102 protein-coding genes (1 of these 102 cut by a window edge) are annotated in these 112,996 nt (G+C 67.3%); 50 read left to right on the top strand and 52 right to left on the bottom strand.

The window, feature by feature from the left end:
- The 4 genes from thrC to Q0Q02_RS10000 all read left to right on the top strand — a co-directional run.
- On the top strand, window positions 1–451 hold the 3' end of the coding sequence (gene thrC, locus Q0Q02_RS10015; RefSeq protein WP_293808965.1) for a threonine synthase. It extends 965 nt beyond the left edge of the window; only the last 451 of its 1,416 coding nucleotides appear in the window; the start codon falls outside the window, past its left edge; its stop codon occupies window positions 449–451.
- A gap of 77 nt (window positions 452–528) precedes the next feature.
- A complete protein-coding gene (locus tag Q0Q02_RS10010) occupies window positions 529–1,788 on the top strand; it encodes a pitrilysin family protein (RefSeq protein WP_293808988.1) in 1,260 nt (419 codons plus the stop codon).
- Between the two features lie 6 nt (window positions 1,789–1,794).
- Window positions 1,795–2,394: a GNAT family protein gene (locus Q0Q02_RS10005; protein WP_293808963.1), complete on the top strand. Its 600-nt coding sequence runs from the start codon at window positions 1,795–1,797 to the stop codon at window positions 2,392–2,394.
- Between the two features lie 77 nt (window positions 2,395–2,471).
- The gene (locus Q0Q02_RS10000; protein ID WP_293808962.1) at window positions 2,472–5,411 is read left to right on the top strand and encodes an EAL domain-containing protein; all 2,940 of its coding nucleotides are present in this window, start codon (window positions 2,472–2,474) and stop codon (window positions 5,409–5,411) included.
- 118 nt (window positions 5,412–5,529) lie between these two features.
- Here the strand turns inward: Q0Q02_RS10000 and Q0Q02_RS09995 are convergent, their stop codons facing one another.
- Window positions 5,530–6,141, bottom strand: a complete 612-nt coding sequence (locus Q0Q02_RS09995) for a YqgE/AlgH family protein (RefSeq protein WP_293808960.1) — start codon at window positions 6,139–6,141, stop codon at window positions 5,530–5,532.
- A 129-nt stretch (window positions 6,142–6,270) separates the two neighbouring features.
- Window positions 6,271–6,591 (bottom strand): YciI family protein, encoded by a 321-nt coding sequence (locus Q0Q02_RS09990; RefSeq protein ID WP_293808959.1) that lies wholly within the window; start codon window positions 6,589–6,591, stop codon window positions 6,271–6,273.
- Window positions 6,592–6,861: 270 nt separating this feature from the next.
- Here Q0Q02_RS09990 and Q0Q02_RS09985 point away from each other — a divergent pair, with 270 nt between their 5' ends.
- From Q0Q02_RS09985 to Q0Q02_RS09965, 5 genes are all read left to right on the top strand, one after another.
- Entirely contained in the window at window positions 6,862–7,725 is an 864-nt protein-coding gene (locus tag Q0Q02_RS09985; protein WP_293808957.1) for a protein-disulfide reductase DsbD domain-containing protein, read from the top strand.
- Window positions 7,726–7,778: 53 nt separating this feature from the next.
- Window positions 7,779–8,264 (top strand): peroxiredoxin, encoded by a 486-nt coding sequence (locus Q0Q02_RS09980; RefSeq protein WP_293808956.1) that lies wholly within the window; start codon window positions 7,779–7,781, stop codon window positions 8,262–8,264.
- Between the two features lie 1,519 nt (window positions 8,265–9,783).
- Entirely contained in the window at window positions 9,784–10,014 is a 231-nt protein-coding gene (locus Q0Q02_RS09975) for a hypothetical protein (protein WP_293808954.1), read from the top strand.
- 73 nt (window positions 10,015–10,087) lie between these two features.
- On the top strand, window positions 10,088–10,537 hold the full coding sequence (locus tag Q0Q02_RS09970) for a GNAT family N-acetyltransferase (RefSeq protein ID WP_293808953.1): 450 nt from the start codon (window positions 10,088–10,090) through the stop codon (window positions 10,535–10,537).
- Between the two features lie 20 nt (window positions 10,538–10,557).
- Complete coding sequence (locus Q0Q02_RS09965) at window positions 10,558–11,385, top strand: GNAT family N-acetyltransferase (protein ID WP_293808951.1); 828 nt, start codon at window positions 10,558–10,560, stop codon at window positions 11,383–11,385.
- A gap of 128 nt (window positions 11,386–11,513) precedes the next feature.
- Here Q0Q02_RS09965 and rnhA read toward each other — a convergent pair whose 3' ends face one another.
- Genes rnhA through ispH form a run of 3 tightly spaced genes read right to left on the bottom strand, consistent with a single transcriptional unit; the run spans window position 11,514 to window position 13,921 of the window.
- Window positions 11,514–11,966 (bottom strand): ribonuclease HI, encoded by a 453-nt coding sequence (gene rnhA, locus Q0Q02_RS09960; RefSeq protein WP_291652569.1) that lies wholly within the window; start codon window positions 11,964–11,966, stop codon window positions 11,514–11,516.
- Window positions 11,963–12,928 (bottom strand): homoserine kinase, encoded by a 966-nt coding sequence (locus Q0Q02_RS09955; protein ID WP_293808948.1) that lies wholly within the window; start codon window positions 12,926–12,928, stop codon window positions 11,963–11,965. The genes rnhA and Q0Q02_RS09955 overlap by 4 nt, the downstream gene beginning before the upstream one ends.
- Before the next feature lie 21 nt (window positions 12,929–12,949).
- Window positions 12,950–13,921 carry a 4-hydroxy-3-methylbut-2-enyl diphosphate reductase gene (gene ispH / locus Q0Q02_RS09950; RefSeq protein ID WP_293808946.1) on the bottom strand — a complete coding sequence of 324 codons (972 nt, stop codon included), beginning with the start codon at window positions 13,919–13,921 and terminating at the stop codon, window positions 12,950–12,952.
- Window positions 13,922–14,118: 197 nt separating this feature from the next.
- On the opposite strand from ispH, the gene Q0Q02_RS09945 reads away from it, so the two are divergent.
- From Q0Q02_RS09945 to Q0Q02_RS09935, 3 genes are read left to right on the top strand one after another with little or no spacing between them, the layout of a single operon-like run.
- Window positions 14,119–15,984 (top strand): monovalent cation:proton antiporter-2 (CPA2) family protein, encoded by a 1,866-nt coding sequence (locus Q0Q02_RS09945; RefSeq protein WP_293808944.1) that lies wholly within the window; start codon window positions 14,119–14,121, stop codon window positions 15,982–15,984.
- The gene (locus tag Q0Q02_RS09940) at window positions 15,981–17,384 is read left to right on the top strand and encodes an MATE family efflux transporter (protein WP_293808943.1); all 1,404 of its coding nucleotides are present in this window, start codon (window positions 15,981–15,983) and stop codon (window positions 17,382–17,384) included. Before Q0Q02_RS09945 ends, Q0Q02_RS09940 begins: the two co-directional genes overlap by 4 nt.
- Before the next feature lie 35 nt (window positions 17,385–17,419).
- Window positions 17,420–18,304 (top strand): DUF937 domain-containing protein, encoded by an 885-nt coding sequence (locus tag Q0Q02_RS09935; protein ID WP_293808942.1) that lies wholly within the window; start codon window positions 17,420–17,422, stop codon window positions 18,302–18,304.
- A gap of 85 nt (window positions 18,305–18,389) precedes the next feature.
- Here the strand turns inward: Q0Q02_RS09935 and Q0Q02_RS09930 are convergent, their stop codons facing one another.
- Window positions 18,390–18,752: a DUF1127 domain-containing protein gene (locus Q0Q02_RS09930; protein ID WP_293808940.1), complete on the bottom strand. Its 363-nt coding sequence runs from the start codon at window positions 18,750–18,752 to the stop codon at window positions 18,390–18,392.
- A gap of 179 nt (window positions 18,753–18,931) precedes the next feature.
- Here Q0Q02_RS09930 and Q0Q02_RS09925 point away from each other — a divergent pair, with 179 nt between their 5' ends.
- Complete coding sequence (locus tag Q0Q02_RS09925; RefSeq protein WP_047580398.1) at window positions 18,932–19,813, top strand: LysR substrate-binding domain-containing protein; 882 nt, start codon at window positions 18,932–18,934, stop codon at window positions 19,811–19,813.
- 9 nt (window positions 19,814–19,822) lie between these two features.
- On the opposite strand, the gene Q0Q02_RS09920 is transcribed toward Q0Q02_RS09925, so the two are convergent.
- The 3 genes from Q0Q02_RS09920 to Q0Q02_RS09910 form a co-directional block, all read right to left on the bottom strand.
- Entirely contained in the window at window positions 19,823–20,002 is a 180-nt protein-coding gene (locus Q0Q02_RS09920; RefSeq protein ID WP_293808937.1) for a Flp family type IVb pilin, read from the bottom strand.
- Window positions 20,003–20,106: 104 nt separating this feature from the next.
- Entirely contained in the window at window positions 20,107–21,486 is a 1,380-nt protein-coding gene (locus Q0Q02_RS09915; RefSeq protein ID WP_293808935.1) for a glutamate--cysteine ligase, read from the bottom strand.
- Between the two features lie 168 nt (window positions 21,487–21,654).
- Window positions 21,655–22,401, bottom strand: a complete 747-nt coding sequence (locus tag Q0Q02_RS09910) for a 16S rRNA (uracil(1498)-N(3))-methyltransferase (RefSeq protein WP_293808933.1) — start codon at window positions 22,399–22,401, stop codon at window positions 21,655–21,657.
- On the opposite strand from Q0Q02_RS09910, the gene Q0Q02_RS09905 reads away from it, so the two are divergent.
- Both Q0Q02_RS09905 and ubiA read left to right on the top strand, forming a co-directional pair.
- Complete coding sequence (locus Q0Q02_RS09905; protein ID WP_293808932.1) at window positions 22,400–23,074, top strand: hypothetical protein; 675 nt, start codon at window positions 22,400–22,402, stop codon at window positions 23,072–23,074. The genes Q0Q02_RS09910 and Q0Q02_RS09905 overlap by 2 nt on opposite strands.
- Window positions 23,075–23,082: 8 nt before the next feature.
- Window positions 23,083–24,048, top strand: a complete 966-nt coding sequence (ubiA, locus tag Q0Q02_RS09900) for a 4-hydroxybenzoate octaprenyltransferase (protein WP_293808930.1) — start codon at window positions 23,083–23,085, stop codon at window positions 24,046–24,048.
- A 61-nt stretch (window positions 24,049–24,109) separates the two neighbouring features.
- On the opposite strand, the gene Q0Q02_RS09895 is transcribed toward ubiA, so the two are convergent.
- Window positions 24,110–24,631, bottom strand: coding sequence for a DUF6101 family protein (locus Q0Q02_RS09895; protein ID WP_293808928.1), 522 nt, complete (start codon window positions 24,629–24,631; stop codon window positions 24,110–24,112).
- Between the two features lie 249 nt (window positions 24,632–24,880).
- Here Q0Q02_RS09895 and Q0Q02_RS09890 point away from each other — a divergent pair, with 249 nt between their 5' ends.
- The 5 genes from Q0Q02_RS09890 (at window position 24,881) to lpxK (ending at window position 29,131) form a co-directional block, all read left to right on the top strand.
- Window positions 24,881–25,708, top strand: a complete 828-nt coding sequence (locus tag Q0Q02_RS09890) for a 3'(2'),5'-bisphosphate nucleotidase CysQ (RefSeq protein WP_293808926.1) — start codon at window positions 24,881–24,883, stop codon at window positions 25,706–25,708.
- An 89-nt stretch (window positions 25,709–25,797) separates the two neighbouring features.
- Window positions 25,798–26,040: a DUF4170 domain-containing protein gene (locus Q0Q02_RS09885; RefSeq protein ID WP_293808924.1), complete on the top strand. Its 243-nt coding sequence runs from the start codon at window positions 25,798–25,800 to the stop codon at window positions 26,038–26,040.
- A 42-nt stretch (window positions 26,041–26,082) separates the two neighbouring features.
- Window positions 26,083–26,823, top strand: coding sequence for a lysophospholipid acyltransferase family protein (locus Q0Q02_RS09880; RefSeq protein ID WP_293808923.1), 741 nt, complete (start codon window positions 26,083–26,085; stop codon window positions 26,821–26,823).
- Window positions 26,820–28,124, top strand: a complete 1,305-nt coding sequence (locus tag Q0Q02_RS09875; RefSeq protein WP_293808921.1) for a 3-deoxy-D-manno-octulosonic acid transferase — start codon at window positions 26,820–26,822, stop codon at window positions 28,122–28,124. Before Q0Q02_RS09880 ends, Q0Q02_RS09875 begins: the two co-directional genes overlap by 4 nt.
- Entirely contained in the window at window positions 28,124–29,131 is a 1,008-nt protein-coding gene (lpxK, locus tag Q0Q02_RS09870; RefSeq protein WP_293808920.1) for a tetraacyldisaccharide 4'-kinase, read from the top strand. Before Q0Q02_RS09875 ends, lpxK begins: the two co-directional genes overlap by 1 nt.
- A gap of 15 nt (window positions 29,132–29,146) precedes the next feature.
- On the opposite strand, the gene Q0Q02_RS09865 is transcribed toward lpxK, so the two are convergent.
- Window positions 29,147–29,368, bottom strand: coding sequence for a DUF2093 domain-containing protein (locus Q0Q02_RS09865; RefSeq protein WP_293808918.1), 222 nt, complete (start codon window positions 29,366–29,368; stop codon window positions 29,147–29,149).
- Between the two features lie 77 nt (window positions 29,369–29,445).
- Between Q0Q02_RS09865 and Q0Q02_RS09860 the strand changes: the two genes are divergently transcribed.
- A complete protein-coding gene (locus Q0Q02_RS09860; RefSeq protein ID WP_293808916.1) occupies window positions 29,446–30,291 on the top strand; it encodes a dienelactone hydrolase family protein in 846 nt (281 codons plus the stop codon).
- A 158-nt stretch (window positions 30,292–30,449) separates the two neighbouring features.
- On the opposite strand, the gene xseA is transcribed toward Q0Q02_RS09860, so the two are convergent.
- Window positions 30,450–32,042, bottom strand: a complete 1,593-nt coding sequence (gene xseA, locus Q0Q02_RS09855; RefSeq protein ID WP_293808914.1) for an exodeoxyribonuclease VII large subunit — start codon at window positions 32,040–32,042, stop codon at window positions 30,450–30,452.
- A 244-nt stretch (window positions 32,043–32,286) separates the two neighbouring features.
- Between xseA and purD the strand changes: the two genes are divergently transcribed.
- The 3 genes from purD (at window position 32,287) to Q0Q02_RS09840 (ending at window position 35,735) form a co-directional block, all read left to right on the top strand.
- Window positions 32,287–33,564 (top strand): phosphoribosylamine--glycine ligase, encoded by a 1,278-nt coding sequence (gene purD, locus Q0Q02_RS09850; RefSeq protein ID WP_293808913.1) that lies wholly within the window; start codon window positions 32,287–32,289, stop codon window positions 33,562–33,564.
- 125 nt (window positions 33,565–33,689) lie between these two features.
- Window positions 33,690–34,604 (top strand): alpha/beta hydrolase, encoded by a 915-nt coding sequence (locus Q0Q02_RS09845; protein WP_293808912.1) that lies wholly within the window; start codon window positions 33,690–33,692, stop codon window positions 34,602–34,604.
- 276 nt (window positions 34,605–34,880) lie between these two features.
- Window positions 34,881–35,735: a patatin-like phospholipase family protein gene (locus Q0Q02_RS09840; RefSeq protein ID WP_293808911.1), complete on the top strand. Its 855-nt coding sequence runs from the start codon at window positions 34,881–34,883 to the stop codon at window positions 35,733–35,735.
- On the opposite strand, the gene Q0Q02_RS09835 is transcribed toward Q0Q02_RS09840, so the two are convergent.
- Window positions 35,695–36,453 (bottom strand): helix-turn-helix transcriptional regulator, encoded by a 759-nt coding sequence (locus tag Q0Q02_RS09835; RefSeq protein ID WP_293808909.1) that lies wholly within the window; start codon window positions 36,451–36,453, stop codon window positions 35,695–35,697. The genes Q0Q02_RS09840 and Q0Q02_RS09835 overlap by 41 nt on opposite strands.
- Before the next feature lie 105 nt (window positions 36,454–36,558).
- Between Q0Q02_RS09835 and Q0Q02_RS09830 the strand changes: the two genes are divergently transcribed.
- Window positions 36,559–37,302: a sulfite exporter TauE/SafE family protein gene (locus Q0Q02_RS09830; RefSeq protein WP_293808907.1), complete on the top strand. Its 744-nt coding sequence runs from the start codon at window positions 36,559–36,561 to the stop codon at window positions 37,300–37,302.
- A 101-nt stretch (window positions 37,303–37,403) separates the two neighbouring features.
- The gene (locus Q0Q02_RS09825; RefSeq protein ID WP_293808905.1) at window positions 37,404–37,655 is read left to right on the top strand and encodes a hypothetical protein; all 252 of its coding nucleotides are present in this window, start codon (window positions 37,404–37,406) and stop codon (window positions 37,653–37,655) included.
- 118 nt (window positions 37,656–37,773) lie between these two features.
- Here the strand turns inward: Q0Q02_RS09825 and Q0Q02_RS09820 are convergent, their stop codons facing one another.
- Complete coding sequence (locus Q0Q02_RS09820) at window positions 37,774–38,238, bottom strand: nucleoside deaminase (RefSeq protein WP_293808903.1); 465 nt, start codon at window positions 38,236–38,238, stop codon at window positions 37,774–37,776.
- Window positions 38,239–38,925: 687 nt separating this feature from the next.
- Between Q0Q02_RS09820 and Q0Q02_RS09815 the strand changes: the two genes are divergently transcribed.
- The 5 genes from Q0Q02_RS09815 to phhA all read left to right on the top strand — a co-directional run bounded on the left by Q0Q02_RS09815 (window position 38,926) and on the right by phhA (window position 43,600).
- Window positions 38,926–40,587: a pseudouridine synthase gene (locus Q0Q02_RS09815; protein ID WP_293808986.1), complete on the top strand. Its 1,662-nt coding sequence runs from the start codon at window positions 38,926–38,928 to the stop codon at window positions 40,585–40,587.
- A 3-nt stretch (window positions 40,588–40,590) separates the two neighbouring features.
- Window positions 40,591–41,151, top strand: coding sequence for a 16S rRNA (guanine(966)-N(2))-methyltransferase RsmD (rsmD, locus tag Q0Q02_RS09810; RefSeq protein ID WP_293808902.1), 561 nt, complete (start codon window positions 40,591–40,593; stop codon window positions 41,149–41,151).
- Window positions 41,152–41,319: 168 nt separating this feature from the next.
- On the top strand, window positions 41,320–41,967 hold the full coding sequence (locus tag Q0Q02_RS09805; RefSeq protein WP_293808900.1) for a hypothetical protein: 648 nt from the start codon (window positions 41,320–41,322) through the stop codon (window positions 41,965–41,967).
- Window positions 41,964–42,335 (top strand): DUF2019 domain-containing protein, encoded by a 372-nt coding sequence (locus Q0Q02_RS09800; protein WP_293808898.1) that lies wholly within the window; start codon window positions 41,964–41,966, stop codon window positions 42,333–42,335. The genes Q0Q02_RS09805 and Q0Q02_RS09800 overlap by 4 nt, the downstream gene beginning before the upstream one ends.
- Before the next feature lie 389 nt (window positions 42,336–42,724).
- Window positions 42,725–43,600, top strand: coding sequence for a phenylalanine 4-monooxygenase (gene phhA, locus Q0Q02_RS09795; protein ID WP_293808896.1), 876 nt, complete (start codon window positions 42,725–42,727; stop codon window positions 43,598–43,600).
- Window positions 43,601–43,997: 397 nt separating this feature from the next.
- On the opposite strand, the gene Q0Q02_RS09790 is transcribed toward phhA, so the two are convergent.
- The 10 genes from Q0Q02_RS09790 to Q0Q02_RS09745 all read right to left on the bottom strand — a co-directional run bounded on the left by Q0Q02_RS09790 (window position 43,998) and on the right by Q0Q02_RS09745 (window position 57,030).
- On the bottom strand, window positions 43,998–44,270 hold the full coding sequence (locus Q0Q02_RS09790; protein WP_293808894.1) for a hypothetical protein: 273 nt from the start codon (window positions 44,268–44,270) through the stop codon (window positions 43,998–44,000).
- A 557-nt stretch (window positions 44,271–44,827) separates the two neighbouring features.
- Entirely contained in the window at window positions 44,828–46,633 is a 1,806-nt protein-coding gene (gene mutL, locus Q0Q02_RS09785; RefSeq protein ID WP_293808892.1) for a DNA mismatch repair endonuclease MutL, read from the bottom strand.
- A gap of 250 nt (window positions 46,634–46,883) precedes the next feature.
- Window positions 46,884–48,209: a glucose-6-phosphate isomerase gene (locus Q0Q02_RS09780; protein WP_293808891.1), complete on the bottom strand. Its 1,326-nt coding sequence runs from the start codon at window positions 48,207–48,209 to the stop codon at window positions 46,884–46,886.
- A 39-nt stretch (window positions 48,210–48,248) separates the two neighbouring features.
- On the bottom strand, window positions 48,249–49,544 hold the full coding sequence (locus Q0Q02_RS09775; RefSeq protein WP_293808889.1) for a pitrilysin family protein: 1,296 nt from the start codon (window positions 49,542–49,544) through the stop codon (window positions 48,249–48,251).
- Window positions 49,545–49,597: 53 nt separating this feature from the next.
- Window positions 49,598–50,887, bottom strand: coding sequence for a pitrilysin family protein (locus Q0Q02_RS09770; RefSeq protein ID WP_293808887.1), 1,290 nt, complete (start codon window positions 50,885–50,887; stop codon window positions 49,598–49,600).
- A gap of 118 nt (window positions 50,888–51,005) precedes the next feature.
- Complete coding sequence (locus Q0Q02_RS09765) at window positions 51,006–51,650, bottom strand: hypothetical protein (protein WP_293808885.1); 645 nt, start codon at window positions 51,648–51,650, stop codon at window positions 51,006–51,008.
- 74 nt (window positions 51,651–51,724) lie between these two features.
- Window positions 51,725–52,207, bottom strand: a complete 483-nt coding sequence (lspA, locus tag Q0Q02_RS09760) for a signal peptidase II (protein WP_293808883.1) — start codon at window positions 52,205–52,207, stop codon at window positions 51,725–51,727.
- The gene (gene ileS / locus Q0Q02_RS09755; protein WP_293808881.1) at window positions 52,207–55,275 is read right to left on the bottom strand and encodes an isoleucine--tRNA ligase; all 3,069 of its coding nucleotides are present in this window, start codon (window positions 55,273–55,275) and stop codon (window positions 52,207–52,209) included. Before ileS ends, lspA begins: the two co-directional genes overlap by 1 nt.
- Window positions 55,276–55,479: 204 nt before the next feature.
- Window positions 55,480–56,478, bottom strand: coding sequence for a bifunctional riboflavin kinase/FAD synthetase (locus Q0Q02_RS09750; RefSeq protein WP_293808879.1), 999 nt, complete (start codon window positions 56,476–56,478; stop codon window positions 55,480–55,482).
- 96 nt (window positions 56,479–56,574) lie between these two features.
- Window positions 56,575–57,030 carry a MaoC family dehydratase gene (locus tag Q0Q02_RS09745; RefSeq protein ID WP_293808878.1) on the bottom strand — a complete coding sequence of 152 codons (456 nt, stop codon included), beginning with the start codon at window positions 57,028–57,030 and terminating at the stop codon, window positions 56,575–56,577.
- A 492-nt stretch (window positions 57,031–57,522) separates the two neighbouring features.
- Here Q0Q02_RS09745 and Q0Q02_RS09740 point away from each other — a divergent pair, with 492 nt between their 5' ends.
- Complete coding sequence (locus tag Q0Q02_RS09740) at window positions 57,523–57,909, top strand: response regulator (RefSeq protein WP_293808877.1); 387 nt, start codon at window positions 57,523–57,525, stop codon at window positions 57,907–57,909.
- Between the two features lie 6 nt (window positions 57,910–57,915).
- Here Q0Q02_RS09740 and Q0Q02_RS09735 read toward each other — a convergent pair whose 3' ends face one another.
- The 3 genes from Q0Q02_RS09735 to Q0Q02_RS09725 all read right to left on the bottom strand — a co-directional run bounded on the left by Q0Q02_RS09735 (window position 57,916) and on the right by Q0Q02_RS09725 (window position 61,977).
- Window positions 57,916–58,785, bottom strand: coding sequence for a TIGR01459 family HAD-type hydrolase (locus tag Q0Q02_RS09735; RefSeq protein ID WP_293808876.1), 870 nt, complete (start codon window positions 58,783–58,785; stop codon window positions 57,916–57,918).
- 113 nt (window positions 58,786–58,898) lie between these two features.
- Window positions 58,899–60,404, bottom strand: a complete 1,506-nt coding sequence (locus tag Q0Q02_RS09730; RefSeq protein ID WP_293808874.1) for an EAL domain-containing protein — start codon at window positions 60,402–60,404, stop codon at window positions 58,899–58,901.
- A 139-nt stretch (window positions 60,405–60,543) separates the two neighbouring features.
- Entirely contained in the window at window positions 60,544–61,977 is a 1,434-nt protein-coding gene (locus tag Q0Q02_RS09725) for a hypothetical protein (RefSeq protein WP_293808872.1), read from the bottom strand.
- Window positions 61,978–62,480: 503 nt separating this feature from the next.
- Between Q0Q02_RS09725 and Q0Q02_RS09720 the strand changes: the two genes are divergently transcribed.
- Complete coding sequence (locus tag Q0Q02_RS09720; RefSeq protein ID WP_293808870.1) at window positions 62,481–63,821, top strand: aspartate aminotransferase family protein; 1,341 nt, start codon at window positions 62,481–62,483, stop codon at window positions 63,819–63,821.
- Between the two features lie 143 nt (window positions 63,822–63,964).
- On the opposite strand, the gene Q0Q02_RS09715 is transcribed toward Q0Q02_RS09720, so the two are convergent.
- The 5 genes from Q0Q02_RS09715 to Q0Q02_RS09695 form a co-directional block, all read right to left on the bottom strand.
- Window positions 63,965–64,459, bottom strand: a complete 495-nt coding sequence (locus tag Q0Q02_RS09715; RefSeq protein WP_293808868.1) for a peptide deformylase — start codon at window positions 64,457–64,459, stop codon at window positions 63,965–63,967.
- A gap of 14 nt (window positions 64,460–64,473) precedes the next feature.
- Window positions 64,474–66,678: an FAD-dependent oxidoreductase gene (locus tag Q0Q02_RS09710; protein WP_293808866.1), complete on the bottom strand. Its 2,205-nt coding sequence runs from the start codon at window positions 66,676–66,678 to the stop codon at window positions 64,474–64,476.
- A 155-nt stretch (window positions 66,679–66,833) separates the two neighbouring features.
- A complete protein-coding gene (locus tag Q0Q02_RS09705; protein WP_293808864.1) occupies window positions 66,834–68,042 on the bottom strand; it encodes an acetyl-CoA C-acetyltransferase in 1,209 nt (402 codons plus the stop codon).
- 220 nt (window positions 68,043–68,262) lie between these two features.
- Entirely contained in the window at window positions 68,263–70,050 is a 1,788-nt protein-coding gene (locus Q0Q02_RS09700) for an acyl-CoA dehydrogenase C-terminal domain-containing protein (RefSeq protein ID WP_293808862.1), read from the bottom strand.
- Window positions 70,051–70,242: 192 nt separating this feature from the next.
- The gene (locus Q0Q02_RS09695; RefSeq protein ID WP_293808860.1) at window positions 70,243–70,668 is read right to left on the bottom strand and encodes a MerR family DNA-binding transcriptional regulator; all 426 of its coding nucleotides are present in this window, start codon (window positions 70,666–70,668) and stop codon (window positions 70,243–70,245) included.
- Window positions 70,669–71,044: 376 nt separating this feature from the next.
- Here Q0Q02_RS09695 and Q0Q02_RS09690 point away from each other — a divergent pair, with 376 nt between their 5' ends.
- The 3 genes from Q0Q02_RS09690 to Q0Q02_RS09680 all read left to right on the top strand — a co-directional run bounded on the left by Q0Q02_RS09690 (window position 71,045) and on the right by Q0Q02_RS09680 (window position 76,278).
- Complete coding sequence (locus Q0Q02_RS09690; RefSeq protein WP_293808858.1) at window positions 71,045–74,398, top strand: hypothetical protein; 3,354 nt, start codon at window positions 71,045–71,047, stop codon at window positions 74,396–74,398.
- A 183-nt stretch (window positions 74,399–74,581) separates the two neighbouring features.
- On the top strand, window positions 74,582–75,511 hold the full coding sequence (locus Q0Q02_RS09685) for a sulfite exporter TauE/SafE family protein (protein ID WP_293808856.1): 930 nt from the start codon (window positions 74,582–74,584) through the stop codon (window positions 75,509–75,511).
- Window positions 75,508–76,278 (top strand): TIGR02186 family protein, encoded by a 771-nt coding sequence (locus tag Q0Q02_RS09680; protein WP_293808855.1) that lies wholly within the window; start codon window positions 75,508–75,510, stop codon window positions 76,276–76,278. Before Q0Q02_RS09685 ends, Q0Q02_RS09680 begins: the two co-directional genes overlap by 4 nt.
- Window positions 76,279–76,376: 98 nt before the next feature.
- Here the strand turns inward: Q0Q02_RS09680 and glp are convergent, their stop codons facing one another.
- Window positions 76,377–77,615 (bottom strand): gephyrin-like molybdotransferase Glp, encoded by a 1,239-nt coding sequence (gene glp / locus Q0Q02_RS09675; protein ID WP_293808984.1) that lies wholly within the window; start codon window positions 77,613–77,615, stop codon window positions 76,377–76,379.
- A 151-nt stretch (window positions 77,616–77,766) separates the two neighbouring features.
- Here glp and Q0Q02_RS09670 point away from each other — a divergent pair, with 151 nt between their 5' ends.
- The 3 genes from Q0Q02_RS09670 (at window position 77,767) to Q0Q02_RS09660 (ending at window position 79,843) form a co-directional block, all read left to right on the top strand.
- A complete protein-coding gene (locus Q0Q02_RS09670) occupies window positions 77,767–78,024 on the top strand; it encodes a sulfurtransferase TusA family protein (protein ID WP_293808853.1) in 258 nt (85 codons plus the stop codon).
- A 63-nt stretch (window positions 78,025–78,087) separates the two neighbouring features.
- The gene (locus tag Q0Q02_RS09665) at window positions 78,088–79,203 is read left to right on the top strand and encodes an Mrp/NBP35 family ATP-binding protein (RefSeq protein ID WP_293808852.1); all 1,116 of its coding nucleotides are present in this window, start codon (window positions 78,088–78,090) and stop codon (window positions 79,201–79,203) included.
- Window positions 79,204–79,441: 238 nt separating this feature from the next.
- On the top strand, window positions 79,442–79,843 hold the full coding sequence (locus tag Q0Q02_RS09660) for an SRPBCC family protein (protein WP_293808850.1): 402 nt from the start codon (window positions 79,442–79,444) through the stop codon (window positions 79,841–79,843).
- A gap of 8 nt (window positions 79,844–79,851) precedes the next feature.
- Here Q0Q02_RS09660 and mobA read toward each other — a convergent pair whose 3' ends face one another.
- Together mobA and Q0Q02_RS09650 are read right to left on the bottom strand one after the other, a co-directional pair.
- On the bottom strand, window positions 79,852–80,472 hold the full coding sequence (mobA, locus tag Q0Q02_RS09655) for a molybdenum cofactor guanylyltransferase MobA (protein ID WP_293808849.1): 621 nt from the start codon (window positions 80,470–80,472) through the stop codon (window positions 79,852–79,854).
- A gap of 9 nt (window positions 80,473–80,481) precedes the next feature.
- On the bottom strand, window positions 80,482–80,997 hold the full coding sequence (locus Q0Q02_RS09650; protein WP_293808847.1) for a DUF2478 domain-containing protein: 516 nt from the start codon (window positions 80,995–80,997) through the stop codon (window positions 80,482–80,484).
- Window positions 80,998–81,161: 164 nt separating this feature from the next.
- Here Q0Q02_RS09650 and Q0Q02_RS09645 point away from each other — a divergent pair, with 164 nt between their 5' ends.
- Together Q0Q02_RS09645 and Q0Q02_RS09640 are read left to right on the top strand one after the other, a co-directional pair.
- Window positions 81,162–82,418, top strand: a complete 1,257-nt coding sequence (locus Q0Q02_RS09645; protein ID WP_293808845.1) for a peptide ABC transporter permease — start codon at window positions 81,162–81,164, stop codon at window positions 82,416–82,418.
- A gap of 90 nt (window positions 82,419–82,508) precedes the next feature.
- The gene (locus Q0Q02_RS09640; RefSeq protein ID WP_293808843.1) at window positions 82,509–83,492 is read left to right on the top strand and encodes a threonine/serine dehydratase; all 984 of its coding nucleotides are present in this window, start codon (window positions 82,509–82,511) and stop codon (window positions 83,490–83,492) included.
- Between the two features lie 111 nt (window positions 83,493–83,603).
- On the opposite strand, the gene Q0Q02_RS09635 is transcribed toward Q0Q02_RS09640, so the two are convergent.
- The gene (locus Q0Q02_RS09635; RefSeq protein ID WP_293808841.1) at window positions 83,604–83,915 is read right to left on the bottom strand and encodes a DUF882 domain-containing protein; all 312 of its coding nucleotides are present in this window, start codon (window positions 83,913–83,915) and stop codon (window positions 83,604–83,606) included.
- A 450-nt stretch (window positions 83,916–84,365) separates the two neighbouring features.
- On the opposite strand from Q0Q02_RS09635, the gene Q0Q02_RS09630 reads away from it, so the two are divergent.
- Both Q0Q02_RS09630 and Q0Q02_RS09625 read left to right on the top strand, forming a co-directional pair.
- Window positions 84,366–85,538, top strand: coding sequence for a M20 aminoacylase family protein (locus Q0Q02_RS09630; RefSeq protein WP_293808840.1), 1,173 nt, complete (start codon window positions 84,366–84,368; stop codon window positions 85,536–85,538).
- Window positions 85,539–85,549: 11 nt separating this feature from the next.
- Window positions 85,550–86,653, top strand: a complete 1,104-nt coding sequence (locus tag Q0Q02_RS09625) for an NAD(P)/FAD-dependent oxidoreductase (protein WP_293808838.1) — start codon at window positions 85,550–85,552, stop codon at window positions 86,651–86,653.
- A gap of 175 nt (window positions 86,654–86,828) precedes the next feature.
- On the opposite strand, the gene eda is transcribed toward Q0Q02_RS09625, so the two are convergent.
- From eda to Q0Q02_RS09585, 8 genes are all read right to left on the bottom strand, one after another.
- Complete coding sequence (gene eda, locus Q0Q02_RS09620; RefSeq protein WP_293808836.1) at window positions 86,829–87,473, bottom strand: bifunctional 4-hydroxy-2-oxoglutarate aldolase/2-dehydro-3-deoxy-phosphogluconate aldolase; 645 nt, start codon at window positions 87,471–87,473, stop codon at window positions 86,829–86,831.
- Between the two features lie 39 nt (window positions 87,474–87,512).
- Entirely contained in the window at window positions 87,513–88,199 is a 687-nt protein-coding gene (locus Q0Q02_RS09615; RefSeq protein WP_293808834.1) for a 6-phosphogluconolactonase, read from the bottom strand.
- Window positions 88,199–89,689: a glucose-6-phosphate dehydrogenase gene (zwf, locus tag Q0Q02_RS09610; RefSeq protein ID WP_293808832.1), complete on the bottom strand. Its 1,491-nt coding sequence runs from the start codon at window positions 89,687–89,689 to the stop codon at window positions 88,199–88,201. The genes Q0Q02_RS09615 and zwf overlap by 1 nt, the downstream gene beginning before the upstream one ends.
- 260 nt (window positions 89,690–89,949) lie before the next feature.
- Complete coding sequence (locus tag Q0Q02_RS09605; protein ID WP_293808831.1) at window positions 89,950–90,702, bottom strand: ABC transporter ATP-binding protein; 753 nt, start codon at window positions 90,700–90,702, stop codon at window positions 89,950–89,952.
- Complete coding sequence (locus Q0Q02_RS09600; RefSeq protein ID WP_293808829.1) at window positions 90,699–91,556, bottom strand: ABC transporter ATP-binding protein; 858 nt, start codon at window positions 91,554–91,556, stop codon at window positions 90,699–90,701. The genes Q0Q02_RS09605 and Q0Q02_RS09600 overlap by 4 nt, the downstream gene beginning before the upstream one ends.
- A gap of 4 nt (window positions 91,557–91,560) precedes the next feature.
- Window positions 91,561–92,466 (bottom strand): nickel transporter permease, encoded by a 906-nt coding sequence (nikC, locus tag Q0Q02_RS09595; protein WP_293808827.1) that lies wholly within the window; start codon window positions 92,464–92,466, stop codon window positions 91,561–91,563.
- A gap of 10 nt (window positions 92,467–92,476) precedes the next feature.
- Window positions 92,477–93,541, bottom strand: a complete 1,065-nt coding sequence (locus Q0Q02_RS09590) for an ABC transporter permease (RefSeq protein WP_293808825.1) — start codon at window positions 93,539–93,541, stop codon at window positions 92,477–92,479.
- A 208-nt stretch (window positions 93,542–93,749) separates the two neighbouring features.
- On the bottom strand, window positions 93,750–95,354 hold the full coding sequence (locus tag Q0Q02_RS09585; RefSeq protein ID WP_293808823.1) for an ABC transporter substrate-binding protein: 1,605 nt from the start codon (window positions 95,352–95,354) through the stop codon (window positions 93,750–93,752).
- 233 nt (window positions 95,355–95,587) lie between these two features.
- Here Q0Q02_RS09585 and Q0Q02_RS09580 point away from each other — a divergent pair, with 233 nt between their 5' ends.
- From Q0Q02_RS09580 to Q0Q02_RS09570, 3 genes are read left to right on the top strand one after another with little or no spacing between them, the layout of a single operon-like run.
- Window positions 95,588–98,989, top strand: a complete 3,402-nt coding sequence (locus Q0Q02_RS09580; RefSeq protein WP_293808821.1) for a transglutaminase family protein — start codon at window positions 95,588–95,590, stop codon at window positions 98,987–98,989.
- Window positions 98,990–98,997: 8 nt separating this feature from the next.
- Window positions 98,998–101,520: a circularly permuted type 2 ATP-grasp protein gene (locus Q0Q02_RS09575; RefSeq protein ID WP_293808819.1), complete on the top strand. Its 2,523-nt coding sequence runs from the start codon at window positions 98,998–99,000 to the stop codon at window positions 101,518–101,520.
- Window positions 101,517–102,395 carry a transglutaminase family protein gene (locus Q0Q02_RS09570; protein ID WP_293808817.1) on the top strand — a complete coding sequence of 293 codons (879 nt, stop codon included), beginning with the start codon at window positions 101,517–101,519 and terminating at the stop codon, window positions 102,393–102,395. The genes Q0Q02_RS09575 and Q0Q02_RS09570 overlap by 4 nt, the downstream gene beginning before the upstream one ends.
- 119 nt (window positions 102,396–102,514) lie before the next feature.
- Here the strand turns inward: Q0Q02_RS09570 and Q0Q02_RS09565 are convergent, their stop codons facing one another.
- Window positions 102,515–103,960 carry an aldehyde dehydrogenase family protein gene (locus Q0Q02_RS09565; RefSeq protein ID WP_293808815.1) on the bottom strand — a complete coding sequence of 482 codons (1,446 nt, stop codon included), beginning with the start codon at window positions 103,958–103,960 and terminating at the stop codon, window positions 102,515–102,517.
- A gap of 124 nt (window positions 103,961–104,084) precedes the next feature.
- On the bottom strand, window positions 104,085–104,237 hold the full coding sequence (locus Q0Q02_RS09560) for a hypothetical protein (protein WP_293808813.1): 153 nt from the start codon (window positions 104,235–104,237) through the stop codon (window positions 104,085–104,087).
- Window positions 104,238–104,412: 175 nt separating this feature from the next.
- Here Q0Q02_RS09560 and Q0Q02_RS09555 point away from each other — a divergent pair, with 175 nt between their 5' ends.
- Window positions 104,413–104,901 (top strand): pyridoxamine 5'-phosphate oxidase family protein, encoded by a 489-nt coding sequence (locus Q0Q02_RS09555; RefSeq protein ID WP_293808812.1) that lies wholly within the window; start codon window positions 104,413–104,415, stop codon window positions 104,899–104,901.
- 22 nt (window positions 104,902–104,923) lie between these two features.
- Here the strand turns inward: Q0Q02_RS09555 and Q0Q02_RS09550 are convergent, their stop codons facing one another.
- The 4 genes from Q0Q02_RS09550 to Q0Q02_RS09535 all read right to left on the bottom strand — a co-directional run bounded on the left by Q0Q02_RS09550 (window position 104,924) and on the right by Q0Q02_RS09535 (window position 108,143).
- Window positions 104,924–105,574, bottom strand: a complete 651-nt coding sequence (locus Q0Q02_RS09550) for a phosphatase PAP2 family protein (protein WP_293808810.1) — start codon at window positions 105,572–105,574, stop codon at window positions 104,924–104,926.
- 95 nt (window positions 105,575–105,669) lie between these two features.
- On the bottom strand, window positions 105,670–106,569 hold the full coding sequence (locus tag Q0Q02_RS09545) for a diacylglycerol kinase family protein (RefSeq protein ID WP_293808808.1): 900 nt from the start codon (window positions 106,567–106,569) through the stop codon (window positions 105,670–105,672).
- 46 nt (window positions 106,570–106,615) lie between these two features.
- Entirely contained in the window at window positions 106,616–107,503 is an 888-nt protein-coding gene (locus tag Q0Q02_RS09540; protein WP_293808807.1) for a transglutaminase family protein, read from the bottom strand.
- 256 nt (window positions 107,504–107,759) lie between these two features.
- A complete protein-coding gene (locus Q0Q02_RS09535; protein ID WP_293808805.1) occupies window positions 107,760–108,143 on the bottom strand; it encodes a PRC-barrel domain-containing protein in 384 nt (127 codons plus the stop codon).
- Window positions 108,144–108,398: 255 nt separating this feature from the next.
- Here Q0Q02_RS09535 and Q0Q02_RS09530 point away from each other — a divergent pair, with 255 nt between their 5' ends.
- Window positions 108,399–108,665 carry a glycine zipper domain-containing protein gene (locus Q0Q02_RS09530; RefSeq protein ID WP_293808803.1) on the top strand — a complete coding sequence of 89 codons (267 nt, stop codon included), beginning with the start codon at window positions 108,399–108,401 and terminating at the stop codon, window positions 108,663–108,665.
- Between the two features lie 78 nt (window positions 108,666–108,743).
- Here Q0Q02_RS09530 and Q0Q02_RS09525 read toward each other — a convergent pair whose 3' ends face one another.
- Window positions 108,744–109,493, bottom strand: coding sequence for a UTRA domain-containing protein (locus Q0Q02_RS09525; protein ID WP_293808802.1), 750 nt, complete (start codon window positions 109,491–109,493; stop codon window positions 108,744–108,746).
- Between the two features lie 15 nt (window positions 109,494–109,508).
- Window positions 109,509–110,870: a formimidoylglutamate deiminase gene (locus tag Q0Q02_RS09520; RefSeq protein ID WP_293808982.1), complete on the bottom strand. Its 1,362-nt coding sequence runs from the start codon at window positions 110,868–110,870 to the stop codon at window positions 109,509–109,511.
- Window positions 110,871–111,052: 182 nt separating this feature from the next.
- Between Q0Q02_RS09520 and hutI the strand changes: the two genes are divergently transcribed.
- Together hutI and Q0Q02_RS09510 are read left to right on the top strand one after the other, a co-directional pair.
- Window positions 111,053–112,219 carry an imidazolonepropionase gene (hutI, locus tag Q0Q02_RS09515; RefSeq protein ID WP_293808980.1) on the top strand — a complete coding sequence of 389 codons (1,167 nt, stop codon included), beginning with the start codon at window positions 111,053–111,055 and terminating at the stop codon, window positions 112,217–112,219.
- Window positions 112,216–112,996, top strand: a 781-nt coding sequence (locus Q0Q02_RS09510; RefSeq protein WP_293808800.1) for an aromatic amino acid lyase, incomplete at its 3' end; no start/stop codon positions are given. The genes hutI and Q0Q02_RS09510, both read left to right, overlap by 4 nt.

Here is a 112,996-nt window from a genome sequence, read left to right as displayed (position 1 = left end):
GGCACATGGCCGCGACGGCGCAGCCGTCCGCCGCCTGATGCAGTCGTTGCAGCAATCCGGCCGCTTCGAGATCGCGCCCGAGCCGCTTCAGCGTATCCGCGGCGAGTTCGACGCGGCTTCGCAGAGCGAGGACGAGATCGCTGCCGAGATCAAAAAGAGCTGGACGGAAGCCGGCTACCTGCTCGACCCACATACCGCGATCGGCGTTGGCGCCGCACGGCAAGCGTTGAAGCGCGATTCCGCGACGCCGATGATCGTGCTCGGCACGGCCCATCCCGCCAAGTTCCCGGCAGCCGTGAAGGCGGCGAGCGGCATCGAGCCGGCGCTCCCCGCCCATCTCGCCGACCTGATGGAGCGCAAGGAGCGCGTGACGCTGCTTCCGAACGACCTCGGCAAGATCGAGGCCTTCGTGCGCGAGCATGCGCGGGCCGTGCGCGGGGCGGCGGCGTGAGCGCGACCACCCCGATCGAGGAGCATGAGCTAGGTGCGCCCGCGCGACCGGACGGTCAGCACGATCCCGATGTCGCGCTGACCACCCTGCCCTCGGGCCTGCGCATCGTCTCGCAGCGCATGGACCATGCCGCGACCGTCTCGCTCGGCATCTGGATCGGTGCCGGCGCGCGCGACGAACTGCCTGACGAGCACGGCCTTGCGCATCTGCTCGAGCATATGGCGTTCAAGGGCACGGCGCGGCGCAACGCCCTCCAGATCGCCGAGGAGATCGAGAGCGTCGGCGGCGACCTCAATGCCGCGACCTCCGTCGAATATACCTGCTACACTGCCCGCGTGCTCGGCGCCGATCTGGGCCTTGCCGTCGACATCCTCGCCGACATCATCACCTCGCCGTCGCTGACCGAGGAGGAACTGAAGCGCGAGAAGGGCGTGATCCTGCAGGAGATCTCCGCGGTGCAGGATACGCCCGACGATCTCGTCTATGACCGTTTCCTGCAGGCCGCCTTCCCGGACCAGCCGATCGGCCGGCCGATCCTCGGCACGGCGAAGACGGTGAAGGGTTTCACACCCGACGCGATCCGCGCCTATCTCGCGCGCAACTACCATGCCGGCAACATGGTGCTCGCCGCCTCCGGCGCCGTCGACCATGACGAACTGGTGGCGCTCGCCAGGGAGCATCTGTCGAACCTGCCGGCGACCCCGGCCAAGCCGCTCACGCGCGAAGCCGGCGAATATCGCGGCGGCGAAGCGCGCATCGGCAGCGACGAGGAGCAGGTCCATCTCGTGCTCGGCCTGCCCGGCCTGCCCTTCACCGGCGGCACGCATTATCCGCTGCAGATCTTCGCCTCGGTGCTCGGCGGCGGTTTGTCGTCGCGCCTGTTCCAGGAGGTGCGCGAGCAACGCGGCCTTGCCTATGCCATCGACGCGTTCCACTGGCCCTTCTCCGATTGCGGCGTCTTCGGCATCGGGGCCGGTACTGCGCCGGAGGATGCCGGCGAATTGATCGAGGTCGCGCTCGGCTGCCTGCGCCAGGCGGCGGAAGATGTCAGCGAGGCGGAAGTCGCCCGCGCCCGTGCCCAGATGAAGGTCGGCTTGCTGGCCTCGCTCGAAAGCCCCGGCGGCAAGCTGGAGCAGATGGCGCGACAGGTGCTGCTCTTCGGGCGAGCGATCCCACGCGAGGAGCTCGCCGCCCGGCTCGATGCCGTGACGCTCGAAGACGTGCGCGCCGCCGGCCGCTCGCTGCTCGGGCACCAGCCGACGATCGCCGCCGTCGGCCCGACCCATGGCCTGCCACCGGCCAAGCGCCTGCGCCACGCGGCCCGGGCAGCGGACTGACCGGAGATGGCGCTCTTCCGTTTCCCGAGCGAGCCGCCGAGCCGCCCGCTGATCCGGACGCCGAACCTCTATCTGCGCGCGCCCCAGGCCAGCGACCACGCGGCCTGGGCGGTTCTCCGCATGGAAAGCCGGGAATTCCTGACGCCCTGGGAGCCGACCTGGAACGAGGACGACCTGACCCGTGCCTCATTCCGGCTGCGGGCCAAGCGCGCCGCCCGCGAAATCTCGACCGACGAGGCCTATTCGCTCTTCATCTTCGAAACGGGCACCGAGACGCTGCTCGGCGGGCTGACGCTCGGGCTGATCCGGCGTGGCGTCGCCCAGGCCTGTACGCTCGGCTACTGGATGGGGCATCGCTATGCCGGCCGGGGCCATATGACGGAAGCCGTGCGCGGCGCGGTACGGTTCGCCTTCTCCGACCTCGCCCTGCACCGCGTCGAGGCCGCCTGCCTGCCGAATAACGAGCCGTCGCGGCGCTTGCTGGAGCGCGTCGGCTTCCAGCATGAGGGACTGGCGCGGGCCTATCTCAAGATCAACGGCAACTGGGCCGATCACTTGCTCTACGCCGTACTCTCCACCGATGCATTGCCCGGAAACAGGCCGTGACTGCGGCGGTTGACCACAGGCCCGCTTCGCCTTGCCCTTGCCACGAGCGGCCGATAGGGCTTTTCGTCAAACATCGAATGATCGCTTCCCGCCTGATAGCCGAGCACAGCTTGTCCATTTCCGAGCGCCTCTTCCGGGCCGGCCTCGCGCTGGCCGGCCTTGTCCTGTGGTTCTGCGCTGCCGTGCTGCCGGCCCAGGCCGTCGAGGCGGTGCGGGTTCCGGTCGACGCCCCCGTGATCGACCTGACCAATGTCGTCGAGCGCAACAAATCCGACGGCGACGTCATCCAGATTTCCACCGCGCCAGGGCAGGACGGCATCGTCAGGCGCATCGCGGTCAAGGCTCGCGAAGCCGGCGCGCGGCCAGACTGGATCGTCTTCGCGCTCACCAACGATTCCGACGAGCAGATCGACCGCCTGCTGGTGGCGCCCTTCCACCGCCTGATCGGCTCCGGCGTGATCTGGCCCGATCTCGGCGACAAGCGCATCGAGGCGGTTACCGCGAGCCAAGGCCTCTCGCCCGATCGCGAGGCGAGCCCCGATGCCGACGTCTTCCTGATCACGCTCGACCCCGGCACGACGGTCACCTTCGTCGCCGAGCTGAAATCGCCCAACCTGCCGCAGCTCTATCTCTACGAGTCGGAGGCCTATCGACAGAAGACCAACGGGCTGACGCTCTACAAGGGCATCATCATCGGCATCGCGGGCCTGCTCGCGCTGTTCCTGACCATCATCTTCGTGGTCAAGGGCGCGGTGATCTTCCCGGCCGCGGCGGCACTGGCCTGGGCGGTTCTGGCCTATGCCGGCCTCGATTTCGGTTTCTTCCAGCGCCTGTTCCCTCTCACGCCGGCGATCGAGCGAATCTATCGCGCCGGCGCCGAGGTGGTGCTGGCAGCGACGCTGCTCGTCTTCCTCTTCGCCTATCTCAACCTGTCGCGCTGGCACGTCCGTTACGGTCATGTGACGCTGCTCTGGATTCTCGGTCTCGCGGGCCTGGTCGGCCTTGCGGTCTTCGACGCTCCGATGGCGTCCGGCATCGCGCGCATCTCGATCGCGGCCGTCGCGGCGATCGGCTTCATCCTCGTCGTGCATCTGGCGACGCATGGCTACGAGCGGGCGGTGATGCTGATCCCGACCTGGTTCCTGCTCGCGGTCTGGGTCACCGCGGCGAGTTTCACCGTGACCGGGCAATTTCAACGTGATTTGGTCGCGCCTGCACTGTTGGGCGGCCTCGTCCTGATCGTGCTGCTGATCGGCTTCACCGTGATCCAGCACGCCTTCGCCGGCGGAGCGATCTCGCAAGGGCTGGTCTCGGATACCGAGCGCCGGGCGCTCGCGCTTTCCGGTTCGGGCGATCTCGTCTTCGACTGGGATGTCAGTTCCGACAAGGTCTTCGTCTCCCCGCAGATCGAGACGCTGCTCGGCTTGCCCAAGGGGGCGCTCGAAGGTTCAGCCGCGCGCTGGCTGGAGCACATGCATGTCGCCGACCGCGACCGCTATCGCGTCACGCTCGACGCCGTGCTGGAACAGCGCCGCGGCAAGCTCAATCTCGACCTGCGCCTGCGCGCTGCCAACGGCGCCTATCACTGGGTCAACGTCAAGGCGCGCCCGGTGATCGGCTCGGACGGCGAGGTCATCCGCGTCATCGGCACGCTCGCCGATGTCACCGAGCAACGCACCGCGCAGGAGCGCCTGCTGCACGACGCCGTGCATGACAACCTGACCGGTCTGCCCAACCGCAAGCTGTTCCAGGACCGGCTCGGCGCGATCTTCGGCTTCACCCGCGCCGACGACAATATCCGCCCGACCGTGCTCGTCATCGACGTCGACCGCTTCAAGCAGGTCAACGAATCCGTCGGCTTCTCGGCCGGCGATTCGATCCTGCTGACGCTGGCGCGCCGCCTCGGCCGGCTGCTCAGGGCCCAGGACACGCTCGCCCGCATCGGCGGCGACACCTTCGCGATGATCCTGGTCTCCGAGCGCGACCCCGAGCGCATCCTCGCCTTGGCCGAGCTGGTGCGTCGCGCGGTCTCGACGCCGATCACCTATGCCGAGCGCGAGATCGTGCTGACGCCCTCGATCGGGCTCGCCCTGTTCGACCCGGCGCCGGCCTCGCGCAAGGAAGACGCGCTGAAGAATGCCGAACTCGCCATGGCCCATGCAAAGCGGCAGGGCGGCAACAAGATCGAGGTCTTCGTGCCGGCTATGCGGACCGACCGCAACGACAGGCTCGCGCTGGAAAGCGACCTGCGCCGGGCGATCGAGCGCAACGAGATCCAGGTCATGTACCAGCCGATCGTCCGGCTGGAGGACCGCACCATCGCCGGCTTCGAGGCGCTGGTGCGCTGGGACCATCCGCGCGAAGGCAGATTGATGCCGCAGGATTTCCTCGCCATCGCCGAGGAGACCGGGCTGATCGTCGATCTCGGCGTCTATGTCATGGACAAGACCGCGCGCGAGCTGGAAGCCTGGCAGGCGGCGCTGGAGGTCGATCCGCCGATCTTCGCCAGCGTCAACGTCTCCAGCCGGCAATTGCTGCGCCACGACCTGCTGCATGACGTGAAGACCGTGCTCGGGCGCCGGCGCGTGCTGCCGGGCACACTGAAGCTCGAGATCACCGAGAGCCTCGTCATGGAGAACCCGGAATATGCCGCGCAGATGCTGCAGCGCATCCGCGACCTCGGCGCCGGCCTCTCGCTCGACGATTTCGGAACGGGCTATTCCTCGCTGTCCTATCTGCAGCGCTTCCCCTTCGACACGATCAAGATCGACCAGAGCTTCGTGCGCCAGATGGGCAATGGCCGCCCGCCGGTGATCCTGCGCTCGATCGTGCAGCTCGCCGCCGATCTCCACATGGATGTCGTCGCCGAGGGCGCGGAGAGCGAGTCGGATGCGATCGAACTCTACCAGCTCGGCTGCCAGTACGCGCAGGGCTACATCTTCGGCCAACCGATGACGGCGGCGGAAGCGCGACGCCTGATGGGGGCTGCTGCTGCGGCTGCGACCGAGGTGGCTTAGAACCAGGGCGTCATACCCGGGCTGGACCCGAGCATCTCCGGACGGAGGGCGCCCTATCCTGCCAGAGATTCCCGGGTCTGCGCTTCGCTCCGCCCGAGAATGACGGCGTGGCGGCCGTTCACGCGTGCCCTGCCTCGCGCGACAGGAATGCCGGATCGATGCCGATCTTGCCGAGCGCGCGCTGGTATTTGGTCTCGACGCTCTCGTCGAAAAGCAACTCGGGATCGGCCGGGCAATGCAGCCAGCCATTGGACTGGATCTCGGCCTCGAGCTGGCCTGCGGCCCAGCCGGCATAGCCCAGCGCCAGCACGGCGTTCTCCGGCCCCTCGCCGGTGGCGATGGCGCGCAGGATGTCCAGCGTCGCCGTCAGGCAGATGCCCTCGTCGATCGGCAGGGTGGCCGATTCCAGGAAGAAATCGGCGCTATGCAGGACGAAGCCGCGCTTGGTCTCGACCGGGCCGCCGCGCAGCACCTGCACGCGCTCGGCCCGGCTCGGCAGCCGGATCACCTCCTCGGAGGGAATCACGTCGAGCTGGACGAGCAGCTCCGGGAATTTCGTGTCGCCCGCCGGCTTGTTGACGATGATGCCCATCGCCCCGTCCTCGGAATGGGCGCAGACATAGACGACGCTGCGGCTGAAGCGTGTATCGGCCATGCCCGGCATCGCGATCAGGCATTGCCCATCGAGATAGCTGCGGCCGCCGACGCGCGATTGTGAGCCGATCTTCATGGAGCCCATGCTAGAGGCTGTCGGGCCGTATCGGCAAGGCTTGGCTGAAGCTAACCAATGTCGAAGAGCATGCCCACCAAGACCTGCAACGACTGCATGGCCTCGCAGAGTGCGCTCATAATGCGCCCGTCAGGTGCCTTCGAGAGCACTCATGCACTGCGCAAACGGCTCGGACCAGACACCCTTTGACCAGTGATAGATGTCCACCGATTGCCTCAGACCCAACTTGAAGAACGGATCGCCTTCGATGATGGCCTGAGCGGCTTCCTTGTTCTCGGCGTTCACGAGCCAAAGCGCGCCCTGAGGTGCGTCCTCGGGCTTGGGACGTAGAGCGCCACCCGCGAGAACCTTGGTGCCCTGAGCAGCCACATAGTCGAGATGCTCGTCAACATGAGCTTGCCGAAGATGCAGGCGCTCGGGGTTGTCGCGAAGGAGGACAGCGAAAAGCATGGCATTGGCCCTCTCGTGTTGGCGGTCGCGTAAGCTACCATGGGAAACGCAATCTCCGACAGGATCGCGTCGGCGGTTCCCTTTGGGTATGCGCATCGCATCTAACGGTCCATTCGGATCACGTTTGCGTGCTTCGGCCCGGTCCATGGCCGGCACCCCGATTGCGCCCCAATCCTGCGCGAGGCTGTCGACGTGCCGCATCAGCGCGGACCGGCGGAGGAAGACAGGTTTTGTTCGCTTTTCAGGCTCGCAATCGTTAAAGGCAGGGCCGTGAACCGCATTCTTCCCTTGCTGGCCGCGCTCCCGCTGGCGCTGGGCTCCGCTGCCCACGCCCAGGAGGCGACGACGGAAGCCGCCACCTCGCCCTGGTCGGCGAGCGAGCATGCGAAGTTGCGCCTGATCGCCGGGCCGACCACCGCGACCGGCAAGCAGCGCGTCGGCGTCGAGATCGTGATGTCGGCGGGGTTCAAGACCTATTGGCGCAGCCCCGGTCAGTTCGGCGTGCCGCCGGCCTTCGACTGGTCGGGCTCGACCAATATCGGCGGGCTCGACGTGCGCTGGCCGGTGCCGGAGCGTTTCCAGGATTCGGCCGGCTATTCCATCGGCTATGTCGGCGAGGTCGTGATCCCGATCTCGGTCCAGCCGGTCGATCCGTCGCGGCCGGTCCTCGTCGTGCTCAAGCTCGACTACGCCGTCTGCGAGAAGATCTGCATTCCCGCCAAGGGCGAGGCCAGCCTGTGGCTCGAACCCGGCGTGACGACCGTGACCTCGCCGCGTCTCGAAAGCTTCGAGGCGCGCGTGCCGGTCCCGGCCAAGCCCGGCCCCCACAAGGAGAAGATCGCGATTGTCGACGCCGGTCCGGACGACAGCGTGGTCGATCCCGGCCTGCGCCTCATCCTGCAACCGCCAGCGGACGGCCGGATCGAGGACGTCTTCGTCGAGGGCTCGGGCATGTGGTCCTTCGGCAAGTCCCGATTGACGCCGCAGGCGGACGGCACGGTCCTCGCCCAGATCCGGATCGACGAGCGGCCGAAAGGCGCGGCCGGCCCGATCCCGCTGATCTTCACCGTGCGCGGCACGCCGCGACCGATCGAGACGCGGCTGGAACTCGACATCCCCGCCGGCAAGCCCTAATCCGTGAGGCCGGGCGGCCCCTCTGGCCGCAGGCTTTACGGAGAGACAGGCTCATGACCATCAAGGTGGGTGACAAGCTTCCCCAAGTGACGTTCCGCGTCATGACCGCCGACGGACCGGCCGCGCGCACGACCGATGACCTGTTCGCCGGCAAGAAGGTGGTGCTCTTCGCCGTCCCCGGCGCCTTCACCCCGACCTGCCATCGCAACCACCTGCCGGGTTTCCTGGAGAAGGCGGCCGAGATCAAGGCGAAGGGCGTCGACGCCATCATGGTGACCGGCGTCAACGACGTCTTCGTCATGGACGCCTGGTCGAAGGCGACCGGCGGCGCCGGCGTGATCGAGTTCCTCTCGGACGGCAATGCCGATTTCGCCAAGGAGATCGGCTTGTCGATGGACGGCTCGGGCTTCGGCCTCGGCACCCGCTCGCAGCGCTATTCGATGCTGGTCGAGGACGGCGTGGTGAAGCTGCTCAATGTCGAGGAAGCCGCCGGCAAGGCGGAAGCCTCTGGCGCCGAGGCGATGCTCGCCAAGCTCTGAGCCTCAAGGCACGGAGACAGATTGGGGCCCGCGCAGGCGCTGCGCGGGCCTTCTTGTCGGCGGGCCGGATTGGGCAAATGTCAGCAAAGGGTCGGAAGCAGACATTAACCCCTCCACAGCTAGACACGAGGTCACCAAGTCCGTCATTGCAACCCATGCAGATCAAGCCGCAAGTGAAGGAGAGACATTGAGGTGATGAATAAAGAGCAATCCGGCAAGATAGACATGTTAACTGGAATCTTGAACTTGCCAGTCATAATTTTAGTGTCCTGGTATTTCATGTTTCAAAGCACGATAGAGCCTTGGATTGCCATTGTCGCTATAACGCTATTTGCCATTCCGTCTCACTTGTTGATCCGACGGCTGTTGAAAAGACGGCTTTACCCCGATAGCAAGGCCGGAAATTGAACAGAACCCCCAATTGATGTCGGTTTGAAGATGCGATGCGGTCGCGACCGCAATCAGCGGAATGTCTGTTACGGGTCGGATGCCGACCTAATCAGTATGCTTCCTCGACCGGTCCCACCGGCCGCCGAGGTCACACCCACTCAGCTGAAAAACGTTTGGGGCTGGAATTTCGAACTGGCATTCCAGCAAAGATGAACGGCTGGGCCATCCTTCTCCGGGAAAGCCGACGATCTGTAGGACGCTTGTATGAAGCGCTCGATAGAGCGCCTCGCGCTCAAAACCCTCGATCTGGTTTCCCGTTGACATCGTCAGTCGAGGCTCTCTGCCGAAGCACATCTCTCGGCGGTTTACGCCGTCGGCGTTACGCCAGCACCAACCGACCAAGCCTTGGCCGCCGCTCTTTTTCTTCGCCATAACGTCGCCAGCCGACAACAGTGCGCCCGTCGCTAGGCAAAATACCGCAAATGCGAAGGGCCAGAGGATTGTGCGCTTGTGCATTTTTGACGCTCGTTAACCTGTCGCTTCGACAGCCCATTGCATGCACGAAAGCAGCTGAAGGCGATAGTTTCGCTGCAACCTGAAAGGTCCGCAACGGGTCGGAAGCGGGCCTTATATGTGTGATTGGCCCAGATGAAAGCGGCAAGCAGCAATGCGGAGAGTGGCAGCAAATAAGTTTTTTCAATTAGCTATCTGGGGCCTGATATTGAGCGCCTGTGGGTCGAAACTCCCCTTAGATGGGCACCAGTTCAACGCTCATATAAAGGCGTCCTATCCCGCCGGGAGTGCTTATTCCAAGCTAAAAGAGGAGCTAACCTCTCAGGGATTTCGCGCAGAGATAGACAATGATGAGTTCGGAATATTCGTTTTCTCCAACGCGGGCGGCGTCGCACACTGCGGCCAAATAATACAGGGATCGACCAACCCTATTGGGGAGCTCAGCTTCACCCGCAATCCGACTGATAAGATCGCCCGCATAAAGGGGGATCAAGGATGCTTTCGAACTTTCGTTCCTTGAGTCCGCAGCGGGTCGGAAGCCGACCTAGCTTTTGACATTGCGAGGCGTGCGCTGCCAATTAAATTGTTCCACTTCTCTGGCGTATGGGGAGAGGACATGCCGTTTCAAGGCTTCGTTGTCGAACCTGCGGATCTGGCAAAATTGGCTGGCGCTTTCGATGCAGCCTGGGTGGCGGTGAACAGCGTCAATACCATCGGCGGCCAGCAGCAGAGGCGGGCGAGAGCCCGCCTGGCGACGATCATTCTCGATCTTTGGAGGGAAGATCCCGCTCAGGCTCTGAGCGCCAGCGCTGTCGAGCGCTTCCTCGCATCGGACCAACCCAGCTGATCGATCCGATCTGCGCTTGTCATGAGACAAGCCGCGAAGCCCCGGCTAGCTTGCGGGCCGGAGGAAAACACCGATGGCCGATATCGTCATTCGCCCGCTTGCCGCGACCGACCGGGATGCCTGGACGCCGCTCTGGCATGGCTATCTGACCTTCTACAAGGCGACGCTGCCACCGGAAATCGACGCCATCACCTTCGGGCGCCTGACCGGCGGGGAGGAACCGATGGGCGGCTTCCTTGCCTTCCAGGGCGACAAGCCGCTCGGCATGGTCAACTGGGTGATCCACCGCACGACCTGGAGCGAGAAGCCGATCTGCTATCTGCAGGACCTGTTCACCGTGCCGGAATCGCGCGGCACCGGCATCGGCCGCAAGCTGATCGAGGCCGTGAACCAGATGGCGCGGGCGAAGAACTGCTACCGCGTCTACTGGCAGACGCATGAGACCAATCTGCAGGGACAGGCGCTCTACGACAAGGTCGCCGACAAGTCGGGCTTCATCGTCTATCGCCAGCCGCTCGGCTGAGAGCCTTCGGCCGGGCGATCGTGATCGCGGTCCGGGACAGACACGCCATCATCGAGCGGCTCGGCGCCGATCCGCTCGGCAATGTCGTCCTGCTGAAGCATCTCGCGGCCTTTCCGCGGCATACGCGCGCGTTTCAGCAGCTCTCGCCGGCCGGTGCGGCGACGCTCGTCCTGCTCGATACGCAGGCCAGCGACTACGATCGCAAGGCCTATCCGGCAGCGGCCTATGCCGCCCTCATCCGCAGCGACGATGCGGCGCTGACGGAAACGCTGCTCGCCGCGCTTCCGGCAGATGGCGGCATCGTCTTCAAGCTGTGCAGCGCGGCCGAGCAGGCGGTCGTCCAGCGACATTATCCGCTCGCGCGCCAGACCAGCTTCCTGTCGTTCACATCGCCCATACGCGCTCCCGGCCGCGACGGCGTCACCGTTACGGACAGCGCCACGGACGCCATGTTTGCGCTCTATCGCACGCAGGATCATCAACGGGACTGGCTGTCGCCGCTGCTGGCAAGCGGACGCGCCTTCACTTGCAGGATCGGCTCAGGCGCGGAGCCGCTTTCGGTCTGCCTCGCCTTCGAGAGCTATGGCAGCGTCTGGGAGATCGGCGGCGTCGTCACGCAGCCCGATCAGCGCGGGCGCGGTCTGGGATCGCGCGTGGTCGGCGCCGCTCTCGGCGAACTGGCCCGGCGCGGGTTGCTGGCGCGCTATCAGGTCCATGAGGAGAACACCGCCTCGATCCGGCTGGCCGAGGCGCTCGGAATGAAGCCGCTCCTGCGCCTGACCCATTACCTGCACGCGCGACAAGGCGTGACGACTTTGCACGGAAACACAGGGTCATCCCGGGCTTGACCCGGGATCCATGCCGGAGCGCCTCCGATCGAGGTTCAGGCATGGATCCCGGATCTCCGCTACGCTGCGTCCGGGATGACCCGCGTCTTATGAAAACACGCTCGATCTGAAACCCTGCCGTAGCAACTTCAGCGACCGCCACTCTTGAACGGCGCCATGCCGGCCCGCGCCAGGGCGTCGGCGCGCTCGTTCATCTCGTCGCCGGCATGGCCCTTGACCCATTTCCACTCGATCTTGTGGCGGCCGAGCGCAGCCTCGAGGCGCTGCCAGAGCTCGGCATTCTTGACCGGCTTGCGATCAGCCGTCTTCCAGCCGTTCTTCTTCCAGCCATGGATCCATCCGGTGATGCCCTGGCGCAGATACTGGCTGTCGGTGTGGAGCGCGACCGTGACGGGGCGCTTCAGCGCCTCCAGCGCCGCAATCGCCGCCATCAATTCCATGCGGTTATTGGTGGTCTGCGCCTCGCCGCCCGAGAGTTCCTTCTCAACGCCGTTGAAAGTGAGGATCGCGCCCCAACCGCCGGGCCCGGGATTTCCCGAGCAGGCGCCGTCCGTCCAGACTTCGACCGTATCGCCGCTCACCGCTTCAATCCGTATTCGCGGGCATCGGCGACGCGCTGGTGGAAGGCGAGTTTGCGGTCGTATTCGAGCGGGTCATGCGGTTTGACCAGGGCGCCGGGAGGCACGTTCAGCCAGTCGACGAGGCGCGTCAGCAGAAAGCGCAGTGCCGAGCCGCGGCAGAGCTGCGGCAGCGCCTCGACCTCAGCTTCGTTCAAGGGCCGCACGCTCTCGTAGCCGGCGAGCATGGCCTGGCCCTTGGTCAGGTTGAACGAGCCGTCAGCCTCGAAGCACCAGGAGTTCAGGCAGATCGCGAGGTCATAAGCATAGGCGTCGGTGCAGGCGAAATAGAAGTCGATCAGCCCCGAAAGCCGGTCACCGATGAAGAAGACGTTGTTGGGAAAAAGATCGGCATGGATGACGCCGCGGGGCAGGCCCTGCGGCCAGCTCGCCTCATGCACGGCAATCTCGGCGACGACGCGGCGCGCGAGGCCGGGCGAGACCTTGTCGGCATCGGCCCCGGCCTGCTCGGCAAGCGGACGCCAGCCCGGCACGGAGAGCGCATTGACCCGCTCCATCGCGAAATCGGCGCCAGCCTGATGCAGCAGAGCAAGGCCGCGGCCGAGCTCCTGGCAATGCGCGGATGTCGGGCGACGTACCGAGAGGCCGTCAAGGAAGGTGACGATTGCGGCCGGGCGCCCGGCGAGGCGGCCGAGCATCTCGCCGCGGCTGTCGCTGACCGGCTGCGGACAGATCACCCCGCGCGAGGCCAAATGCTGGATCAGGCCGAGAAAGAAGGGCAGGTCGTCCGGGTTCACCCGCTTCTCGTAGAGCGTGAGGATGAAGGCGCCCTGCGTGGTGCGGATCAGGTAGTTCGAGTTCTCGACGCCTTCGGCGATGCCCTTGGCGGAGAGGAGCTCGCCGATGCCGTAGCGCGCCACGAAGGCGGCCATCTCGTCATCGGGCACTTCGGTATAGACGGCCACGATCGTACTCTTCTGCTGGAATTATTCGGCCGCGTCCGGCGCCGCCTCGTCGCGCAACTCGCGCGGCAGCGGGAAGAAGACGTTCTCGTCGGCGGTCGAAACGGTCTCGACGCGAACCTCGTAGCGCGCGGCGAAGGCATCGATGATCTCCTCGACCAGCACCTCGGGCGCGCTTGCGCCGGCGGTGATGCCGAGGCTGCGGATTTGGCCGAAGACCGACCAGTCGATCTCGTCGGTGCGCAGGACGAGCCGCGCGACCGGGCAGCCGGCGCGCTCGGCGACCTCGCGCAGGCGCTGCGAATTCGAGGAATTGGGCGAACCGACGACGATCAGCCCATCCACCATCGGCGCGACGCGCTTCACCGCCTCCTGGCGGTTGGTCGTGGCGTAGCAGATATCTTCCTTGTGCGGAGCGATCAGCTCAGGGAAACGGGCCTGCAACGCCTCGACGATCTCGCGGGTATCGTCAACAGACAGCGTCGTCTGCGTGACATAGGCGAGCGGCTGGCCTTCCGGCGCCTCGAGCGTCGCGACGTCGTCCAGCGTCTCGATCAGCGTGATCGCACCCCCGGGGAGCTGGCCCATCGTCCCGATCACCTCCGGGTGGCCGGCATGGCCGACGAGCAGGATGTGGCGCCCGCGCTTGTGATGGACCTCGGCCTCGCGATGAACCTTGGTCACCAGCGGGCAGGTCGCGTCGATGGCAAAGAGATTGCGGGCCCTCGCCGCCGCCGGCACCGCCTTGGCGACGCCATGGGCCGAGAAGATCACCGGCCGCGTCTCATCCGGCACCTCGTCGAGCTCGGCGACGAAGACCGCGCCTTTCCGCTTCAGGGATTCGACGACGTATTTATTATGGACGATCTCGTGGCGGACATAGACCGGCGCGCCATGCAGCTTCAGCGCCTTCTCGACAGCGTCGATGGCGCGTACAACCCCGGCGCAGAAACCGCGCGGGGCGCAGAGCAGGATGTCGAGCGGCGGCTTTGTCACGCGCAGGGGAAACTCCGATCAGTCCGCGCCTTCTTTCGGCGGGATCGGGGCGATGTCAAGGAAGCGAAGCGGCGCAGGCCGCCGTGATCACCGATTGCCTCTCGCAGGATCGCCGTCGAAAGCCTAGATAGAGCGACGGGCCGCCACGCCGAGCGTCGCGCCGGACAGCCAAACCATTCCAAAGCACCGAGTTCCGCATGGCCGACGCCGCCTCGCATGTCAGCTTCCTGCCGCCGATCCTGACCTTCTGCGCCGCGGCGGTGATAGCCGTTCCGCTGTTCCGCAAGCTCGGGCAATCGGCGGTGCTCGGCTATCTCGCCGCCGGCATCGTGATCGGCCCCTCGCTCCTCGGCCTGATCAAGGACCCCGACGCCATCCGCAGCACGGCCGAGATCGGCGTGGTGCTGCTGCTCTTCCTGGTCGGCCTCGAGCTGCAACCGTCCCGCCTCTACTCGATGCGCAAGGACATTCTCGGCACCGGCCTGGTGCAGATGGCGCTCTGCGCCGCCGGCATCGGCCTGTTCGGCTGGTATTTCGGTCTATCCGCTGCAGGAGCGGTCGCCGTCGGCGTGGCACTGGCGCTGTCCGCAACCTCCATCGCGCTCCAGCAATTGGCGGAGCGGGGCGACGGCAGCGAATCCTATGGGCGGCGCACCTTCTCGATCTTGCTGTTCCAGGACATGGCCATCGCGCCGGTGCTGGCGCTGCTGCCGCTGTTGGCCAGCACCGGCAGCACACAGGCCGACAGCCCGATGCGCGCGCTGGCCAGCCTCGGCATCGCACTCAGCGCGCTGATCGCGATCATCCTGGCGGGGCGCTACGTGCTGAATCCGTTCTTCCGCATCCTCGCCCATACCGGCGCCAAGGATGTGATGACGGCGGCGGCGTTGCTGATCGTGCTGGGCGCGGCACTGCTGATGGAGCATGTCGGCCTGTCCATGGCGATGGGCGCCTTCCTCGCCGGCGTGATGCTGGCGGATTCGCATTTCCGGCACGAGCTCGAAGCCGATATCGAGCCGTTCCGCGGCGTGCTGCTCGGCCTGTTCTTCATGGCGGTCGGCATGTCGCTCGACCTCAAGCTGGTCGCGACCAACTGGATGCTGCTGGCGGTGTCGGCGCCGCTGCTCGTGCTCTTCAAGATCGCGGTCGTCACCTCGATCCTGCGGATTTCCTGTTCATCCTGGATCGAGGCGATCCGGGCCGGCGCCCTGCTCTCGCCTGCCGGCGAGTTCGCCTTCGTGCTACTGCCGCTGGGGCTGGCGCAGGGGCTGCTCACGCCGCCGCAAGCGGCGATGGTGACCGCGCTCGCCGCGATCAGCATGCTGCTCGGCCCGCTCGTCGCCAAGCTGATCGATGCGGTGCTGCTGGCCCGAATCCAGCCGGAAACGATGGAGGAGGATTTCGACGGGGTCAGCGACAGCCAGGTGATGGTGATCGGCTTCGGCCGCTTCGGCCAGGTGGTGACCCAGGCCCTGCTGCTGCAGCATATCAACATCACCGTGATCGATTCCGACGTCGAACAGATTCGCGCCGCTGCCCGCTTCGGCTTCAAGGTCTATTACGGCGATGGCACGCGCCTCGACGTGCTGCGCGCCGCCGGCGCCGGGCGCGTGAAGGTGATCTGCGTCTGCATCGACAACAAGGATGCGGCCCTGCGCATCGTCGAAATGGTCAAGACCGAATTCCCGCAGCTGCGCGTGCATGTCCGGGCCTTCGATCGCATCCACGCCATCGAGTTGATGAAGGCCAATGTCGATTTTCAGATGCGCGAAACCTTCGAGTCGGCGCTCGGCTTCGGCCGCGTCGCGCTCGAGACGCTGGGCTTGAGCCGTGACGAGGCCGAAGTCGTCATCGACCATGTTCGCGACCGTGACGCGCAGCGCATGGAGATCCAGTTCCACGAGGGCATCGCGGCGGCGCTGAACCGTGTGCCGCGCGTTACGCCGGAACCGATCGTCACGCCCAAGGGCAAGTCGAAGGCCCTCAATGCCGAAACGGAGCAGGTCATCGCCGATGGCGGCGCCGAGGTCGCGGTCGGCGGCGTCGGAGAGCCTGAGCGATGAGCCGGGCCTCGGCCCGGCCGCAGGCCGTCTTCCTCGAAGGCCCATTGATGCGCCATGTCGCGGTGATGACCGCGACGGGCTCGGTCGGCCTCATGGCGGTGTTCGTCGTCGATCTTCTGTCGCTGCTCTATGTCTCCTGGCTCGGGCGGCCGGAGGCGACGGCCGGCGTCGGCTTCGCCACCATCGTGCTCTACCTGATGGTCTCGGTGAATGTCGGCCTGATGATCGCAGTCACCGCGCTGACCTCGCGCAGCGTCGGGGCAGGCGACCGCCCGGCGGCGCGGCGCATCGCGGCCTCGACCATGGCCCTGTCGGCGATCGTGGCGCTCGTCCTGTCGCTCGTCGCGCTGCCGCTGCTGCCCTGGCTGCTCAGCCTGCTCGGCGCGCATGACCAGTCGCATGCGGTCGCCCTCTCCTTCCTGCATATCGTGCTGCCGTCGAACATCCTGATGGCGATCGGCATGGGCTTCTCCGGCATCCTGCGCGCCATCGGCGATGCCCGGCGGGCGATGTTCGTCACGCTCGGCGGCGGCATCGTCACGGCGGGGCTCGACCCATTGCTGATCTTCGGCTTCGGACTCGGGCCCGACGGCGCGGCAATCGCGATCGTGCTCGCGCGGATCATCATCTGCGCCATTGGCTTCCATGCTTGCGTGGTCGCGCATGACATGATCGAGCGGCCGCGCCTCTCCTTCATCCGGCAGGACAGCGCCCGGGCCTTCGCCATCGCGGGACCGGCGATCCTGACCAATCTCTCGAACCCGATCGCCAACGCCGTCTTCGCCGGCGTCGTCGCCCGCTTCGGCGATGCGGCGGTGGCGGCGCTTGCGATCATGGACCGGCTCGTGCCGGTCGCCTTCGGCGTGCTCTTCGCGCTGTCGGGAGCGGTCGGGCCGATTCTCGGGCAGAACTGGGGCGCCGGGCGCTTCGACCGGATGCGCCGGGGCCTGACCGATGCGGCGATCTTCGCCGGCGCCTCCGTGCTCGTCTCCTGGGCGCTGCTCTTCGCCTTCCGCGGCGCCATCGTCTCCGCCTTCCATGCAACGGGGCTGACGGCGGAGCTGGTGCTGTTCTTCTGCCTGATCGCCGGGCCGATGTGGATCTTCGTCGGCATGCTGTTCGTCGCCAATGCCGCGTTCAACAATCTCGGCATGCCGTTCCTGTCGACGCTGTTCAGCTGGGGCCGCGCGACGCTCGGCACCATGCCGCTCGCCATCCTCGGCGCCCATCTCGCCGGGCCGAAGGGAGCGCTCGCCGGCTCGGCGCTCGGGGCGGTCGCCTTCGGGGTGCTGGCGCTGGTCTTCGCCTTCCGCGGCATCACAAGGCTGGAGCACAAGGCCGCGCAGCGCCGCGCCGCAATCGATTTGCCAGGCAAGGACACCCTGCTATCGTCTTCTTAGGCACGGAACCAAAGGCCGGCCGGGGAGATGCGTCGATGATGAACCTGTTCGATATCATGCAGTCGGCCCAGAACGGCCAGGCGCTGCCGAATCTCGCCCAGCAATACGGCCTGAGCCTGCAGCAGACGCAGGCTGCGCTCGACGCCCTGCTGCCGGCCTTCTCGATGGGTCTGCAGCGGCAGACGCGCGACCCCTACGCCTTCGGCTCGCTCGCCCAGATGATGACCGCCTCGCCCTACGCCCGCTTCTTCGAGGCCGGCGGCTATGGCATTCCGGCCGGGGCTCAGAACGCCGGCAACGACGTGCTGAGCCAGCTCTTCGGCTCGCGCGAAGTCAGCCAGGCGATCGCGGCACAGGCGGCGGCGACCAGCGGCGTCTCGCAAGCGATCCTCAAGCAGATGCTGCCGGTCATCGCCGCCATGCTGATGGGCGGCCTGTCCAAGACGTCGAGCAACGAGGGGCTGGGCGGCATTCTCGGCCAGTTCGCCGAAATGATGCGCGGCCAGATGCCGGGAATGCAGCCGGCGCCGCAACAGCCGCAGATGCCAGCCAATCCGTTCGAGGCGATCCTCAAGGGCATGTTCGGTCAGGCCGGTGGCCAGCCGCAGCCCAGTCCGCAGGCGGCTCCGTCCGACCCGTTCGGCGGCGCGCTCGGCCAGATCCTCGGCGGCATGTTCGGCGGTATGGCGGCGCCCCAACCCGAACCGGCGCCTGCTCCGCGCAGCGCACCCCGGCGCGCAGCGGAACCTGAGCCCGAACCTGAAGAGGCTCCATCCTCCTCGGCCGCCGGGCCGGGCTCGATCGGCCTCGACGCGCTCAACCAGATGTTCGAGCACGGTCGCCAGATCCAGGACGATCATCAGAACGCGCTGAAGTCGATCCTCGACGCCATGCTCGGCGGCGGTCAGGGGCGCCGCTGACCCATATCAGGCGCGCATCTCACACAGGCATGAAAAAGGGCGGAAGCACGAAGCTCCCGCCCGCAGGGACGCTGTCGCCAAGGGGTCAGGCGCAGCGTGCAACCGTGATATCGGCCTTCCCGGCCAGCATCGGCGCGGAGCCGGCATGGCGCAGGGCATGATCGCGCCGCGCGGCTGCGAGATTCGACGAAGAGCGCGAGCGCTCCGCCAGCACGGCCGACGGATCGTCCAGCCAGGACGCCGCCAGCGCGCCGTCGATATCCGAACGGACGAGGCCGATATCCTTGAGCCCGCGCTCGTCGAGCTCGGCGCCAAGACGCATCACCTCACGGCGATGGATGAGCGCGCGCACGAGTTGAATCGTTCCGGCAGCTCCGATGGTGGCAACACGCGTGACGCCGGCCGAAACGGACGAGAGCGACTTCGCGGCAATGGTCATGAGCAGCATGACGGCCTCCTTTGGCGGTGCGGAACGTGGATCTGAGCCCCTCCACCCCACCCGGACGCGCCATTGACAGGGAACTTTTGGAGAGCACCCGGACCTTAGCGAGGCTCTGGCCATCAGCCAAACGAATGGTTATGATGTCTCGCAACACTGATATTGATGAACAGTGACGGGGATCGCCAATGGCTCATGTGCTCGATGCCGATCAGCTCAAGACCTTCGTCGCCATCGCCGATACCGGCTCCTTCACCCGCGCTGCCGAGATCGTTTTTAAGACGCAGTCGGCCGTCTCGATGCAGATGAAGCGACTCGAGGAGCGGGTCGGGCGCCCCCTGTTCGGCCGCGACGGCCGCCATGCCAAGCTGACCGAGGATGGCGAGCGGCTGCTCGACTATGCCCGCCGGATCGTCAGGCTGAACCTCGAATGCGTGGCATCCTTTGCCGATGCCGATCTCAAGGGGCGCATCCGCCTCGGCGTGCCCGACGATTATGCCGATCGCTACCTGCCGGAGATCCTGGCCCGCTTCGCCCATTCGAATCCGCGCGCCGAGGTCACGGTGGTCTGCGAACCGACGCCGATGCTGGCGGAGCGGATCGCGACCGGCGATATCGACCTTGCGATCATCACCCATGTCGAAAGCCGCGGCCAGGGCGAGATCATCCGTATCGAGCCGCTGCTCTGGGTCACGTCGGCACGCCACAGCGTGCATGAGGAGGATCCGTTGCCGCTGGCGCTCGGGCGGCCGACCTGCAACTGGCGGCAGGCGGCGGTCGATGCGCTGGAATCGAAGGGGCGGCGCTTCCGCGTGCTCTATGCGAGCTGGAACTCCACGGCGGTCGGTGCCGCCGTGCTGGCCGGGCTCGCGATCTCGGTCCTGCCGGAAAGCGCGGTCAGGCCGGGCATGCGCATCCTCGGCCCATCCGAAGGCTTCGCAACCTTGCCGTCGTGCAAGATCGGGCTGCTGCGGACCCGCTTCGACCCTTCGGTGCTGTCGAATGCGCTGGCCGAGCACATCATCCAGAGCCTCGACAATCTGGCGAGCTTCAAGACCGCAGCCGAATGAACGAAGGCTTCAGGGCAGCTTGATCGCGTTCGCGGCGGCCGTCAGGAACGAACCGATCTGGTTTCCGTACAAGGTGGCCCAGGTAATGATCGTCGTCGAGATGATGCCCGCGATGAGGCCGTATTCGATCGCGGTCGCACCGCGCTCGTCGCGAACTAGCTCGAGAAAGCTGGCTCTGATCCGCTCCATGCCGACAGGTTAGCGGCGAGCTTCATCCAACTCGTTAATTTCAGGATCGCAATCCGCCCGAAATTGCGATTTTCGGGCGAAAAGCGGAGGCGCCGACAGGAGCGTCAGAGCGCCATCTCGGTCATGACGGGCTCGACCCTGCCATTCCAGGCATCGCGGTAGCGCGCTTCCAGCACCTGCGCGAGGTTCTGGCGGCGCTCCAGAATCGCATGCAGTGGCGTCAGGAAACGGGTCTCGTCCTCCCCGGCATCGTTCTTGAGGGCCCGGCGGGCGAGGCCGGCGCGCGACAGTTCCACGACCTCGGCGGCGATCTCCGCGAGCTTGCGTCCGCCGATCGTGGCGGCAAGCCCTTCGCGCGGAACCGCATCGCGCAGCGCCTGCCGTTCGGCCGCGCTCCAACCCTTGACGAGTTCCCAGGCCGCGTCGAGCGACGTGGTGTCATAGAGCAGCCCGACCCAGAAGGCCGGCATCGCGGCCAGCATGTCGGGCGGGCCGGCATCGCAGCCGCGCATCTCCAGGAAGCGCTTGAGCCTGACCTCGGGGAAGAGCGTCGAGAGATGGTTCGCCCAATCCGACATGGTGGCCTTCTCGCCCGGCAGTTGCGGCAGGCGGCCGGCCAGCAGGTCGCGGAAGGAAGCGCCGGCGACATCGTGATAGGTATCGCCGCGCTTGACGAAATACATGGGCACGTCGAGCGCCCAGTCGACATAGCCCTCATAGGACATGCCCTCGTCGAAGGCGAAGGCGAGCATGCCGGAACGTGCCTTGTCGGTGTCGCGCCAGATCTCGGAGCGCATCGACTGGAAGCCGTTGAGCTTGCGCTCCAGGAAAGGCGAGGAGGCGAACAGGGCGGTGGAGAGCGGCTGCAGCGCCAGCGAGACCCGGAGCTTGCGGACCATGTCCGCCTCGCTGGCGAAGTCGAGATTGACCTGCACGGTGCAGGTCCGGAACATCATGTCGAGGCCCATCGTGCCGACCTTCGGCATGTAGTTGGCCATGATCTTGTAGCGGCCCTTCGGCATCACCGGCGTCTCCGCGCGGGTCCAGAGCGGCGAGGCGCCGAGCGCGACGAAGCCGATATCGTGAGGCGCGGCCACCGCCTTCACATCGGCGAGATGGGCCTGAAGCTCGGCCTCCGTCTGGTGCAGGGTCTCCAGCGGCGCGCCCGACAGTTCGAACTGCCCGCCCGGCTCCAGCGATATCGCCCCGCCGCCATCCGGTCCGGCGAGCCCGATGATATGGCCGGCATCGACGATCGGCTCCCAGCCGAGCCGCTGCTGCATGCCTTCGAGCAAGGCGCGGATGCCGCCCGCGCCACCCCGACCTTCATAGGGAACCGGGCCGAGATCGCTCCGGTAGAACGGGAATTTCTCGTGCTCGGTGCCGATGCGGAAGGACGAGGCCGGTTTCTCGCCGGCGGCGATCCAGGCAATCAGTTCGGCCTTGGAGCCGATCGGGGTCGAATCGGACACGTCGCGAGCCATGGGCGCTCCGGCAGATGAGGCAAGACGGCCGGCCCCGACACCGAAAGTGCAAGGGGAACCGGCAGAGGATGCACAGACATAGGCGAGCGCCGGGCGCACGACAACGACCAGCGCCGTGCATTCGCGCAAAGGCGACCGGCGCTGGCGGCAAGCCTTGCCGCCAGCGCGTCAGGCGCGCGGCCAGTCGCCGAGAACCGCCTGAACCAGAGCCAGCGCCGCCACCGCTGCGGTGTCCGCCCGCAGGATGCGCGGACCGAGCGAGATCGGCAGCGTATTGGGCCGCGCCCGGATCAACTGCCGTTCGGCCTCGTCGAAACCGCCCTCGGGGCCGATCAGAACGGCGAGCGGCGCAGGCCCATGCGCCGCCAGCGTCGCGACCGGGCTCGCCTGCGCCATGCCTTCGTCGCAGAAGATCAGCAGCCGTTCCGGCGCCAGTGCGGCGAGCGCCGCTTCGAGCGGCCGTTCCGCCTCGATCGCGGGCAGGCTCAGGATGCCGCATTGCTCGGCCGCCTCGACGGCATTGGCGCGCAGGCGATCCAGGTTCAAGCGCGAAACCTGGGTGCGCCGGGTCAGCACGGGCTGGAGGACGCCCGCCCCCATCTCGACCGCCTTCTGCGCCATGTAGTCGAGCCGCGCATGCTTCAGCGGTGCGAACAGGTAATGCAGGTCGGAAGCCGGCGGCTGCGGCTTCGTCTGCCGGACCAGCTCGAGGCTCGCCTGCTTGCGCCCTTCCGGCACGAGGCGCGCGAGCCATTCACCGTCGCGACCGTTGAAGACGAGCACCGTGCCGTCGACCCGCAGCCGCAGGACGTTCAGGAGATAATTGGCCTGCTCCCGCTCCAGCGGGAGAATCGCCTCCGAAGCGAAGGACAGGTCGATGAAGAGCCGATGCCGGGCGAAATCGGGAACGGACATGGGCGCAGGCGCCTCCACGGAAGGACGGTGGTGGGGGCGACATGAAAAACGCCACAATCCCCTTTTAGCAGGCGACGCTTCCAACAAGGCACCCATGGACTCGCAAGAGCCGTTGGCGTTAACAGCGCCTGCTGTTAAGGACGTATTTAACGATCGGCCGGGCGGGCCGGCAATCCGGAGTAAGGACATCATGCGGCGTTGGATGGCTTCAGGTGCAATCGCGATGCTCGGTCTTGCCGTGGCTCCGTTCCTGGCGGCTGCCCCCGCAAACGCCCAGGCTTCGGGTTGCGAGCAGATCCAGAAGCTGATCAGCGAGCGCCAGTCGATCGTCGCGCGGCTCGCCGCCTCCCAGAAGGCCAAGAAGAAGATGACGCCGCAGGAAGCCTGCAGCACCTTCGGCCGCCTCTCCAATAATGGCGACGCCGCGATCAAGTTCGCCACGGCCAACCAGGACTGGTGCCAGATTCCGGCGTCCTTCATCGAAGGCATGCAGGCCGACAACAAGAAGGTGGCCGGCTTTCGCGCCCAGGCCTGTAACGCTGTGAAGCAACAGGCCGAGATGCAGCGCCGCGCCCAGCAGCAGCAGGCGCGCGGCGGCAGCCCGTTCGGCGGCGCCGATTCCGTCACCAGCGGCGCCGGCGGCGGGATGCGTGTCCCGCAGGGCGCACTCTGACCGGCGCCATGCCCGACCTAATCCCGCAGGGGACGATGCCAGGGCGTGATGCCCCTCTCCCCGATGCGCTCAAGGGGCATTGGGTCGATACGCGAGCGCCTCTTGCGACCCGGCCCTTCCTGAAGCTCGCCCGCATCGAACGGCCGATCGGCTGGTGGCTGCTGCTCATGCCCTGCTGGTGGGCGGCGGGGCTTGCCGCGATCGCAGCCGGCCAGCCTTATCCCAATCCATGGCACTGCCTGCTTTTCTTCGTCGGCGCTGTCCTGATGCGCGGGGCGGGCTGTACCTTCAACGACATCATCGACCGCAAGCTCGACGCCGAGGTCGCACGCACCCGCGGGCGGCCGCTGCCCTCGGGACAGGTGACGGCGAAGGCGGCCGCGCTGTTCATGGTCGCGCAAGCGCTGGCCGGCCTCGTCGTGCTCCTGCAGTTCAACCGCTTCACGATCATCCTCGGCATCGCCTCGCTGGCGATCGTCGCGATCTATCCGTTCATGAAGCGGATCACGAACATGCCGCAATTCGTGCTCGGGCTCGCCTTCTCATGGGGCGGACTGATGGGCTGGAGTGCGGTCTTCGGTCGGCTCGATCCGCCAGCCTACCTGATCTATGCCGCGTCCATCGCGTGGACCGTCGGCTACGACACGATCTACGCGATGCAGGATCTCGAAGACGACGTCATCGCCGGCATCCGGTCGAGCGCGCGCTATTTCGGTGATTATACGCGCGAGGCGGTGGCGCTCTGCTTCGCGCTGGCGGTTGTGCTGACAGGCGCGGCGATCTGGCTGGTCGGCGGCGGCCCTGTCGCCTGGCTCGGCTTCGCCGCCTTCGCCGTTCATCTCGGCCGGCAAGTGACGCGCATCAACGGCGCGAGCGCGCCTGAAGCCCTGCGGATTTTCCGGTCAAATCGCGATGCGGGACTGCTCCTGGCAGCGGGGCTCGCGCTCGATGCGGCGAGCCGGGCCTGGCTCTAGCTTTATTGTTTCGCATCCGCTTCCCCCGAAAACCGCAGTCCAGTTTTCGGGCCGGTGCATTTTAATCGGTCATCCGCTCGCCGCTGACGATCACCGGCAATTCGGAGAGGCGGCCGGTCTTGCGACGGGTCAGGAAGCGCGGGCGGCGGCCGTTGAGCAAGCCATGGCGGCGGCGGATGCGGATCGCTCCCAGCGCGACCCGGCCAAGCTGCGGATAAGGCTCCGTCACCACACCATCGGCGGCTTCGAGCAGGAGCGGCAAGCCGCTGGTCCGGCCGAAATCCCGCCAGAGCGCGACCGCATCCTCCTGATCGACCGAAGCCACCACGATGGAGCGGCCGTCGCCGGCGGTCAGGGCAAGCTCGAAACGCTCGTCGTCGCCAGCCGGATTGGCCAGACGCAGCGCGACACCGCGCCAGTTGGCGCCGCCGCGCAGGATCCGCACGGAGCCGATGCGCTCGATCGCCGGGGCGACCGGACGAGCCGGCATCGGGTTGCGGGAAACGATCGCTGTGGTTGTCGGACCGCCGGAGAGAACAGGCACAAAACCGCTCTCTCCGGCGGCCTGCGTGACGCTGGCCATCGGTTGTAACGCCTCTCTGTATTCCCTGCTGCAACGGAGCCCTCTGTCGATACCGGGGCTCTCGTGCTTGCCCTGCGAGAATGGCCGCCAGCTGTGTCCGAGCGCTTAAAGGGTTGGGTTAAAGGAAGGTGATTCCGCCCCGATCCGGCCCGAAACGGGCGGTTTCCCGCCGGATGCTTGACGGAATCTTTCGATCGGCGGCCGCATTTTCGGCTTGAAACAGCGGCTTTCACGGCTGATAGGGAAGACATGAACGCCACCACGCTACCGATCGCGGCCGAGCTGCTGAAAGCCGTCGGCGAAAGCTGCCTGGAGGCCGGCGCGATCGCCCTGGAGCTGTTCAGGCCCGGCGCGGCAACCGCCGCGCGGACATGGTCGAAGAGCGGCGGCTCGCCCGTCACCGAAGCCGATATCGGCGTCGACACCTTCCTGCGAATCCGGCTCTCCGAATTGTTGCCGGAAGCCGCCTGGCTTTCCGAGGAGACGGTCGACGATGCCCAGCGGCTGTCGCGCCGCTTCGTCTGGGTCGTCGATCCGATCGACGGCACGCGCGCCTTCATGCAGGGCTCGCCGGACTGGGCCGTCTGCGTCGCGCTGCTCGATCAGGGGGCGCCGATCCTCGGCATCGTCCATGCGCCGGCCTGCCAGGCGACCTATCGCGCGCTCACCGGTGGCGGTGCGACGCTCAATGGCGGGACCATCCAGACCTCATCAGCGATGAGCCTCGGCGGCGCCCGCGTCGCCGGCCCCAAGCCGATGCTCGACGCGCTCGCCCAGTTCGAGAGCTTCGAGGCCGTCGGCCGAATTCCGTCGCTGGCGCTGCGTCTCACACGCATCGCCGACGGCACCATCGATGCCGGCCTGATCTCGCCCGATGCCCGCGACTGGGACCTGGCTGCGGCCGATCTCGTGCTGAGCGAGGCCGGGGGGCGGCTGACCGACGGCGAGGGTCGGCCCGTCGTTTATAATCGCGAGGTGCCCGTCCACGGCATGCTCGCAGCCAGCAACGGCAAGCTCGCGGCGCCTTTGCGAACAGCCATCGAGCGGCTGCGCGACGGACGGACGCAGCCCGCCTGACGGTTTTTTTCAATGCTTCCGGCGCGGCCCGCTCGCATGGGCCGCCGGGATGGCTTATGGGGGCGCTACGGCCCCTGCAGGAGAGTTCGATGAGCGCGGAACCGGAACAGAAACAACTTCTTCATCTCGTCCTCGGCGGCGAGCTCGCCTCGCTCGACGGCATCACTTTCAAGGACTTGTCGAAGCTCGACATCGTCGGCGTCTTCCCGAACTATGCCACCGCCCACACGGCCTGGAAGGCCAAGGCGCAGCAGACGGTCGACCAGGCGCAGACACGCTATTTCATCGTTCATCTTCACCGGCTGCTCGACCCCGAGACCGCCAAGGGCTGAGCCCAAGCGGCCTCCACACAACAGGACCCGACAGCAGAACCCATGGGTTTTTCGATCCTCAAGACGCGCGTGGCGCAGGAGACGCTCGGCCGCTTGCTGGCCGGCTACCTGCGCCTTGTGCAACGCACGAACCGGATCGTTTTCGAGCCCGCCAACATCTACGACCGTGTCCGGCCGGAACTGCCTGTCATCTTCGCGATGTGGCACGGCCAGCACATCATGATCCCGTTCGCCCGGCCGGACTGGATGCCGGCCTGTTCGCTGGTCTCGCGCCACGGCGATGGCGGCTTCAATGCAGTCGCGCTGCGCGAACTCGGCATCGGCGCGATCCGCGGCTCGGGCGCGCTCGGCAAGAAGATCCGTGAGAAGGGCGGTGCCAGCGCCTTCCTCGCCATGGTGAGGCGGCTTGCGGCCGGCGACACCATGGTGCTGACCGCCGACGTGCCCAAGCGGGCGCGCATCGTCGGCCCCGGCATCATCTCGCTCGCACGAGCGTCCGGCCGGCCGATCCGTGCCGTCGCCGTGGTGACGAGCCGTCGCATCGATTTCAACAGCTGGGACCGCGCCTCGATCGGCCTGCCCTTCGGGCGCTGCGCCATCGTCGTCGGCGAGCCGATCCTGGTGGCGCGCGATGCCGACGAAGCGACGCAGGAGGCGGCGCGGCTCGCCTTGCAGGCCAGTCTCGACGACGTGCATGCCCGCGGCTATGCGATCGTCGGCAGCCGCGATCCGGGCGCCGGCCTGCGCGAGAGACAGGAAGCTGCCGCCGGAGCACCGGCATGAGCGGCAAGGGCGCGATCCTCCGCAGCTATCGCTACGCAACCTCCTTGCTGGAGCCGGCTGCAGCAGGACTGCTGCTCTGGCGCAAGCGGCGCGGCAAGGAAGATCCCGAGCGCCTTGCCGAGCGGCGCGGCCACGCCAGCGTCAAGCGGCCGAACAAGCCGCTGGTCTGGCTGCACGGCGCCAGCGTCGGCGAGACCGTGACCCTGCTGCCCCTGATCGCCAAGTTGCAGAAGCGCGGCTTCGCCGTGCTGGTGACCTCGGGCACGGTCACCTCCGCCAAACTGATGGCGGCGCGACTGCCAGGCGGCGTGATCCATCAGTACATTCCGCTCGACGTGCCGCGCTACATGCGCCGCTTCATGGATCATTGGCGGCCGGAGCTCTGCCTGATCTGCGAATCCGAGATCTGGCCGAACCTGCTGATCGAGGCGCAGCGGCGCGATTTGCCTGTCGTGATGGTCAACGGCCGGATGTCGGAGCGCTCCTTCGCGCGCTGGTACAAGACGCCGAAGACCTCGCGCTTCCTGCTCTCCTGCTTCGAGGCCTGCCTCGCGCAATCGCAGGGCGATGCCGAGCGGCTGGCCCAGCTCGGCGCGCCGCGCGTCAGCGTCGCGGGAAACCTGAAATTCGACGTTCCCGCGCCGCCTGCCGATTCCGATACGCTCGCCATCCTCGACGGTCAGACGACGGGCCGCCCGGTCTGGATCGCCGCCAGCACGCATCCGGGCGAGGATGAGCTGGTGCTCGCCGCCCATCTCGCGATCAAGCCCTATCTGCCGAAGCTGCTCACCATCATCGCGCCGCGCCATCCGCAGCGCGGCCCGGACATCGAGGCGCTGGTGGAGGCGAACGATGTCGCCGTCTCGCGCCGCGCGGCCGGCGGCAGCCCGGAACGCGATGTCGATCTCTATGTCGCGGACACCGTCAACGAACTCGGACTGTTCTACCGATTGTCGCAGGTCGCCTTCCTCGGCGGCTCGCTGGTCGAGGGCATCGGCGGGCATAACCCGATCGAGCCGGCCAAGCTCGGCTGCGCCCTGCTGCACGGGCCGCATGTCCACAACGCCGCCGAGATCTTCGCGGCCTTCGATCGCGATGGCGGCTCGCGTGAGGTCGCCGATGCGCAGGCGCTGGCCGGCGCGGTCCATCGCTGGCTGAACAATCCGGCCGAGGCCCGACAGGCGGCGCGGACCGCCGCACAGACCGCGACCGAACTCGGCGGCGCGCTGAACCGCACGCTGCATGCGATCGAGCCGCTCCTGATGCGGGTCGCGATTGGCCAGCGCGAGAGCGCGCCCTGATGCTGCGGCGCGCCCCGCGCTTCTGGTGGCGGGAGAAACCCACGCTGCTCGCCCGGCTGCTCCAGCCGCTCGGCTTCATCTACGGCCAGATCACTTTGCGGCGGATGCGCCAGCCAGGAACAGAAGCCGGCCTGCCGGTGATCTGCGTCGGCAATTTCATCGCAGGCGGTGCCGGCAAGACGCCGACCGCGATTGCCCTCGCCCGCCTGCTCGCGGAGCGCGGCGAGAAGCCCTTCGTGCTGATGCGCGGCTATGGCGGCCGGCTCGCCGGCCCCGTCGAGGTCGATCCCGACCGGCATCGCGCCGCCGATGTCGGCGACGAGCCGCTATTGATGGCCCGCCATGTCCGCACCGTCATAGCCCGCGACCGCGTGGCCGGCGCCAGGCTGGCGCGCGGCCTCGGGGCTAGCGTCGTCGTGATGGATGACGGGTTGCAGAATCCGTCGCTGGTGAAGCAGCTCAAGCTCGCGGTGGTCGACGGGGCGAGCGGCACCGGCAATGGGCTCTGCCTGCCGACCGGCCCCTTGCGCGCGCCGCTTGCCGATCAGATGAGCGAAACCGACGCCATCGTCGTGATCGGCCCGGGCGATGCAGGAGAACGCGTCGCTGCCATCGCGCGGGCGCAGAAGAAGCCGGTCGTCGCGGCAGCCCTCAAGCCTGCTGATGCCGCCGTCGCACGCTTGCGCGGGCAGACGGTCGTGGCCCTGTCGGGGATCGGCCGGCCCGAGAAATTCGCGGCGACGCTGCGAGAGGCGGGGGCGCGCATCGTCGCCGAGCAGGCCCATGGCGATCATCACGCCTATGATCAGGCCGATATCACCGCTGCGCTCGCAACCGCGCGCGAGCATGGCGCCCTGATCGCGACGACGGAGAAGGACTGGACCAAGCTCGCGCCGCTTTGGCCCGAGGAGACGCGCGGGTCGCTGGTCGTGGTGCCGGTCTCGCTGGTCTTCGCGGAGCCGGCTGTGGTCGAAGGGCTGCTTGCAGCCATCTCGAAGGCTGGATGAGAGCCCTGTCGCTCGTCAGGCGCGGCCGGCGCGGCGCAGTCTCAGGAGCGCGGCTTCCGACGAGGCATAGGCTTCCTGCCATTCGATCGACCAGTAACGGAGATCGTCGAGTCGGATCGGTGCGCCCGTCACGGTACAACGCACGAAGGCGCCGGGCTTGACGACGCGGAACTCCCCGGGGCCGTAATCGATGACGGCTTCGGGGCCTTGAGGTGGAATGCGCTCGCTGATGTTCATCAAAATTGCATCAAATCATTGATCGGGAAACGGAAAGCCGGGATACTCCGGGGTTTGTGATAACCTTCTGGTCGACGATGTCCAGTCTCCAGCGCCTGTTGGCGTGCCTGATCAGCCTTGCGCTGCTCGCAGCACCGGCCGCCCAAGCCGGCGGCTACGAGCGCGTCGCCATTCCCAGCGAACAGGGAACGCTGACGGGCGTCTTCTATCTGCCGGCCGGCCAGGGGCCTTTCCCGGCGGTGATCGCTTTGCATGGTTGCGGTGGCTTGTGGCGTGAGCAAGGCCAACTCTCGATGCGGCATGCCGATTGGGGCGAACGCCTCGCCGCCGCCGGCTTTGCCGTGCTGATGCCGGACAGCTACGGCTCGCGCGGGCTCGGCTCGCAATGCGGCGTGAAGGACCTGACGGTCCGGGCCGGGCGCGAGCGCGTCGCCGATGCGGCCGCGGCGCGCGTCTGGCTGCAGCAGCGCAACAATATCAAACGCGATTCCATCGCCCTGCTCGGCTGGTCGAGCGGCGGCCTGACCGTGCTCACGGCCATCCGCAAGGAGCAGGCCCCGACCGACGGCAAGCCGGATTTCAAGCGCGCTGCCGCCTTCTATCCCGCCTGCCGGAGCCAGTCGGAATCACCGAGCTTCTCCGCCCGCATCCCGCTGCTGATCCTGATGGGCGATGCCGACGACTGGACGCCCGCCGCGCCTTGCAGCCATCTCGCCAAGGCCGCGCAGGCGCGCGGCGAGCAGGTCGGCCTCGTGCTCTATCCTGGCGCGCTGCATGATTTCGACCACCCCCGCCTCGAGGTGAAGGAGCGCGACAACATCGCCTATTCCGCCAGCGGCACGGGCAAGGTCACGGTCGGCACCAACATGGCGGCGCGCGAGGATGCGCTGAAGCGGGTCAAGGCCTTCCTGACGGCGCCTTGAGCTGAAGCAAGCGCTTTTCCGCTGAACCGCGGGCCATCCGGGATGCAGCGAAGCGGAGATCCGGGATCCATGCCTGAACCAGAATTCGGAGACGCTCCGGCATGGATCCCGGGTCAAGCCCGGGATGACGGCGTGTTTCCCAAGGAAATCGACAAAATCTAGAACAGATCGCCTTGCGTGGCGGGATGCGTCCCCTTGCGCGCCGGACGTGGCGCCGGTGGCTTCGCCCCTCCCTCGCCGCCCGAGACGGTAACGCCGAAGCTGCCATCGACGAGCTGAACCGACAACGCCCTGCCCGGCTGAACCGCCTCGACACTGCGCACCAACACACCGGCCTCGTCGCGGATCAGGGCATAGCCGCGGGAGAGCACGGCTTCCGGCCCGAGCGAGCGGACCAATGCCCAGAGCGAGACAAGCCGGTCGGCACGGCGATGCAGCGTCTGGCCAAAAGCGCGCTCGGCCCTCTGTGCCAATGCCGCCGCGCGTTCGCTGCGCTGGATCAGGCTCTGGCCGAACGCATTGCGTGCCCGCGTCTCCAACGTCGCGAGGCGATCGCGGGCATTGGCGACCCGGATACGCTCGCTGGCAACGGCATTGCCTCTGGCGGCGGCCAGAGCGCGCCCGAAGCTGTCAAGCTGCGTCCGCAGGCGAACGAGCGCAAGGCGGGGCGAACGCCCCTCCAGCCGACGCGAGAGCCCCTGCAATTGCTGCTCATGCGCACGGGCATTGCGCGCCAGCGCGGGCGCCAGCCGCGTCGCGGCGAGATCGAGCCGCTGGCGCGGGCCGGACAGGACGGCTTCCGGCCCCGGCAAGGCGCGGGCGAGCGCGCGCAGGTCGCTGCGGCGGCGGTCGGAGAGGCGCAGCATCGCGCCGGCATGGCGGCGCGCGAGATCGGCGACGAAGCCCATCAATTCCGCCCGCACCGGCACGACCTTCTCGGCCGCGCCGGTCGGCGTCGGCGCGCGCAGGTCGGCGGCGTGATCGATCAGCGTCCAGTCGGTCTCATGGCCGACGGCGGAGACCAGCGGAATCTCGGAGGCAGCAGCGGCACGGACGACGACCTCCTCGTTGAAGCTCATCAGGTCTTCGAGCGAGCCGCCGCCACGTGCGACGATGATCACATCAGGGCGCGGGATGCGCCCGCCTTCGGGGAGCGCATTGAAGCCGGCGATGGCGTTGGCGACCTCGGCGGCGCTGGTCTCGCCCTGCACACGCACCGGCCAGACCAGGACATGGCGGGGAAAGCGATCCTCGAGGCGGTGCAGGATATCGCGGATGACCGCGCCGGTCGGCGAGGTCACGACGCCGATCACCGAGGGCAGATAGGGGATGAGCTGCTTGCGCCCCTCGGCGAAAAGCCCCTCGGCGGCGAGGCGCTTGCGGCGCTCCTCCAGCAGCGCCATGAGCGCGCCGGCTCCGGCCAGCTCGAGCGAATCGATGACGATCTGGTAGCTCGACTTGCCGGCGAAGGTGGTGATCTTGCCGGTGGCGACGACCTCAAGCCCTTCCTGCGGGCGCGTCTTCAGGCGGCCGAAGACGCCCTTCCAGATCACCGCATCGATCTTGGCGTTGGTATCCTTCAGCGAGAAATAGACATGGCCGGAGGCGACCGGGCCGCGATAGCCGGAAATCTCGCCGCGCACGCGCACGAAGCCGAAATTGTCCTCGATGGTACGCTTCAGCGCTCCGGAAAGGTCCGAGACGCTCCATTCAGGGGCATTGCCGGTCGTCTGCTGCGATTCGCTGGTCATGGCCGGACCATAGCGGGATGAAAGAGACAGCAGAAGCGTTGCCCGCAGCGCGCGAGGCGGCTATTGCGCCCGTAAGTAACTCGACCCGCCTCCCGCGGGTCATCCCGGGCGGCCGCAGGTCGACCCGGGATCCATTCCGGAACCTTCATCGGAAGCGCTCAGGAATGGATCCCGGATCTCCGCTTCGCTCCGTCCGGGATGACGGCAGACAGGGCGCGCGAACATCCGAACCAGCGGAGCCAACATGAAAATTCTTCTGATCGGTTCGGGCGGCCGCGAGCATGCGCTCGCCTGGGCGATTTCGGCCTCGCCGCTCTGCGACACGCTGTTCATCGCGCCGGGCAATCCCGGCACAGCCCATTGCGGCGAGAATGTCGTGGTCGATGTCGCCGACCATGCCGCCGTCGTCGCCTTCTGCCGCTTGCACGGCGTCGATCTCGTCGTCGTCGGGCCGGAAGGTCCGCTGGTCGCCGGCATCGCCGACGATCTGCGCGCCGCAGGCATCAAGGTCTTCGGCCCGTCCAAGGCCGCAGCCCAGCTCGAAGGCTCGAAGGGCTTCACCAAGGAGCTCTGCGCCGAGTTCAATATCCCGACTGCCGGCTTCGGCCGCTTCGGCGATGCCGCTTCCGCCAAGGCTTACGTTGCGAGCCAGGGCGCGCCGATCGTGATCAAGGCCGACGGGCTCGCCGCTGGCAAGGGCGTGATCATGGCCGAGACGTTGGACCAGGCAAACGAGGCCATCGACATGATGTTCTCGGGCAGCTTCGGCGCGGCCGGAGCCGAGGTCGTGGTCGAGGAATGGATGATCGGCGAGGAGGCCAGCTTCTTCGCGCTCTGCGACGGCGCGCATGCGCTGGCGCTGGCCTCGGCACAGGACCACAAGCGCGTCGGCGACGGCGATACCGGCCCGAATACCGGTGGCATGGGCGCCTACTCGCCCGCCCCCGTGATGACGCCCGCGCTGACGGAGCGCGTCATGGCCGAGATCATCCGGCCGACGCTGGCCGGCATGGCCAAGCGCGGCACGCCGTTCCAGGGCGTGCTCTTCGCCGGACTGATGATCACGGCGCAGGGGCCGAAGCTGATCGAGTACAACACCCGCTTCGGCGATCCCGAATGCGAGGTGCTGATGCCGCGCCTGAAGAGCGACATCGTGCCGGCGCTGCTCGCCGCCTGCGACGGCGTGCTCGACCAGGTCGACCTGCGCTGGCACGACGAGGCGGCGCTGACCGTCGTGCTCGCGGCCAAAGGCTATCCCGCCAAGCCGGAGACCGACAGCATCATCCGTGATGTCGAGAAGGCCGAGGCGCTGGATGAGGTGCTCGTCTTCCATGCCGGCACGAAGCTCTCGAACGGCGATCTCGTCGCCAATGGCGGGCGCGTGCTCAATGTCGTCGCGCTCGGCAAGAGCGTCGGTGAAGCGCAGAAGCGCGCTTATGAGGCGGTCGACCAGATCGACTGGCCCGGCGGCTTCTGCCGTCGCGACATCGGCTGGCAGGCGGTGAAGCGCGAGCAAGGCTGACAGTTCGCCATCGCCGGGTCACAACACCGCCGAATGCAGCATTCGGCGGTGTTGTGTTTCTTCTTGCATCGACTTGCCCCGAAAACCGGTTCCCACTTTTCGGGTCGATGCTTATGCTCGCCGGCATGGCGAACATCGACTCCCTCTTCCCCGGCTTCAAGGCGCACTGGATCGACGGGCCAGTCGGCAAGATCTTCGCGCGCGTCGGCGGCGAAGGCCCGCCGCTGGTGCTGATCCATGGCTTCCCGCAGACCCATGCCGAATGGCATCGGCTGGCGCCGGAGCTGGCCAAGACCCACACCGTCGTCTGCCCGGACCTGCGCGGCTATGGCTGGTCGGCGGCGCCGCATGGCGATGGCGGCAAAGAGACCTACACCAAGCGTGGCATGGGCGAGGATATCGTCGCCGCGATGGAGGCACTCGGCCATATCCGCTTCGGCGTGATCGGCCATGATCGCGGGGCGCGCGTCGCCTATCGCCTCGCGCTCGACCATCCCGGCCGCGTCGAGCGGCTCGTCCTGCTCGACATCCTGCCGACGGTCTCGATGTGGGAGGGCATGAACGCGGCGCGCGCCATGCAGATCTATCACTGGACCTTCCTCGCCCAGCCGGAACCGATCCCGGAAAACCTGCTCAAGGCCGATCCGGTCGGCTGGCTCGACCGCACCATCGCGAGCTGGAGCCGGGCGAAGAATCTCGACCTGTTCGACCCGCTGGCGATGCAGTCCTATGCGGAATCCTTCAGCGATCCCTCGCGGACCCACGCGGCCTGCGAGGATTACCGCGCCGGCGCCACCACCGATATCGAGCACGACAAGGCCGATCTCGCTGCGGCCAAGCGCATCTTCTGCCCGACATTGGCGCTCTGGGGCGAAGCCGGCATCCCCGCGAAGGGCGCGAGCCCGCTCGCCATCTGGCACGATACCTTCGCACCGCATGCGGAAGGCCAGGCGATCGATAGCGGCCACTTCCTGCCGGAGGAGAACCCGCAGGCCACCCTCGCGGCGCTGAAGCCGTTTCTCGCACGGGCTGTGGCCTGAGCCGGAAGGCCATGAACACGACGCTACTTAGGATTGCGTGGACAGCGCGGGGAACCCCTCTCCTGTAAGGAGAGGGGCAGGGGTGAGGTGTAGGCCCCTGGACCAGTTGCGAACGCCCTCGCCGCCGCTGCGGTTGGGGCAAGACCAAGATGTCCAACAGCCTACCCCTCACCCTGCCCTCTCCCTCCGGGAGAGGGTTCCCCGCGCTATCCCCACTTTCCTGGAGCTGGGCGGCGCTCATGGATCGGGCGGCGGCTTCATCGACGATGAAGGACAATGAAGACGGATTCTGAACCCGGCACACTTGAGATCGCGCTCGTGCTCGGGGCCGGTGGAGCGCGCGGTCTGAGCCATATCGCAGTTCTGGAGGCATTCGACGAGCTCGGCCTCGAGCCCGCACGCATCTCCGGCTGCTCAATCGGCGCGATCATCGGCGCAGCCTATGCCGCTGGTCTCTCCGGCCGGGAGCTGCGCGAGCATGTGCTGGCAACCTTCCGCGACCGGGCGCGAGTGATCGCGCGCCTGCTCGACTGCCGCGTCGGCAAGCTCGCCGATCTCGTGCGCGGCCTCGGCAATCCCGTCCTGATCGATGGCGAACGGCTCCTCGACCTGTTCTGGCCAGAGGCCGTGCCCGACCGTTTCGAGGAACTCACCATACCGTTCTCGGCGATCGCGGCGGATTATCACCGCCACACCGAGGTCACGCTGCATGACGGGCCGCTGACGCCGGCGGTCGCGGCTTCGCTCGCCATTCCCGGATTGGTGCGTCCGGTCGCGCTCGGCGGGCGCGTGCTGATCGACGGCGGTGCCATCGATCCCCTGCCCTATCGGGACCTGCTGGCGTCAAACCGCATCGTCGTCGCAGTCGATGTCAGCGCACCCATGACCGAGCCGGGCGAAGCGCGCATTCCCGGCGCGATGGAGGCGATCGTCGGCGCCTCGCAAATCCTGACCCGCACGCTGGTCCAGCGCCTGATCGAGCAGGAGCCACCGGATATCCTGATCCGGGCCGGAGCCGATCGCATCGGTGGGCTCGACTTCTTCAAGGCCAAGGCGATCCTCGCGGCAGCCGAGCCAATCAAGGACGAGGTCAAGCGAGCGCTGGAACGGGCTCTCGACGCGCAGCGCTGACAGGCTCCGGCGCATCGCAGCGGAAGCCGGGCAGCGCGGCTTCCAGCACCCCTCGCCCCTCCTCGGTCAGGATCACGGCGCGGCTGTCCTTGCGGCGGCGGACCCACTCCATCTCGAAGCACCGGCAAGCGAGCGAGGCCGCGAGATAACCGGCGAGATGCGGCCGGCGCTCGCTCCAGTCGAGACAGGGGCGCAAGGCGGCGCGGCGGCTCTTGGCGCTGGCGTCGGGATCGAGGCCCAGCCCCCTGAAGATCGCCTTGCCCGAGGCGGTCAGCGCATAGCCGCCTTCGCTCGCGGCGAGATGGCCGCCCGCCATCAGGGTATCGTGGATACCGATGCCGAGCCTACCGGCGAAATGGTCGTAGCAGGTACGGGCCTGGCTCAGTTCCGCGCCGACACGCGAGGGCAGGCGCCGGCTGGTGCCATCGAGATTGGCCAGTACCATCAGCCCTTCGAGCGCCGTCGCGACCTCCGGCCCGGCCAACCGGTAATAGCGGTGGCGCCCCTGCACCGCGACGTCGATCAGCTTGCCCTGCATCAGCTTGGCGAGATGGCCGCTGGCGGTCTGCGGCGCGACGCCGGCGATCCAGGCGAGTTCCTTGGCCGTCAGCGCGCGGCCATCCATCAGCGCATGCAGCATGTTGGCGCGGGCCGGATCGCCCATCAGATGGGCGATCTCCGCGAGATAGGGGCCGGAATAGGTATTTGGCGTGCTCATGTCGGCATGATGCGCCATCCCGCCATCGCCGCAAGCGGGAACGCTACGGCGACGGCCGTAGCGTCAGGTCGCGACAGCCGCCTTGAGCGATGCCACAAGCAGGCCATGGACAACACGACTCTCCTCCTCTTCGTCACCGCGACCTTCGTGCTCGCCGGCTTCGTCAAGGGTGTCATCGGGCTGGGCTTGCCGACCATCGCGGTCGGCATCCTCGGCGTGGTCATGGCGCCCGCCCAAGCGGCGGCTCTGCTGGTCATGCCCAATCTCGTCACCAATGGCTGGCAGATCGCGACCGGGCCGAAGCTCGGTGCCACGCTGAAGCGGCTCTGGCCGATGCTCGCGACCATCTGCCTGGGCACCTGGGCCGGCGCCGGCCTGCTGCAGCAGCAGAAGGACGGCAGCGCCACGCTCTGGCTCGGCGCAGCGCTTATCCTCTATGCACTCGTCGGCCTGAAGGCGGCGAAGCTGCGCGTGCCGCCCCGCTGGGAAGGCTGGCTCGGCCCCGTCATCGGCTTCACCACAGGCGTGGTCACGGCGGCCACCGGCGTCTTCGTGCTCCCGGCCGTGCCCTATCTGCAGGCGCTCGGCTTCGACAAGGACGAGCTTGTGCAGGCGCTCGGCATCTCCTTCATCGTCTCGACGCTGGCGCTCTCCCTCGGCCTGATCGGGGCTGGCGCGCTCAACGGCACGGTCGCCTGGCAGTCGCTGCTCGCGCTCGTCCCGGCGCTGATCGGCATGGGCGGCGGGCAGTTCATCCGCAGCCGCATCTCCCCCGCGACCTTCAAGATCTGCTTCTTTGCCGGGCTGCTGGCACTGGGCGCCTATCTCTGCTGGCGGAGCCTGGCTTGATGGTCCGGCTCTTGCTTTGCGAGTGACGGCCGGCCTGCTGGACTTAACCAGTCGCTAACCATACGGGCGCAGCCTCGACCGGCAGCAACGGGAGCGTCTGCATGGATGCCTTCACCATGGTCGTCATGGCCTGCGTCACCGGCGAGGCGCATTGCGCGACAAGGCGCATCAGCGAGATGGATTTCACCACTGTGCAGGCCTGCGAGGCTCGGGTCGACGACATCATCCGTTCGATGACGAAGGAATTCGGCAAGCGCCCGGAGTTCAAAGGCCGACAGGTGACCTATGACGTCTCCTGCATGGACCGCGCGCAGCTCGCGGCGAAATTCGGCATCGCCTCGTCGGATACCTGAGAAGACACCTCGGCCGTCATGCTCGGGCTTGACCCGGGCATCTCGGAAACCAGAGCCTTCTCGTCCTGAGATTCTCTGGTCTACGCTTCGCTCCGCCCGAGAATGACGAGGCTGTGGACTAGCGCCGCTCACGGAAGAAATCCCGGAGCAGTGCCCCGGCCTCGGTCTCGCGCAGGCCGCCATAGACTTCCGGCGCATGGTGGCAGGTCGGGCTCTCATAGAGCCGGACGCCGTTCTCGACCGCGCCGCCCTTCGGATCGCCCGCGCCGAAATAAAGCCGCCTGATCCGGGAAAACGAGATCGCCGCCGCGCACATCGGGCAGGGCTCGAGCGTGACGTAGAGATCGCAGCCGATCAGGCGCTCGCTGCCGATCGCCTCGCAGGCGAGCTTGAGCGCCAGCATCTCGGCATGGGCCGTCGGGTCCTTCAGTTCCAGCGTGCGGTTGCCGGCGCGGCCAAGAACCAGACCATCCCGCAGCACAACCGCTCCGACCGGCACTTCGCCGCGCGCGGCAGCCGCCTTCGCCTCGTCGAAGGCGAGCGCCATCGCGTCGACGGTAGATGAGTGTTGCGGCTGCGACATCGAAAACCCCAGCTTTGGCGCTCGCAGCAAGGGAAAGCCTCTGCTACAAGCGCCGGTCATAGCGAATAAGCGAGCCAGGCCTTTCCCGCAAAGCGGTTGTGCTCGGCCGGCTCAGGAGCAACCATGAAAGACGACGACAACAACAGAGGCCGCGGCCCACGCAAGGGCGGTGGCGCCGGCGGCCGTGGCCCCGGCTCCGGTGGCAAAGGCTTTGGCGGCAAGCCCTTCGGCAGCCGCTCAGGCGGTGAGGGCCGTGGCCCCGCGCGCGACGGCGAGCGCAAGCCGTTCCGCAGCCGCTCAGGTGGCGACGAGCGCCCTGCCCGTGACGGAGAGCGCAAGCCCTTCCGCGGCCATTCGGCCGGCGACGAGCGCCCAACCCGCCGCTTCGAGCGCCCTGCCGAGGGCGAGGCTCCGCGTCCACGCCGTTTCGATGGCGACCGGCCGGCCCGCTTCAAGGCCGAGGGTGAAGGCCGCGGCTTCCGCGAGCGGACCAGTGAGGATCGTCCGCGCCGTCCGGCGCGCACCGGCGACCGGCCCTTCGCCGGCCGCGACAGGCCGCAGGGTGACACCCCCCCGCGCGGCGAGGGCCGCGATGGCGAGAAGCGGTTTTCGCGTCCGCGCGCGCCGCGCTTCGAAGGACATGAGGATCGTCCGCGCCGCCCGCGCGAGGATGCGCCCGAGCGCAAGCTGATCGTTGCGGAAGAGCCGGAGCGCATCGCCAAGGTGATGGCGCGCGCCGGCGTCGCCTCGCGCCGCGACAGCGAGGCGATGATCGCGGAAGGCCGCGTCAGCGTGAACGGGACCGTGCTGGAAAGCCCGGCCTTCGACGTGAAGCCGACCGATGTCGTGCTGATCGACGGCGAGCCGCTGCCGGCCCGCGAGCGCACGCGGCTCTGGCTCTACCACAAGCCCCGCGGCGTCGTGACGACCAATTTCGACCCGGAAGGCCGCCCGACCGTCTTCGACGTGCTGCCGGAGGATCTGCCGCGCGTGCTGACCATCGGCCGGCTCGACATCAACACCGAAGGCCTGCTGCTGCTGACCAATGACGGCGGGCTGGCGCGCGTGCTGGAGCTGCCGGAAACTGGCTGGCTCCGGCGCTATCGCGTGCGCGCCTTTGGCGAGGTGACGCAGGACAGGCTCGACACGGTCAAGGACGGCGTCACCATCGATGGTGTCCATTATGGGCCGGTGACGGCGCGTTTCGAGCGCCAGCAGGGCTTCAACACCTGGCTGACGGTCGATCTGCGCGAGGGCAAGAATCGCGAGGTCAAAACCGTGCTCGAGCATCTCGGGCTGACGGTGAACCGCCTGATCCGCATCTCCTTCGGCCCGTTCCAGCTCGGCGATCTCGAAGAGGGCGAGGTCGACGAGATCCGCTCGCGCGTGCTGCAGGACCAGCTCGGCATCGAGCTCGCGGCCAAGGCCGGCGCCGATTTCGAATCGCCGCGCCGTGACGCCCTGCCTGCCGCGCCGCGTCCGGCGCCGGGCGGCGACGACCGCCCACGCCGCCGCCGCGATGACGCCGAAGACCAGCACGAGACCCGCCGCGAGGCGGTGCGCGAATTGCGCGGCGACAAGCCCTGGACCCGCACCGTCTGGCGCGATGCCGAGACCGAGCCGCAGCGCGAGCGCAAGGCCCCGCCGCGCCGCGGCGCCGACCCGAAGCTGGAGCGGCAGGAGCGCGAGGCCACCGGCGACGTCAAGCGCCGCCGCGACACGCCGATCGCCGACCCGAAGGGCCGGCGCGTGCTGGTCGAGCGCGTCAGCGCCCCGGTGGCGGATGAACGCGCCGCGCCCGCCCGCGAGAGCAAGCGCAGGCCCGACCGCATGCCGCGCCAGGAACGCGGTCGCGAAGAGCGTGGCGGCGACGAGGCGCGCACCCAGCGCCCCCTCACCCGCACCGGTGGCGATGAGCGGCCCGCACGGCGTCCGCGCAGCGAGGCCGGCGGACGCGATCGCGGCGGCGACCGCCCTTGGGAGGATCGCGCCCCGCGTGGCGAGCGTCCCGACCGTCCCCCGCGTGACGGCTCCGAGCGCCCTGCCCGCGCCTTCCGCGAGCGTTCATCCGAGGACCGGCCGCGCGGCCGCAGCTTCGACGACAAGCCCAGCGGCAGGGGTTTCGGCGGCAAGAGCTTCGGCGCACGCTCTTCGGAGCGCTCGGGCGATGATCGGCCCCGTGGCCGCAGCTTCGGTGACAAGCCGAGTGGCAAGGGCTTCGGCTCGCGCTCCTCGGATCGCCCGGCCGGTGGCGGACGCCCCTTCGGCGGCAAGCCCGGCGGTGGACGACCGGGCGGCGGCAAGGGCCCGCGCCCCGGCGGCGGCCCGCGTGGCGGGAACCGCGGCTAAGCGATGCGGATTGTCGGCGGACGTCTGGGCGGCCGGCCTCTGGCCGGCCCGAAACCGGGGATCGGCAGCATCCGGCCGACCTCGGACCGCCTGCGGGAATCCCTGTTCAACGTGCTCGTCCACGCCTATGGCGACGCAATCGAGGGCGCGCGCGTGCTCGATCTCTTCGCCGGCACGGGCGCGCTCGGCTTCGAAGCCTTGTCGCGCGGCGCCGGTTTTGCACTCCTGGTCGATGACGGCACCGAGGCCCGCGGCATCATCCGCGAGAACCAGATGGCGCTGGGGCTTGCCGGCTTCAGCCGCATCTTCCGCCGCGACGCGACCAAGCTCGGCCCGATCACCGGCATGGCGCCGTTCGGTCTTGTCTTCTGCGACCCGCCCTATCGCAAGGGGCTGGGCGAGAAGGCGCTGATCTCCGCCCGCGAAGGCGGCTGGCTGGCGCCGGACGCGCTGATCGTGCTGGAAGAGGCGGCAGATGCCGAAATTGGCCTGCCGGACGACTTCGAGGAGCTGGAACGGCGGGGTTACGGCGAGACGCAGGTGCTGGTGCTGCGCGTCGCGTAACGCGAGCGCGCGGAGACCTTATCCCCGGCTCCATTTCCGCGCTTAATCTCCGCATCCGCCGCGGAGACCAGGCGCCGGATGCCAATCCTCAGATCCATCGAACCTTGCGGGCTTGTGCTGACGGCCCGCCGCCATACCCTCGCGTGCCATCTCGTTGGCGAACGCTTGATGCGCGCCCTCGCCCGTTTGCGGGCGCTCGTCGAGAAGGGCGGGTTCAACCCCGATCAACCGCGTATTCCGGCGGGCAGCCCGGAAGGCGGCCAGTGGGGCGGCGGCGAGGGCAGCGGCCAAAACCGGCGGCCGGGCATCGGCGACAATGGCGGTCCGGCGCTCGATCCCGTCAAGGACCCGCCCCAAGACCAACAGGCGAAGACCAAGGCCGCGAAGGCGCTGGCAAAGGCGATCGCGCGCCAGGCGCTGAGACGGACCGGGCCGATCGGCGCCGTCGTCACGGCAATCGAAGTCGGTCACTGGCTTTATACGGAATGGCCCTCGATCCGATCCTATCAGGACGAGCCGAAATCGCTCGGGGAGCTTCAGGAGCAGGTCGGCAAGGGGCGGCGGGGCTATGACGACCACCATATCGTCGAGCAGGGCGCGGGCTCGCGTGAAGGCTTTTCATCCGCCGCCATTGACGGCACCGACAATGTCGTCAGCATCCCGCGATACAAGCACCACGAGATCACGGGGTGGTATGCAAAGAAGAATATCAATTACAGCCAACTCTCACCGCGTGATTATCTGCGCGACAAGAGTTGGACCGAACACGTGGAAATTGGACATGAGGCTCTTAGGCTTTTCAAGGTGCTGAAATGACCGCATCCAAGCTGACAGCACTCACAGCCCAAGAGCTGAAAGACCTCTTCGAGCAGCTTTGCATCCAGCAATACGACGCCCTCGAGGGCAACGCGATCGCCAGCTACAATAAACGCTACGATCAGATTCTGGCGATCCAGAACGAGCTCAAGGCCCGCCCCGGAGACCAGAGGCGAATCCTCATGAGCTTATTTGGGCACCCCAACATGCAGGTCCGCCTCACGGCCGCCCATGCCAACCTCGCGGTCGACTATATTGCTGCACGACGCGAGCTTCAGGCCATCGTCGACGAACAGTGGTTTCCGCAATCCGGCGATGCCGGAATGACGCTCTGGAACCTCGACCGCGGCTTCTACCGTCCGACCTGACCCTATCGCCGCCCGGACAATCGCTCGATATCCGACGACTTCAGTTCGACATCGGTCGGCTGGCGGTTGCGAGGAGCTGGAGCGACGGGCTTACGGCGAGACGCAGGTGCTGGTGCTGCGCGTCCAGTCGTAAGGATCAAAGCGGCCCGGCCGGCAGACCGTTCTACGTCGGACTGCAAACGGCCCTCCAGCCCAGCCGCGCTCCCCGGGGGAGGACTTCTGTTTCCAAGCAACGCCATTGCAGCGGCCGGCCGGAAGCGTCCTTCGCGCCCAGCCGCCAAGGGAGTATTCTAGCTTCGCCTGCGGCGCTGGCGGATCCGAGAGGCCATGTCGGACGTTATGACGATGTGGAGCCTCGCAGGCGATATCGGCTCTCAGGAGTGAAGGCGATGTCCGGACATGCCGTTTTGACCGCCCAGACCGTCGATGACTGCATCATCGACCAGGGCTGGGAGCGCTACACGCCCGAGGACCACGCGATCTGGCGCATCCTGTTCGAGCGCCAGCAGCAGACCCTGAAAGGCCATGTCTGCCAGGAATATCTCGACGGCCTTGCAGCCCTCGGCATCGGCCCCGAAGGCATACCGAATTTCGCGCACATGAATGAACGCCTGCGACGGCTGACCGGCTGGGAGGTGGTCGCGGTGCCGGGGCTCATCCCGTCGCGTCCCTTCTTCCAGATGCTGGCCAACCGCCAGTTTCCGGCAGGGACCTTCATCCGCAGCCGCGAGCAGCTCGACTATCTGGAAGAGCCGGACGTCTTCCACGATGTCTTCGGCCATGTGCCGCTGCTGACCAATCCCGCCTATGCCGACTACATGAACGAATATGGCCGCATCGGCCTGGTGGCGGTCGAGACCAAGGGGGTGAAGTTCCTTGCCCGCCTCAACTGGTACACCATCGAATTCGGGCTGATCCGAAAGCCCGAAGGCATCCGCATCTACGGCGCCGGCATCGTCTCGTCCTTCGGCGAGGCGAAATATGTGGTGGACGACCCCTCCGCCCATCACCTCGCCTTCAATCTCGAGCGCGTCTTGCGCACCGGCTATTACATCGACGATTTCCAGGCGAGCTATTTCGTCATCAATCGTTTCGAGGATCTGTTCGACCTGCTCAGGGGCAGCGATTTCACCACCCGCTTCAATGACCTGCGCACCCTGCCGGCCCATACGCCCTTCGAGATCCTGCCGCAGGACGCAGTCATCCGGAGAGGCAGCGGCCATTTCTGGCGCGATTTCCCAGCAGTGAAGACGAAGCTGAAGTGAGCCGGAAGCCGGGCGAGCGCCGGCTTGGATCGTTAGCGGTCGTTGCAGACGAAGTGTATCTGGATACGCCCTTACTCGCTCACCCGTTGCGAATTTTGTCGATCAATAGAATCAATCCAGCGGCGACCAATGTGAGAAGCGTGCAGAGAAAAACGATTACTGATATTGCGAATGACTGCTGCTCGCTGCTTCCGAAATATCTCCCTATCGGGTAGTATAAAAATATAAACCCCGAAGACACCAATCCAATCTTCGATATAATTTCAACGGTTCTTTGTTTCATTCATCAACCCGATCTGAAAAGATGCTCGCGCCAAATTTTCCAATCGCTAGTGTCTACTTTCGATTTTAAATTTTTAAGCCAATGTCGGCGGCAGATCGTTTGCGGACATGCCGCCTAACCGCGTGTAAGATAAACTATAGCGCCGGCAATGATCCCGAACCACAGGAACTGCCCTAAACCAATCGCAATCCAGAAGGAAACGACTGGTTGCCTGCCGTTATACCACAGTGGCTTGAAGGTTTTCTGATTGTAATACCCTAAGTCGGCGACATCCAGCCGACCAAACGACAGGGCTTGTATTGCCGCTCGGCCTGTCCAATAGCCGATCCATTGGGTCAGCATGAACCAAACGAGGCGGACGGAAAAGCCGAGAATCGCTTCAAGCAAGGCGGGGGCCTATTTTTGGGAAGCGGCATGAATATCTAATGACCCCTACGAATCTATAAAGGAGAAGGTCGGCAACGGGGCGAAAGCGGACTTTTAACTTCGGTGGCTTGAAGATGTTGCAAGGTCGCGACTGGGGATGAGACTGGTAGTGTTAGGATGGTCGTCAGCGTCTCGCTCGGAACGGATTGCAGTACTCTGGTTCGCCGGGATCATGTTGAGCTTCTTCGTCTCGTTCGGTGCCGCGATGATATGGCGCCAGCAAGCCGACCAGCGGCGACTCGCTACTGAACCAAATGTTCGCGGCACGATCCTATCCTTCCAACGGGCTCGCGGTGGAGTCCGTGCCTTGGTCGAGTTCTCGAGGACAGAGGATGGTTCAACCTTCTTATGCCGAACCGAGGTCAGCCTGCTGGGCAGCGATTTTCGGATTGGCCAGTCCGTTTCGGTAGCTCCTCGGGGCGATTCATGTGGGCAGCCTGCGGTTTCGACAAGGTTGCCGCCCCCCGATTAGATGCATCATAAACGTCCGCAAAGGGTCGAAAGCAGACACTCCCCTTTCACCGCCGCCCGAACAGCCGCTCGATATCCGAGAGCTTCAGCTCGACATAGGTCGGCCGGCCATGGTTGCACTGGCCGGAATTCGGCGTGACCTCCATCTCGCGCAAAAGCGCGTCCATCTCCTCGGGGCGCATGCGGCGGCCGGCGCGCACCGAGTTGTGGCAGGCCATCGTCGCCAGGACATGGTCGAGCCGGCGCTCCAGCGAGCCGGCCGTACCATGCTCGGCCAGCGCATCGGCAACGTCGCGGACGAGGCGCTGGAGATTGCCGCCGGCGAGTTGACTCGGCGCCTCGCGCACCAGAACCGCGCCGGGACCGAAAGATTCCAGCACGAGGCCGAGGCTTTCGAGCTCGCTCCCTGCCGCGATCAGGCGGTCGGCATCGACCGGGTCGAGTTCGACCACCTCGGGCAAGAGCAAGGGCTGGCGGGCGATGCCGTTGCGGGCGCGCTCGGCCTTGAGGCGCTCATAGACGAGGCGCTCATGGGCGGCGTGCTGGTCGACGATGACCACACCCTCGCGGGTCTGGGCGACGATATAGGTCTCGTGGACCTGAGCGCGGGCGGCGCCGAGCGGCCGGTCGAGCGCGTCGGCCGAGGGTTCGGCGAGATGCGCGCGGGCATCGGCCGAGGGCGCGGCGAAATCGGAGAAGCCGGATTGCGGGGCGCTCATCGGGAGCGGGGCCGGTGCGCTCCAGCTTGGCGCCTGCAGGAAGGAAGGACGTGGGATCGCGTTGCCACTGCCACCCATCGAGAGCACGGCGCGGAACGCATCGAGCGTGCGGGCGCCGCCCGTCGTGGTGGCGCGGTGGCCGGCGGCGGCGAGCGCCGCCTTTAAGGCCGAGACGACGAGGCCGCGGACCAGCGCAGGATCGCGGAAGCGGACCTCGCTCTTGGCCGGATGAACGTTGACGTCAACCGAGCGCGGATCGCAGCCGATATCGAGGAAGAGCACGGGATGCCGGTCCGAGGGCACGACATCGGCATAGGCGCCGCGCACGGCCGAAAGCAGCAATTTGTCGCGCACCGGGCGGCCATTCACCGCGAGATGCACGCCGGCCGAGGTGCCACGATGGAAGGTCGGCAGGCCGGCGAAGCCGGAGATGCCGAAGCCCTCGCGCTCAGCCTCGATGCGCAGCGCATTCTCGGGAAAATCGCGGCCGAGCGCCCGGCCGAGGCGGCGCAGCAGGCCCTCCTCCCCGATCGGCTCGGCCGGCCAGTCGAAGGCGCTGATATGCTCGCCTTCGAGCGAGAACCGGATTTCGGGATGGGCGATGGCGAGGCGCCTGAGCATCTCGGAGACGGCCTGCGCCTCGGCCCGGTCGCTCTTCAGGAATTTCAGGCGAGCCGGCGTGAAGATGAAGAGGTCGCTGACCTCGATGCGGGTGCCGGGCGCGGCGGCGACGGGACGGACGACGCCCTTCTCGCCGGCCTCGACCACGAGGCCCGAGCCCTGCGCGGCATCGCGGCGGCGCGTCGCGATCGAGAGCCTTGCGACCGAGCCGATCGAGGGCAAGGCCTCGCCGCGGAAGCCGAGCGTGTCGATGGCGAAGAGATCGCCGTCGGGGAGCTTCGAGGTGGCATGACGGTCGACGGCGAGTTCAAGGTCCTCGGGCGTCATACCGGCGCCGTCATCGACAACGCGGATCAGTTCGCGCCCGCCGCCCTGAATGGTGACGGCGATCGACCGCGCGCCGGCATCGATCGCGTTCTCGACCAGCTCCTTCACGGCCGCAGCCGGCCGCTCGATCACCTCGCCGGCGGCGATGCGGTCGACCAGAACGGGATCGAGGCGGCGGACGGTCATGACAATTCCACAGGAGCGATCATCAAAGGCGCGCTGCCTCCTCTCCCCTTGCGGGAGAGGGTTGGGGTGAGGGCGCGCACGACGCTTCTCGTCATTGCGAGGAGCGAAGCGACGAAGCAATCCAGGAGCGGCAGCGCTCTACGTCCCCTGGATTGCTTCGCTGCGCTCGCAATGACGGAAAGCGTCGCGAGCCCCTCATCCGCCCCTACGGGGCACCTTCTCCCGCAAGGGGAGGAGGACAGCATGCGTTTCAAGCCCGCCCTTCGGCAAGATAGCGCTTGGCGAGGAGCTTTGCTTCCTCCACCGCCGGCTGGTCGAACGGGTCCACGCCCATCGCATAGCCGGTGAGGATCGTCTCCAGCATGAAATGCATCAGCATCTCGCCATGGCTGGTCTCGTCGATGCGCTCGACATGGAAGTGGCGGACCGCGCAGCCGTTCTTGGCGAAGGTGTCGATCATGGCGATGCCCTGCGCCGCCACCATGTCGCCGATGGTCTTGCCGGCGAAATCGGCCTGGCCGATCTTCTCGGCCAGGGCGGCATCGATCTGCGGGCCCTTGCCCTTCACGCCGGTCGTCACGACGGTGAAGAACCTGTCCTTCGGGCCGGCGAGATAGAGCTGCTGCTGCGAATGCTGGTCGACCGGCCCGAGCGCGCCGACGGGCTGCGTCCCCTGCCCGTCCTTGCCCAGGCTCTCGGCCCAAAGCTGCATCCACCAGCGGGTGAGCAAAGCGAGCTTGTCCGCATAGGGCATCAGCACGGCGATGTTCTTGCCCGAGCGCATCGCGGCGAGATGCAGCGCGGCGCCGACCGCCGCCGGCGTCTCGCGGACGTCCTTGCCGGCGAAGAGCGGGGCCACGGCGCGACCGGCACCGAGCCTGAGCGCTTCGATATCGAGGCCGAGCACGGCGGCCGGCAGCAGGCCGCAATTGGTCAGCACGGAATAGCGCCCGCCGACATCGGTGTGATGCTCGAGAAAGGGCGTGCCGAAGGGCTCGAGCAAAGCGCGCAAGGGGTGAAGCTTGCCGGGTTTGGCGGGCTCGGACAGTCCCTCGAAATGCGTGCCGATCTGCTGATCGGTCAAGTGAGCGCCGCGCAAAGCCTCGATCGCCGCGATCGACTGCAGCAGCGTCTCGCCGGTGCCGCCCGATTTCGAGATGGCGACGAATTTCGTCGTCTTGAGCGGCAGCTTGGCAAGCAGGGCGGCGTAGGTCGCCGGGTCGAGATTGTCGATGAAATGGACGCGCGGACCCGCGGTGAACTGCGACAGTCCGGCGATGCCGTAGCCGGTGAGCTGCGCCAGCGTCTGGCCGCCGAGACTGGAGCCCCCGGTTCCGAGCACCAGCACATCGGTGGTTCCGCCAGCCTTGAGCCGTTCGGCAGCGGCCTTCACCGGCCCGAGATCGGCGGTATCGCTTGGCAGCTTCAGCAGCGGGAGCGAACCGTCCTTCGCCTGCCCCTGCAGCTTCGCCAGCGCGGGCTTGAGATCGGCCAGCGCCGTCTCGAAGGCCGCATGGGGAATACCGCCCTTGCCGACCTTGGATTCGAGCGCGAGATCGAAGCTTTGCTGGAGCATGTAGACCTATCCGTATCGACGAGGAGACGATGCCCTATTTCAGACCAGCCCGACGGGCTTGCCAACCGCCTGCACGAGCAGGTCAGGGTTGCCGAAGAGGCGCCGTGCGACGCGCCTGACGTCGTCGAGCGTCACCGCGGCGAAGAGGCCGTTGCGGCGGGCGAGGAAATCCGGCGTGTCGCCGCGCAGCGCGAGCGCCAGCAATTCGCCGGCGATCTTCGGCGAGGTGTCGAAGCGCAGCGGATAGGAGCCGATAATGTAGCGCTTGGCTTCCTCGACCTCATGCTCGGTCGGGCCTTCCTCGGCGAGCTTCAGCATCTCCTCGCGGATGACCTTCATCGATTCCGCGGCGCGGTCGTTGCGGGTGGCGGTGCCGCCGACCAACATCGCGCTCTCGCGCAACGGCATCAGGCTGGAGGAGACGCCATAGGCGAGACCGCGCTTCTCGCGCACTTCCATGAAGAGGCGGGAGGTGAAGGCGGAGCCGCCGAGGATATGGTTCAGAACGCTCGCCGGGATGAAATCGGGATCGTCCCACATCAGGCCCGGCCCGACGAAGCGCAGCACGGTCTGCGGCACGTCGAGATCGATGACATGGGTCTGGCCAAGACCTTGAATCGGCAAGGGCTGTGCCGGGCGCGGGCGGGCCTCGCCCTTGGGCAACTCACCGAAGAGCGCATCGAGCCGCCCGGCGAGCTCGGCCGCCGTGATGTCGCCGACGACGACGATCTTGAGCCCGGCGCGATCGAGCAGCGTCGGCCGCAACGCCTTCAGCGCCGGCGCTTCCAGCCCGGAGACGCTGTCGATATCGCCCTTCTCGGGCCGGCTATAGGCATGCCCCGGGAAGGCCGCGGCGTAGACAGCGTTGCGGCACATCACCTCGGGGTTCTTCGCCTGGCGCTGCAGTCCGGCGATGACCTGAGCCCGAACGCGGTCGACGGCGTCGGCATCGAAGCGCGGCTGGTTGAGCGCCAGCCCGAGCAGGTCGAAAGCCGTGTCGCGATGCGTGGAGAGCGTCTGGAGATGGCCGTGGAAATCGTCGCGGCGGGCGTCGAAACCGAGGCTGATGGCGTGGTCTGCCATCCGGCCCTGAAAGGCTTCGGCGTCGAGATCCCCGGCGCCCTCGTCGAGCAGACCGGAGATCAGATAAGCGCTGCCGGCGGCGTTGGCGGGATCGCGGCTGGCGCCGCCATCGAAGGCGAAATCAACCGCGATCAGGGGCAGGCTGTGCTCCTCGACCAGCCAGGCCTCGACGCCGCCGGGCGAGCGGACGACCTGGACGGCGATGGCCGGACCGGCCGTGTTGAGCTTGGGCGTCGGAATGGGGGCGTTCATGTCGCTTCCTGTCGGCGGAGCGTGATCTCCGCCCGTTCGATGGGACGGCGGCGTCAAGCCGGCAGCAACAGGCCGGTGACGCTGCGATCAGGCTTGAGATAGCGGCGCGCCGCCTCGATCACGGCATCCCGGCCGACGGCCTCGATGCGCTGGGGCCAGGCGAGCACATCCTCGACCGTCTCGCCCACGGCCAAGGCCGAGCCGAAGATGCGGGCCAGCGAAGACTGGTTATCGCGGGCGAAGACCGTTTCGGCAACCAGCCGGGTGCGGGCCCGGGCCAGCTCCAGTTCGCTCGGGCCGTCAGCCAGGAAGGCGGCGAGCGCCGCATCGAGCCCGGCTTCCATCGCCGCCATCTCGACGCCAGGGCGCGGACTGGCGGAAACCTGGAAGGCGGCGCGATCGACCATCGAGCCCATGAAATAGGCGCTGGCGCCAGCGGCCAGCTCGCTCTCGACGCAGAGCTTGCGATAAAGCCGCGAGGTCGTGCCGCCGCCGAGAATCTCGGCGACGAGTTCGAGCGCCAGAACCTCGTCGCGTTCGCCAGCCGTATAGGTCGGGGTCAGCCAGCCGCGGCGCAGGGAAGGCTGCTGCACGCGCGGATCGTTGAGCTGCACGCGGCGCGAGGCGCGCGGCTCCGGCTCGATCGGGCGGGAGCGGACGGGCGCCGCGCCGCGGGCCGCGATCTTGCCGTAAGTCTCTTCGGCAAGGCGACGAACCTCAGCGGCATCGGTGTCGCCGGCGACGACCAGGATCGCGTTCTCAGGCGTGTAGAAGCGCTGATAATAGGCGAAGGCGTCGTCCCGGCTCAGGCGCTCGATCTCGTGCTCCCAGCCGATGATCGGCGTGCCGTAGGGATGGTGGAAGAACAGGGTCGCGGAGAATTCCTCGCCGAGCTGGGCGGCCGGGTCGGAATCGACGCGCATGCGCCGCTCCTCCAGCACCACGTCGCGCTCGGGCGCCACCACACTCTCGTCGAAGGAGAGGCCGGTCATCCGGTCGGCCTCGTAATCCATCATCGCGCGCAGATGCTCCTTCGGCACGCGCTGGAAATAGGCGGTATAATCAAAAGAGGTGAAGGCGTTCTCCTGGCCGCCGAAGCCGGCGACGATCTTCGAGAATTCGCCGGCCGGCCAGCGTTCGGTGCCCTTGAACATCAGGTGCTCGAGGAAATGCGCGATTCCGGACTTGCCGGCCGGATCATCGGCCGAGCCGTTGCGATACCAGACCATATGGGTGACGACCGGCGCGCGCAGGTCCTTCACCACGACGACATCGAGGCCGTTGGCCAACCGGAACGTTTCGACCGGCTCCGCCAGGTCGGCCCGGTGCGCATGACTGTTCACCTCAGATCGTCTCCACGCTCAGACAAGAAAGGGCGGGCACGATGCGCCCGCCCTGATAGCCAACTTGGTCAAGCCACCGCGTTTCGGCAAGAGGCGGCGCGGCCGCCGGCAAGCCTGCTCACCGGCCCATCATGGGCTTCTGGCCGGTCACGAACTCGCGCTCGCCGACGGCCTGCGTGTTCTCGACGGGACCGCTGACGCCCGGCCCGAACGCCGCGGTTGCAGCGGGGCGGCGATAGCCGGTCGGCGGCTCGGTCAGGGTGCGGCGCGGCGGCTCGGAACCGTAGGAGAGCTGCTTCTCAGCCTCCTCGTTGTAGCGTGCGGCCTGTTCCTTGCCGATGCGGATCGGCCCGATGACGTTGTTGTAGAGGTCGTTCTCACGGTAGGGCGCAGCGGTCCTCTGCGACGCGGTGGTGCTGCGGCCGCGGCGGATTTCCTCGGCGGACAGCAGCGGATTGTCCTTTACGCCGTCGGCGGGAACGTAACGGCGGTTCTTGTCTTCCTTGCGGCGCTGCACATCCGGATCCTTGGGCCAGGCGGCATTGCGCGTGCTCGCGGATTGCTGCGGCGGCGGCAGGGTCGAATTCGGCGGAACGACCAACGGGGCCCGCTCGCGATAGTCGATATCAGCGCCTTCGCCTCGGCCGAAGGTGCCTTCCATCAGATTCTTGAACAGCATGCCGTCCTGCGCAAAGGCGGGCGACGCCACGAGCATAAGCCCGCCGGCGATGAGCAGATGAGCCACGCGAATGCGTCCGGCCATGTCAAATCTCCCTTCGGACAATCTCGCCCCGTCTCAAAACCCAGACGAACGGCAAAACAATGGCGAGACCGTCGTTAAGCTGTGTTTTCCGCGCTCGAGCGGAAGGACTCATATAGCAGGCCGAGCACCCCGACAACGATCGCGACGTCGGCGATGTTGAAGATATACCAGCTGAAATTGCCCCAGTGGACATGGACGAAGTCGACGACCGCGCCATAGACGGCGCGGTCGAGCCCGTTGCCGAGCGCCCCGCCGATGATCAGCGCGAGGCTCAGCACCGTGAAGCGCCGCTGCTCGCGCCACATCCAGCGCCAGAGCCAGATGGCCGCGACGAAGGAGATGACGACGAGGAACCAGCGGCCAAGATCCGTGCCCTGCTGGAACAGCCCATAGGAGATACCGCGATTCCAGGCGAGCACGATCGTCAGGAAGGACGTGAGATCGTAAGGCCCGTTCTCGGCCAGCCCGACACTGTAGAGCAGCCACGACTTGAGGAGCTGATCGGCGACGAAGACGATCAGGACGACAGCCAATCCAAAGCCACGGGCAGGCGTCATCAGGCGCGCACTCCCAGCTCCTTCAGAGCCTTGGCGTCACGCGGCGTCACCTGTGGATAAGCCTTGTCGGCCGTCGCCGGGTCGAAATACTTCCAGGAACGGGCGCATTTGATGCCGGCCGCACGATGCGGCACGACCGCGACGCCGGGCACATCGGCGAGGCGGAAGGCATCCGTCGGCCCCTCGCCGCTCTCGATGCCTATGCCCGAGGTGATGCTGATCTCGGCGAGATCGGCACCGGACAAGGCGGCATAGAGATCGCTGTCGGAGACGAAGACCCGCGGCGCTGCCTCCAGAGAGGAGCCGAGGCGCTTGGCCGCGCGCTCCAATTCCAGCGCACCGGTGACGACGCGGCGCACGCGGCGGATCTTGCTCCAGCGCTCGGCCAGTTCCGGATCGAGCCAGTCCGCCTTGGCCGCGACGAAGCGCTCGAGATGGACCGAGCCCTCGCCCGCCTTCTTCTCGGGATAGCGGTCGAGCCAGGCCTCCTCTGCCGTGAAGACCAGGATCGGGGCGAGCCAGGTCGTCAGGCAGCGGAAGAGATGGTCGACGACGGTCAGCGCGCTCTTGCGGACATGGCTCGACAGCGGATCGCAATAGAGCGCGTCCTTGCGGACGTCGAAATAGAAGGCCGAGAGCTCGGTGTTCATGAACTGCGAGAGCAGGAACACGACCTTCTTGTAGTCATAGGTGCGATAGGCTTCCTCGACCTGCGGCCCGAGCTCGGCGAGCCTGTGCAGCATCAGCCGCTCCAGTTCCGGCATGGCCTGCGGATCGGAGACGCGGACATCCTCGCTGAAATGAGCGAGCGTGCCGAGCATCCAGCGCATGGTGTTGCGCAGCTTGCGATAGGTCTCGACGAAGGTCTTGAGGATCTCCTTGCCGATGCGCAGGTCGTCCGAATAATCGGCCGCCGCGACCCAGAGGCGCAGGATGTCGGCGCCGCTATCCTTGATGACGTCCTGCGGGGCAGTGACGTTGCCCTTCGACTTCGACATCTTCTCGCCCTTCTCGTCCAGGCAGAAGCCATGGGTCAGGACGATGTCGTAGGGCGCGCGGCCGCGCGTGCCGCAGCTTTCCAGCAGGCTCGAATGGAACCAGCCGCGATGCTGGTCCGAGCCTTCGAGATACATCACGCGGTCCTTGCCGCCATCGCCGCGGCGGCGGGCGCGCAGGTCGGCGCGCTTCTCCAGCGTGAAGGCATGGGTCGAGCCGGAATCGAACCAGACGTCGAGCACGTCGGTGACGCGCTCGTACTTGGCCGGATCATAGCCGAAGGGCTTGAGGAAGCGGGCGCCGTCCAGATCGGTGAACCAGGCATCCGCGCCTTCCGCCTCGAAAGCCTCGGCGATCGCGGCATTGACCCTGGCATCGACGAGGATGTCCTTGGTCTCCTTCTCGACGAAGACCGTGATCGGCACGCCCCAGGCGCGCTGGCGCGAGACGACCCAATCGGGACGATTGGCGATCATGCCGGTGATGCGGTTCTCGCCGGCGGCGGGCACCCATTCGGTTTCCTTGATCGCCTTCAGCGCGCGGTTGCGCAGCGTATCGGCATTGCCGCCGGCGACCGGCTGCGGATCGGCCGCGTTCGGCGCCCCGGCCTCGCCGATCGGCTTGTCCATGGCAATGAACCATTGCGGCGTATTGCGGAAGATCACCGGCTTCTTCGAGCGCCAGCTATGCGGATACTGATGCTTCAGGCGGCCGCGCGCGATGATGTTGCCGGCCTCGACCAGCGCCTTGATGACGACGTCGTTGGCGTTGCCCTTGTCGCCCTTGTCGGTGATGACCTGCGCGCCCTCGAAGCCCGGAGCCTCCTTGGTGAAGCGCCCATCGGCATCGACGGTATAGGGGATGCGGGTCTCGATGCCGCGCTCGGTAAGCTGGCGGCCATTGGCCATCCAGACGTCGAAGTCCTCGCGGCCATGGCTCGGCGCGGTGTGGACGAAGCCCGTGCCGGCATCGTCGGTGACATGGTCGCCGTCGAGCAGCGGAACGTCGAAGTCATAGCCGTGGCCGCGCAGCGGGTGGGCAGCGGTTAGACCGGCGATCATCGCAGCAGGCGCGTCCATCACGAGCTCGAACGCCTCGACCTTCGCCGCCTTGAAGACGCTCTCGGCAACGTTCTTGGCGAGGATATAGGTCGCGCCCACCTTGGCCCAGTTGTTCTCAGGCGCAGCCGTCACCTTGTAGACGCCGTAGGCGACCTTGTGGCTGTAGGAGATCGCCCGATTGCCGGGGATCGTCCAGGGCGTGGTCGTCCAGATCAGAACACTCGATTTGAGCGCCAGTTGGGAGAAGGTTTCACGGTTGATCTCGAGATCCGGATCGCGCGACGTGCGGTCGATGAAGACCGAAACGATCGGAAACGCCACATAGATCGTGTCGCTCGTGTGCTCCTCGTACTCGACCTCGGCCTCGGCCAGCGCGGTCTTCTCGACCACCGACCACATCACCGGCTTGGAGCCGCGATAGAGCTGGCCGGTCTCGGCGAATTTCATGATCTCGCGAGCGATCTGCGCCTCGGCCGGATAGGCCATGGTCAGGTAGGGATGGGCCCAGTCGCCCTCGACGCCGAGGCGCTTGAACTCCTCGCGCTGGACATCGACCCAGTGCTCGGCGAAGGCGCGGCATTCCTTGCGGAACTCGACGACCAGAACATCGTCCTTGTTCAGGCCCTTGGCGCGGTACTGCTCCTCGATCTTCCACTCGATCGGTAGGCCGTGGCAGTCCCAGCCCGGCACATAGTTGGAATCGTAGCCCAGCATCTGCTGCGAGCGCGTGACGAGGTCCTTCAGCACCTTGTTCAGCGCATGGCCGATATGGATGTTGCCGTTGGCGTAAGGAGGGCCGTCATGCAGGACGAAGCGGTCCCGCCCCTGCCCGGCCTCACGCAGCTTGCGATAGAGGTCGATCCTGGCCCAGCGGGCGAGCAGTTCCGGCTCGCGCTGCGGCAGGCCGGCGCGCATCGGGAACTCGGTCTGGGGCAGGAAGAGCGTCTGCGAATAATCGACGCCAGCGGCAGCGGTCTCAGCGGCTTTGGCGTTGTTGGTCTTGTCGGTCATCATCCGGCTCGGACAGTCGGGACGGCGGGCCGATCGATAGGCCGCGGGCGTCCACGCGTGAAACGGGAAAAGCGGTCTTCAACCCGGACTGCGCAAGCGTCCGCGCGGTTCAGCGCGAGGCGGCAGCCGGGCCCGTAATTCGCCGGGAAAGATCGATCAGCAGAGCGCGTTCGGCGGGCATGCGGGGCTTCTAGCAGGCGCAGCTCAAGGAAGGAAGGGCGGCGCGCCGAAAGCAGGGGTCTTGGCCAGAATGTCGCGGGCGCGGGCGCTGTCGGCATCCATCTGGGCGATCAGGGCCGGGAGCGCATCGAACTTCTCCTCGCCGCGCAGCCAGTCGACGAAGGCGACGTCGACGCGCTGGCCGTAGAGATCACCGGAGAAATCGAAGACGAAGGTTTCGAGCCGCGGCGCGCCGTCGTCGAAGGTCGGGCGGCGGCCGAAGCTCGCGACGCCGTCATGCCAGACACCGTCGATCTTCATCCGGACCGCATAGATGCCGTGGCGCAGCTTGCAGTCGCGGGCGAGCTGCATGTTGGCGGTGGGGTAGCCGAGCTCGCGCCCACGCTTGTCGCCATGGGCGACGAGGCCGCGCACCTGCCAGGGGCGCCCGAGGAAAGAAGCGGCGCGCGCGACGTCGCCAGCTTCCAGCGCGGTGCGGATCAGCGTCGAGGAGACGGGCTCGCCCTGCCAGGAATAGGGCGCCACGACCGAAACCGGGATATCGGCGGCGAGGCCATGGGCCTGCAGCATTTCCGGCGATCCGGTGCGGCCCTTGCCGAAATGGAAATCGTAGCCGCAGACCAGACCGCGAGCGCCGAGCCGCCCGATCAGAAGATCATCGACAAAGCTTTCGGCGGGAAGCGCTGCGATCTCGCGATCGAAGGGCAGGACGAAGACCTGCGGCAGGCCGGCATCGGCCAGCAGTTCCAGCTTGAGCTGCGGCGAGGTCAGCCGGAAGACCGGTTCTTCCGGGCGAAAGATGCTGCGCGGGTGCGGCTCGAAGGTGAAGGCGGCAGGCCGGGTCCCTAGCTCAGCGGCCAAGGATGCCGCCCGACGGGCCAGCTCGGCATGACCGCGATGGACGCCGTCGAAATTGCCGAGCGCCAGGACGGCGCCGCGCAAGGCATCCGGAAGGGGCTTTTCGAGGTCGAGGACCACCGCCGTCGGCTCGGGGCGCGATGGCTCATCGGCTTGGGATGGCATCAATCGGGAACGTCCACCTGCCCTCACGATGGGGCGATGACCGTCTTTGCGGCGAAGGCCGGCGGGGCGTCAAGGCCACTGGCCAGGTCGAGCACGTCAAACGCGCGGCTTCGGCGGCATCGCGACCCAGGCCTCGCCCTCCATCACGGCCTTGCCGTCGACGAGGCATTCGCAAAAGAAGCGCACCCGGCGGCGCTCGGCCACGAGCTCGACGACCTCGACGCGGGCCGTGACGACGTCGCCGATCTTGACGGGCGCGAGGAAGGTCAAGGTCTGCGACAGATAGACTGCGCCCGGCCCCGGCAAACGCGTCCCGAGCAAGGCAGAGACGAGGCTCGCCGTCAGCATGCCATGGGCGATACGCTGGCCGAACTTGGTACTGGCGGCAAACTGGTCGCAGAGATGGATCGGATTGGCATCGCCCGAGAGCTCGGCGAAGAGGGCGACATCGCGTTCCATGACGGTCCGCATCAGGCTTTCGCTCTGGCCAATGGCCAGGTCCTCGAAGGCGTGGACGGTGTAAAGCCCGCCAGATATCGGCTGAACTGTCATGGATCCTGCGCGGCCCGTGGGCCTTTGCCCTCCTGTCTGCGATTCGATTAAGCATCTCGCAACCGCAACATCCACGCAATTGGACTTTGGTGCGGCGCACCTTAGAGCCTCTAACAGAACCTGGCGGGGTCTCGACGTCGGCAATTCGTCCGCTCCGCCAGGAGCGGGGTGAAGCCGATACCGTTGGTATCGGCAAGCGCCGCGACGCCGCGGGCGGTCGAATTGCCGGCGCCGAAGGTGGGTTTTGGAGGGCCGCCTGCGGCGTCGGACCGACTTGCCGATATCGAAGGGTATCGGCTGCGCGCTCCTCCTGGCATTCGACTCCTCCAAAGCCCATCGAGACCCCGCCAGGTTCTGTTAGAGGCTCTTACTCCCCTTGCGTCAGTCCGCAATCGGATTAACCGGTTCGCAAGACGCCGCAGCTATCAACTCGGCGAGCGGCACGGTGCTGGTATCTCCCAGCACCGCGACCATCATGCCTGGAGCACCAGAATGGCTCTCGACCCGTCCATGCCGATCCTCGTCGTCGACGACTACCAGACGATGGTCCGCATCATCCGCAACCTGCTGAAGCAGCTCGGTTTCGAGAATGTCGACGACGCCTCGGACGGCTCGACGGCCATCCTGAAGATGCGCGACAAAAAATACGGTCTGGTCATCTCCGACTGGAACATGGAGCCGATGAGCGGCTTCGAGCTGCTGCAGAAGGTCCGCGAGGAGACGGCGCTGTCGGAAACGCCGTTCATCATCGTCACGGCCGAATCGAAGACCGAGAACGTCGTCGCCGCCAAGAAGGCCGGCGTCAGCAACTACATCGTCAAGCCGTTCAACGCGCAGACGCTTAAGACGAAGATCGAATCGGTCTGCGCTGCGGCCTGACCGTTATCACCACACCAGATGCGGCATCGCATAGGCCGGGCGATGCGTCTGCCGGCCGAACCAGCCGTGACGCTCCTCCCATGACGCTTCCATCAGATCCTGGGCGTGGATGCCGGCCAGCACCATAATGCCGGCTGCGCCGAAAGCGTCAGCGCCAGCGATGTCGGTGCGGATCGCATCGCCCACCGCGCAGATCCGGTCGCGGGCAATCGCGGCGCCGCGCGCCTTCTCGGCCGCCGCCACCGCCGCCTCATAGATCGGCCGATGCGGCTTGCCGGCATAGATCGCCCGGCCGCCGATCTCCTCATAGGCGAGCGCGACCGAGCCGGCGCAGGGAATGATGCACCCGCCGCGCTCGACCACGAGGTCGGGATTGGCGCAGATCAGCGGGAGCCCGCGCGCAGCAAAGCCGGCGAGCAGGTCGGCATAGCTCGCCGCCGTATCCCTCTCGTCGTCGAACAGGCCGGTGCAGAGCACGTAGGCTGCCTCGTCGGGGGAGGTCTCGCGCACGTCGAGCCCAGCGATCAGCGGCAGGTCCCGATCGGGTCCGAGCCGATACATCGGCTGGCCGGCGCGCTCGCGGATGAGTGAGCGGCAGACATCGCCTGACGTGACGATCGCATCCCAGGCTTCGCGCGGCACGGCGAACCCATCGAGCTGGCCGATGATCACATCCGCCGGGCGCGGCGCGTTGGTGACGAGCACAACGCTGATGCCTTGCTCGCGCATCCGCATCAGCGCGGCGACCGCATCGCGATAGGCGGCGACGCCATTATGGACCACGCCCCAGACATCGCACAGGCAGAGATCGAAACGATCCGCAACCTCGGAGAAGCCCGAAAGCGGAAGGGTGGAAGCGATCCCCGATGGCGACACTGTCTCGATCTCCGGCGGCTAAATGAGGCAAGCGAGCGCCGCCCCACGACAAAGCCTGATCTAGACGGGATTCGTCGGAAGCGGAACCGGAGAGCGCGGGAGACGGCCGCGCGTCAGGCGCTGGCGCGGCGCAGCACGGCCCGGAACGGCAGCCGTTCGGGGCGCGCTTCCTGCGGCGCGGCTTCCGGAAGCGCGGGCGGGGCCGGCACGCGCCTGTCCTGGCCGAGCAATCGATCGACGATGTTCTGCGGCGGGCGCGCGGCCTCGGCCGGCACCGGCAGTGGCGCGGCAGCTGCGGCAGGCGCGGGCGTAGGCTCCGGCTCGGCGAAGACCTCGGGCTTGACCGGGCGTGGCGGCGAGAAGGCCAGCCCCTGCCCCATCGTGGCACCTAGCTCGATCATGTCGGCAGCGGCCGGATTGTCCTCGACCTGATCGGCCACGAGGGTAATCGACATGCGAGCCAGCAGGGCCGCGAGGTCGCCGGCATCGATATCGCTGTGGATGCGCCCCTCGACATGAGCCTGCAGCAAGGCGGCGGGCGCCTTCACGAAACGGATGCCCCGATCGAACAGGGCGCGCGGATCGAGGCGCAAATCGACCAGTTGGTCGAGCGCGAAACGCACGCCGTTCGCCGACATCGCGCCGAGCAGGCCGAGGCTGGTCGGATCGAGCTCGCGGAACACCGCCTGCGGCATCTCGATGACGAGGTGCCCGGAATGCTCGCGATATTTGTCGAGGATGCGGGTCAAGGTCGCCAGCGCCCGCGACGACCCCCAGGTCGCGCGGCTGAAATTGCAGGAGACGAAGATGCCGCCATCCTTCGAGCCGAGATGGCGCGCGATCGCCAGGGCTCGCGTCAGGACGAGAGCGTCGAGCGTCGGACCGAAGCCTCGCGTCTCGACGGTCTCGATGAATTCATGCGGCAGGAGCAGCGTGCTCTCGTCCAGCCGCAGGCGCGCCAGCGCCTCATAGCCGCTGGTCCGGCGCTGCGGCAGCGAGACGATCGGCTGGAGATGGACCTCGATCCGGCCTTCGCCGAGAGCCTTGCCGATCAGGGCTGCCCGCTCGGCCTCGGCTTCCTCCCGCTCGGCAGCGGCGGCAGCGGCACGTTCGGCCGCAAGCTTGTCCGCCCGCGCCCGACGCGCGGCTTCCGGATCGAGCACCACTTCAGGCGCCGCCGCAGGGGGCGCGGCAGCGGCAGGCTCCGGCAGGCGCGCCAGGACGTTCTCATGATCGGCAAGGGTCGTCGCGACCTGATGGATCAGGTCGCCGAGCAGGCCGACCTCGGCCGTCAATTCATGGATCGCGGCGCGCGCCGGCGCGGCATCGGCGTCCCGCATCGGCATCTGCTCGACACGCTGCGACAGGGCATCGAGGCGGATGGCATTGGTGGCGAGCCTGACCTTGACCTCGCCGAGCCCGGCCATGGCCTGCTCGTGCCGGGCGAGACCGCGCTGTTCGAAGGCTCGCATCGCCAGCATCAACCCTGCTCCGGAGGCCAGGAGGCCGAGCGCCGAGCCGAGCCCGCCCGGAAGCAGGATCGCGACCGCAGCACCGGCCGACAGACCGGTCACGGTGCCAGCGAGAGGATGCAGAGCTTTCAGGCGGGCAGGTGCCACGGCAGCGTTCGCGCTACGTCAAGGAATCGGAATGAGGAAACGAATCACGGTCTTGCGCGACAGGTTAACCTTGCCGGCGCGGTTAAGCGAGCGATCCGCCTCAGTTCCGCCACATCCGGCGCAATTCCCGTCGCGGAGCTTATGGCTTGTTCAGCTCGAGCGCGGTCAGGACCCGGTCGATCACGGGCCCGGCGAAGCCGCGCCTCTGGAGGAAAGCGCGCGGATCCTGTGCAAAAAGAGGGGATTTCTCGGCCAGCCGCGCGAGTGCCCTTGCCCGCCTCTCCGGGTCGGCATCGGCAGCGGCGTCGAGCGCTTGGCCAAGCAGGCTGAGAGGGCTGGAATCAGCGGCCAGCATCGCCGCGTAATTATCAGACGGTTTTCCGGCGCCTACGAGATAGGTCCCGAGGAAGGCATAGAAATCGTAGCGCGTCGGGCGGGCGACGCTGAGCGAGATCGCACGCTCCAGCAGCGGCAGCCCTTCGAGTGAGCGATCGAGCCGGACATACATCGCGCCGACATCGGCCAGGATCTCAGGATCATAGGGGTTGCGCGTCTGCGCCTCGCTGCCCATCTGGATCGCCTCGTCGGTCACGCCGCGCAGCAGCATCACTTTCATCAACGCCTGATAGGCTCGCGCGCTCGACGGCGCGAGGCGGAGTGCTGTCAAGGCTGCCGCGAGCGCACGATCGAGCGGAGGCCGAGGCATGTCAGCGTCGTCCTGGGGGACCGCGGCCTGGGCGGCGGGCGCCGCGCCGTACTCGCCCAGCGTCATGATCGCGAGGTGAGCCCAGGCCGGATAGAAGCCCGGATCCTGCTCGACCAGCTGGGACAGGCAAAGCCGTGCTGCGAGGCGCATTTCGGGCACCATCGCGCGACGCGCGTCGAACGCCTTCAGGATGCAGCGGATGGCGGGAGACGGCAGGGACTGGCGCGCATCGGCGGGAATGATGCCGAAAGGCTCGGCCAGCCGCGTTGCCAGCCGCCGCGCCATCTCGGCGAGATCGCTCTCCTGAAGCGTCGCGAGCGAGGAGCGGCTCGACGATGTCGTCCAGACGATGCGCCCATCCCGGACGGAGCGCAGGCGGGCAAGCCCCACGGCCCCGCTGTCGAGGCCCTGAGCATCGATCTCGATGACGTAGTCAACTTCGTCGGCGAGGGCTGCGCCGGGCAGCGGCGCCTTGATCGTCACGAGATCGTCGAACCGCGCCATGGCGTCGACGAGCAGAGCCGAGAAGCGGCGCAGGACCGCGGCGAGCCTCGTGTCGGACGGTGGACTGGGAATGGTGATTGCAACGCGCATGAGGCGCAGCCCCGGCGCCACCTCGGACCGTGCGCCGGCGGCCTGCCTGACCGCAGCAGGCTTCGGCCCCTCCGACACGAGCGGCCCGCGCGGCGCCAGATACCACCACCCGAGCGCGAGCAGGCCGAGCGTCAGCGCGACAAAAGTCAGGCCAGCCCAACGGCGCGCCGCACGCCGATCCGGCTCGGGCGCCTCATCAGAGGCCTCGAAGGCGCCCCGGTTCCCCTCGCCGCCGAACCATGTGAAGACCGGAACATAGCCGCCGACCGGCATCGAGATCTGAACGGGGTCGTCGCGGCCTTCGCCGGCGTAATATTGCGCCAGCGCCCGCCTCAGCCGACCGGCCTCGACGCGGACGATCGGATCGAGCTGCGGATTGAAATCGGCTGGCCGACCAAGCCCCTCGACCGCGATCGTATAGCCCTTGAGCTCGGCCGCGCGGCCTTCCACCGTGCGCTCGACGACGAAATTCAGGAACGCCGAAAGCTGGGGGGCGGCGCGAAAGGCGTCCGAGACGAGGACGCGGTCGAGACCCGCGCGAATGATCGCCGCGGCTCGAACGTCCAGCCGTCCAGGATCATCAGCGCCTTCCACCATCGGGGTCCGTTCAGTTTGCGCCCCCTTCTGGGGAGTTTACGCCATTGGCGACCTAACGTCACCCACAAGCGGGCTCCAGCCGTCATCCGTGGGACGCAGCCTTGGGGCGCCATGATGGCGATTTACAGGCCGGTTGCTCCTGCTAGCTTGAACCAAGGTTAATCCACAGGGGTCTTCGAATGACGTCAGCATCCTCCGCCATCGCCACGCCGAACGACCTCGAAGCCTACTGGATGCCGTTCACGGCCAACCGGTCGTTCAAGAAGAACCCGCGCATGGTCGCGCGCGCCGAGGGCATGTTCTACTACACGCCCGACAACAAGCAGGTCATGGACGGCACGGCCGGCCTGTGGTGCTGCAATGCCGGCCATGCCCGCGAGCCGATCATCCAGGCGATCCAGGCCCAGGCGCGCGACCTCGACTACGCCCCGTCCTTCCAGTACGGCCACCCCAAGGTCTTCGCCGCCGCGGCGCGGATCGCGGCGCTGGCGCCGGGCGATCTCGACCATGTCTTCTTCGCCGGCTCGGGTTCGGAAGCGGCCGATTCGGCGCTCAAGATCGCGCTGGCCTACTGGAACGTCTCGGGAAAGGCCGCCAAGACCCGCCTGATCGGGCGCGAGCGCGGCTATCACGGCGTCGGCTTCGGCGGCATCTCGGTCGGCGGCATGTCGAACAACCGCAAGTTCTTCGGCTCGCTGCTCACCGGCGTCGACCACCTCGCCCACACCTATGACCGCGAGAAGCAGGCCTTCAGCAAGGGCGAGCCGGACTACGGCGCGCATTTCGCCGATGACCTGGAGCGCATCGTCGCCCTGCACGACGCCTCGACCATCGCAGCCGTGATCGTCGAGCCGATGGCCGGCTCGACCGGCGCGCTGCCGCCGCCGAAGGGCTATCTCAAGCGCCTGCGCGAGATCTGCGACAAGCACGGCATCCTCTTGATCTTCGACGAGGTGATCACCGGCTTCGGGCGTCTCGGCTTCGCCTTCGCCGCCGAGCGTTACGGCGTGATCCCCGACATGATCACCTTCGCCAAGGGCGTGACTTCCGGCACGGTGCCGATGGGTGGCGTGATCGTGCGCAAGCATATCTACGACGCCTTCATGGGCGGCCCGGACAATGTCATCGAGCTGTTCCACGGCTACACCTATTCGGGCCATCCGCTGGCCGCCGCCGCCTGCCTGGCATCGCTCGACATCTACCGCGACGAAGGCCTGTTCGAGCGGGCGCGCGCCATGGAAGGCGCCTGGGCCGACGCCGTGATGAGCCTGAAGGGCGAGCCGAACGTCGTCGACATCCGCACACTCGGCATGGTCGGCGCCATCGACCTCGCCCCACGCGCGGAAGGTCCCGGCAAGCGCGGCTACGAATTCATCGAACGCGCCTTCCATGAGGAAGGGCTGATGATCCGCACCGCCGCCGATACGATCGCCTTCTCGCCGCCGCTGATCATCACGGAGTCGCAGGTGGACGAACTGATCGGCAAGCTGCGCCAGGTGATCCGGTCGGTCGCGAACTGAGGGCGCCGCTATCAAGCCGTCATTCTCGGGCGCCGCGCAGCGGTGACCCGAGAAGCTCATGCAGGACGAGTTCGGGAGCCTCCGCGTCTGGAGATGCTCGGGTCAAGCCCGAGCATGACGGCACGCCCCCGAAGGGGTCCTCGCTACCCCCGCCGCAGCTTGTTGTACCGCGCAATCAGCCTGTCGCGCTTGAGCCGCGACAGGCGGTCGATCCAGAAGATGCCGTCGAGCTGGTCGATCTCGTGCTGATGGCAGACGGCGCGGAACCCCTCGGCCGGCTCGATCCGCTCGATGCCGTCGAGATCGCGATAGCGAACCGTCACGCGCGCCGGCCGCTCGATCTCCTCGGTCACGCCCGGCATAGAGACGCTGCCTTCGACATGGCGGATCGTGTCGGCGGAAACCTCGAGCACCGTCGGATTGACGTAGACCCCGACCTCCCCCGGCGCCAGTTCCAGCACGACGAGTCGCAGAGGCAGGCCAAGATGCGGAGCCGTGATGCCCACGCCGGGCGCCTCCCGCATCGTGTCGAGCAGATCGTCGGCGAGCGCGCGCAAATCCGCGTCGAAGCGTGTGACAGGCTCGGCCGCCACACGCAGGCGCGGATCGGGAAAGCGGATGATCGGCCTTATGGCCATGGCGGGCCGCCTGCTCAGGCCGCCGCCTTCTTTTCCGCAGCGCCGTAGAAGCTCTCGCCGGTCTTGGCCATGCGCTTCAGCAGGCGGTTCGGCTTGAAGCGCTCGCCATGGGCCTTGGCCAGCTTCTCGCAGAGCTTCACGAAGGCCGCCGCGCCCATGTTGTCGATATAGGAGAGCGTGCCGCCCGAGTAAGGCGCAAAGCCGAAGCCGATGATCGAGCCGACATCGGCCTCGCGCGGATCGGTGACGACGCCCTCCTCATAGGTCTTCGCGGCTTCGAGCGCCTGCGTCACCAGGAGGCGTTGCTTCAGCTCCTCCATGTCGACGCTGTCGGGATCGAGGCGCTTGCCGACGAGATCGGCGAGGCCCGGCCAGAGCCGCTTCGGTCCGGCTTCCGGATAATCGTAGAAGCCCTTGCGGTTCTTGCGGCCGAGGCGGCCATGCTTCTCGACCATGTCGGCGAGCAGCTTCTCCTGCGCCGGATCGACCGCGCCCTCGCCGAGCTGGGCCTTGGTCGCCTTCAGCACCTTATAGGCGAGATCGACCGCGACCTCGTCGTTGAGCGAGAGCGGGCCGACCGGCATGCCGGCCTGCTTGCCGGCAGCCTCGATCATCGCCGGCGGCACGCCCTCCATCAGCATCAGATGGCCTTCGCGGATGTAGTTGCCGACGCAGCGATTGGCGTAGAAGCCGCGGGTGTCGTTGACGACGATCGGCGTCTTCTTGATGGCGCGGACGAAGTCCAGCGCCATGGCGAGCGCCTTCTTGCCGGTCTTCTTGGCCATGATGACCTCGACCAGCAGCATCTTCTCGACCGGCGAGAAGAAATGGATGCCGATGAAGTTCTTCGGGCGCTGGCTGGTCTGGGCGAGGCCGGTGATGGGCAAAGTGGAGGTGTTGGAGCCGAAGATGGTGCGCGGGCCGACGACGGCCTCGACCTTGGCGATGACCTCGGCCTTGACCTTCGGATCCTCGAACACCGCCTCGACGATCAGGTCGCAGCCCTTGAGATCGGGATAGTCGGCCGAGGCCTTGATGCGGCCGAGCAGCGCGTCGCGATCGGCGGTCTTGGCGCGGCCCTTCATGATCTGGTCGGAGACCAGCTTGTGCGAATAGGCCTTGCCCTTCTCGGCCGCCTCGATGTCGCGGTCAACGAGCACGACCTCAAGGCCCGCCTGCGCCGTGACATAGGCGATGCCGGCGCCCATGAAGCCCGCACCGATGACGCCGACCTTCTTGAGCTTGGAGGGCGGCACGTCGACCGGGCGGCGGGCGCCCTTGTTCAGCTCCTGCATCGAGACGAAGAGCGAGCGGATCATCGACGCCGCCTCCTTCGTCCTGAGGATCTTGGCGAAGTAACGGCTCTCGACCTTGAGGCCGAGATCGATCGGGAGCTGAAGGCCCTCATAGACCGCCGAGAGGATGGCGCGGGCAGCCGGATAGTTGTCGTTGGTCTCGCGGCGGTAGATCGCGCTAGCCGGCGGCCAGATCTGCATGCCGGCCGGCGAATGCACCTTGTTGGAGGGCAGCTTGAAGCCCTTCTGATCCCAGGGTTGCGTCGCCTGCGGATTGGCCTTGAGCCAGTCCTTGGCGTTCTGGACGATGTCGGCGCGCGGCACGACGGCATGAACGAGGCCGGAATTGCGCGCCGGCAGCGCCTTCACCTGCTCGCCCTTGAACATCATCTGGAGCGCGTCACCGGTCTGCATCAGGCGCGCCACGCGCTGGGTGCCGCCGGCGCCCGGAAACAGCCCGACCTTGATCTCGGGCAGGCCGACGCGGGTCGAGGCATCGTCCGAGACGACGCGATACTGGCACGACAGCGAGAGCTCGAAGGCGCCGCCGAGGCAGACGCCATGGATCGCGGCGGCGAAGGGTTTCCCGCAGGTTTCGAGCTTGCGATAGAGCAGCGAGAGCTTGCGGCTCTCGTCGAAGAAGCTCTGCATCGCGACCGCCTCGCCCTTCTCCTTGGCGAGCTTCACATAGAGGTCGCGCAGGCCCTGGAGCATGGTCAGGTCGGCGCCGCCGGAGAAGCTCTCCTTGCCGGAGGTGATGACGCAGCCCTTGATGGCTTCATCGCCCGCGACCTTGTCGACGATCCGGTTGAGCTCTTCCATCCCCTCGGGGGTGATGACGTTCATCGAGCGGCCCGGCATGTCCCAGGTCGCGACGGCGATGCCGTCGGTGTCGGTCTCGAAGCGGAAATTGGTGAGGTTCATGGACGGTCCCTCCGGTGGGTCGGGTCATCCCGGACGCCGCATCGCGGCGATCCGGGATCGTCATCAGGAAAAGGCGGTGCTGGGAGCTAGCTCGTCATGCGGTCCCGTGTCTGCGCAGCGGCACTTCGCGCCGCAGCGCGCACGGGATGACAACGCTAGACCCGCTCGATGATGGTGGCGACGCCCATGCCGACGGCGACGCAGAGCGTCACCAGCGCGGTCTGCTTGTCCTGCCGCTCCAGCTCGTCGAGCACGGTGCCAAGCACCATCGCGCCGGTCGCGCCGAGCGGGTGGCCCATGGCGATGGCGCCACCGTTGACGTTCAGGATGGCGTCGTCGATGTCGAGCGCCTGCTGGTAGCGCAGCACGACCGAGGAGAAGGCCTCGTTCAATTCGAACAGGTCGATGTCCTTGACGGACATGCCGGCCTTCTTCAGCACGCGCTCGGTGACGTCGATCGGGCCGGTCAGCATCAGCGCAAGGTCGGAGCCAACCGTGGCAAAAGCCTTGATCCGGGCACGAGGCCTCAGGCCTGCGGCCTTGCCGGCCTTCTTCGAGCCGACAAGCACGGCCGCCGCGCCATCGACGATGCCGGAGGAGTTGCCGGCGTGGTGGACGTGATTGACGAACTCGACATCGGGATGCGCGGCGGTCGCGACCGCATCGAAGCCACCCATCTCGCCCATCTGGACGAAGGAAGCCTTCAGTGCGGCCAACGCCTGCATGTTGGCATCAGGGCGAATGGTTTCGTCACGGTCGAGGATGACGAGGCCGTTGACGTCGGTGACGGGGATCACCGAGTTCTTGAAGCGGCCCTCCGTCCAGGCTCGGGCGGCGCGCTGGTGCGAGCGCACGGCGAAGCCATCGACATCGTCACGCGAGAAGCCGTACTTGGTCGCGATCAGGTCGGCCGCGACGCCCTGCGGCATGAAATAGGTGTCGATCGCGACGCTTGGGTCGACCGCGATGCCGAAGCCGGACGCGCCCATGCCGACGCGCGACATCGACTCGACGCCGCCGCCGATCGCCATCTCCTTCTGGCCGGACATGACCTGCGCGGCGGCGAGGTTCACCGCATCGAGGCCGGAGGCGCAGAAGCGATTGATCTGCACGCCCGGCACTTCCTTGCCGTAGCCGGCCTTGAGGGCAACGGTACGGGCGATGTCGGCGCCGGCCTCGCCGACCGGATCGACGCAGCCCATCACCACATCCTCGACGAGGAGCGGATCGAGATCGTTGCGGTCCTTGATCGCGCGGAGCGCCTGGGTGCCGAGCTCGATCGCCGTGACTTCGTGGAGCGAGCCGTCGGCCTTGCCCTTGCCGCGCGGCGTCCGGACGTGATCGTAGATGAATGCGTCTGCCATGGTGCTCCTCCCGGAGTGGCCGGTCGTTTTCGGCTCGTCATTTCAGCGTCAGGCTACGCCGGATCGAGCCGAGAGTAATTGAAAGAAGCGCGCCGTCATCCCGGACGGAGCGAAGCGGAGATCCGGGATCCATCGAAGGGCACCGGAGCTCGATGATGGATCCCGGATCGGCGCCGCTTCGCGGCTTGTCCGGGATGACGGGCACCGTCTGGGCGATCCCTCAGAACTGCTCGACGCTCAGCGCCATGGTGCTGTCCGCGCCGGAGGTGATGCGCGCCAGATGGGCGCTGGTTTCCGGCAAGGTGCGCTCCATGAAGAAGCGGGCCGTGACGAGCTTACCGCTCATGCGCTCGTCGGCACCCGCCTTGAGCTTCTCCTGCGCGGCCTTGGCGATCTTCACCCACATGTAGCCCAGCGAGACCAGACCAAGCAGGTGCATGAAGTCGCTGGCGCCGGCGCCGGCGTTGTCCGGCTTGGCAAGCGCGTTGTTCATGAACCACATCGCCGCCTGCTGGAGATGGCCCAGCGAGACCTGGAGCGGCCCGAGCAGTGGCTTCAGCGCCTCGTCCTCGGCATTCTCCTTCAGGAAGGCGCCGACCTCGTTGAAGAAGGCCATGATGCCGCGACCGCCGTCGCGGCCGAGCTTGCGGCCGACGAGGTCCATCGCCTGCACGCCGTTGGCGCCCTCGTAGATCATGGCGATGCGGGCATCGCGGACGAACTGCTCGACGCCGGTCTCGGCAATATAGCCGTGGCCGCCGAACATCTGCTGGGCCTTCACGGCGTTGTCGAAGCCGATATCGGTGAGCACGCCCTTGAGCACCGGGGTCATCAGCCCGAGTTGGTCGTCGGCCGCCTGACGCTCGGCCGCATCGCCGGAGCGATGGGCGATGTCGGACTTCAGCGCATTCCAGAGCACGAAGGCGCGGGCGGCCTCGTTGAAGGCCTTGATCGACATCAGCGTGCGGCGCACGTCCGGATGGACGATGATCGGATCGGCCGGCTTGGCCGGCTCCTTGGCGCCGGTGAGCGCGCGGCCCTGCAGGCGTTCCTTGGCGTAGGCGACGGCGTTCTGATAGGCGACCTCGGACTGGGCCAGCCCCTGGATCGCGACGCCGAGGCGGGCCTCGTTCATCATCACGAACATGGCGTTGAGGCCCTTGTTCTCAGCCCCGACCAGCCAGCCTTGCGCGCCGTCATAGTTCATGACGCAGGTGGCGTTGCCGTGGATGCCCATCTTGTGCTCGATCGAGCCGCAGGACACGCCGTTATTGGCGCCGACCGAACCGTCGCTACCCAGCTTGTTGCGCGGCACGACGAAGAGCGAGATGCCCTTCACGCCGGCCGGCGCGCCCTCGATGCGGGCAAGCACGAGATGGACGATATTCTCGGTGATGTCCTGCTCGCCGGCCGAGATGAAGATCTTGGTGCCGGAGATGGCGTAGGAGCCGTCGCCGTTCGGCACGGCCTTGGTCTTGAGCAGGCCGAGATCGGTGCCGCAATGCGGCTCGGTCAGGTTCATGGTGCCCGACCAGGTGCCGTCGATCATCTTCGGCAGATAGGTGCGCTTGATCTCGTCGGAGCCGTGGACATAGAGCGCCGCGATCGCGCCCATGGTCAGGCCCGGATACATGGCGAAGGCCATGTTCGCGGCCGAGGCGTATTCGTTCATCACGGCACCCAGCGTGTAGGGCAAGCCCTGGCCGCCATATTCCGGGTCCATGGCGAGGCCGATCCAGCCGCCGCCGGCATAGGCCTGATAGGCTTCCTTGAAGCCCTTCGGCGTGGTGACGCGGCCGTCGGCGTGGCGGGTGCAACCTTCCTGGTCGCCGGAATGGTTGATCGGCTGGAGGACTTCCTCGCAAAGCTTGGCGCCCTCGCCGAGCACGGCCTCGATCACGTCCGCAGACGCATCGGCGAAGCCCGGCAGGTTGTTGTAGCGCTCGATGTTGAAGACGTCGTTGAGCAGGAAAAGCGTGTCGTCGACGGGTGCCTTGTAGACCGGCATCTGATCCTCCCTCTCGTCGCAAAAGCGGCGCTCGATCACTATCGCCGCATCAAGATAGTTCACATATAAACAATCTGAGCGAAGTTGCAACTGTGACGATGCGATTTTGTCGTCCCTGCGGCTGCGGGCGCGTGACGCCAGGCATAAAAAAACCCCGGCTTTCGCCGGGGCTTTGACTGTCGGCCTAAAGACTCAGGCCTTCGGCAACCGGGAGAGCGACGCCTCCAGTTCGGCGATCGCACCTTCGATCTCGGCGCGCTGGCTGCGCAGCAGGTCGAGCTGTTCCACGATCTGCTCACGGCTGAGCTGCAGGCCGCCGACGGAAGCGCCCGCATCGCCAGCCCCGCCTTTCTTGTCCTCGTTGGCGAGCATGGCGCGGATTTCGACGAGCGTGAATCCGAGCTGCTTGCCCTTGAGGATCAGGGCGAGACGCGCCCGGTCGCGCGCCGAATAGATGCGCGTCATGCCGGAGCGGCTGGGAGCGATCAGCCCCCGCGACTCGTAGAAGCGCAGCGTGCGCAGGGTCACCCCGAAGTCGCGGGCGAGGTCGCTGATGGTGAAATCGCCGGTCTGATCGGCGTCGGCGGAGCGGGTTTCATGAATCGGAGAACCCGCCATAGCCAAGCTTTGGCGTGACATGAAAGCTGCAATCCTTGCGATTGGATCGAATCGCCGACCCATATGGCGGCATCGATCGATACCCTCTGATAGGGAAGGAGCTCTCGCTGCGTCAGGTAATACGGCCCGAGAGTGGGGTAAGTTACCGTTACATGGCCCGAACGAGGCCCTTCCCAAAGGGCATTCGGGAAAAATTAACGATCCGCACCCCGGTTATTAACCCGCTGTTTACCATGCCGGCCAAATGTCGGGAACGCGCAACGGCGTCGTGGCTTCGTCAATGGTTACTTCACGACCTGCCCGGGTTCGCGCGGAAGGCGACGGCATCAGGGGGCCTCGCCTGCCGCTGACAAGGTCCCCTTAGGCGAGCGAGATCATGGCCAATAGCTTGCCCTGGAGCGTGAAGGGCGTCGATCCCCGGACACGCGATGCGGCCAAGGCGGCAGCCCGCCGGGCGGGCATGACGCTGGGCGAATGGCTCGACCACAAGATCCGCGACGAGAGCAACGAGGCTCCTGCCTCGCCCGCGCCGGAACAGCTCGACATCGCCGCCCTGTCGGAGCGGCTGGCGCGTCTGTCCCAGGGCCAGACCGACACGGCCCCGCGGCCGCCGGCCCCGACTCCGTCGCGCGAAGCGATCGATAGCCTCGTCGGCCAGGCAGCCGCCCTCGAAAGCATGACGCGCGAAGCCAATGCCCGGACCGCCGGCGCGCTGGATTCGATCACCCGCTGGATCGAGAAGACCGAGGATCGCCTGTCGTCGAGCGAGCGCGGTTCCGCCGAACGTCAGGAGCGCGCCACCAACGTCATCGCCGATGCGATCAAGACGATGGGCGAGCGCATCGCCGAGATCGAGCGCCGGGGGCTCGAAGCGCAGCAGGCCCGCGTCGAACAGGCGCCCCGCCTCGCCTTCAGCCGCGAGGGCCTTGCCGCCGCCGTCACCGATATCCGTACCCGCCAGCGCTTCCTCGACACTGACGAGGCCATGGCCGCGCGGCCGGCCGCCGTCGCGCCCGAGCGCATCTCGGCGCTGCGGGAGGATCTGCGCGAGATCGGCTCGCGCCTTTCCCATGAAAGCCGTCGTCCGGCCCAGCCGCAGCGCCCGGCCGCCCCGATCCGGAGCGCCGACACCAGCGCCATCGAAGCCAAGATCGGCATGCTGGCCGACCGTCTCGACCAATTCGACCGGCGCGACCAGTTCGAGCCGCTGCTCAAGCCGCTGACCCGGATCGAAGCGGAAGTGTCGCGGCTGTCGCAGGACCGGGCCGGCGAGAGCTACCAGCGCTTCCAGCTGGAGATCGCGCATCTCGCCGCCAAGGTCGATGCGCTGGCGACCCGCAGCGGTGGGATCGCCAATCTCGATCCCGTCCGCCGCGATATCGCCGAACTCCGTGACCTCCTCGGCTCCGGCGCGCAGGATCACAAGCTGGAGAACCTCTCCGAGCAGGTCGCCACGCTCGGCTTCGAGATCGGCCGGCTGCGCGAGGTCCAGCCCGACATGGGCGAGATGCGCAGCCTGGCAAACGCGATCGACGACGTGCGCGGCGCCGTGCTGTCGCAGCGCGGGCAGTTTCCCGGCGCCGGCCTGCTGTCCTCGCTGGGCGCACAGATCGACGCCCTGTCGCACAAGTTCGACGAGGTCGTGACGCAGAAGCTCGATGAGGCCAACGCAACGCGGCAGAGCGACTATCTCGTCAGCCGTATCGACACGCTGCAGCAGCGGATCGACATGCTTGCCGAGCAGGGGCCGTCCGCCGTCACGCGCCAGATCGAGGCGCTCTCCGGCCGGATCGAGAGCCTGGCGGCATCGAGCCAGCTGACCCGGATGGTCGGGGATGGCGCGGCTGCCGTCGACCTCAACCCGATCGAGCAGATGCTGCGCCATCTCGCCGAGAAGATCGACGAAGCCGGCGCGCCCGGCGCGAACGCCGAATCCTTCGACGCGCTGGAACGCCAGATCTCCGGCATCGCCAGCCGTCTCGACGAGGCCTCCGCGACCCGCTCGGCCGAAAACGGCATGGAGCGCACGCTGCAGGACCTCGTCGTGCACCTGCGCTCGATGCGCGAGGAAACGGCCGCCGAGCGCGCCGCCTTCGTCCAGGCCGCCAACACCGCAGCCTCCGGCAAGGGCATCGCCGAATTGTCGAGCCTGGTCACCGGCCTGCGCGACACCCATGTCTCCTCCGACAGCCAGACGCGGGACGCGCTCGGCGCCGTTCATGTCTCGCTCGAGACGATCATGTCGCGGCTCGCCAACCTCGAGGCCGAATTGCAGGGTGAGCGTCACCCGCCGACGGGCACCCTGGCTGCCGCGATGCGCGGTGATGACGCGATCGCCCGGGCCAAGCCCGTGCCCTCTCGCGACGGCGCGAGCCTCTCTGTCGGCGCCGCCGCGCAGGACCGTTTCGCAGCGCCGGCCAAGGAACCTGCGCGCAGCGAGCCCGCTCTTCCCGCGAGCACGGCCTTCGACATCCCGCTGGAGCCCGGCTCCGGACGCCCGCGCCCCGAGGCCGCGGCTGGCACCGGGCAGGACGCGCAGTCGGTCCGCCAGAGCCTGATCGCCGCCGCGCGGCGCTCGGCCAAGGCTGCCAGCGAGGCTGCCGCCACAGCCCCCTCCCCCGCAGCGGAACCCGTAGCGAAGAGCCCTGGCCGTCTCAAGGAGATGCTGGAGAAGCGCAAGCGCCCGCTGCTGCTCGGCCTGGCCGCCCTGATCCTCGCCATGGGCACCGCCCATCTGGTGACGACTTCGCTGCGCGGCGACGGCAGCAAGACCGCCAGCAACGAAACGCGCAGCCTGGTCGCTCCGCCCGCCGCCCAGCCGGAGGCACCGGTCGCCCCTGCGCAGGCTCCCGCCAAGGACCAATCCTCGGCGCTGTTCGCTCCCTCGCAGGAGGCGCCTGCCCAACTGGCCGCCAGCAACGCCAATGCCACGCCCGAGCGATCGCTGGCGCCGCCAGCCGCGCCCGCTGCCGCGGAAGCCGCTCCCGCAACGGCGCCCGCTGCGCCGGCCGAACAGCAAACCCAGACCGTGACCGGAATCGGCGACCTGCCGGCCGGGTTCGGCAGCGCCGGCCTGCGCAAGGCAGTCCAGGACGGCGATGCGCGCGCAGTCTACGAACTGGCCAGCAAGGCCGCCGACGGCCCGGCCAACCAGCGCGATCCCAAGCTCGCCCTGCGGCTGTTCGAGCGCGCCGCGGTCGCGGGCCTCGCGCCCGCCCAGTTCCGCGTCGGCAACATGTTCGAGAAGGGCATCGGCACGCAGCGCGACCTCGGCCTCGCCCGGATCTGGTACCAGCGCGCCGCCGAGCGCGGCAACGCCAAGGCGATGCACAACCTCGCCGTGCTTCATGCCGAGGGGATCGCCGGCAAGCCGGATTACGCCATGGCGACGGAGTGGTTCCGCCGCGCGGCGGAGCTCGGCGTCCGCGACAGCCAGTACAATCTCGCGGTGCTGCTCGGTCGCGGCCTCGGCGCGCCGACCGACCTCGCCCAGTCCTTCGTCTGGTTCTCGGTCGCGGCCAGCCAGGGCGACGAGGATGCCGGGCGCAAGCGCGACGAGGTGGCCCAGCGCCTGAAGCCGGAGGATCTCGCGGCCGCCAAAGGGCTGGCAGCGAGCTGGAAGCCGAAGACGCTCGATGCCGCCGCCAACGAGGTGACGCCGCCGGCCAAGGGCTGGGATCCGCAGCCGACGGCGGCGGTCGCCAAGCCGGCGAAGCAATCCCGGATCTGAACCGCATCGTGCAACGTCATGCTTTCGACGTGTTGACGCGGGAGTAAGAACGATCGTTTCCTAGGGGCGGGCCGGAAGCGGCCCGTCTTTCCCTTTCAAGACCTTGTCTTAACCTGGGCAATCTAGCCTGGGACCCATCAGGCGCAGGCCACAGGCCAAGCGTCCGCCTTGCGAGGGGTAAGCGTGCAGATCTACCTGCCGATCGCCGAGCTGCCGATCAGCGTGCTGATGGTTCTCGGCCTGAGTGGTGCGGTGGGCTTCATCTCCGGCCTGTTCGGCGTCGGCGGCGGCTTCCTGCTGACGCCGCTCCTGATCTTCCTCGACATCCCGCCGGCCGTGGCGGTCGCGACCGTCGCTGCGCAGGTCGCGGGCTCCTCGATGACCGGCGTCCTCACCTATCTCCGGCGCAAGGCGCTCGATCTGAAGCTCGGCGGCGTGCTGGTCAGCGGCGGCATCCTCGGCACCGTCCTCGGCGTGCTGTTCTTCAACACGATGAAACGGCTCGGCCAGCTCGAGCTCGTCATCACGCTGTCTTATGTCACGCTGTTCTCGATCATCGGCGGGCTGATGCTCTACGACGCGCTGCGCGCCATGCTGCGCGTCCGGGCCGGCAAGCCGGCGCGCTTGAAGCGGCGCGGCGGCATGCATCCCTGGTGGATGGGCCTGCCCTTCCGTGTGCGCTTCTACCGTTCCGGCCTCTATTGCAGCGTCATTCCCATCGCGCTGCTCGCCGTGATCATCGGCTTCATCGGCGCCGTGCTCGGCGTCGGCGGCGGCTTCATCCTGGTGCCCGGCCTGATCTATTTCTTCCGGATCCCGCCGGCCGTCGTGGTCGGGACCTCGCTGTTCCAGATCCTGGTGACGATGACCGGCGCCACGCTGCTGCATGCCGTCACCAACCAGTCGGTCGATATCGTGCTGGCGGTCCTGCTGCTGGTCGGCGGGGTCATCGGCGCACAGTTCGGCGGCCGCGCGGCGCGCAATCTCAATGTCGAGTCCTTCCGCCTGCTGCTGGCGCTGCTGATCCTCTCGGTCGGCCTGCGCTTCGCCATCGAACTCTTCATTCCGCCGAGCGAGCCGTTCTCGGTCGTCGTGCCGGAGAGCGCGCGATGAGGGGGCTCGCCAAACTCCTCGCCGCTCTCGCGATCGGGCTCACGACCGGCGCCGCCCGCGCCGAGACCCTGATCGCGGCGATGTCGAGCCATCAGATCCAGATCACCTCGAACTATACCGGCAGCCAGCTCACGGTATTCGGGCTGGTCGAGCGCGACGGCAGGACGGTCGCGCGCGGCGACCCCTACGACATCATCGTCACCGTGCGCGGCCCAAGGCGCATGCTGCTGGTGCGCGAGAAGGAGCGGCTCGGCCCGATCTGGATCAACCGGACGCAGCGGCGCTTCCCGGACAATCCGGTCTTCCTGCATGTCGCCAGCAACCGGCCGATCGCGGAGATGATGTCGAAGGAGACGGCGCAGCGCGACCGGATCGGTCTCGTCAATGCCGAGCGCCCCTCGGGCGACTGGGTCGATCTCGATCCCGGCGCGCGGCGCTTCCGCGAGAGCCTCGTCCGGATCATGCAGGCCAAGGACCTCTACGGCTACGAGGAACGCGGCGTTACCTTCCTATCGAGCGCGCTGTTCAGTGCGCCGGTCGACATCCCCGCGACGGCGCCAACCGGCTCCTACACCGTCGACATCGTGCTCTATGCCGGCGGGGTGCCGCTGGCGCGGCAGCAGACGAATTTCGAGGTGATCAAGACCGGCATCGAGCAGCGCCTGGCCTCGGGCGCCTATGACTGGGCCGTCCTTTACGGCCTCGCCACGGTCCTGCTGGCGCTCTTCCTTGGCTGGAGCGCGAGCGTGATCTTCCGGCGCGACTAGAGCGGCTCCGCAATTCTCCGAACTGCGGAGCCGCTCTAGCCCCTTGTTTTATCGCATTTTCTTCACGCGAACCGGCATCCACTTCGCTTGAAAATGCTCTAGAACAATTCGGCATAGGGCAGGAAAGGCGCGGAATCGCCCTCCGCCACCTGCGCGACATCCTCGGCCAGCACGACGAGCCCGTCCGATTGTGCCAGCGAAGCGAGCGAGCCCGCCCCTTCGCCGGGGTGCCTGCGCGCCAGGATACCGTCAGCATCCCGCTCCAGCGATACCCGCAGGAACTCGCGCCGGCCCGGCTTCCTGGCATGGGCGAAGCCCAATCTGACCGGCAGAGCAGCGGGTGGAACATAGGTTTCACCCGCCAGCCGGGCGAGCAGCGGACGCGCAACGAAGGCGAAGCCGACGAAGACCGCGACCGGGTTGCCGGGCAGGCCGACGAAAGGTGTGCCGGCGACGCTGCCGACCGCGATCGGCTTGCCCGGTTTGATCGCCACGCGCCAGAGGTCGAGCGCGCCGCAAGCCAGCACCGCATCCCTGACATGATCGGCCTCGCCGACCGAAACGCCTCCGGAGGTGAGGACAAGGTCGCAATCGACCGCCGCCTCGCACAATCGTCGCTCCAACCCCGCGGCCTCGTCGCGCAGGATGCCGAGATCGACGACCTCAGCACCGGCGCGCGCCAGCATGGCGCGCAGCATCACCCGATTGGCGTCGTAGATCGCGGCTGGGCCAAGCGCAGCGCCGGGCTCGGTGAGCTCATCACCGGTCGAGAACAGTGCGACACGAGGACGGCGATGCACGGTGACCTCGGCCAATCCCAGCGACGCTAGTAGCCCGAGATCCTGCGGACGCAGGCGCCGCCCCGCCGGCAGCACCTCATCTCCACGCCCGACATCCTCGCCGGCCAGGCGCAGATTGGCGCCGCGTTTGACGCCCGCCGGCAGGACGACCTTGCCGTCCTCCACAACGACATCTTCCTGCATCACGATGGTATCGGCCCCCTCGGGGATCTGCGCGCCGGTGAAGATGCGCCAGGCTCCCTGCCCCAGCACCGCAGGAGCTTCGCCGGCCATCGTTCGGCCGAGGACCGGCAAGCTGGTCGCTCCATCAGCGGCGAGATCGGCGAAGCGGATGGCATAACCGTCCACCGCGGAATTGACGAAGGGAGGCAGGTCGAGCGGAGCGACCTGCGCTTCCGCCAACACATGTCCGTCGGCCTCGGCGAGCGAAAGCTTCATGGTGCCGGCGACCGGATGCACACGCGAGACCGCATCGGCAGCCGCCTCGTCGAGTGTGACAAGCCCGGAATCGATTCGGCCACCACCTAGCCGCGCCATCACGGTCCCCGCCTGCTTCGGCCGCCTGAGCGCATCGCCGCCCGCTTCCTCCCGATCGATCGCCTCTTCATCGTCGTCGTGGCGGACGGGGTCAAGCACCTGCGTCAAGGCGGCGGTTGCCGGAGCCTGAACAGCCGTCCTATGAAGCAGCATGACGACGGTGGCCCCAACAGGCACGATCCAGGACATCATTCCGCTCGACCTGCGCGGCCTGAAATGCCCGCTTCCGGTGTTGCGCGTCCGCAAGGCCCTCATCACCGCACGAGCCGGCAGCCTGCTCGTCGTGCAATGCACCGATCCGATGGCGGCGATCGACCTGCCGAACCTCGCGCGTGAAACCGGCGACATCATCGAGCGGCAGGGGGATGCGGACGGCGCCCTCGTCTTCCATATCCGCAAGGCGACCTAGACAACCGCGTCATGCTCGGGCTTGACCCGAGCATGACGTTTCCGAGAAACGGAGTTCGACAACGTGACCGTCTCCCAAGCCGATGTCCTGCGGGCGCTCGAACTGGTGAAGCTGCCGGCGAGCGGACAGTCGCTCGCCGCTTCCGGCCGCGTCAGTGACATCCTCGTCGATGGCGGCAAGGTGATCTTCGCGATCGCGATCGACGCGACCGAAGCGGCTGCGATGGAGCCGGTGCGCAAGGCGGCCGAAAGCGCCGTCGGCGGCCTGCCGGGCGTGACCCAGGTTCTGGTCGGGCTGACCGCCGACAAGGCCGGCCCTTCGGCCAGCATGCAGGCGCGCCAGCAGGCGCAGCGCCCCGGACCGGGCGGCGCGCCGAAGCCGGCCGGCGTGCCGGGCGTGAAGCAGATCATTGCCGTCGCCAGCGGCAAGGGCGGCGTCGGCAAGTCGACGACCGCAGCCAATCTCGCCGTGGCGCTCTCGACGCTCGGCCTCAGGGTCGGTGTACTCGATTCCGACATCTACGGGCCGTCCATGCCGAAGATCTTCGGCATCAAGGGCAAACCGCAGATCGTCTCGGGCCGGACGCTCGCGCCGATGGAAGCCTATGGCCTCAAGGTGATGTCGATCGGCTTCCTCGTCGACGAGGAGACGCCGATGATCTGGCGCGGGCCGATGGTGATCTCGGCGATCACCCAGATGCTGCGCGAAGTCGCCTGGGGCGAGCTCGACGTTCTCGTTGTCGACATGCCGCCCGGCACCGGCGACGCCCAGCTCACCTTGGCCCAGCAGGTGCCGCTTGCCGGCGCCGTCATCGTCTCGACACCGCAGGACCTTGCCCTGCTCGACGCGCGCCGCGGCGTCGCGATGTTCCGGAAGGTCGCGGTGCCGATCCTCGGCCTCGTCGAGAACATGAGCTATTTCACCTGCCCGGCCTGCGGGCATCGCTCCGACATCTTCGCCCATGGCGGCGCCCGGCACGAAGCGGAGCGGCTCGGCATCCCCTTCCTCGGCGAGATCCCGCTGGCCATGCCGATCCGCGAGACCTCCGACGGCGGCCGGCCGATCGTCGCCAGCGATCCCGCGAGCGCCCATGCCAAGGCCTATGTCGCGCTCGCGCGGCAGGTGCAGGCCGGCCTTGGCGGCGCGGTCAGGGCGGCCCCGCGGATCGTCATCGAATAAGAGTTCGCGTGCCATATCGGCAGCTTGACAGCTGCACGCTTTTTTGTTCTCTTTTTGTTCTTATCTTTGTTGCCCTCGCTGGGAACCACGCCGTCATCCCGGGCTTGACCCGGGATCCATGCCGGAGCGCCCCCGATGCAGGCTCAGGCATGGATCCCGGATCTCCGCTTCGCTCCGTCCGGGATGACCTGCGCTTGGGGAACTGCGCAGCACGCTCTGAACAAGAAGGACGAAAACCATGGCCATCCATCGCGCCCGCCATATCGGGATCGGTATCGACCGCCCGGTCGAGGAGGTCTACGCCTTCCTCGCCGAGCCCGTGAATTTCCCGCGCTGGGCCGAGGGGCTCGGCCATAGCTTCGTGCAAATCGAAGGCATGACCTGGCGTGCCGAGACGCCGATGGGGCCGATGCGCATCCTGTTCAGCGAACCGAACAACCATGGCGTGCTCGACCATGCCGTCATTCCCGAGCACGGCGCCGCCATGCACAATCCGATGCGGGTCGTGGCCAACGGCGACGGGGCCGAGATCGTCTTCACCCTGTTCCAGCGCGACGGCATGTCTGACGACGGAATGGCGCGGGACACGGCCATGGTCGCCCGCGATCTCGCGGCGCTGAAGGCGCTGCTCGAAGGGTAAGGCGCCGGTCAGAGCCCCAGAGTCGACAGACGCTCAGCCTCAGCAAGGTCTTCCGGCGTGTTGATGTTGAAAAAGGGATCGAGCGGCTCCGTCGGCCATTCCGCGACGGCGACGCCATGACCTTCCGTCCAGCGGCCGAGCTTGCGCTCCCCCGCAGCCAATGCCCGGCGCAGATCGTCGCGCAGCGCGACCGGCCAGAGGCCGATGGCGTGATGGTGCTGCCCGCCGGAGGCCGCGCAGGCGAGCGGCGTCCCGGCGGCAATGCGTGCCCGATGCAGTCGCAAGGCGAGATCGCCGGGAATGAAGGGCGTATCGGCGGCGACGCTGAGCAGCCAGTCCGTGCCCGGTCGATATGCGGCGATCCAGTCGAGCCCGGCGAGGATGCCGGCAAGAGGCCCCGCGAAATCCGGCACCGTATCGGCGACGACCGGAAGGCCGAAGACGACGGCCAGGCGCGCGGGATCACCATTGGCGTTGAGCAGGAGCCCGTCGCATTGACCGCGCAGGCGCTCGACGACATGGGCGAGGATCGGCCGGCCGGCGAGCGGCTTCAATGCCTTGTCGCCGCCGCCCATCCGCCGGGCAAGGCCGCCCGCGAGGATCAGCCCGATGGTCGGCGTTCTTCCCATGGCGCTCGATCAGGCCGCGACCGAGGTCACCGACCGAGCCCAGCGTTCCACGGCCTTCACATCGGACGGCAGCTCGAGCCAGTCGTCGCCGGCAAATGCGCGCCAAGCCGGCAGGAAATCGCTGCGCACGGCGATGAGCAGCGGCAGGCCGGCCATGAGCGCGCCGGCGATCTCCTGGCGCAGCCCCTCTCCCGCAGCTTCCTGCTTGCCGAAGCGGTTGACGATGACGAGATCGGCGCGCCCGGCCAGGGCCTCGGAGAAGGCCGCTGCGGCCGCGGCAAGCCCGGCAGCGTCGAGATGGCAGCCCGAGGCGCCGGCACCGAGATCCTGGCTGATCGGGAAGCGCCGGCCGGTCGCGACATCCTCCAGCGACATCGCCATGCAGCGGTCGTCACAGATCGCATCGTTGTGCTGGACCACGCCGCCGAGACGCAGGCCCTGCCGCTTCAACCTGTCGACGAGCCCGTGCATGAAGGCATCGATCGCGAAGCCGCTCGCAAAGGGGATGGCTGCCAGCATGGTCATGCCGGTTTTTCTCATGAACGCGCTCGCTCCGCCAGTGGCGCCGGTGCCGCGCCCCGGCAATCCTGCCGCAGAGATGCCGCGCGAGTGTTGCGCCGCACCTACAGTCGGGCGCGCCTGCGCCCGCTAGGGTGCCAGGCCGAGGCTCGAGACTCCCGCCGGAACGCATGATCCGAAACAACGCCCAAGCCCCGCTTGACCCGGCCACCGACGCCGCGCTGCTGCTGCGGCGCATCGGCTTCGGCACGCTGGCGCTCGTCCTGCCGCTCGCCGCGCTGGTCTCGCGCCGCGCCGCCGTCGTGCTGGTGCCGATCGGCATCGCCCTGCTGATCATCGCGACCCTGATCCAGGAACCTCGGAAATTCGTGGCAACCCTCCGGGAGTTGCTGGTCAGCCGTCCGGGCCTGATCCTGATCGGGCTGATCGCCTGGGCGTTCCTGTCGCTGGTCTGGAGCCCCTATCCGGCGGCAGCCGTCGAGAAGGCCAGCAACCTGATGCTCGCCGCCGTGCTCGGCTTCGTCGGCCTCTCCGCCCTGCCCGAGCGGATGCGTTCCTCGAACCTCAACCTCGTCGCGCTCGGCACCGGCAGCGCCGGCATCTTCGCGCTCGGGCTGATTGCGGTCGCGGCGCTGCGCCATGCCGAGACGCCGCCCGGCGCGGTCGAGCGCGGCGTCTCGATCATCCTGATCATGGCATGGCCGGCGCTGGCCTGGCTGCTCTCGCGCGAGCGCGGACTGAGCGCGCTGGGCTTGGCCCTCGTCGTGACGCTGCTGGCGCTCACGCGCTTCGAGGACGGCGAGACCGTGGCGATGGTCTTCGGCGCCGTCGCCTTCGGCGCTGTCACGGCCAATCCCGAGCGCGCCGCACAAATCATCGCGGCGATCGTCGCCGGGCTCATGCTGTTCGCACCGATCCTGCCTTTCCTGATGGCGCCGCTCGTCCCGATCCTGCCCGACAGCGCCGACGACTTCGCGCAGATGCTGTCGATCTGGGCCGATGTCATCCGGCAATCGCCGATCGAGCTGATCACCGGGCACGGGCTCGACACCGTGGTACGCGGGCAGATGAACGGCATGTTGCCCCAGCCCGCTCCCGCGACGCTGCTGTTCGAGACCTGGTACGAGCTCGGGCTGGTCGGAGCGGCCACCGGCGCAGCCTGCCTCTATTTCGCGATCCGCGCGGCCGGGCGCATGACCGGAGCGCTCGCGGCGGGCGGCGTCGCCGCCTTCACCACGGCTTTCGCCCTCAGTGTCTTCGGCTTCGCGCCGCTGCTGCCCTGGTGGCTGATGACTCTGACCGCGGTGATGCTCCTGTTCGGCGCCATCGCGCGGGGCCAGTACCGGACCGACCGCCCTGCCGTGCCGCTGCCGATGCGCGCGCCCAACCATACGCGTCCCAAGGCCGGCTCGCCGCCGCGCCAATAACAGCCCGACTTCCGGTGCTTGACGGGCTGGTATCCGGCGCGCTCTCGTGCCGCCGGATCGGAATCGCCGCGGCAGAGGATTAGCAGCGCCATGACATTCGACGTCACCGCATTCGACGTCTCACTCGCCGACGTCCAGGCCGCGGCGGCGCGCATCGCCGGCAAGGTCCGCCGCACGCCGACCTATTACAGTGCCGGGCTTTCCGCGCGGCTTGGCGTCGAGACCTGGGTGAAGGTCGAGAGCCTGCAGCTCGGCGGCTCTTTCAAGGTCCGCGGCTGCTACAACAAGCTGATGGGGCTGAGCGAAGCCGAACTGCAGCGCGGTGTCGTCACCGTCTCGGGCGGCAATCATGCGATCGCGGTCTCGCTCGTTGCGAAGGCTGTCGGCACGCGCGCGCTGGTGCTGATGCCGAAGGCGACGCCTCCGCTCAATATCCGCCTGACCGAGCAGGCCGGCGGGCAGGTCGAACTCTGCGAAGATTCCCTCGCCGCCTTCGCCAAGGCCGAGGATTATGCCGCGCAGGGCATGACCCATGTCCATTCCTATGACGACCCGGCCATCATCGCCGGCCACGGCACGCTCGGCCTCGAACTGGCGGCCGATGCCGGTGGGCGGCTCGACCATGTCTTCATCTCGGTCGGCGGTGGCGGCTTCTCGGCCGGTGTCGGGGCGGCCTTGAAGGGGCTCGACCCGGCCGTGCGCCTGCACGGCGTCGAAACCGAGGGCGCGACGACGATGACACAGGCGTTGGCGGCCGGCGAGCCGGTCGCGATCCGCCCGACCTCGATCGCCCGCACGCTCGGCGCGCCGTTCGCGACGAAACGCACCATGGCAGCGGCACGGCAATTCCTCGAGGACGTCATCGTGGTGCCCGACGCGGAAGCCGTCCGCGAACTTGTCTGGGTGCTCCAGAACGGGCGCGTGCTGCTGGAGCCGGCGGCAGCCTGCGTGGTCGCCGCCGCATTGGCGCGCAAGGGCAGCTTCCGGTCCGACGAGCGCGTCTGCCTCGTGCTCTGCGGCTCGAATGTCGCGCTCGAGGATATCGAGAGCTGGCGCAAGAGCTTCGGGATCTAGAGTCTGCTTCATTTTCGCGGAAACGCGCCGTCATTCCGGACTCAGGCCAGCGGCCTGCCCCGGAACGACGCGGTGTTTCCGCGTGACAGCAGTACGCTCTGGAACGGCCGATCAGCGGCTGTTGCGAGCTAGCCGTGTGTAGTGGCTGCGCGCGCCGACGGAAGCATAACGGCTGCGCTTTTGGCCGTACCAGGAGGCTTCGCGCGCGCCGACATCCGCATGGATCAGGCCGTTCGAATAGGAGCCGACGCCGCCGACGCTGGCGAGCGAGCGGGCGGCAGCGGCCGCCTTGCGCGGCGAGGTCGCCATCGGCCGGAAGTCGATCGCCTTGCCGTTGTAGTGCTGCGAGTGACGGGCATGGCGGCCGCCGCAGGTCGAGGTGATCTGGATCGGGCCGATCTTGGCGACGAGCTCGGCGATCATCGCCTTCGTTTCGGGCTTGAGGCAGCCCAGGCCTTTGACCTGGGGTTGGAAGGATATCTTCTCGGGAGTTACATCCGCCAAGGCGGCGACAGGCAATAAACCACACACAAACGCAAGCAACGACAAGCGACGCATCATCTACCAGACATGTAAGGGGGAATGGAAAAGATCAGGCCAGATAATCTCGATGGCCCGAGCGAATGCCGCCTCAGCTAATCGTCAAGAAAGGCCAAATCATGGCTACGGCCTTTCCGGGTTATTTCACGGCTGTCATCCTGGTGGCTCATGGCGTTTGGTCAGGCGCACCTTGACCTTTCGGGAACGCCCGCCATTCCCCCAAGGCCCATCCCCTGCGCGCCATCGGCTTGGACAGGCGGGGCGTGGCTGGGCTAGCCTGTGCGACGGCACCCGCTTTCTGCGTGGTCGCCCCATGCCATCTCAGAGGATACGATGCCCAAGACCGACATCATCGCGGCGCTGACCCCGGAAATCACCGCGATCCGCCGCGACATCCATCGCCACCCCGAGCTGATGTACGACGTCCACCGGACCGCCGGCCTCGTCGCCGACAAACTCAAGGAATGGGGCGTCGACGAAGTCGCCACCGGCGTGGGCCAGACCGGCGTGGTCGGCGTCATCAAGGGCAAGAGCCAGAATTCAGGCCGGGTCATCGCCATGCGCGCCGACATGGACGCGCTGCCGATCCATGAGGAGACCAATCTCCCGCACCGTTCGACCGTGCCGGGCAAGATGCATGCCTGCGGCCATGACGGCCATACCGCCATGCTGCTCGGCGCCGCCAAGTACCTGACCGAGACCCGCGATTTCGACGGCACCGCCGTGCTGATCTTCCAGCCGGCCGAAGAAGGCGGCGCCGGCGCCAAGGCGATGATCGACGACGGGCTGATCACCCGCTTCGGCATCCAGGAAGTCTATGGCATGCACAACAAGCCGGGCGTGCCCGTCGGCAAGTTCGAGATCCGCAAGGGGCCTGCGATGGCCGCCGCCGACCAGTTCCACATCAAGATCGAGGGCCTCGGCGGCCATGCGGCGGCGCCGCACCGCGTCAACGACCCGATCGTGGCCTCCTGCGCGCTCGTCACCGCGCTGCAGACGGTCGCCTCGCGCAATGCCGACCCGCTCGACTCGATCGTCGTCTCGGTGACCGCGCTCAATGCCGGCGAGGCCTTCAACGTCATTCCGCAGAGCGCGGAGATCAAGGGCTCGGTCCGCACGCTGACGCCGGAAATCCGCGACCTCGCGGAGAAGCGCATCGGCGAGATCATCGAGGGCGTGATGAAGGCCTTCGGCATGAAGTACGAACTCAACTACCGCCGCGGCTATCCTGTGACCTTCAACCATGCCGGCCAGACCGATTTCGCCACCAGCGTGACGAAGGAGGCCTTCGGCTCGGACGCGATCAACACCGCGGTGCCGCCGACCATGGGCTCGGAGGATTTCTCCTACATGCTGGAGGAGCGCCCCGGCGCCTTCATCAATATCGGCAACGGCGACTCGGCCGGCCTGCACAACCCGGCCTATGAGTTCAACGACGCGGCAATCCCGGTGGGTGTAAACTACTGGGCGAGCCTCATCGAGATCGCCATGCCGCAGCGCGGCTGACGGCTCAGGCGATGAGCGACATCGATTGTCTGGTGATCGGGGCCGGCGTCGTCGGCCTCGCGGTTGCCCGCGAGCTGGCGCTGGCCGGACGCGAGATCGTCATCGCCGAGGCCACTGAGGGCATCGGCACCCAGACCTCGGCGCGCAATTCCGAGGTCATCCATGCCGGGATCTATTATCCGCCCGGCTCGCTGAAGGCCCGCGTCTGCGTCACGGGCCGTGAGCTACTCTATCGCTACCTGCAAGAGCGCGGCTTGCCGCACAAGGCCTGCGGCAAGCTGATCGTCGCCACCTCGGAAAGCCAGAAGCCGGCGCTGGAGACAATCATGACCCGCGCCAAGGCTTCGGGCGTCGATACGCTGCGCTGGCTCTCCGGCGCCGAGGCCAAGGCGATGGAGCCGGAGGTGCGCTGCGAGATCGCGCTCCTCTCGCCCGAGACCGGCGTGGTCGACAGCCATGCGCTGATGCTCTCGCTGCTCGGCGAGTGCGAGGCGGCCGGCGGCTCGCTCGCGCTCAACACGCCGATCACCGGCTGGCGGCGCGAGGCGGACGGTTTCAGCGTCGATTTCGGCGGCGACGATCCGGCAACCTACAGCGTGCGGACCGTGGTCAATTCGGCCGGCCATGGCGCGCCGAAGCTGCTCGGCCTGCTCGACCGGTTCCCGACGGAGCATGTGCCGGTGCAGCATTATGCGAAGGGCAATTATTTCGCACTGACCGGCAAGCAGCCCTTCAGCCACCTGGTCTATCCGGTGCCGGAGGCGGCGGGCTTAGGCATCCACGCCACGATCGACATGGGCGGGCGGGTGAAATTCGGCCCCGATGTCGAGTGGGTCGAGAGCGATCAGGACCTGGTCGTCGATCCGGCGCGGGCAGAGAAGTTCTACGCTGCGATCCGGACGTACTGGCCGGGACTGCCGGATGCTGCGCTGGTCGCGGACTACGCCGGCATCCGGCCGAAACTGCACGGACCAACCGAGCAGATGCCGGATTTCCGCATCGACGGGCCGGAGGTGCATGGGGTCGCCGGGCTGGTCAATCTGCTGGGCATCGAGAGCCCGGGGCTGACGAGTTCGCTGGCGATTGCGGAGATGGTGCGGGAGAAGCTGTCATAGGGCGTCATCCCGCACGCGCTGCGGCACGAAGTGCTGCTGCGCAGATGCGGGACCGTTTGCAGGAAAAGCCACCTTCTCGTCATGCGATCCCGTGTCTGCGCAGCAGCGTTACACGCTGCAGCGCGCACGGGATGACACGCTTCCTTTCTCGCGCTTCTGTTGCCGCACCGCGCCCTTACCCACGCGCCTTCTGGAAGGCTTCCTTGGCCTCGCGCGCCAGCGTCTCTATCCGCTTCCAATTACCCGTGGCGATCGCATCGGCCGGGACCAGCCAGGAGCCGCCGACGCAGATGACCTGCGGCAAGGCGAGATAATCGCCGAGATTCTTCAGGCCGACGCCGCCGGTCGGGCAGAAGGTCATCTGCGGGAACGGGCCGGAGAGCGCCTTCAGGGCCGGCGGGCCGCCAGCCTGCTCGGCCGGGAAGAATTTCGCGGTGGTGCGGTCGGCCGCGACGGCGCGCATGCAATCGGACGCGGTCGCGACGCCCGGAAGCCAGGGCAGGCCCGCCTTGCGCAGGGCCTCGTCGACGCTCTCGCTGAAGCCGGGGCTGACCACGGCCTGCGCACCGGCGTCCTTGACCTGTTGGGCCTGGGCCGGCGTCACCACCGTGCCCGCCACGGCAAGCGCCTTCGGCACCGATTTCGCAATGGCCGCGAGCGCTTCCATCGCGGCCGGGCGGCGCAGCGTGACCTCGACCACATCGATGCCGCCGGCGACCAGGGCATGGGCGAGATCGACGGCGCGCGAGGCATCCTCGATCACCACGACGGGGATCACGCCGCAGCTCTTCAACCGGGCAATCGCGGCAGTCTCGTCCATGGTCTCGTCTTTCAATCGATTTGAGCAGGAAATCCGGCTCTACTCCTTCGCCCAATAGACGTCGAGCCCTCGCGCGCTGCCGAGCAGAAGATCGACCGGCAGCGGTCGCTGCCCGCGCTCGGGAGCGGCCTTGAGCACCGCTTCCTTGGCGGCGCCTGAGACGAGCAGGCTCGCCCAGCCGGCGTCGAGCAGGCGGGCGGGCGAGAGCGACAGGCGCGGCGGCAAGCCCGGCGGACGAGCGACGACGATGCCGCTATCCGGCACCGCGTTGAAAGTGGTCTCGGCGCCCGGAAAGAGCGAGGCGATATGGCCATCCGCGCCCATGCCACTGACGAGGAGGTCGATCGACGGCAGGTCGGCGAGCTTCGCGCAGAGCAGCGCGGCAGCAGCCTCGATATCGCTGCCATGCTCGTGGAACGACAGGAACGCGGCGCGCCCTCCCGCCAGCGGCGCGAACTGCGCGCGGATCATGCGCTCGTTCGAGGCGGCATCGTCGGCTGCGACGAAGCGCTCGTCGGTCGGCAGCAGCGTGACCTGCTCCCAGGCCAGGTCGTGCCGGCCGAGCGCAGCGAGAAAGCCGGCCGGGGTCGTGCCGCCGGGCACGGCGAGAAGCGCCCTGCCCGGCCCGGCGAGCAAATCCTTCAGCCGGACCGCGACCGCTTCCGCCAGCGCTTCGGAAGCGTCGGCCAGCGTGGCGAAGCGATGCCAGGCGAGCGGGCCGGCCATCAGACCAGATCCGGATCAGCCCAGGAGCGGCCGTCGCGCTCGATCAGGCCGATCGCCTGCGACGGGCCCCAGGAGCCAGCGGCGTAGCGATGCGGATGCGGATAGTAATCCTGCCAGCCGGCGATGATCGGATCGACCCAGGCCCAGGCCTGCTCGACCTCGTCGCGATGCATGAACAGCGTCTGGTCGCCGCGGATCACATCGGTCAGCAGGCGCTCATAGGCGTCCGGCGTGCGCTCGTCGAAGGCGGTGGAATAGCGCAGGTCGAGCTGGCGCGGCACGATCTTGAGTCGGCCGGAGCCCGGCACCTTCATCATCAATTGAAGCTGGACGCCGTCATTCGGCTGCAGGCGGATGAAGAGACGGTTGGCGTCGAGACGGTCGCAGGAGCCGCCGCCGAAGATCGAATGCGGCACCGGCTTGAAGGTAACGGCGATCTCGGAATAGCGCTGCGCCATGCGTTTTCCCGTGCGCAGATAGATCGGCACACCGGCCCAGCGCCAGTTATCGACCTCGCAGCGGATGGCGACGAAGGTCTCGGTGTTCGAGCCGTGGCCGAGCTCCTCGGAATAGCCGCGCACGCGCTGGCCGTCGATCTGGCCGGCGCCGTACTGACCGCGCACGGTGAAGCGCTGGACATCCGGCCCGACGATGGGCCTGAGCGCCTTCAGCACCTTGATCTTCTCCTCGCGGACGGCGCCGGCCTCCAGCATGTTCGGCGGCTCGATGGCGAAGAGAGTCAGCAACTGCATGAGATGATTCTGGACCATGTCGCGCATATGCCCGGATTTGTCGTAATAGCCGGCGCGCTGCTCCAGGCCGACCGTCTCGGCCACCGTGATCTGGACATGGTCGATGTCGCGGCTCGACCATGAGCGCTCGAACAGCGTGTTGGCAAAGCGCAGGACGAGCAGGTTCTGCACCGTCTCCTTGCCGAGATAATGGTCGATCCGGTAGGTGCGGCTTTCCGGCAGGATGCGGGCGACAGCATCGTTGATCGCCCGTGCCGAGGCGAGATCACGGCCCAGAGGCTTCTCCAGGATAACGCGCGAGGTCGGCGTCAGGATATCGGCCTTGGCGAGGTTCTCGCAGATCGGGATGAAGAGGTCGGGCGGCGTCGACAGATAGAAGGAGCGCACGCGGTCGCTCTCGCCCAGCGCCTCCTTCAGCGCGCCATAGGTCTCGGGCTTCACCGCATCGAGCATCACCATGGTCAGGCGGCGCAGGAAGAGCTCGACCTGATCCTTCGGGATACCCTCCTCGTCGAGGCGCTTGGCGATCTGCTTCGGCAGGCCCTGGACATCCTCCTCCTTGCGAACGATGGCGAGGATGCGGCTTTCCCCGGGCAGGACGCCCTCACGGTTGCGCTGGGCAAGCGCCGGGAAGAGCTTGCGCAGCGCGAGATCGCCGCCCGCGCCGAAGATCACCAGATCGAAGGGCGGGACCGGCGTCCGCTCGGGAATGGTCTCGGGCCGAAGCACGTTGTCCACGATGGCGTCCATAGGTCTCACAACTCCGTCAGGCGATGCCGGTTCGCAATGCGGTGCCCGTCATTGCGAGAAGCGCAAGCGACGAAGCGGTCCAGGGGACTGGATCGCAGCCGTTCAACCCAGTCCCCTGGATTGCTTCGCTACGCTCGCAATGACGGAGCGGCCAACCGGGATACACCGTACCGAAAGGCTGCGGCCAGAGTGGGACGGTTTTGCCGCGCTGCAAAGAGGGGTCGGCGCAGGGCCGATCCCCTCGCCGCTCAGCCCGCGCGCCTAAAACCCGCGCTCGCCGTCAGCAATTGCTGGGCATAGGCCGTGTGCGGCTGGCGCGCGGCCAGCGTCTCGACCGTCATTTCCTCGACGGCGCGGCCGAACTGCATGACCAGCAACCGCTCGCACATGTGGCCGACGACCGAGAGATCGTGGCTGACGAGGATATAGGTCAGCTTGCGCTCCTGCCTGAGCGCCGCGAGCAGGTTCAGCACCTCCGCCTGGATCGAGACATCGAGCGCCGAGGTCGGCTCGTCCAGCAGCAGGATCGAGGGTTCGAGTACGAGTGCCCGCGCGATCGCGACGCGCTGGCGCTGGCCGCCCGAGAGCTGGTGCGGATAGCGGAAGCGGAACGAGGCCGGCAGGCCGACATCGGAGAGCGCCTTGCCGATGCGCGCCTCGGCATTGTCGAGACCGTGGATCGCGAGCGGCTCGGCCAGCGTGTCGTCGACCGTCTTCTTGGGATGCAGCGAGCCATAGGGGTCCTGGAAGACCATCTGGACGTTGCGGTAGAACGCCTTGTCGCGGACCTTGGGCTGCACCGCGCCCTCGATCGCGACCGCGCCGCTCCATTCGCGGTTGAGCCCGGAAAGCACGCGCAGAACGGTCGACTTGCCCGAGCCGGACTCGCCGACGAGGCCGTAGCTCTCGCCCTTGCGGACTTCGAAGGAGAGGTCCTTCACGACATGGGAGTCGCCGAAGGAGACGTTGAGCTTGTCGACGGAGATCGCTGCGTTCGTCATGCCAGCCACGCCGGGTCACGGTTGAGGGTGGCGAGCTTCGCTCGCGGATGATCGAGATCCGGCAGGCATTCGAGCAGGCCGAGCGTATAGGGATGGCGGCGGCTGCGCGCGGAGGGGTCGGCGAGTTCGGTCGCCGGCAGCGTCTCCATGACCTTGCCGCCATACATGACGATGACGCGGTCGCAGAAGGACTGCACCAGATGCAGGTCGTGGCTGATGAAGATCAGCCCCATGCCGCGCTCGGTGACGAGATCGTCGAGGATCTTGAGGATCTGGAGCTGGACGGTAACGTCGAGCGCCGAGGTCGGCTCGTCGGCGATCAGCACCTCGGGCTCGGCGATCAGCATCATCGCGATCATGACGCGCTGGCCCATGCCGCCCGAGACCTCGTGCGGATAGAGGTCGTAGACGCGGGCGGGCTCGCGGATCTGCACCTGCTCCAGCATGGCGAGGCTGCGCTCGCGCGCCTCGCGGGGGCCGGCCTTGCGGTGGATGCGATAGGCCTCGGCGATCTGGCTGCCCACGGTCTCGACCGGGTTCAGCGAGAATTTCGGATCCTGCATCACCATGGAGATATGGCGGCCGCGGAGCTTGCGCCTGTTGCCCTTGTCCATGGCCGTCAGGTCCTGGCCGCGGAAGCGCATGCGCTCGGCGCTGACAACGCCCGGATGCGGGATCAGGTCGAGAATGGCGCGGCCGGTCATCGACTTGCCCGAGCCGGACTCGCCGACGATGCCGAGCCGCTCGCGGCCCAGCGTGAAGGAGAGGCCGCGCACGGCCCGGACGATGCCGGTCGGCGTATGGAAATCGACCTTGAGATTGTCGACTTCGAGAAGAGGCTGCTCGCTCGCCATCGGCTTACCTCGCATCCATGACGTCGCGGAGCCCGTCGCCGAGCAGGTTGAAGCCGAGCGCGACGATGCAGATCGCGACGCCGGGGAAGGTCGCGACCCACCACTGGTCGAAGATCTGCTCGCGGCCGGCCGAGATCATCGCGCCCCATTCCGGCATGGGCGGCTGCGCGCCGAGGCCGAGGAAGCCGAGGCCGGCGGCCGTCAGGATGATGCCGGCCATGTCGAAGGTGGTGCGCACGATCAGCGAGGACATGCACATCGGCACGACATGCTTCCAGATGATGCGGGCCTGAGAAGCGCCCTGCAGGCGCATCGCGGCGATATAGTCCTGGTTGCGGATCACCATCGTCTCGGCGCGGGCGACGCGGGCATAAGGCGGCCAGGTCGTGATCGCGATGGCGATGATGGCGTTGACGATGCCGGGTCCGAGAGCCGCGACGAAGGCCAGCGCCAAAACGAGGCGCGGGAAGGCCAGGAAGACGTCGGTGATGCGCATCAGCAGACGGTCGACCCAGCCGCCGTAATAGCCGGAGATCGCGCCGATCAGCAGGCCGAAGGGGCCGACGGTGACGACCACCAGCAGCACGATGACCAGCGTGATCCGCGTGCCGTAGACGATGCGGCTGAAGATGTCGCGGCCGAGCGCGTCGGTGCCGAACCAGTTGGTCGCCGAGGGCGGCAGGAGCCGCTTGTCGAGCGCCTGCGCGATCGGATCGAAGGGCGCGATCACCGGCGCGAAGGCGGCGATCAGCAGCAGCAGGACGATGATGGCGAGGCCCGCCACCGCCATCGGGTTGCGCTTGAAGGCGAGCCATTGCCGGTAGAGCTGGCCGAGACGGGCCTGTCGGCGCGATTCCGGCGAGTCGCTGATCAGCCAGGCATGCAGGCCGGGAGAGGAGGTATCGCTCATGTCCGCCTCCTCAGCGCACGCGCGGATCGGCCAGGCGGCCGATGATGTCGGTCAGGAGATTGACCCCGATGAAGACGACGCCGACCACCAGCGTGCCGCCGAGCACGGCGTTCATGTCGGCGTTGAGCAGCGCGTTGGTAAGATAGCGGCCGAGGCCCGGCCAGGCGAAGATCGTCTCGGTCAGCACCGAGCCCTCCAGCAGATGCATGTAGGAGAGCGCTATCACGGTGAAGAGCGGCACGGCGGCGTTGCGCAACGCGTGGCGCCAGATCACGGCGGTCTCGGAGACGCCTTTCACGCGGGCGGCGATGACATATTGCTGCTGCAGCTCTGTGATCATGAAGCTGCGCGTCATGCGGCTGATATAGGCGACCGAGAGCAGGCCGAGCACCAGGGCCGGCAGGATCAGGTGCGAGAAAGCGTCCCAGAACGCCTCCCATTCGCCCTCCAGCGCGGCGTCGATCATGATGACGCCGGTGCGCGTGGTGACGATGTCCTGCCAGACGACCGAGATGCGGCCGGGACCAGAGACCCAGCCGAGCTTGGCGTAGAACAGCAGCAGCGCCATCAGGCCGATCCAGAAGACCGGGACGGAATAGCCGACGAGGCCGACGACGCGGGCGACCTGATCCTGCCAGCGGCCCTGATTGACGGCGGCGAGGATGCCGAGCGGCACGCCGATGAGCACGCCGATCAGCGTGCCGAGCGTCGCGAGCTCCAGCGTCGCCGGGAAGACGCGCTTGATGTCTTCGACGACGGGGTTCGAGGTCAGCACGGAGGTGCCGAGATTCCCGGTGAAGACCTTGCCGATATAGATGGCGAATTGCTGCCAGAGCGGCTTGTCGAGGCCAAGCTCGATGCGCGCCGCCTCATAGGTCTCGGGCTTGGCGTTGTCGCCGACGACGGCGAGCACCGGGTCGATCGGGATGACGCGGGCGATGAAGAAGGTGACCAACAGCAGGCCGAACATGGTGATGACCACGGTCGTCAATTCGCGCGAAAGCGCGCGGCTCCAGCGGCCGAGCCTTCCCGGCGAAGCCGCCTTGCTGGGGGGAGCTTGCGTCACGGCTGTCATGACCCGCCTCCGTTTCAATGGCCTGATGCTCAGGCGGACCAATCTTGCGTCATTCCGGACAAGCCGCGATAGCGGCGCCGATCCGGAATCCATCATAAGGCGCTGCGCTCTACGATAGATTCCGGGTCAAGCCCGGAATGACGGCCTGTCCGAATAAGGGAAGCCCGCCATGGCTTGATGGCCGTGGCGGGCGCTTGAGGCAAAAGCCTCAGTTCTTGACGATGGTGGCGTAGCGGTTGGTGTCGGAGCTCGGTCCGATGACCCAGCCGTTCACGTTCTTGTGCTCGGCCGAGACCTCGATCTGCTGGAACATGATGACGAAGGGCGAGACCTTCTGGTGCTCGCGCTGCAGAGCCTCATAAGTGGTCTTGCGCTTGTTGGCGTCGGATTCCAGCACGGCGCTCTGGGTGACCTTGGTCATGTCCGGGATGTTCCAGGCATTGCGCCAGGCCAGCGTCTTCGACTTCGCCTCCTCGCCATTGTCCTCGTTGATGGCGAAGGTCTCGGCATTGGTGTGCGGGTCGAGATAGTCCGGGCCCCACTGGCCGATATAGATGTCGTGGGTGCGGGCGCGGTACTTGGTCAGGGTCTGCTTGCCGTCGCCGGGGATGATCTCCAGCTTGACGCCGGCCTGAGCCCAGGTCGCCTGGATCGCCTGCGCTATGTCCGTGATCGGGGAGATCGAGCGGGTGTCCATGGTCACGGTGAAGCCGTTGCTGAGGCCGGCCTTGGCGAGCAGCTCCTTCGCCTTGGCGACGTTGAGCTGGTAGGGCTTGTCCGAGATCGCGCCGAGGAAGCCTTGCGGCAGGAACGACTCATGGTGCTTGTAGGTGCCCTCGAGGATGTTCTTCTCGATCGAGCCGTAATCGACCAGGAGCTTCAGCGCCTCGCGGACCTCGGGCTTCGCGAGGTTCGGGTTCTTCTGGTTCAGGCCGAGATAGAGGATGTAGCCCTTGTCGCCCTGGACGATCTTGATCGCGTCGTTTTTCTTGACGGCCTCAAGCTGGTCCTTGGAGAGGTTGCGGGCGATGTCGACGTCACCCTTTTCGACGAGGAGGCGCTGCGAGGCCGGCTCGGCGACATGGCGCACGACGATACGCTTGCTCTTCGGCGCACCCTTGTACCAGGCCTCGTTGGCCTCGAGCGTGTACTGCTCGTTCGGACGGTAGCTGCGGACCTTGTAGGCGCCGGAGCCGGCCGAGTTCAGCTTCAGCCAGCCATTGCCCCAGTCGCCGTCCTTCTCATTGGCCTTGACCAGCTTCGAGTCGACGATCGCAGCGACACCGGAGGTCAGGCAGTTATAGAAGAAGGTCGGGGCGTAGGGCTTCGAGACGGTGATCTGGACGGTGTTCTCGTCGACCGCCTTGACCTTGTCGAGCACGTTCTCGGCGACGAAGCCGAACTGGCGCAGGATGAAGCCGGGCGACTTGTTGAGGGTGACGGCGCGCTGGAAGGAATAGACCACGTCGGCCGCCGTCACCGGGTTGCCGGAGTGGAACTTGACGCCCTTGCGCAGCTTGAAGGTGTAGGTCAGGCCGTCGGGGCCGACGCTCCAGCTCTCAGCGAGATCCGGGACCAGCGCGTTGTTGTTCGCGATATCGACGTTGATCAGCTTGTCGTAGACGTTCGCGCCGACCTCGACGCCGGAAAACTCGAAGGCCTCGGCCGGATCGAGCGTGATGATATCGTCGATCTGCTTGGCCATCACGACCGTGTCCTTCGGCGTCTGCGCGAAGGCGGCGGTGCTCGACATCAGGGCCGCAAAGGCCGAAACCGCCATCAACTTGGCTACGTGACGCATCGATTTCCCCATCGTTCGTGTTTCGCGGGCGCTAGCCGCCCGTTGGGCGCTATCTGCAACCACTCGGCCTTGGCTGTCCAGTCGACCAACGGCGATGGAGCGGGCGGAGCAAGGCATTTTGCACATCTCTTGAGCAGCGAGCCTCTTCCCGGCGCCATTGAGACCATAACGGCGCCTTGCGCATGCCGGCCGCGCCGCTAACCTGACGTTGCAGGCGGTTACCGCTGCGGACTAGGGGGCGAAGCTTGGCCATCATCGCCGCACTGAACCACGTCACGCATTATCGCTACGACCGGCCGGTCACGCTCGGGCCGCAGATCGTGCGCCTGCGGCCGGCGCCGCATTGCCGGGCCGGAATCGAGAGCTACTCGCTGAAGGTGACGCCGGCGCAGCATTTCGTGAACTGGCAGCAGGATCCGGCCGGCAACTGGCTGGCGCGCTACGTCTTCCCCGAACCCGTCATGGAATTCCGGATCGAGGTCGACGTCGTCACCGAATTGTCGATCATCAACCCCTTCGACTTCTTCGTGGAGACACAGGCCGAGACCTTCCCCTTCGCCTATACCCCCGAGCAGATCGAGGAGCTCGCGCCCTATCTGGTGAAGGAGCCAGCCGGGCCGCTACTGTCGGCCTTTCTCGCCGAGCTGCCGCGCGAGCCGCTGAACACCGTCACCTTCATCGTCGACCTCAACGCACGGCTGCAGCAGCGCATCGCCTATGGCATCCGCATGGAGCCCGGCGTGCAGGGGCCGGAGCATACGCTGTCGATCGGCTCGGGCTCCTGCCGCGACACGAGCTGGCTCCTGGTCCAGGCGCTCCGGCATCTCGGCCTCGCCGCGCGCTTCGTCTCCGGCTACCTGATCCAGATGAAGGCTGATATCGATCCGCTCGAAGGCCCGCGCGGGACCGACAAGGACTTCACCGACCTGCATGCCTGGGCCGAGGTCTACATCCCCGGCGCCGGCTGGGTCGGGCTCGATCCGACCTCGGGCCTTCTCACCGGCGAGGGCCATCTGCCGCTGGCGGCGACGGCGCATTATCGCTCGGCCGCGCCGGTCTCGGGCGTCGCGAGCTATGCCGAGACGAATTTCGACTTCCAGATGAGCGTGACGCGCGTGCATGAGGTGCCGCGCATCACCCTGCCCTTCTCCGATGCCTCCTGGGCCGAGCTCGATGCCCTCGGCGACAAGGTCGAGGCCGATCTCAAGGCGCAGGATGTCCGCCTCACCATGGGCGGCGAGCCGACCTTCGTCTCGATCGACGACCAGACCGGCGCGGAATGGAATATCGCCGCGGTCGGCCCGACCAAGCGCCAGCGCGCCGACACGCTGATCCGGCGGCTGCGCCAGCGCTTCGCGCCGGGCGGGATGCTGCATTACGGCCAGGGCAAATGGTATCCGGGCGAAACCCTGCCGCGCTGGGCCTTCGCCCTGTACTGGCGCCGCGACGGCGAACCGATCTGGCGCAATGCCGATCTCATCGCCCGCGAGCCGGAGGCCCGGACCGGCGGCGATCGCGAACTGGAGATCAGCGCCACCATCCGCGACGCCGAGGCCTTGGCGCAGGGACTCTCCAAAAAGCTCGGGCTCGGCGCCGATTATGTCGTGCCGGCCTATGAGGATACCGGCGTCTGGCTGCTCAAGGAAGCGCAGCTTCCCGACAATGTCGACCCGCTCGATTCGCGCCTCTCCGACCCGGAGGAGCGCTCGCGGATGGCGCGCGTCTTCGAGCTCGGCCTTGGCAATCCGCGCGGCTATGTCATCCCGGTGCAGCGCTGGCAGGCCGGTGCGAGCGACCGCCGCTGGCGCTCGGAGAAATGGAAGCTACGCCGCGGCAAGCTCTTCCTCGTGCCGGGCGACTCGCCGGTCGGCTACCGCTTGCCGCTGGGTTCGCTGCCGGTCGTGCCCAAGGCCGAATATCCGCATATCCATCCGCAGGACCCGATGGAGCCGCGCCCGCCTTTGGCGGCTGCCGGGCCGGCCGGAGCGAGCTGGACCGATCATCCCGAAGCGCGTCCGGCCGAGCCGGCCTCGACGGAGGAGCGGCCCGGCCCGGCGCAGATGAGCATCGGGGCATCCGCCGCATTGGGGCCGGTCCAGGACCGGCGCGAGCAGGAGATCGGCGGCGATCATGTCCGCACCGCGCTCAGCCTCGAAATCCGCGACAATGTGCTCTGCGTCTTCCTGCCGCCGGTCGAACGATTGGAGGATTATCTCGATCTCGTCGCCTCAGTCGAAACCGTGGCGGAGGAGCTCGGCCAGCCCGTGCATATCGAGGGCTATGCGCCGCCCTTCGACCCGCGGCTCGACGTGATCAAGGTCACGCCCGATCCCGGCGTGATCGAGGTCAATATCCACCCGGCGACGGACTGGCGCGAGGCGGCTGCGATCACGCAAGGCGTCTACGAGGAGGCGCGGCTGGCGCGGCTTTGCGCCGAGAAATTCATGGTCGACGGCCGCCATACCGGGACCGGCGGCGGCAATCATGTTGTGCTCGGCGGCGTGACCCCGGCCGACTCGCCCTTCCTGCGCCGGCCGGACCTCTTGAAGAGCATCATCCTCTACTGGAACCGGCACCCGTCGCTGTCCTACCTGTTCTCCGGCCTGTTCATCGGACCGACCAGCCAGGCGCCGCGCATCGACGAGGCCCGGCAGGATCAGCTCTACGAGCTGGAGATCGCGCTGGCGCAGGTGCCGAAACCCGGCGAGGCGCCAATCCCGCTCTGGCTGGTCGACCGGCTGTTCCGCAACCTTCTGGTCGACGTTTCCGGCAACACGCACCGCGCCGAGATCTGCATCGACAAGCTCTATTCGCCGGACGGACCGACGGGCCGGCTCGGGCTCGTCGAGTTCCGCGGCTTCGAGATGCCGCCGGATGCGCGGATGTCGCTCGCCCAGCAATTGCTGCTGCGGGCGCTGATCGCCTGGTTCTGGCGCGAGCCGCTGGACGGCAAGCTCGTCCGGTGGGGCACCGCCCTGCATGACCGCTTCATGCTGCCGGAGATGGTCTGGCAGGATTTCAGGCAAGTGCTCGGCGACCTCCAGCGCGCCGGCTATGCCTTCGATCCGGTCTGGTTCGAAGCGCAGGCCGAGTTCCGCTTCCCCTTCTTCGGGAAGGTCACGCATGGCGGCGTGGAAATCGAGATCCGGCAGGCGCTCGAACCCTGGCATGTCATGGGCGAGGAAGGCGCGATCGGCGGCACCGTGCGCTATGTCGATTCCTCGATCGAGCGCTTGCAGGTCAAGGTGACCGGGCTGGTGCCGGGCCGCCATCTCGTCACCTGCAATGGCCGCCGCCTACCGATGACCGCGACCGGCACGTCCGGCGAGGCGGTCGCAGCGGTGCGCTTCAAAGCCTGGCAGCCGGCCTCGGGCCTGCACCCGACGATCCCTGTCCATGCGCCCCTGACCTTCGATATCGTCGATCTCTGGTCCGGCCGCTCGCTCGGCGGTTGCGTCTATCATGTCGCCCATCCCGGGGGGCGCAATTACGAGACTCCCCCGGTCAATTCCTACGAGGCGGAGGCAAGACGGCTCGCGCGTTTCGAGGCGATCGGTCATAGTCCCGGGCCTCTGGCGATTCCGCCGGAGGAACGCAGCGCCGAATTCCCGCTCACGCTGGATCTGAGGCGCCCGACAGGGATTTGACGCGAAGAATGCCGGTGCAGGGCCGCATCCGATCGGGACGCAGCAGGGCCGAGCGGCGCGCATCGCTGCTCGCCGGCTATCGCCCATTGCCGGGCGTCTTCGACGAGTTCATCGATGAGAATGGGAATGTGCGCCCGCATTGGGAGCCCTTCCTGTCGGGATGGTGTGCGCTGTCGCCCTCGGAGTTGACGCAGCGCTTCGGGCTGGCCGACCGGCATGTCCGCGATACCGGTGTCTCCTATCGCGTCCATGGCGATATCGACGAGCGCGACCCCGGCGTCGGCGAACGGGCCTGGCCGCTCTCGCATGTCCCCCTCGTCATTCCCGAGGCGGAATGGCGGGCGATCGCGGCGGGCGTGACGCAGCGCGCCGAACTGCTCTCGACCGTGCTGGACGATATCTACGGGCCCGGCGAGCTGATCGCGGAGGGCCACCTGCCGGCGGCCGTCGTCACCGGCAGCCCCGATTACCTGCGCCCGCTGCATGGCATTGCGGGCGGCGGGACGTTGCAGCTTTATGCCGCCGATCTCGGCCGCGGCCCGGACGGGCGCTGGTGGGTGCTGCAGGACCGGACGCAGGCGCCATCCGGCACCGGCTACGCGCTGGAGAACCGGCTGGCGCTGGCGCGTGCCTTCCCCGACATGTTCCGCAACATGAACATCGAGCGGCTGGCCGCCTTCTTCCAGAGCTTCCGGGCCGGACTGGTCGCGCGCTCGAAGCGGGCCGAACCGCGCATCGCGTTGCTGACGCCCGGCCCGCTCAACGAAAGCTATTTCGAGCAAGCCTATCTCGCGCGCTATCTGGGCTTCCTGCTGGTGGAGGGCGGCGACCTGCTGATGCGCGACGGCCGGGTGCATGTCCGCACCATCGCCGGCCTGAAGCGCGCCGATGTGATCTGGCGTCGCATCGACGGCGATTTCGCCGATCCGCTGGAACTCAATTCCGGCTCGGCCCTCGGCGTCGCCGGTTTGGTCGAGGCCGTCCGGCAGGGGCAAGTCCATGTCGCCAACGGGCTCGGCTCCGGCGTCGTCGAGGCACGCGCCCTGATGGGCTTCCTGCCGGCGCTTGCCCGGCAATTGCTCGGACAGGACCTGATCCTGCCGAATATCGCGACCTGGTGGTGCGGCCAGCCGCGGGAGCGGCAGGTCGTGCTCGACCGGCTCGGCGAGATGAGCATCGCGCCGGCTTTTCGTGGCGCCGGCAATGGCATCGACAAGATGCAGGTTGTTGCCGCGGAATTGCCCGAGGCCGAGCGCTCGGCCCTGCGGGAACACATCGAGGCACGCGGCATGGACTATGTCGGGCAGGAGGTCGTCAGGCTCTCGACCACGCCGGTCTTCCAGAACGGCCGGCTCGAACCCCATCCGATGACGCTGCGCGTCTTCGCGGCCGCGACGCCGGATGGCTGGAAGGTGATGCCCGGCGGCTTCTGCCGCATCTCCGACGAGCCCGATGCGCGGGCGGTCAGCATGCGCAACGGCGTGCGCTCCAGCGATGTCTGGGTCACCTCGGAGGAGCCGGTCGCGCAGGTCAGCCTGCTGCCGACGCCGGACCGCATCAGCATCCGCCGCGTCACCGGCACGCTGCCGAGCCGGGCGGCCGACAACCTGTTCTGGCTCGGGCGCTATCTGGAGCGCGGCGAGGCGATCCTGCGCCTGGTACGTGCCCTGCTCGGCCGCCTGATCGACCCGGATCCGGCGCCCGGGCGCAACGACACCGTGCGCCAGCTCGCCGGCATGCTCGTCGCCTGGGGCGCCGCCCCCGGCGGACAGGAGAAGCGGACGCCGGCCGCACAGGCCTATGCCGCGCTCTACAGCCTCGACGATTATGGCTCCGCCGCTGCGTCGCTCCGTGAAGCTCGGCGCACCGCTTCTGTCATCCGCGAGCGCCTTTCGGTCGATGCCTGGCGGCTGTTCAGCGACCTGCAGCACCAGCTCGACCCCGAGGAAGGCCGCAAGCCGAGCGAGGGCGAAGCCTATGAGATCGCCGACCGGGCACTGAAATCGCTCGCCGCCTTTTCCGGCCTCGGCCAGGAGAACATGGTGCGCGGCAATGGCTGGCGCTTCCTCGATATCGGCCGGCGGCTGGAACGCGGCATCGCGACCTGCCGCTTCGCCCGGCAATTCGCCGACAGCAACGCCTCCGGCGACACACTGGACGCCTTGCTCGACCTGACGGATTCGCAGATCACCTATCGCTCGCGCTACCTGCTCGGCGCGAGCCTGCAGCCGGTGCTCGATCTCGTCATGCTCGACCCCTACAACCCACGCTCCGTCGCCTTCCAGGTCGAGCGTCTCGACACCGAGATCGCCGACCTGCCGACGCTCGCCGATGACGGCATGCTGGAGGCGCCACGCCGGCTGGTGCTGCGGCTCGCGGCCGATTGCCGGACGATGGAGGCGAGCCGGCTCGACCGGACCAGCATCCTCCTGTTCGAGCAGTTGCTGATGGGGCTCTCGGGTGCGATCGCAGACCGCTACTTCCTGCAGAATAGCGGCCCCGAAAGCTCGCGGATGACGGGTATCGCGTGATCTACGAGCTGCGCCACCTCACCACCTACGGCTATAGCCGGCCGGTGCCCTTTTCCCGCTGCATCCTGCGGCTTTTGCCGCGCGACGGCGGCGGCCAGGGCGTGCTCAAGAGCGAATTGCTGATCACGCCGCGCCCGGCCGAGCGCAATGACGGCATCTGCTTCTTCGGCAACCGCATGACTACGATCACCCTCACCAAGCCGCATCGCGAGCTCAAGCTCGAGATGCGGGCGCGGATCGAGGTCGACCGGCCGCCGCCGCCCCATGCCGGACTGACGCGGAACTGGGAGGATGTCGCGGCGCTGGCCCTCGGTTCCCGGAGTCTCGCGCCGGATTCGCCGGCGCATCACCTCTATCCCAGCCGGCTCGTGCCGCATGTCCCTGCGGTGATCGATTACGCGCGGTCGAGCTTCGATGCCGGCCGGCCGGTGCTGGAGGCGGCTTGCGACCTGATGGCCCGGATCAGGCGTGATTTCGTCTACGATCCCGAGGCGACGGAGGTGACGACGCCGCTGGCCGAGGCCTTCGCCCAGCGCCACGGCGTCTGCCAGGATTTCGCGCATATCATGATCGCTGGCCTCAGGGGCCTCGGGCTGCCGGCTGCCTATGTCTCCGGCTATATCCGCACCATCCCGCCGCCGGGCCAGAAGCGGCTCGAAGGCGCCGATGCCAGCCATGCCTGGGCGATGCTGTGGTGCGGGCCGGAGATCGGCTGGGTCGGGCTCGACCCGACCAACGACCTGATCGTCGCGGACGACCATATCGTCACCGCCTTCGGCCGCGACTATGCCGATGTCGCCCCGCTCGACGGCGTGGTGATCGGGCCGGGCACGCAGAAGGTCGGCGTCGCCGTGGACGTGGTTCCGGTGGGTTGAAGGCGCTTTTGCCAACCTGAACCGTCATTGCGAGGAGCAAAGCGACGAAGCAATCCAGGGGACGTGGAGCTCTGCCTCCCCTGAATTGCTTCGCTACGCTCGCAATGACGGTCGAGGACTCAGGCCAGTGTGTAGGCCGTCTTGACCGTGGTGTAGAACTCCTTGGCGTAGGCGCCCTGCTCGCGCGGGCCGTAGCTGGAGCCCTTCCGGCCGCCGAAAGGGACGTGATAGTCGACGCCCGCGGTCGGCAGGTTGACCATCACCATGCCGGCCTCGCTGTTGCGCTTGAAATGCGTCGCATGCTTCAGCGAGGTCGTGCAGATGCCCGAGGACAGGCCGAACTCGGTGTCGTTGGCGACGGCGAGAGCCTCGTCATAGTCCTTGACGCGGACGATGTTTGCGACCGGGCCGAAGACTTCCTCGCGCGAGATGCGCATTGAATTGGTGGTCTCGGTGAAGAGCGCAGGCGCAAGATAGAAGCCGGGGGTATCGCGCTTCAGCAGCTCGCCGCCGAAGACCAGCTTGCCGCCCTCGTCCTTGGCGATCTGGATGTATTTCAGGTCCTGGTCGAGCTGGCTCTGGTCGACGACCGGGCCGATATGGGTGCCGGCCTTCAGCGCATCGTCGACGACGACGCCCTTCAGGCGCTCGATGCAGGCCTCGACGAACTTGTCGTGGATGCCGGCCTGAACGATCAGGCGCGAGGAGGCCGTGCAGCGCTGGCCGGTCGAGAAGAAGGCGCCGTTGACCGCAACCTCGACGGCGACCTTCAGATCGGCGTCATCGAGTACGACGAGCGGGTTCTTGCCGCCCATCTCGAGCTGGACCTTCTTCATCGGGCTGCCGGCGATGCAGGCGGCCGCGACCTTGCGGCCGGTGCCGACCGAGCCGGTGAAGGAGATCGCCGCGACGTCCTTGTGCTCCAGCAGCGCCTGACCGACGACCGAGCCACGGCCCATGACGAGATTGAGCGCGCCCTTGGGCAAGCCGGCGCGCTGGAGGATGTCGACCAGCGCCCAGGCCGAACCCGGCACGAGATCGGCCGGCTTCAGGACGACGCAATTGCCCCAGGCGAGCGCTGGCGCGATTTTCCAGGCGGGGATCGCGATCGGGAAGTTCCAGGGCGTGATCATGCCGACGATGCCGACCGCCTCGCGGGTGATCTCGACGCCGACGCCCGGGCGCACGGACGGGACCATCTCGCCGCCGAGGCGCAGGCACTCGCCGGCGAAGAAGGCGAAGACCTGGCCGGCGCGGGTCGCCTCGCCGATGCCCTCTCCAAGGGTCTTGCCCTCCTCGCGCGAGAGCAGGCGGCCGAGCTCGTCCTTGCGGGCGAGGATCTCGTCGGAGGCCTTCTTCAGGATGTCGTAGCGCTCCTGCGGGGTGGAGCGGCTCCAGGCCGGAAAGGCTGCCTTGGCGGCGGCGACGGCGTTGTTCAGGTCCTCGACCGAGCCCTGGACGTACTCGCCCACCACGTCATTGGTGTTGGAGGGATTGATGTTGCGCGAGGCGTTGGCGCCGCCGGCCCATTCGCCGGCGATCAGGTTCTTGAAGGGCGCGTTCATCTCGTTCTCCCACGACAAAGGCTCGTGGGTCGGGTGTTAGCGCCTTTGGTCTGCGAAGGCCAATGCCCTTTGGGCAGCCGACTACCCGCTGGCCGCATCACGCGCCAGGAGCGCAGGATGCTGATCACTTCTCCTTGATGGAGAGTCCGTTCTTGCCGACCGAAATCTCGACCCCGTCCGGCTGCTTCTTCTCCTGGTAGAGCGAATAGCCGGTCACGGCGAGGGCCGCGACAAGCACCAGGACGAGCACGAGCAGTAGGTTACGCGATAGAAGCATGAAGAATTCCCGATGAGGGCGGCAGCGCCGCAGGCTCCATCGCAACGCGAGCCGCGCCACGCTGTTCCGCCACGCGCACCGGGAACGTTGCCGCCCGCGCAGCGTTTGCGTGGCATGCGGGCCGGTTCCATGCGAGGCTGGCCATCGAGAGGATCGCACCCAGCAGGAGGTCGCCATGCCCGACACCGAACTGCAGGAACGCATCTGGACCGCGCTGGCCGCCCACCCGGTCTACATGGTCTCGATCGTGGCCGATGGAGACATCAGGACCAGGCCGATGTCCGGCCATATCGACCGCGACCACCATCGCCTGCTCTTCATCACGCACCGCCATACCGGCATCATCGGCGCGGCCCTGCGCTCGCCTTCCGCCTCGTTGGCGATCAGCCATGAGGACCGCAATTTCTATGCCGCGATCTCCTGCTCGGCTTCCGAGGTCCCGAGCCGCGAGACGCTGCGCGACGTCTGGACGCCGATGGCGAGCGCCTGGTTCCCGAACGGCCCCGACGACCCCGACGCGACCTTGCTGGCGCTGACACCGACCTCCGCCGAGATCTGGGACGGACCGTCGAGCAGCGTCCTCGTCGCCTTCAAGCTAGCGACCGCCAAGATTCTCGGCCGCACGCCCGATCTCGGCGTCAACGCGACCATCGACATGCGTTGAACGGCCGCTTTCGCGGCTTGCATCACGCAGGGTCGGCGGCCGCCATCCTGCGCCCGAGCCATGCCGTCGCGACGCTCGACCAGACGATGCCGAGGCACCAGCCGCCGAGAACGTCCGTCGGCCAGTGCACGCCAAGATAGATCCGGCTCAGGCCGATCAGGCCGGCGATGATCACGGCCATGATCATGCAGAAGCGGGCGATATCGGCCCGCCGCGAGGCCAGGCCGACGAAGCTCGCGATGGTCAACAGAGTCGCCGCCGAGAGAAAGGCATGGCCGCTGGGGAAGCTCGCGGTGAAGGTCAGCGCGGCATGCTCGACGATATCCGGCCGCGGCCGGGCGACGGCGATCTTCAGCGCCGTGCTCGCCAGGAACGCCGCGACAAGGCTGACGACAAGCCCGATCGCGAGATGGCGGTAGCCGCAGAGCCAGAGCGCCAACGTCGCCGTCAGCGCCATGAAGAACAGGCCGACGAAGCTGCCGAGCGCCGTCATGTCACGCACGGCCTCGTGGAACCAGGCCGGCCCCATCGGAACCGCCGGATTGTCGGCGGCGCGAAACAGCATGATCAGCGTGGTGTCGAGGGAGAAGCTGCGCCCGGAGACGATCAGCAGCGCGAGCCCGAGGAAGATCAGGGCCGCGGCAGCGGGAACCAGGATGCGAGGCAAGGGCAAGGAGCGTGGTCTCCAGGTGGGGTCGGGCGGGAGATTACCCGGCGGCGAGCCGTGTCGAACAGGTGGCGTTTGACCGCCCCTGCCCCATCGATCCGTCAGGCATTGGCGGAGCGGGCGGAGATCACCCGGAGCGCCTTGGGCAGCAGGCCGTAGCTCAGCGGACCCGCCTTGCGCTCGACCTCGCCATCGAAGGTGATGTGCCCGCGCCGCTTGTCGCGCCGGATCAGCGTCACCGCGTCGCCGGTGAAGGAGGTCAGGTTCTGCGCGTTGCGCCAGTGGCCTGAGACCACCGACAAGGCCGCCTTGCTGCGCGAGTAGAGCCCGCCGGCATTCAGGACATGAACCTCGAAGACACCGTCGTCGAGACGCGGGCGGTGCCAATCCGCGCCCTCGAAGCGATTGACGGTGACGAGCACGGCATCGGCCTCGACGATGCTGTGTTCCGTGCCAACCTTGATGTCGAGCATGACCGGACGGGTGAACAGGATCGAGCGCGTCGCGGCGATGCCGAAGGCGGTACCGCGACTGAAGGGGAAGCGCCGGCGCGCATATTCGCGCTCGCGCGCCATCAGGCTGAAGAAGCCCATGCCGGAAAGCGAGTGGAACAGCCGGTCATTGACTCGCCCGATATCCATCTCCACCGGCTCGCCCCGGCAAAGCGCTGCGATCTGCTGCTCCAGCGAGCCGGAGATTCCGAGGTCGCGCCCAAGCACGTTCACCGTCCCCATGGGCAGAATGCCGATCGGGCGGTCGGCCTGGATCAAGACCGGCAAAGCGCCGTTGATCGTACCATCACCGCCGGCAAGGACCGGCAGTGCGTGGCGGTCCTCGATCGCGAGCGACAACGCGTCGTCGATCTCGCCCGGCTGCACGAGATGGACCTCCGCACCACAGCCGTGATTGGCGAAGGCCGCTTCCAGCCGCGCCGCAAAGGCGTCAGCACCGGCTTCGAGAACCGTTCCGGCGCGGGCATTGACGATGACGGTGTAGCGCATGGTGCTGGGGTAGATGGGTGCCGCTCGACCACGCACAAGATAACGTTCAGGCAGCGGCCGGGCGCGCGTCGAACTGTGTCGGCAGCAACGACATCAGGGGCATCTGCATGTCCGCGACCTCTTCGGTGATGACCTCGAAACGCTGCAGCGTGTGCGTCCCGAAGGAGCCGATCATCGCCACATCCGTCGCGTCGCGGCCGCGCGCGATGACGATGCGGCCGATGCGTTGCTCGTTATGGCGGGCATCGAAGGTATACCAGCGCCCGCCAAGGAAGACCTCGAACCAGGCGTTGAAATCCATCGGCGCGGGATCGGCGGGCAGGCCGATATCGCCGAGATAGCCGTTGCAGTAGCGCGCCGGGATATTCATGCAGCGGCAGAGCGCGACGGCGAGATGAGCGAAGTCGCGGCAGACGCCGATCCGCTCCTCGAAGGCCTCGGCGGCGGTGCGCGTGTTACGGGCGAAATGGTAGCCGAAGGTCAGGTGATTGTGGACGAAGTCGACGATCGCCTGCACGCGAGACCAGCCCGGCTGGACCTGCCCGAACAGGCTCCAGGCCTGGTCGAAGAGCTTGTCGGTCTCGCAATAGCGGCTACCCAGAAGGTAGACGAGCGCAGAGTCCGGGAGCCGCGACGGAGAGACCTCGCGGGCGGCCGGATTGATGATGTCGGGCTCGCCTGAATCGTGGACGATTCCCTCGGATTCCAGGCGGATGCCGCCGGCGGGCGCGACCATGCGTCGACGAAGATTGCCGAAGGCGTCGAGATCCTGCGTCACCATGATCGGCAGGGAGGGGTCGGCCAGGGCGGTCACCCTCATCTCGTCGGGCGTGGCCAGATCGTGCCAACGCGACGGGTGCACGTCGAGCAGAGTGATCAACGGCATGTCATGGGTACAGGCCAACTCGATCCGATAACCGTAGCGGATGCGCATCTCGCCTTCTCCTGATCGAGGGCCGGACCGCTGCAGGAACTGGCTGCTGCGGATCATCGGGCGTCGCCCCCCTCGACTAGACGCGCGAAGGAGGCTGCTGTTCCCGCCCATCGGCGAAAATGGCCCCAAATCGGCGAAATCCACGTATCTGCGGCACCTTCCAAAAAGAAGATGCGGGCCTTTCGGCCCGCATCCCGCCGCCACGGCGGTTCGGCTGGGGGGGATAGCAACCGCCGCGACCTGCGCCGGGCAGCCGCTACATCATCCAGTAGGGCATCGTGCCATAGTAGTCGTGGACACGCTTGCCGTAGGCTTTGTCTTCCCAGTCGGGCTCGCCCTCGCTGTCATACATCGGCGCCGCCGCGAGTTGTTCCTTGGTCAGCGGCACGACATAGCCGCCGCGCTGCGTATCGTAATCAAGCACGCTCCACGGGATGGGATGATACTTCTCGCCCAGCCCCAGAAAGCCGCCGAAGGACATGATCGCGTAGGCGACCTTCCCCGACAGCTTGTCGAGCATCACGTCGTAGATTTCGCCGAGATGGTCGCCGGCCGCATTATAGACATCCGTTCCAGCGACACGGGCGCCGGCAATCAGCGGATTGGCGGTGGTGCGGGCAGCCCCTTGAACGTCGGTCATCGTCTTCCCCCTTGTCTCGCGATGCGATGCCGGAGGAAGCGCCCTCCGGCGGGACCTGTCTCTATCAACCGTCGCTGGGTGGATAGGTTCCAGCACCCCGAGAATTTTCACAGCCTTGGTGCGGACACAAAACCCGTCTCCAAAACAGGGACTGAGCAAGAGGGCCACCGGTGGCCCGCCAACCAGCGGAACCTTAACCGCCCGGCGCTGTTTGGTGCTTCGAGTTACTCGTCATCTCACGGAGGAGGAGAGGTCATGATCATCAAGAAGCTGATGCTCGTTGCGGCACTCGGCGCTGCTCTTGGCGCGTGTACCGCCCGCGAACAGAATGCCGGCACGGGCGCGCTGATCGGCGCCGGCGCAGGCGCCATCATCGGCGGCGCGGCCACCGGGCGTGCCGGCGGCGCGCTGGCAGGCGCCGCGATCGGTGGCGCGAGCGGCGCCATGATCGGCGCGGCGGCGACGCCCCAGACCTGTTACGGCCGCGACGAATGGGGCCGACGCATTCGCTACGCCTGCTGAGACAGGATCAGCCCAAACGAAGGCCCGCCCAACCGGCGGGCCTTTCCTTTTGCACGGAGCAGCGCGACGCCCCTGCCCTCAGGCGGCCCCATAGGGCCCGAAGCGTCCAACGAAGCGGTGGCGGAAGCCGGGGTAGAGCAGGCGCACGGCCGTCACAGGCTGCGACTGGTTCCAGGTTCGCCGTTCGACCAGCAGGCAGGGCTCGCCGACCGCGATGTCGAGCAGGGCGGCCTGCTCCTCGCCGGCGCCGACCGCGCTGATCGCATGCTCTGCCTGTGACCAGAGGCTGTGCTGGAGCAGCCAGTCGCCGGGCGGAGTTACGGCGAAATCCTCATCCGCCAGACCGGTCACGCCCGCAGCGTGAATGATGCGCTCCTCCAGCACATGCGGCTTGCCGTCGGCGCGGTGCAGGACGAGGAGATGCGCGACCTTGTCGGAGCGCTTCAGGCCGAAGAGCTCGGCCACCTCCGGCGACGGCCGGCTGTCGGTGCGCGCCAGCACCTCATAGGCGTAAGCTTGGCCGAGCTGGCGCACCTCTTCGGGAATCGACAGGATGTCGAGCATGGCGTGGCTCGCCGGCGGCGTGGCGACCACGGTACCCGAGCGGCGGCGGCGGATGATCAGCCCCTCGCGGGCGAGTTGCACGAGCGCGCGGTGCACGGTCATGCGCGACGCGCCGAGTTGCTCCATCAAGGCATGCTCGGGCGGCACGCTCGTCCCTGGCGGCCATTCCCCGCTGACGACGAGGTCGCGGATCGCCCGCCGGATCTGGTCATAGACCGGCCCGGCGCCGTCCAGTTTCACCGCGTCGAGCCGGGTCTCCGTCATCGTCGTTCCTGATTACTACGCTGCGAGCAGGCGCCGCATCACGCCGGCGAAGCGAGCGCGCACCGAATCGCGGGCGAGATGCCGCCCCTCGGCCACCACCCTCCTGCCACCGACGACGACATCGCGCAAAGGCATCGCATTGGCGGCGAAGATCGCGCTGTCGACCGCCTCGGCACCGGACCGGCCGACGAGGGCCGGATGGTCCATATCGAGCGTGATAAAATCGGCGCGATGGCCCGGCGCGATGGCGCCGATGGAGCGGCCGCAGGCTTGGGCGCCGCCGGCGCAAGCCGCCTGCCAGAGGGCGAGGCCGGTCGAGGCCTTTTCCTCCGCGAAGAGCGCGCGGCGGCGGTCGCGCAGGCGCTGCGAATATTCGAGCTGGCGCAGCTCGGAACCGGCATCGATCTGGATGTTGGAATCGCTGCCGACGCCATAGGCGCCGCCCGCTTGCGCATAACGGATACCGTCGAAGATGCCGTCGCCGAGGCTGGATTCGGTGATCGGGCAGAGGCCCGCGACCGCGCCGCTGCGCGCGATGCCGTCACGCTCGGCATCGCTCAGATGCGTCGCGTGGATCAGGCACCAGCGCTTGTCGAGCGGGATCGTGTCCATCAGCAGTTCGACCGGGCGCTTGCCGGTGATCTTCAAGCTGGCCTCGACCTCCGGCACCTGCTCGGCGACATGGATATGGACGGGGTCGTTGGGGCGCAGCGAGGAAACCCAGCCGAGATCGTCGAGCGCGACGGCGCGTAGAGAATGCGGGGCGACGCCGAGACGTGCATCGGGCAGATCGCGGATCGCGGCGGCACTGCCTTCCAGCAGGCGCTGATAGGCGTCACGCTCGTTGACGAAGCGGCGCTGGCCATGGACCGAGGGCGCCTGCCCGAAATTGCCGAAGCGATAGAGCACCGGCAGCAGCGTCAGGCCGAGGCCGGTTTCCTGCGCGGCGGAGGCGATCGCCTGCCCCATCGTCGCGATGTTCGCGTAGGCGCGCCCGTCCTTGTCGTGATGGAGATAGTGGAACTCGGCGAGCGCGGTGAAGCCGCCTTCCAGCATCTCGGCGAAGGCCTGCGCCGCGATCGCCTGGACGTCGTCGGGATCGAGCCGGTCGAGGAAGCGATACATCACCTCGCGCCAGGTCCAGAACGAATCCTCCGGCGCGCCCCGGCGCTCGGAGAGGCCGGCCATGCCGCGCTGGAAGGCATGGCTGTGCAGGTTCGGCATACCGGGCAGCGCGATGCCCTTGAAGTTGCCCTTATCCCCTGCCGGTTTCACCCCTGCCTCGACGGAGACAATCGCGCCATCGGCAATGGTCAGCTTCACATCGCTGGCAAAGCCTTCGGGCAAAAGCGCCTCGGCCAGATGCAGGGTCTCGATCACCGTTTCGCTCCGTCTGTCATTGGCGCTTATTTGCATATGCAAATAACACTTGCCATTTGCATATGCAATTGGATAGCATGACTTCAACTCAAAGAGTAGCGGGAGGACCTATGGTGGCGAAAGCGCCTGGTGAGACGCTTGTCTGCGACAAGCTCTGGACGAATGCGCGCTTGGCGACGATGTCGCCTGCGGTCGATGCGCCCTATGGCGCGATCGAGGACGGCGTGATCGCCGCCCGTGACGGGCGCATCATCTTCGTCGGCCCACGCAGCACGACGCCTGCCTTCCAGGCTGCCGAGACCATCGATTGCGCGGGACGCTGGATCACACCCGGCTTGATCGATTGCCATACCCATCTCGTCTATGGCGGCGACCGGGCGCATGAATTCGAACTGCGCCTGCAGGGCGCGACCTATGAGGAGATCGCGCGAGCCGGCGGCGGCATCCTCTCCACTGTCAAGGCGACGCGCGAGGCGAGCGAGGACACGCTCTTCGCGTCCGCCGACCGGCGCCTCGCCGCGCTGATGGCCGAGGGCGTCACCACTGTCGAGATCAAGTCCGGCTATGGGTTGGAGCAGCAGGCAGAGCTGAAGCAGCTGCGCGTCGCGCGCCAGATCGGCCGCGAGCGGCCGGTCACGGTGCGCACCACCTTCCTCGGCGCCCATGCCGTGCCGCCTGAATACAAGGGCCGCTCGGGCGACTACACCGCGCTCGTCGCCGGGCCGTTGCTCGATGCCGTCGCGGCCGAGGGGCTGGCCGATGCGGTCGACGTCTTCTGCGAGGGCATCGCCTTCTCGCCGGACGAGACCAGGGCCGTGTTCGAGGCCGCCAAGGCCAAGGGCCTGGCGATCAAGGTCCATGCCGAGCAGTTGTCCAACCTGCATGGCGCCAAGCTCGCGGCCGAGATGGGCGCGCTCTCGGCCGACCATCTCGAATATCTCGACGAGGACGGCGTCATCGCCATGGCCAAGGCCGGCACGGTCGCGGTCGTGCTGCCCGGCGCCTTCTATTTCCTGCGCGAGACGCAGAAGCCGCCGATCGAATTGATGCGCAAGCATGGCGCCGCGATCGCGCTGGCGACCGACGCCAATCCCGGCTCCTCGCCGCTGACCTCGCCTCTGCTCGTGCTCAACATGGCCTGCACGCTCTTCCGCATGACGCCGGAAGAGGCGCTCGCCGGCCTCACCCGCCATGCCGCCAAGGCTCTCGGCCTCCAGGACGAGGTCGGCACGCTGGAAGCCGGCAAGCGCTGCGATCTCGCGATCTGGGAGATCGAGCGCCCGGCCGAACTCGCCTACCGCATCGGTTTCAATCCCCTTCACACCCGCATCTGGAACGGACAATGACCACGGTTTCGCTGAACCCGGGCGCAGCCCATCTCACCGACTGGCGCGCGATCCTCGACGGCGCCGTCGCCTCGCTCGGCGGCGACAGCGCCAGGAACATCGCTTCCGGCCAGAAGATCGTCGAGGAGATCGTCGCCGCTGGCACAGTGACCTATGGCGTCAATACCGGCTTCGGGAAGCTTGCCAGCGTGCGCATCGCCGATGCCGATCTCGCCAAGCTGCAGAGCAACCTGATCGTCTCGCATGCGGTCGGCACCGGCCCTGCCCTGCCTGACGGCGTGGTCCGCCTGCTGCTGGCGATGAAGGCGGCGAGCTTGGCGCGCGGCGCCTCCGGCGTGCGCCCCGTCGTGATCGAGGCGCTGACCAATGCGCTGAAGGCCGATGCCCTGCCGGTGATCCCGGCCAAGGGCTCGGTCGGCGCCTCCGGTGACCTTGCCCCGCTCGCCCATATGACCGCGGCCCTGATGGGCTTCGGCGAGATCCGCCTCAAGGGCGAGACCCTGCCGGCGGCCGAGGCGCTGAAGCGCGCCGGCCTCGGCACCCTCGCGCTCGGCGCCAAGGAAGGCCTTGCGCTGATCAACGGCACGCAGGTCTCGACCACGCTGGCGTTGACCGGGCTTGCCGCCATCGCTCGCGTCTTCGATGCCGCGCTCGTCGCCGGCGCGCTCTCGGTCGATGCGCTGAAGGGCTCCGACACCCCGTTCGATCCGCGTATCCAGACGCTGCGTGGCCAGCCCGGCCAGATCAAGGTCGCCAAGATCCTGCTCGACCTGATCG

The sequence above is a fragment of the uncultured Allobosea sp. genome (assembly GCF_945956895.1).
Classification (GTDB): Bacteria; Pseudomonadota; Alphaproteobacteria; order Rhizobiales; family Beijerinckiaceae; genus Allobosea.
Note: the sequence above shows the minus strand (reverse complement) of the source record. Positions and strands in the feature narration are given on the sequence as shown.

Bases quoted from the DNA above. Each gene is read 5' to 3' on its own strand.
- Q0Q02_RS09845 (WP_293808912.1), top strand. From the start codon at position 33,690: ATGGCGAACATCGACTCCCTCTTCCCCGGCTTCAAGGCGCACTGGATC.
- Q0Q02_RS09910 (WP_293808933.1), bottom strand. From the start codon at position 22,401: ATGTCCGTTCCCGATTTCGCCCGGCATCGGCTCTTCATCGACCTGTCC.
- Q0Q02_RS09780 (WP_293808891.1), bottom strand. From the start codon at position 48,209: ATGCTCCAGCAAAGCTTCGATCTCGCGCTCGAATCCAAGGTCGGCAAG.
- Q0Q02_RS09865 (WP_293808918.1), bottom strand. From the start codon at position 29,368: ATGAACATCAGCGAGCGCATTCCACCTCAAGGCCCCGAAGCCGTCATC.
- Q0Q02_RS09860 (WP_293808916.1), top strand. From the start codon at position 29,446: ATGTCCAGTCTCCAGCGCCTGTTGGCGTGCCTGATCAGCCTTGCGCTG.
- hutI (WP_293808980.1), top strand. From the start codon at position 111,053: ATGTCGCCTGCGGTCGATGCGCCCTATGGCGCGATCGAGGACGGCGTG.
- Q0Q02_RS09880 (WP_293808923.1), top strand. From the start codon at position 26,083: ATGGGTTTTTCGATCCTCAAGACGCGCGTGGCGCAGGAGACGCTCGGC.
- Q0Q02_RS09805 (WP_293808900.1), top strand. From the start codon at position 41,320: ATGCGCGCCCTCGCCCGTTTGCGGGCGCTCGTCGAGAAGGGCGGGTTC.
- Q0Q02_RS09585 (WP_293808823.1), bottom strand. From the start codon at position 95,354: ATGGGGAAATCGATGCGTCACGTAGCCAAGTTGATGGCGGTTTCGGCC.
- Q0Q02_RS09740 (WP_293808877.1), top strand. From the start codon at position 57,523: ATGGCTCTCGACCCGTCCATGCCGATCCTCGTCGTCGACGACTACCAG.
- Q0Q02_RS09905 (WP_293808932.1), top strand. From the start codon at position 22,400: ATGGGCGCAGGCGCCTCCACGGAAGGACGGTGGTGGGGGCGACATGAA.
- ubiA (WP_293808930.1), top strand. From the start codon at position 23,083: ATGCCCGACCTAATCCCGCAGGGGACGATGCCAGGGCGTGATGCCCCT.
- xseA (WP_293808914.1), bottom strand. From the start codon at position 32,042: ATGACCAGCGAATCGCAGCAGACGACCGGCAATGCCCCTGAATGGAGC.
- lspA (WP_293808883.1), bottom strand. From the start codon at position 52,207: ATGACGCCTGCCCGTGGCTTTGGATTGGCTGTCGTCCTGATCGTCTTC.
- Q0Q02_RS09605 (WP_293808831.1), bottom strand. From the start codon at position 90,702: ATGACGAACGCAGCGATCTCCGTCGACAAGCTCAACGTCTCCTTCGGC.
- Q0Q02_RS09995 (WP_293808960.1), bottom strand. From the start codon at position 6,141: ATGAAGATCGGCTCACAATCGCGCGTCGGCGGCCGCAGCTATCTCGAT.
- Q0Q02_RS09895 (WP_293808928.1), bottom strand. From the start codon at position 24,631: ATGGCCAGCGTCACGCAGGCCGCCGGAGAGAGCGGTTTTGTGCCTGTT.
- Q0Q02_RS09890 (WP_293808926.1), top strand. From the start codon at position 24,881: ATGAACGCCACCACGCTACCGATCGCGGCCGAGCTGCTGAAAGCCGTC.
- Q0Q02_RS09530 (WP_293808803.1), top strand. From the start codon at position 108,399: ATGATCATCAAGAAGCTGATGCTCGTTGCGGCACTCGGCGCTGCTCTT.
- Q0Q02_RS09615 (WP_293808834.1), bottom strand. From the start codon at position 88,199: ATGGCCGGCCCGCTCGCCTGGCATCGCTTCGCCACGCTGGCCGACGCT.
- eda (WP_293808836.1), bottom strand. From the start codon at position 87,473: ATGGACGAGACTGCCGCGATTGCCCGGTTGAAGAGCTGCGGCGTGATC.
- Q0Q02_RS09765 (WP_293808885.1), bottom strand. From the start codon at position 51,650: ATGGCCGGACGCATTCGCGTGGCTCATCTGCTCATCGCCGGCGGGCTT.
- Q0Q02_RS09745 (WP_293808878.1), bottom strand. From the start codon at position 57,030: ATGACAGTTCAGCCGATATCTGGCGGGCTTTACACCGTCCACGCCTTC.
- Q0Q02_RS09980 (WP_293808956.1), top strand. From the start codon at position 7,779: ATGACCATCAAGGTGGGTGACAAGCTTCCCCAAGTGACGTTCCGCGTC.
- Q0Q02_RS09705 (WP_293808864.1), bottom strand. From the start codon at position 68,042: ATGGCAGACGCATTCATCTACGATCACGTCCGGACGCCGCGCGGCAAG.
- Q0Q02_RS09625 (WP_293808838.1), top strand. From the start codon at position 85,550: ATGAGCGACATCGATTGTCTGGTGATCGGGGCCGGCGTCGTCGGCCTC.
- Q0Q02_RS09720 (WP_293808870.1), top strand. From the start codon at position 62,481: ATGACGTCAGCATCCTCCGCCATCGCCACGCCGAACGACCTCGAAGCC.
- Q0Q02_RS10005 (WP_293808963.1), top strand. From the start codon at position 1,795: ATGGCGCTCTTCCGTTTCCCGAGCGAGCCGCCGAGCCGCCCGCTGATC.
- mobA (WP_293808849.1), bottom strand. From the start codon at position 80,472: ATGGGAAGAACGCCGACCATCGGGCTGATCCTCGCGGGCGGCCTTGCC.
- Q0Q02_RS09885 (WP_293808924.1), top strand. From the start codon at position 25,798: ATGAGCGCGGAACCGGAACAGAAACAACTTCTTCATCTCGTCCTCGGC.
- Q0Q02_RS09940 (WP_293808943.1), top strand. From the start codon at position 15,981: ATGAGCCGGGCCTCGGCCCGGCCGCAGGCCGTCTTCCTCGAAGGCCCA.
- Q0Q02_RS09545 (WP_293808808.1), bottom strand. From the start codon at position 106,569: ATGCGCTACACCGTCATCGTCAATGCCCGCGCCGGAACGGTTCTCGAA.
- Q0Q02_RS09800 (WP_293808898.1), top strand. From the start codon at position 41,964: ATGACCGCATCCAAGCTGACAGCACTCACAGCCCAAGAGCTGAAAGAC.
- Q0Q02_RS09695 (WP_293808860.1), bottom strand. From the start codon at position 70,668: ATGGCGGGTTCTCCGATTCATGAAACCCGCTCCGCCGACGCCGATCAG.
- Q0Q02_RS09590 (WP_293808825.1), bottom strand. From the start codon at position 93,541: ATGACAGCCGTGACGCAAGCTCCCCCCAGCAAGGCGGCTTCGCCGGGA.
- Q0Q02_RS09875 (WP_293808921.1), top strand. From the start codon at position 26,820: ATGAGCGGCAAGGGCGCGATCCTCCGCAGCTATCGCTACGCAACCTCC.
- Q0Q02_RS09925 (WP_047580398.1), top strand. From the start codon at position 18,932: ATGGCTCATGTGCTCGATGCCGATCAGCTCAAGACCTTCGTCGCCATC.
- Q0Q02_RS09830 (WP_293808907.1), top strand. From the start codon at position 36,559: ATGGACAACACGACTCTCCTCCTCTTCGTCACCGCGACCTTCGTGCTC.
- Q0Q02_RS09660 (WP_293808850.1), top strand. From the start codon at position 79,442: ATGGCCATCCATCGCGCCCGCCATATCGGGATCGGTATCGACCGCCCG.
- Q0Q02_RS09715 (WP_293808868.1), bottom strand. From the start codon at position 64,459: ATGGCCATAAGGCCGATCATCCGCTTTCCCGATCCGCGCCTGCGTGTG.
- Q0Q02_RS09555 (WP_293808812.1), top strand. From the start codon at position 104,413: ATGCCCGACACCGAACTGCAGGAACGCATCTGGACCGCGCTGGCCGCC.
- Q0Q02_RS09560 (WP_293808813.1), bottom strand. From the start codon at position 104,237: ATGCTTCTATCGCGTAACCTACTGCTCGTGCTCGTCCTGGTGCTTGTC.
- phhA (WP_293808896.1), top strand. From the start codon at position 42,725: ATGTCCGGACATGCCGTTTTGACCGCCCAGACCGTCGATGACTGCATC.
- Q0Q02_RS10000 (WP_293808962.1), top strand. From the start codon at position 2,472: ATGATCGCTTCCCGCCTGATAGCCGAGCACAGCTTGTCCATTTCCGAG.
- Q0Q02_RS09645 (WP_293808845.1), top strand. From the start codon at position 81,162: ATGATCCGAAACAACGCCCAAGCCCCGCTTGACCCGGCCACCGACGCC.
- Q0Q02_RS09600 (WP_293808829.1), bottom strand. From the start codon at position 91,556: ATGGCGAGCGAGCAGCCTCTTCTCGAAGTCGACAATCTCAAGGTCGAT.
- lpxK (WP_293808920.1), top strand. From the start codon at position 28,124: ATGCTGCGGCGCGCCCCGCGCTTCTGGTGGCGGGAGAAACCCACGCTG.
- Q0Q02_RS09915 (WP_293808935.1), bottom strand. From the start codon at position 21,486: ATGGCTCGCGACGTGTCCGATTCGACCCCGATCGGCTCCAAGGCCGAA.
- purD (WP_293808913.1), top strand. From the start codon at position 32,287: ATGAAAATTCTTCTGATCGGTTCGGGCGGCCGCGAGCATGCGCTCGCC.
- Q0Q02_RS09825 (WP_293808905.1), top strand. From the start codon at position 37,404: ATGGATGCCTTCACCATGGTCGTCATGGCCTGCGTCACCGGCGAGGCG.
- Q0Q02_RS09640 (WP_293808843.1), top strand. From the start codon at position 82,509: ATGACATTCGACGTCACCGCATTCGACGTCTCACTCGCCGACGTCCAG.
- nikC (WP_293808827.1), bottom strand. From the start codon at position 92,466: ATGAGCGATACCTCCTCTCCCGGCCTGCATGCCTGGCTGATCAGCGAC.
- Q0Q02_RS09935 (WP_293808942.1), top strand. From the start codon at position 17,420: ATGATGAACCTGTTCGATATCATGCAGTCGGCCCAGAACGGCCAGGCG.
- Q0Q02_RS09690 (WP_293808858.1), top strand. From the start codon at position 71,045: ATGGCCAATAGCTTGCCCTGGAGCGTGAAGGGCGTCGATCCCCGGACA.
- Q0Q02_RS09840 (WP_293808911.1), top strand. From the start codon at position 34,881: ATGAAGACGGATTCTGAACCCGGCACACTTGAGATCGCGCTCGTGCTC.
- Q0Q02_RS09920 (WP_293808937.1), bottom strand. From the start codon at position 20,002: ATGGAGCGGATCAGAGCCAGCTTTCTCGAGCTAGTTCGCGACGAGCGC.
- Q0Q02_RS09670 (WP_293808853.1), top strand. From the start codon at position 77,767: ATGACGACGGTGGCCCCAACAGGCACGATCCAGGACATCATTCCGCTC.
- Q0Q02_RS09630 (WP_293808840.1), top strand. From the start codon at position 84,366: ATGCCCAAGACCGACATCATCGCGGCGCTGACCCCGGAAATCACCGCG.
- ileS (WP_293808881.1), bottom strand. From the start codon at position 55,275: ATGACCGACAAGACCAACAACGCCAAAGCCGCTGAGACCGCTGCCGCT.
- Q0Q02_RS09750 (WP_293808879.1), bottom strand. From the start codon at position 56,478: ATGCCATCCCAAGCCGATGAGCCATCGCGCCCCGAGCCGACGGCGGTG.
- Q0Q02_RS09535 (WP_293808805.1), bottom strand. From the start codon at position 108,143: ATGACCGACGTTCAAGGGGCTGCCCGCACCACCGCCAATCCGCTGATT.
- Q0Q02_RS09820 (WP_293808903.1), bottom strand. From the start codon at position 38,238: ATGTCGCAGCCGCAACACTCATCTACCGTCGACGCGATGGCGCTCGCC.
- Q0Q02_RS09635 (WP_293808841.1), bottom strand. From the start codon at position 83,915: ATGATCGCCGAGCTCGTCGCCAAGATCGGCCCGATCCAGATCACCTCG.
- Q0Q02_RS09835 (WP_293808909.1), bottom strand. From the start codon at position 36,453: ATGAGCACGCCAAATACCTATTCCGGCCCCTATCTCGCGGAGATCGCC.
- glp (WP_293808984.1), bottom strand. From the start codon at position 77,615: ATGGCGCGGCTAGGTGGTGGCCGAATCGATTCCGGGCTTGTCACACTC.
- mutL (WP_293808892.1), bottom strand. From the start codon at position 46,633: ATGACCGTCCGCCGCCTCGATCCCGTTCTGGTCGACCGCATCGCCGCC.
- Q0Q02_RS09700 (WP_293808862.1), bottom strand. From the start codon at position 70,050: ATGCCGGTCTACAAGGCACCCGTCGACGACACGCTTTTCCTGCTCAAC.
- Q0Q02_RS09540 (WP_293808807.1), bottom strand. From the start codon at position 107,503: ATGCGCATCCGCTACGGTTATCGGATCGAGTTGGCCTGTACCCATGAC.
- Q0Q02_RS09775 (WP_293808889.1), bottom strand. From the start codon at position 49,544: ATGAACGCCCCCATTCCGACGCCCAAGCTCAACACGGCCGGTCCGGCC.
- Q0Q02_RS09710 (WP_293808866.1), bottom strand. From the start codon at position 66,678: ATGAACCTCACCAATTTCCGCTTCGAGACCGACACCGACGGCATCGCC.
- Q0Q02_RS09930 (WP_293808940.1), bottom strand. From the start codon at position 18,752: ATGCTGCTCATGACCATTGCCGCGAAGTCGCTCTCGTCCGTTTCGGCC.
- rsmD (WP_293808902.1), top strand. From the start codon at position 40,591: ATGCGGATTGTCGGCGGACGTCTGGGCGGCCGGCCTCTGGCCGGCCCG.
- Q0Q02_RS09565 (WP_293808815.1), bottom strand. From the start codon at position 103,960: ATGAACGCGCCCTTCAAGAACCTGATCGCCGGCGAATGGGCCGGCGGC.
- Q0Q02_RS09970 (WP_293808953.1), top strand. From the start codon at position 10,088: ATGGCCGATATCGTCATTCGCCCGCTTGCCGCGACCGACCGGGATGCC.
- Q0Q02_RS09945 (WP_293808944.1), top strand. From the start codon at position 14,119: ATGGCCGACGCCGCCTCGCATGTCAGCTTCCTGCCGCCGATCCTGACC.
- Q0Q02_RS09575 (WP_293808819.1), top strand. From the start codon at position 98,998: ATGCCGGTGCAGGGCCGCATCCGATCGGGACGCAGCAGGGCCGAGCGG.
- Q0Q02_RS09990 (WP_293808959.1), bottom strand. From the start codon at position 6,591: ATGCTTTTCGCTGTCCTCCTTCGCGACAACCCCGAGCGCCTGCATCTT.
- Q0Q02_RS09525 (WP_293808802.1), bottom strand. From the start codon at position 109,493: ATGACGGAGACCCGGCTCGACGCGGTGAAACTGGACGGCGCCGGGCCG.
- Q0Q02_RS09725 (WP_293808872.1), bottom strand. From the start codon at position 61,977: ATGCCGGTCGGCGGCTATGTTCCGGTCTTCACATGGTTCGGCGGCGAG.
- Q0Q02_RS09975 (WP_293808954.1), top strand. From the start codon at position 9,784: ATGCCGTTTCAAGGCTTCGTTGTCGAACCTGCGGATCTGGCAAAATTG.
- Q0Q02_RS09680 (WP_293808855.1), top strand. From the start codon at position 75,508: ATGAGGGGGCTCGCCAAACTCCTCGCCGCTCTCGCGATCGGGCTCACG.
- Q0Q02_RS09650 (WP_293808847.1), bottom strand. From the start codon at position 80,997: ATGACCATGCTGGCAGCCATCCCCTTTGCGAGCGGCTTCGCGATCGAT.